Origin of the sequence: Mycolicibacterium agri, from assembly GCF_002553505.1 — a bacterium.
In the GTDB taxonomy this organism is placed as follows: Bacteria; Actinomycetota; Actinomycetes; order Mycobacteriales; family Mycobacteriaceae; genus Mycobacterium; species Mycobacterium agri.
Genome location: NZ_PDCP01000024.1, coordinates 1 through 90,809 on the forward strand (window position 1 = coordinate 1; position 90,809 = coordinate 90,809).

Genomic DNA, 90,809 nt, shown 5'->3' on the forward strand with positions numbered 1-90,809 from the left:
CCCGAGCCAAGGGTCTCCAGGAAGCTGGTCAAAATTCAGTTGCCGCGCTCTGGTCAGTATTCAGTTGCCGCCGACAGCGCCGTTCACTTGAGCGATGCGCTGCTGTCCGGTTTGAACTGGACTGCGCACCGGTGCGCAATTTCCCGTCTTTTCGCGGTCAACGGAACTTTCCTGGTCTGTGGTGGTTTGCCACCACGGGTACGCACGTCGGTCACGAGTCGTGGGTGGAACGTGATCAGCTGATGGCGCTGGATGCCGATCCAGATGTGGTTGGCGTGCTGTCGCAACCGTTTTGGTTCCACTGGCCCGACGGATCTCGACACGCGCCGGATTACTTCGTGCGTCATCGAGATGGCTCTGCCGTGGTGGTTGATGTTCGTGAGGACGAGCGAATCTCGGTGGGCGATCAGAAGGTGTTCGATCGGTCTGCGGCGGCCTGCGCGATGGTGGGCTGGGATTATCGCCGGGTCGGCGCACTCAATCCGGTGCTGCGGGCCAACCTGCGGTGGTTGTCGGGTTATCGACACCCACGAGTCCTGCGGGTGGGCCTGGCTGAACAGCTCACTGAGGTGTTCACCCGAGCCCGTCCCTTGATGGCTGGAGTACGGGCCGTCGGCACTCCCCTGGTGGTGCTGCCGGTGCTGTTTCATCTCCTTTGGCAAGGGTGCCTGGCAGCCGATTTGCGTGATGCGCCGCTTGGCGATGACACGCTGATCGGGCTCGGGGCTGGGTGGTGAGCTGGCGTGCGAACGGGTGTGGTCCGCGTGGGAGACGAGATCCGTTTGTCATCAGGTGTTTTCACCGTTGTGGCCTTGTCGGGTGGGTCGGTCCGGTTGGTCGACGCTGTCGGTGAGCACATCGTGGTGCCGGTGTCGCAGTTGTTGGTTGACCCTGCGTTGGAGTTGGTGTCAGGGTCGCGGCCACCGTTGTGTTCTGAGGAGATGTTGGCGGGAATTCCGGAAGCAGCGGTTGAGCTGGCGCGCTGGTGGGAGCGACATATCGTCGAGATCCTGACCGGCCGGCCGCCCGGGGCCGCTCCGGGTTCTCGACCCCGCCCGGAATATGACACGGCGAGACGATCTCTGCGCCAACGGGAGTTGGCCAAGCTGGACGAGTTGCGTGCTGCTGGCCATGAGGTGAGCCGGAATGCATTGCAGCGTCGTCGTTACGCCTATGAGCGGGATGGGCTGTTGGGCGTCGTGGATGGGCGACACAATCGTCGCCGGCACGTGTTCGGCCGGGTGGACGAGCGTGTGGTCGCCGCGGTGCGTGACGCAATCGAGGGCGAGACCAACCTGTCGACGGGGACAGTGCAGCGCTTGCAGCGGCAAGTTGCCAAGTCGTTGGCGGCGGCGTATGGACCCGAGGATGCACCGGCGATGCCGTCTCAGCCGACGTTCTACCGGCTGGTGAAGAGGCTCGCCGAGGGCCGGCATACGTTCGGGTCGGCGCGTACGCGGCGGTCGTTGTCCAAGCAGCCGGATGGCCCGTTCGGGTCGGTCACCGTGGTGCGGCCCGGGGAGATGGTGGAGATCGATTCGACGCCGTTGGATGTGCTGGTGGTTCTGGATGATGGTCTGGTGGACCGGGTCGAGTTGACCGGGATGGTCGACAACGCGACGCGTTCGATTCCGGCGGCGGTGTTGCGGCCGACGACCAAGGCGGTGGATGCGTCGTTGTTGCTAGCGCGGGCGTTGACGCCGGAGCCAATGCGTCCGGGATGGGCGGATGCGCTGCGGATGTCGCGGTCGGTGTTGCCGCACCGCAGTTTGACCAGTGTTGATCAGCGCCTGGCCGATGCCGCGGCGCGGCCGGTAATCGCTCCGGAGACGGTCGTGTGTGACCACGGGAAAGCGTATCTGTCACAAACGTTTCGGCAGGCGTGCTGCACTCTCGGGATCAATCTGCAACCGGCTCATCCTGACTGCCCGACCGACAAACCGAAGGTAGAACGGACGCTGCAGTCTGTGAGCACCCTGTTCGCGCAGTATGTTGCCGGGTATGTGGGGTCGTCGGTGGAACGGCGCGGGAAGAACGCCGAGGACGATGCGGTGTGGTCGATGATCGAACTTCAGGCGCTGTTGGACGAGTGGATCATCGCGGTGTGGCAGAACCGGCCTCACGACGGTCTGCGGGATCCGGTGACTCCAGGGAAAGCGTTGACCCCCAACGAGAAATACGCTGCGCTGGTCGAAGTCGCCGGCTATGTGCCGGTCCCGCTGGGCGCCGACGATTACGTTGAGCTACTGCCGGTGGCGTGGCGGACCATCAACAGTTACGGGATCCGGATCAATCATCGTACTTATGACGCCAAGGCGCTCAACCCTTACCGCCGCCAGCATTCCGGGGTCGATGCCCACAACGGACAGTGGGAGGTCCATTACGACCCCTATGACGTGTCGAGAATCTGGATACGCAATCACCACGACGATGGCTGGCTGGGCGCGACGTGGACGCACCTGCGCAGCGCCCCGGTGCCGTTCGGCGAGATGCTGTGGCGTCACGCGCGCACGGTGGCTAACCGCACAGGCATCCAGAAGGCGCAGGAAGCCGAGATTGCAGCCGTTGCCGAGGATCTGATGGACCGAGCCGCCGCGGGCCCCCAGGGCCGAACGAAAGCGGAGCGACGGGTGACTGGGCGGACAAGTGCTGCTAGCGCCGGTCGCGGCTGGCCCGGCGTGCCGGGGCCGCCGGCCGAGCACGGTGCGTCGCCGAGCGATCAAACAGCCGACGACGCAAACGGTGAAGACGTTGTGGCCGAGGTGATTCCTCTGCCGGTGTTCGATGCACGCAAGGAGGCCCAATCGTGGCGACTGTGACCGAGCCGCAAACAGTGGCCGTGAACCAGTTGGAGGATCGCCGCCAGCCCACCACCACGTTGGAGGGCTGGCGGCGTTTCATTGAGGCCGATGCACCCGAGTTCGAACTGCTCGACGATCTGACGTGGTCGCAGTTAGACGACGATGCTCGGACCCGTTACAACGAGGCCCGCGTAGCGCATCACTCGGAGTTGGTGGTGGTCACGACATCGGCGATCGAATCGATCACCAACCAAGGCCGACTGCTGACCCTGCTCAATCAGCGCGAGATTGGCGCGCGACGTGGCCTGATCATCTCCGGCGCCGCTGCGACCGGCAAGACCACCGCGATCAAACAACTGGGCAGATTTCACGAACTGCGTACCAGGGCACGGTTCCCCGGCGACGACAACCGCATACCGGTGGTGTATGTGACCGCACCGCCGAAAGGTTCACCACGCAAGCTCGCGATGGAATTCGCCCGGTTTCTGGGCTTACCCATGCTCAACCCGCGGATGAACGTCACCGATATCTCCGACGCGGTGTGCCAAGTGCTCATCGACGCCAGGACCGACATCGTGGTGGTCGACGAGATCCACAACCTCAACCTGGATACCCGCGCCGGGGAAGAACTGTCTGATCACCTCAAATACTTCACCGAACACCTGCCTGCGACGTTTGTGTATGCCGGGATCGACGTGGAGCGTTCCGGGCTGTTCACCGGCACCCGCGGACGCCAGCTTGCCGGGCGCTGTGGTGTTATCCACACCAGTGCGTTCCCGGACGCTAAAGAATGGCGTCAGCTCGTGGCAGCGATGGAGGGCACCTTGCGGCTGCACTCCCACCCACCGGGATCCCTTGTTGCCGAGGCGCGATACCTGCACCGCCGCACCGGCGGCATGATCGGCAGCCTTGCCCATCTGATCCGCGCCGCAGCTATCCAGGCCATGCTGGATGGCACCGAACAGGTCTCGCGAGCGCTGATGGACACCGTGCTGATCGACTATGCCGCTCACACCGCAGCCGCCCGCACCGCCAGCTGAACCGGCTTGAATCCCAGACCATGGCCGCAAGGACCACAACACGCGTTGCCGCGCAGGGTGTGGCCGGTGCAGACCGAAACGGTGCATTCCTACACGATGCGACTGGCCCACGCCAACCACCTGCCCCTGAAGGTGCTGCACACCTATCTGTCGGGCACAGCGGTCAGCAACCAGCCGCGGCCCGAATGGCTCGCAGCTGCCAGCGGTTACCCTCTTGATCTGCTGGAAATTCGGCTCAAAGGCCTCACCCGAGGCCATGGTTTCGCCGAACAACTGCGCAGGTCACGACCCGGGTGCCGACTGTGTATGGCGCGCCGCGGAATCTATGAACCGGTCTACTGCTGGCTGCCCGAACACCGCACGGTGTGTTTCCGTCATCGCCGATGGATCGGCGCACCAGCACACCGGTGGGGCGATCAACGACCGCTCGAACATCGTCCGGCAGTGCTCACAGCAGCACGCAGGCATGCGCGAATGGCCTACCAGCACAAGGATTTCGCTCCGTTCGCTATGCGTGATGCGCGCCGAATCCTGAATTGCTGGTGGCGTGAAGGCTGCACCGTCACACCCGTGCTGTCGCTTCGAGAAATCACGGTGGAGGAATACCTCGACGCCTACAGCGATCACGTCGCCTTGGCGGTCATCCTTGCCGACTATCGGCCCCACATTGCCACGACCCATCCTCACAGCGGCCAACTCCTTGACGCGCTTCACCGACGGATCGAGACCGATTTCCCCGATCGCTGCGGGAGCACCGGCGCCCTCGACCAATGGATATGCGACCAACGCCTGGCAATGCACCGACCCGCCGGGACGATCACCAGATTGCTCGGACCACACCGCGGCTCCTGACGCCAACAGCTACTTGAAAGACGCCGGCCTCGTCTGTCGCAAATTTGTGTGACTGCGAGTAGCGTTAAACATGTCGGTGTTCGGTCATGCAGCTTGCCCATTCGGGTTTGGAGCATCGATCAATAGGTCGATTGGCTCGACCACAGATGGGAGCGTCCACATGACGCTACAAGCGGCCGAGAATTCGCAACGGATGCAAATTCCGTCCCGTACTCCGAGATTGCGGTTGAAACCGAAGGCGCCACGTATCGGCTTTGTCGATGGGGCGTGGTGGCCTCGCGGTAACGACCTAAGTGCTGAACTTCCTGACCTTCTAGCGGTGTTGTCCGTCAGGTTGGGGCATGTCGAACGGGTACTGTACCGATTGTCTGACTGGCAGTCAGCGCCGCGAAAACTCGACGCTGGTGGCGGTCCGGTCAGGTTGGATGGAGATGAGCGCCAACCGATCTCAACAATCAGCCTGCTAGGACCGGGATTCCGTCGACTCGATCTGCTGGTCGTGGCTGTGCACACGGACGCCTCCGACGCGCACGCGACGATGATGCGGGCCGCACATCCCAGCGACGAGACCAGTGTGGACCAGCTTCTCGGCATCGAGCCGCGCGTTCGAATCACCTTGGACCGAGCCAGCATTGCCCAGCAGCGCTGGGAATCTGAGATACCGAAATCACGCAGTGCACAACCGAATACCTAACCGGTGACGGCTTGTGAAGAACAACACGCTGACGATGGCGTCAGGGATCGGATTTGAACCATGACTGTACAAGTAACCCGCAACGACGGCCTCACTGATGAGTTTGCGCGCTTCGGTGACCGCTACATCAAGCACGCCGACGGGTCGTTGGAGGTTGTCCGTGCCGGAACAATGCAACCTGTGGCCTATCCTGCAGGGGGCTGGACCGAGGTGGCCGGCGATGAGAAGCGGAAGCCGCACGGGCTATTTCGTCACCGCTCATAGTGGCACGAACATAGTGCCAGCGCGCTTTCCCGCGGGTGCCGGGCCGCGGGAAAGTTCGTGTCAGCCGGGGAGCTGCGCTAGCCGTAGGGAAGCCGTAGTTCCGCCTTCTGATTCCCAGCGTTCTTGAGCAGTGGAGGCCTGGTTGCGTGTGTCCCGGTCTCGCTGGCTGATCGTGAGCAATCCGTCGACGGTCGCGGCGTTGTGAGGTTGCGCCGCGGTCATCATGGTGCGGTGGGCGTCGTTGGCATTGGTGTGGGGCGGAATCACCAGGAGCGTGAGCCGGTCACCGTCGAGCCCGAGAACATCAATGGTGTTGATCGGTTGAAGCCGATACCCATCCAAGCGGACCGTCCGCCCTCCGGTGATGAGCTTTCGTGGCGCCTCCGCCCATGCATTCAGGTGATACAGCACCCGGTCGATGCGGCCCAGGCGTACCGACAGCACGGCCAAAAGGTCTGGAAGCTCTGCGCGGAGGTCATCGCTGTGGGGCCACCAGGCCCCGTCGACATACCCGCTTTGGGGTGCTTTGGGCTTTAACCGTAGGCGCGGCGTACGTGCCGGCACGATGGAGTTCTGATCATTTCTGCGTGTCTGCTGTGGCGTCACAATGACGCTCCCATCTGGACCGCGTCCCGCGGCCCCTTCAAATCAGCGATGACACACGAAATTTGTTGTGCGCACGAAATACCGCTGATAGTGCTGATTCTACGCGGATCGGCCCGAATACAGGCTGCGTCAGGCGAAACATATTCGACATGCCGGCGGTGACTCTCAGCCTCGGTCAGACCCGTTACGCTGGGTTGGCAATGCGTCGTTGGCCACCGTTGCGACGTCAGCGGTCTCAGCGATGAGGTGATCTACGACGTCGAGAAGGCTGTTGCGCATGCGCATGGCGCGACGTTGCCGAGCCGCCGAGCTGCCCTCTGCCAGTGCCCTGCGTGCCAACTCCTCGACCGTCTGCCAATCTCGGGATGCCTCCAGCTGCGGACGGAGCATCTGGACCAAATCAGTAACCACATCGCCCGCGGGGCGACTCGCCGGATGTATCAAGTCCACCAGGTCGCCTTCCAGGCCTGAACGGGCAGCTCGCCACAGCGCAGCACGGCCGAGCGGGGGCACCACGATGGCGGCAGGCACCCCGGCACGTAGTCCCTCGATTTCGCGTTCGACGAGCGCGCGGAACAACGCCGCGATGAGCACAATGGTGTCGGCGCGGGGACAGCTATCACACACGCGTAGCTCCAAGGTGGGAGTGCGCAAGGCGGGGCGGACGTCAAAATACGACATCCCCGCATCGGTGATCACCCCCGTTGCAATCAGATCGGAGATCAACGCGTCGTACTCGGCGGCTGACGTGGCCGGAGGCGCCAATCCAGTGGTCGGCCATCGCTGCCAAACCAATGTGCGGACACTGCTGTAGCCGGTGTCAGATCCGTCGGACCAGAACGGCGAACTCGCGCTCAACGCAAGCAAAGTGGGAACATAGGCGGCTACCCGACCGGCCACTAGGACAGACTCATCAGGATCGTCGATTCCAACGTGGATCTGGGTTCCACAGATCAGTTGTTCGCGCGCCAACAGCTGATAGTCGGCAAGCATCTGCTGATAACGGGAAGTCTGGGTCACTCGCATCTCGCTGGGCACCGACAGCGGAACCGCGCCTGCGGCAACCACTCCCAACCCGAGTGTGGCGGCGGTATCGACGAGGACTCGACGCCGCGCTGTCAGATCAGCCCGCAATTCCGGAAGCGTGCTGACCACACTGCCGTTGGTCTCGACCACGCAGCTCTGCAATTCGGCCACATAACCGTCAGGCAGCAGCGGTAGCAGCTCTGGTGCCCGCGTTGCCAGCCGCCTGGTTGTGAGGTCGACAAGGTGGAACTCTTCCTCTATGCCGACCGTCCGTGGCGTCTTGGCGAATGTCAATTGTCCTGACGCTTCTTGTGATCGGCATTCACGCATGCTCATGGGGCGCCTGTGGGACGGTATCCCTCGTGTCCGCTCGGTCCCACTGGGTCGTCGAGCTGTTCAACGGGATCCGGCGCCGCGTTGCGGCGGACGCCGTCCCGTTGACACAGGCCCCATACTGCGGTCGCCCAGATGTCGGCTTCTGGCCATGCGGAGTGCTGCGGGCGGCGGCCTCGTCAGCCCACGCCTCGCGCCGCCGAAATTGCGGTGGGTCCGCTTTGACGGATTGCTGGATGTTGTCGGGCGTGGCAGAGGGATCTTTCTGGCGTTCATTGCCCGCCACCCACGCGAAGGCAGCGATAGGTATGGTCGTCGCGAACACGACGAGGGCGACGAAAACGATACTGCTGGTAGCCATATCGGCTCCTTGTGATTGTTGAAACATGAATTTGTTGGCGTGAGGGGGTATGGCTGAGGGCATCGCATCGCTGACCAGTGTCGAAGTGGGTATGTCGTTGCGCGTCCGGGGTCAGTCGGCCACGACCCGCATCGACCCGGTCAGCGTTGCGGACCGGTCAGTAGTAGTGACGCCGGCCGCCGATGGCGTGACCCGTCCGCCCCATCAGCATCATGAGCAGGCCAACGACCAGCAGGATGACGCCGACGACCAAGACAATATGGGCGAACGCGAATGTGGTGGCAAGGCTGGGAAGGAGGAGCCCCAGAACGATCCGGTGTGCGGCGCCTTAGGTTTCAGCCTAAGCCGCGGCGTGCGCGCGGGTACGGTCGAGTTCTGATCGTTTTTCGTCTCGGTTGTGGCGTCATGGCGACGCTCCTGTCTTGGTCGTGAACCGGTCCAAATCCTGCGATTCAGCGATGACACGCAGATTGGTTGCGGGTACGCAAGCTACCGCCGATGGCTGTGAATTTTGCGGTCCAGCGATGTTACGTTGTTGCGCGAGTGGCGATTTCAGGCGGGGTGCGAGGTTTGAGCTGGCGACGGTCAGTGGGCTTGGTGTTCCTTGCGGTCGGCAGTTCTGGGCATATCGGGTGTTTGCGAGGTCGGATCCATCGTGTCCGCGCGGTCCCACTGCTCGTCGAGCTGGTGGCGGGAGGTCTCTGCCTCGCTGCGGTAGGCGACGGCCTGCTGTTGCAGACCGGACGCTTGGGCTGCCTTGACGTCGGATTCAGCCTGAGCGGCGCGGGCCCGGGCGGCGGTCTCGTCGGCGCGTGCCTCGCGCTGCCGAACCTGCGGCGTCTCGTCCCTGGCGGCCTCGCGAATCTCTTCGGCTGCTACGTGACGATGTTCGTTGCGTTTGTTACGCGCCACCCACACGATTGCGGCGATAAGCAAGATGGCCGCGATGACGATGACGACGATCAAAACGATACTGCTGGTGGGCATGTCGGCTCCTTGGGTTGGTTGAGCGTGAAATTTTGGTGGCCGGAGGCTAAGGAATGCTCTCGGCGGCGTGAGGTACTGGGTGGCCGGCGCGGTGGAGTCCGCGGGGCCGCCAGGGATTGTGCCGTCCGCCGTTGACGGTGGTCGCTCAGTAGTAGTGGCGGCGGCCGCCGACAGCGTGACCCATCCGTCCCATGAGCATCATGAGCAGGCCGACGACCAGCAGGATGACTCCGACGACCAAAACTATGTGGGCGAACGCGAACGTGGGGACGAGGCTGGGAAGCAGGAGCCCCAGAACGATGAGGATGATTCCGAGGACGATCATGGCGGTTGCCTAGTTTCTGGGTAGGTGTGTCCGGGCACGGTGTTGCTCAGATCAGTGTTTGAAGGCGTCTTTGACCTTGGCGCCGGCCTGTTTGGTGTTGCCCTTGAACTGATCGGCGCGTCCTTCAGTACGCAGGCGGGTGTTGCCGATGGCGCGACCGAAGAGCTTTTCACCGTGCCCTTGGCGGATTCGGCCTTGTGGGCGATCTTCTTACCGACGCTCATTTACGTGCTCCTTGGTTTTCGGTGTTCACCGCCCCCGCGAGCGCGGGCTGGAGGTATCGGCCGGGGTTGGCCTACCGGCGGTGTCGACTCCGGCGGCGCGCACCGGTTGTCCACCGTGCCACCACCGGCCGAACCGAGCATCTCTGCTGCGGCTGGGGACGGCGCGCTGCGGGGGCACCGCCGAGGCTGCGACGGCGTGGTCCTGGTCGTGTTCGAGCCGCCGATCGCGCTCCTGATTCAGAAACGCGGTCTCACGTCGTGACCTGTCGAGTTCACGGCGGGCGGCTCGCCCGCGTCCCGCGCTGCGCTGCGCGCCGGCCAGCAGCACACTCAACCCCAGCATCGCGGCCGCGCCGATGACGATCCCGAACAGGAACAGCGTGCCCGTCGACCCGGTGACGTGATAGCCGAAGACATCGAAGTTCTCCGTCAATGGGTGCGCGGGTCCCGCATTGAGAAGCGCCCCGGTGAACCCCACGATCACCGCGACGAGCAGAACAACCAATCCAACAATGACGAGCATGGCGACACTTCAATCTGTAGAAGTCCAGTACACGCCGCATTCACCCCAATGTCAACGTTGTAGACATACAGAATAGGTCTACGATGTAGATGTCGAACGCAGAAATGCGTGTGCACCGAGCGCACGCGTCCGTATCGGCTGGCCCGCGATCGACATGTCAGCCATGCGGGGTTCCCCGGAGCAGACATCAGCGCAGCCGCAACCGGAAGGTGGTGCTTCGTCCATGACCCAACCACCAGCGGGTCCATCAGGTCCGGGAGATAGCGCCCCGAGCGCCGACGCCACCGAGAACGGCCAGAACCGGCCGATCACCCGCGAAGCGGTCCTGGCCGGTGCCTTGGACATCATCGACCGCGACGGCGTCGACGCGCTGTCGATGCGACGCCTCGGCGAAGCGCTCGGGCGTGATCCGATGGCGCTCTACCGGCACGTGCCGAACAAGGCGGCCGTGCTCGACGGGGTGGTCGAGATGATCTTCGAACAACTCTCCCTGGACACCACAACACCGGACTGGATCGCCGCCTTGCGCCGCCTGGGCCACGACTTCCGAAACCTGGCACGCGCCCACCCCAACGTGGTGCCCTTGCTGGTCACCCGCCCCCTGGCGACACCGCTCGGCATGCGGCCACCGGGCATCCTGCGCCACCTCGAACAGATCCTCGCCCTGCTGACCCGATGCGGCTTCACCGGGCCCGACGCACTGCACGTATACCGCACATTGTTCGGATTCCTCTACGGCCACGTGCTCACCGAATTGCAGGAGATCGTCGAACGCCCCGAGGAAACCGACCACGTGATGCGGCTCGGGCTGCACCGGCTGCCGATCGGCGAATTCCCGCACGTCCGCGACCTCGCCCCGACCTGGGCCGCCTACGACGGCCTGGCCGAACTCGACCGCGGCCTCGACATTCTGCTTACCGGACTGGCCACCCGACTCGACATGCCTGGCGGTATGCCCACGCGCGCACCCGAACCCGGATAACCCCCCACACGACCCTGAAACCGACGTGACCACAATGACCCGCCCAAACACCCCACATGCTGCGACAGCCGCACGCCGCCAGGGCACCCCGCCGGCGCCTACTGAGTCTCGGTGAGACACCGATGGCCATCACCAACGTCGCCGAATACGCCCACCTCAGCAAGACCGACCTTGAGGCACTCGGCGACGCATTAGGAGCCATCCGTCGCGACATCGAGAACTCGCGCGGCGCCTCAGACAGGGCATACATCCAGCGCGCCATCATGTTTCAGCGCTGCCTGGACGTCACCGCACGGCTGATCATCGCCGCCAGCCGCACCAAGACCGGCTGCGCGCTCGGCACCGCCGCGCTCGCCACCGCCAAGAGCATCGAGAACATGGAACTCGGCCACAACATCTGCCACGGTCAATGGGACTGGATGAATGACCCGGAAATCCACTCCAGTACCTGGGAATGGGACATGGCCAGCGTCTCCGCGCAATGGCGCTACGCCCACAACTACCGCCACCACATGTTCACCAACGTCATCGGCATGGACGACGACCTCGGATACGGCATCATGCGGGTCACCCCCGACCAACCGTGGCGGTTGAGCAATCTGCTGCAGCCCCTACGAAACATTCTGCTGGCCATCATGTTCGAATGGGGCATCGCACTGCAGGGCTGGGAATCCCAGCAGCGAAGCGCGGCGACTCGCGCCGAGAAATCCGCTCTCACCAGATCGCTGGTCGGCAAGATCACCCGCCAAGCCGGCAAGGACTATCTGATCTTTCCCGCGCTGAGTCTTCGACGATGGCGCCGCACCCTCACCGCGAATGCGGTCGCCAACCTGCTGCGCAACGTCTGGGCCTACGTGGTGATCTGTTGTGGTCATTTCGCCGACGGCACACAGAAATTCACGCCCGCCGCCCTACAGGACGAGACCAAACCCGAATGGTACCTGCGACAAATGCTGGGCACCGCGAACTTCCACGCCGGACCCGTATTAGCATTCCTCAGCGGAAACCTCTGCTACCAGATCGAGCACCACCTATTCCCCGACCTTTCGAGTAACCGCTACGCCCAGATCGCCCGGCAAGTTCAACCTCTATGCGCACGCTTTGGCCTGCCCTACACAACCGGTCCGCTCACACGCCAGTACCGGCACACCCTGCGCACCATTCTCACGCTCGCACTCCCAGATGACCGGCGGAAAATGCGGAAAGAAAACTAGCCCGAATTACCCCAGATTCGATGAGAAAACGCGCGGACCAAATTCTCACTCAATCTGGGGTGCCTCGGGTCACGGTCGAATACTTGCCCCAGATTCAATGAGAACGGACAGCAGCGCAGCCGGACGCATCCCAACCTCTAGGCGCGTTACGAGCGTATGCGCTATGGATCCCGAAGGCGCGAAACGCCTCCACAGGCCATACGTTCGTGGCCGCACCGTGCCCGAGTTATCACACTGCAAGGCTCAGGATTTGCCGTCCCGGAACTATCTGACGGTTAGTGCCGGTGTGGGCGCGCGGTTGGAGCGACCCAGCGGCGCAAGGCATCGATGGTGGTTTCCGGTGATGTGTTGAAGCAGAACGCAACCCCAGGCGATATCTCGTTGATGACGTTCACCACGCGCTCGAACAGCAGCCTGATCCAGGCCAGGATGATTGCAATAGTCGATCGCACCCGGGTCCAGCCCAACCGACAGTATTGCGTCGGACGTGGTTGGATTCTGCTCTGCCACAGTGCACTCCGATCGTTGCTTCGACACCGACATTAGCGCGACGCACAGGATCAGCACACCGACGCTTTGGGGTTACAACGAGGGATTGTCGGTCGACCGCAACGTTTCTACACGGGCTTGCAGCCGCCGGCGCGTCCATGGCGCCGATACAAGGGCGAAGGCAAAAAGCGCGGCGATGCCTGCATTCAGTAGCGCCTCACCGGGTCGATGGTCGAGGGCAGCCAACACCCCTTGGAACAACCAAATGGCCACCAGGAGCGAGAAAGTCACGGTGGCGATGCGCGTCCCGCGAATCGCGCCGAGTTGAATCTGTGCCATACGCGCGGCCGCCTCCCGTACCCGCGGGTTCTCCGGTACCGGGCCTCGCCGGACCGCGGCGATAGCCTGCATGCGCTCGGTTTTTGAGGTTGTCACGCTGAGGGCATCCAAGTAGCGGTCGCGGTCCTGGCCCCAGGCTATGGCGATCAGCGCAGCCACGATCAAGCAGCCGGCACCGATGAGTACGAACCCGAGAGGCGGAATGCCGAAACCATGGCCGCGGGCGTGCTGAACCGCCAACCCGGCGAAGGCCACTAGCCACGTAAGTCCCGTCGCACACACCGTGCGCGCCCACCACGGCAGAAGCACCAACCGGATCGACACGACAAAAGCGTATTACGTGCGCGCACGTCAGGATTGCGGCAATTTCCGCCGTCGAACGCTCTCTCCCAGGGTCCTCAGCTCAGCCCACGACCGCGAATCGGAGTCGCTGCAGGACCGTGCTCGCACTTCTGCTGCGCAAATTCCGTCTCGCGGCGCGTAGGTCGGTGCAGACCCTTGTGCGCCGCCCTCTACACCAGCTTGTCGAGCGTGATCGGCAGGTTGGTCACCCGTCGTCCCGTGGCGTTGAAGACAGCGTTGGCGATCGCGGCGGGCACTCCGACGATGACCAATTCGCCGATGCCTTTCACGCCGATCGGGTCAGCGATCAGATCCTCGCCCGGCAGGAACTCGGCGTCGAGCTCGGGCACGTCGGCGTTGATCGGTACCAGGTAGTCCGACATGTTGGCGTTGACGATCCGCCCGTCGCGGTGATCGAGATGAGTCGCCTCGAGCAACGCCGCCCCAATCCCCATCACCATGCCGCCGATGGCCTGGCTGCGCGCCAGCATCGGATTCACGATGCGACCGGCGTCATAGCTGGCAAACATCCGCCGGACCCGAACAGTGCCCAACGCCTCGTCGACAGCGACTTCGGCGAAAACGGCACCGAAGGCATGCATCGAAAACCGTTCGCCCGCAGCGTCAGGACTCCACTGCTGCTCGACCGAAAGCTCGTCGAGGCGCCGACGGCGCAGCAGCTCCTCGTACCGCTCACCGCGCGCAGGATCGCTGCGCGCCCGCATGCGGCCGTCGACGACGTCTACCTCTGTGGGCGCCAACCCGTGCAACGGCGATCCCGGATCAGTGACGGCCATACGCACAATCCGATCGCGCAACATCGTGCCGGCATTGTGGATCGAAGAGCCGGCGCTGGCCATTGTCCGAGATCCCGTCTGAGCCGGTGCAACGGGTAATGCACTATCGCCCAATGTGAATCGCACTCGATGCAGGGCCACGCCGAGCGCGTCGGCCCCGATCTGACTCATCGCCGTATACGTGCCCGGGCCGATATCGCTTGCTCCGCAGAAGATCTCGACGGCACCATCGGAACGGATACGGGCTGATGCGGCACATGGGCTGACGAGAGTGACGAAGCTCGCCGCCGACATGCCCAGACCGATGAGCTGGCCGCCCTCTCGTACAGAACGGGGCACGGCGTTACGCCGCGACCAACCGAAGGCCGTTGCACCGGACCGCAAGCACTCGGTGAGCCGCCGGCTGGAAAACGGGATGCCATTCTCCTGATCCTGTGTCGGCTCGTTGCGCAGCCGCAGCTCGATCGGGTCCATTCCGAGCCTGTGCGCGAGGTCGTCCATCGCCGACTCCAGCGCGAAGTTCCCTGACAGGTGTCCCGGGCCGCGCATCTGATTGCCCGGGTTGACGTCGAGCTGGACCGTCCGCAGCGCCGAGCGCATGTTCGGTGCCTGGTACATGTAGCTCGCTGAGCCGCTGACATTTTCGACGTACGGGCGGTACCGGGACACCTCGACGGTGCCTTCGTGCACGATGGCGGCGATGCGGCCCGACCGGTCGGAGCCGATCGCCAGCCGCTGCCGGTTCCGCGGCCGGTACCCGGTCACGGCGTAGAGCTGCCGCCGCGTCAACATCAACTTGACCGGCCGCCGGACGCGGCGCGCCGCATGGGCCGCGATCAGCTGATGCGGCCACACCTGGCCTGCGTTACCGAAGGCGCCGCCGACGAACGGCGATATCACTCGCACGTTTTCGGGCGGGATACCGAGACCGTCGGCGTACTGCTGGCGGGCACCGCTGACGGATTGCACTTTGTCCCACACCGTCAGCCGGTCGCCCTCCCACCGCGCCGCCGTCGCGCTGATCTCCATCGGATTGTGGTTGTTGCGCTCCATCGAATAGCGCAGATCGGTCACGACGGCGGAGTTGCGCAGTGCTCGGTCGGCGTCTCCTCGCGAGTAATCACGACTGGGACTGGGTGTCTGCGCCGTGACGTCGCGGGAATCGATGTCGGTCAGCTGTGGCTGCGTCGAGTATCGCACTGACACAAGGGAAGCACCGTGCATCGCGGCTTCCAACGTGGTCGCGACGACGACGGCCACCGCCTGGCCGAACGCTGCCACCTGCTTGGGGTCGTATGGCAGTGTAAGCCCGTCGAAGTCGGTGATGACGTCGACAACCTCCGGTATCCGGCGCGCCGCGTCGGTGTCGACGGCGTCGACCGCACCGCGCGCCACCGTGGCGGCGACGATGGACGCGAACAGTACGTCGCGAACGTCGGCGTCAGCCGCGTAACGCGCCTGCCCGGTGACTTTCAGGCGGCCATCCACCCGGGGCACCGCCCGCCCGGCTACCGCCGGTGACGCCAGCGGGGCCGTCATCGGACAACACCTGCAATCGTCTCGACCTGACGGGCGACGGTGCGTTTGAGCAAATCAACCTTGAATCCGTTCTCCGACAACGGTCGTGCGCCGTCAGATGCCACGTCGGCCGCCGCGCGGATGACGTCAGGAGTCGCCGGCCGTCCCGCCAGCGCGCGCTCGACCGCGGGTAGGCGCCACGGGACCGTGCCCACGCCGCCCGCGGCCACCTGCGCCGACCAGATCGTCGGCCCCTGCATGTCGAGTATCACCGCCACCGAGCAGATCGCGAACTCGTAGGAGGCGCGGTCGCGCACCTTCAGGTACCCCGAGCGACGTGCACTCGGCGTCGCCGGAACCTCGACGGCGACGATCAACTGACCCGGCTCGAGATTGTGCTCACGCTCGGGAGTCAACCCAGGCATGCGGTAGAAGTCGGCCAGCCGAATTGTGCTTTCGCCATCAGCTTTTCGCAGGACTATCCGAGCGTCGAGCGCCGCGAGAGCGACTGCAAGATCGGACGGGTGGGTGGCCACGCAGCGATCGCTGGTGCCCAGAATGGCGTGGGTGCGGTTGCGCCCGCCGATGGCCGGGCAGCCGCTGCCTGGCTCGCGACGGTTGCACGCCGCCGTGACGTCGCGAAAGTACAGACACCGAGGCCGCTGCATCAGATTGCCGCCGATGGAGGCCATATTTCGCAATTGCGCAGAAGCGCTCAGGTTCAACGCCTCTGCGATCACCGGATACTCGGTCCGGACCACTGGGTGTGCGGCCAGCTCAGACATTCGCACCAGCGCTCCGATGCGCAGCCTGTCCGGCCGTGCGTCGATGTCGCGGTACGGCAGATCGTTGATGTCGATGATGGACTCGGGCCGCTCGACCGTTTCCCGCATCAGGTCGATCAGGGTAGTGCCGCCGGCGATAAAGCGACCACCCGAGCTAGCAGCATCCAGCGCCTACCGTTCGTCGGCGGCCTTCATGTACGAGAACGGGTACACGAATCACTCCCCCCGCTGCGCGACCGCGGCCACCGCATCCACGATGTTGACGTAGGCGCCGCACCGGCAGATGTTGCCGCTCATCGCTTCTCGAATCTCTTCCGGTGTGCCGGCGCGGCCCTCACGGATGCACGCCACCCCGGACATGATCTGGCCGGGCGTGCAATAGCCGCATTGCATGGCGTCGTGGTCGATGAACGCCTGCTGCAACGGATGCAGCCGCCCGTTCTGTTCCAGACCCTCGATCGTCGTGATCTCCGCACCGTCGTGCATGACCGCGAGGGTCAGACACGACACCACACGCTCTCCGTTGAGATGGATGGTGCACGCACCACATGCGCCTTGGTCGCAGCCCTTCTTGGTCCCGGTAAGGCCGACTCGTTCACGCAGCATGTCCAACAGCGACGTGCGGTTGTCGACTTCAATGTCGCGGTCCTCGCCGTTGATGCGCATCCGAACCGTCGTCGACGACTGCGGCTCCGTGTCACGGTCTTCGGTTGAGCAGCTGGTCATCAGTGGCAGCGCCCCGATGGCTCCGCCGACGGTCATCGAAGCGCCGATGAACGTCCGCCTTCGTATCTGCCACACGTCATGAAGAGCTCCCGTGGTGGCGCTGCCCTGCGTTTCGTTCGTCGTCACGTGGGATCCTCCGAGCGTCGATGGTGGCGCACAAGGCAACACTAAGTAGGCAGCTGCGGGTTCTCTCGAAGCTCATAGGAAACACATACGAAGTTGGCAGCCGGCGAGACCGGGTTGCGGCGCGCATACCGCAATGGGCAGATTGGAGGTCGGCGCCAACCGAAAGGACCCAGCGATGAGTTCAGTCAGCCCCGACGCGATCCGGGCCGAAACCGTCACCATCACCGGCCACAACGGCGACGAGATCGAGGCGTACCGGGCCATCCCACTCGCGCCCGGCTCACGCGGCGGCGTGGTCTGGATCCACCACATGCCCGGCTATGACCGCGAGACAAAGGAATTCGTCCGCCGCCTGGCCGTCGACGGGTACCAGGCCATCGTGCCCAACCTCTATTCGCGCGAAGCGCCGGGCGCCGACCCGGACGACGCCGCTGCGACTGCGCGCGCTGCCGGTGGTGTCCCCGATGAGCGATTGGTCGGCGACGTCGCCGGGGCGGCCGACTACCTGCGCGGTCTTGACGAGGCCAACGGGAAGATCGGCGTCATCGGCCACTGCTCAGGCGGGCGACAGGCATTTCTCGCCGCCTGCTCCTTGCAACTCGACGCGGCGGTCGACTGCTACGGCGCCTTCGTGGTCGAGGACCCGCCCGAGGGAATGCCGCCGACCATGCGCCCGATCCTCGGGCTGGCGCCCAACCTCAGTTGCCCGCTGCTCGGGCTGTTCGGCGACGACGACCGCTACCCATCGCCGGAATCGGTGGCCACGCTCGACGCCGAACTCACTCGACTGGGCAAGGACCACACGTTCATCTCCTACCCGAATGCCGGCCATTCGTTCTTCTCCGTCGACCGGCCCGCCTACCGCGTCGAGGCAGCCATCGACGGCTGGCGGCGGATCAACGAGTTCTTCGACACACACCTGAAAGGCTGAGCCCGCATGTGCACGTATCTCACCGAGAAGATCGACGTCGACGGCAGCGGCAAGGGCGCCAAGGGGTGGTTCCCGGTCAGCGAGGCGACCGTCTACGTCGATCACCCCGTCCACGCGCCCTACGGCCACACGCTCAACATCGACATGCTCAATCCAGCGCTCGGACCGTCCGCGCGCGTGGCGCTGGAGCTGACCGAAGAGTCGGCGTTGGCACTCGCCGACGCCATTCACCGCGCACTCGACTCGGCCCCCGCCGGTCTCGCCTCCAAGGACCAGTAGCCACTATCGTTTCAGGATCGATACCACCGCGACGGCTGCGGTCGGGCGGCAACCGCCCGGCCCACGGGCGATTGCGCCGCTTCGCCCGGTCGTCGCAGCGGCGTGCGGCGTCGGCTACCTGCTCGCCGGAGAATGGTTGATACGGCGTCTTTTCGCGGCCTACGGTCCGGTGGTGTCCATCCCGTTGCCGGGCATCCCCGTGGTCCTCATCAAGGACCCGAAAATGGTCAAGCAGGTGTTCACCGAGAAGCCCGACATCCTTCTCGGCGGCCGCGGAGTCCGTCCGTCAGCACTCATCTACGGCACGGGTTCGATGTTCGTCCAAGAAGAACCCGAACACCTTCGACGGCGAAAGCTGCTGACGCCGCCGCTTCACGGCAAGGCACTCGAAAACTACCGGCCGATCATCGAAGAGAGCACCCGCGCTGCGCTCGCCTCCTGGCCAACGGGCGAACCCTTCAAGATGCTCACCGCGGCACGCGACCTCGCGCTCGACGTGATCGTGCGCATCATGTTCGGCGTTGACGACCGCGACGAACGCCGGCGACTCGGCCGTCCCTTCGAGACGTTGTTGAACCTCGGCTCCTCTGAGCAACTCATCCTGCGCGTCGCCCTGCACTCGGTGGGCGGCCTGAAGCGCTGGCCCAAGCTGGACCGCGCCAACCGGGCAATCGACGAGGTACTCGCCCCGATGATTGCCGCTCGCCGGCAAGACCCCGGCCTCACCGACCGCACCGACATCATGTCGCTGTTGCTCACCGCCCGCGGCGAAGAGGGAGAGCACCTGACCGACAAGGAGATTCGCGACGACCTCGTCACATTAGTGTTGGCCGGGCACGAGACAACCGCTACGACGCTCGCCTGGATGGTCGACCTCTTGCTGCACCATCCCGACATCCTGGCCAAGGTTCAAGCCGAAGCCGATGACGGCGGCTCAACCACCTACACCGAGGCCGTCATCAACGAAACACTCCGCATCCGGCCGCCCTCCCCATTCACCGGCCGCTACACGGCTCGCGATTATCAACTCGGTGGCTATACCGTGCCTTCCGGCACCCGCATCGTCCCCCATATCGGCGAGGTGAACCTCGACCCCGAGACCTACGACCACCCGCACGATTTCCGCCCGCAGAGGTTCCTCGGTGTCAGCCCGCCCACATACGCCTGGATCCCGTTCGGCGGTGGAATCAAGCGGTGCCTCGGCGCCAGCTTCAGCGTCCTGGAACTGACAGTTGCCCTCGAAACCATGCTGCGCTCGGGCCATTTCGAGCCCGTGCACCCCAATCAAGACCGGCAGGTACGGCGTGGGATTGTGTTGCTGCCCCACCGCGGGGTTTCTGTCCGCTACTGGCGTGACCGCTGAGGCCCATTACACGGCGACAGCGGCTTCGACGGCCTCGATGCGCGCCGGCACATGCTTATGCCACGGCGTGCCGGCGTAGGGGTCGCGCCACTCCGTCGACGTGAGCGCATTGGGTGCCACACCGGGCACCACGGTCCGGCCATCCTCGTCGACGAAGTCAACGCCGAAGCCGTTCGGCAGCGACGCGTGGCCGGGCAGCATCGCCTCGCTGATCTCCACGGTCGCCTCCGCGCTGCCCGCGGCGGTGGTGATGCGCGCACGGGCACCGTCGACCAGACCCAGCGCCTGCGCATCTTCGACGCTGACGCGCAACGCCCCGTCGGTGTCCCGTTTACGCCAACTCGGGTCGCGCAGGATGTCGTTGGCGGTGTAGGCGCGCCGCTCACCCGCCGACAGCACGATCGGGAACTCCGGCGTCGTCAAGGAAGGCGGTGCCGCCGCCAATCTTCGTATCTCGTCGATCATTTCGGGGATTTCCAACGCGATCTTGCGGTCTGCGTGGGAGATCAACGCGAAATCGTCCTCGTACTCGTGCACGGTGAACGTAACACCCGACCGGCTGGACAGGATCGCTTCGAAGAGCGCGTTGCCGTCGGCGTGGCCCGCCCGGCGCACCGCCTCCGGATAGGTCATCGCCGTCTTCTGCGCCAGCCCCCACAGCGCGGCCGCACCCTTCAACCCCTCCGGCAGCGTCGGCCCCAGCGTCTCGTAGAGAACGAACGGCAGCACCCGCGACATCGCTGGATTCACGCCGACCGCTGCTAAGAACGCCTGTGCGTAGGCTTCCAAACCCTGTGCGGCCGCTTCCCGCAACGGCGCCAGATCGGCGTCATCGACCACGCCGAGCGCCCGCACCAGCCGCGCCCATATCTCCGGTTCGGGCAGCGTGCCAGGCAACGGCTCCATCAACGGGTGACGCAGATGGAAGCTGTTGTGCGGGAATTCGAGGTTGAAGAACGTGGCTTCCGGCTTCTCGAACTGGCTGGCTGCGGGCAGCACATAGTGTGCAAGGCGCGCCGTCTCCGTCATCGCCACATCGATGACGACCATCAGCTCCAGCGACTGGAACGCCTCGCGGCACGCGGCCGAGTTCGCCAGCGAATGCGCGGGGTTGCTGCTTTCGACGATCATCGCCCGGAACCGGTCTGGATGATCGGTCAGGATCTCCTGCGGCACAACGTTCGACGGGACCAGCCCGGAAATCACCGGCGCGCCGGTGACCGGTGACTTCCCGACGCCGCCGAATGTGAACAGCGGTGCGAACGACGAATGCAGATGCTGGCCGCCCTTCTTGGCGAAGTTCCCGGTCAGAATCCACAGCATCTTGTTCAAGTACGAGCACAGCGTGCTGTTCGGCGCCTGCTGGACCCCCAGATCCTCGAACACCGCGACGCTGCCCGCAGCGGCGATGCGCCGGACCGCAACCCGAATCAGTTCCTCGTCGACGCCGCAGCGCTGCGCGTACTCACCGACCGGCACCTGGCGCAGCACCTCGCGCACCGCGTCGGCTCCGTTCACGTGATCGGCGAGAAACGCCTCGCTGCACAGGTTCTCCTGCACCAACACCGCGGCCATCGCCGCCAGACACCACGCATCCGTGCCGGGCCGCACCCGCAAATGGATGTCGGCCATCTTCGCGGTGTCGGTCACCACCGGGTCGATAACGATCATCGTCCGCGCGGGGTCTCTGGCGATCTCGTTCAGCACCGTGCGGGCGCGCGGGAAGCTCTGCGACATCCACGGGTTCTTCCCGATGAACACCGCCACCTCGGCGTGCTCGAATTCGCCGCGGGTGTGCCCGCCGTACAGGTGCGCATCGATCCACGCCTCGCCGGTTTTCTCCTGCGCCAACGCATTCGAGCGATAGCGGGCGCCGATCGCCTTGAGAAAGGCACCCGAATACGCGCCGCCGAGATGGTTCCCCTGGCCACCGCCGCCGTAGTAGAAGACCTTGTCGCCACCGTAGGTGTCACGAATGCGCTTGAAGCCCTCCGCGATCTCGGTGATCGCAGTGTCCCAGTCGACTTCCTCGTAGCTGCCGTCGGCGCGCCTGCGCATGGGCGCCGTCAGTCTGGCGGGGTTGTTCTGATAGTGGTCCAGCCGCAACGCCTTGTTGCAGGTGTAACCCTTCGACGCCGGATGCTGTTTGTCGCCACGGATTTTCGCCAATGTGCGACCGTCGAGTTGCACGACGATGCCGCAGTTGCATTCGCAGAGGATGCAGGCGGTCGGCTGCCAGTCAGTGGGCATCAGGGCTTCCTTTCGGAGATTTCGGCCTGCAGCAACTCGCGCAGTTGGCGTTGAACGAGATCGAGCGGTTTCACATCGCGGGTGGCGCGGGAGACGATGATGGCGCCCTCCAGCGACGTCATCACCAACATCGCCATTTCCTCGGCGCGGGACTCGCTTACGCCCTCGGCGACCAGACGCTGGCCGATCAGCGACGTCCAGGACGAGAACGCCGCCGCGGCGCGCTCGATGAGTTTCGTCGTGCGATCGGGACTGTCCGGGTCGCCGGCTTCGACCGTGACCGCGACGACCGGGCAGCCCGCGCGATAGTCGCTGCGGATCAACTCCTCGCGGTAGTGCGCCACCAAGTCGTCGAGCAGTCGCATCGCGTTCGGCGCGGCGGCGATCTTGCCCGCGACGTACTGCCCCGCGAAGTCGATTGCCTCTTCGAGCAGCTGCCCGCGGCCGCCGGGGAAATAGTGGTAGGCCGATCCGCGCGGCGCGCCGCTGTGCTTCAACACATCGGAGATGGCGGTCGCGTGGGCGCCGCGTTCACGGATCAACAGGGCGGCGGAGACGACCATCCGGTCGCGTGGGGTGCTGACCACGTTATATATGATGGCATACATAACGCTGGATGCCTAGAGCAGCCCGCCGAAATCGACAAAATGGCGCGATCTACTCGCACAAATACGCCCATATGTCGGTTTGGGCGTAATGAGGTCAGCGGTTCAGCCACCAGATTCGGGTGGAGAGCACGGTCGCGAACGCGCACCACAGCGGGTAGAGCGCCAGCGGCGCGGCACGCCCGGAGCGAGTCTCGACCGCCCGCCGCGTCAAATCGACACTGCTCGCCGTCAGCGCCGCAGCGCCGACCGCCGCCGCACCGGGCTTGCGCCACTTGAAGAACAGCCACGACCACATGCCGTTCAGCACCAGGTTCACCGCCAGCGCCGCCTGGTACGCGCGGGCGTCATCATCGCGCTGCCGCTCCTGGAGATGATCGATCGTGGACGCGGACACCGCCGCGATGTCGGCGTACAGGATCGGCCAGACGATCGGAAACGCCTGCGGCGGCGGCTGAAAAGACGGCTTGCGCAGCTTGGCATACCAAACCGAATCCGAGGACCGGCTCGCGACGCCGCCCACCGCCGCGGTGACGAGGACTGCCGCTGCCGACTTGGCAAGTGTTCCAGGACGCATTGCTCCTACATAGCCGGGCCGGGCGGGACGCAAACGCCAGCCACGTCACACCCGCGATGTCACAAATCGGCGGGCTGCATACGTCTCGTGGACAGCAAGCCATACCAGCCATCAACCAACGGGAAAGGACGAAGCCAATGACCGAGATCCTCATTTTGGGCGCCGGCTACACCGGCATGGCCGCAACCATGGCTTTGACCGGCCGGCTGAAGGGCCGCGACGACGTCCACATCACCCTGGTCAACCCGCAGACCCGGTTCACCGAACGCCTGCGCCTGCACCAGGTCGCCGCCGGCGAGCAACTGGCCGACCTGCAGATCCCGGACCAGCTCGCCGGAACCGGCGTGCAGTTCGTGCAGGGCTGGGTGACCGCCGTCAACGCCGACGACCAGACGGTGCGCGTCGACGACCAACACGTGTTGGGCTACGACATCCTCGTCTACGCGCTGGGCAGCGTCGCCGACACCGACACGGTCCCGGGCGTCGACGAATTCGCCTACACGCTCAACACCGAGCAGGACGCCACCGCGTTGGCCGGGCAGTTGGATCGGATCGGCACCGGCACCGTCGTGGTGGCCGGCGGCGGTCTGACCGGCATCGAGTCGGCGGCTGAAATCGCCGAGCAGCATCCCGGTATCGACGTCGTGCTGCTGAGCCGCGATGAGCCCGGGTCGATGATGAGCCCGAAGGCGCGGGCCAGGCTGCACGCGGGCCTGCACCGCCTCGGCGTCGCCGTCCGCTCCGGTGTCGACATCGTCAAAGTGATGTCCGACGGGGTGGCACTCGCCGACGGCGAGGTGGTTTCGGCGCAGGCGGTGCTGTGGACCACCGGCGTCCGCGTGTCGCCGATGGCGGCTGCCGCAGGCCTGCAGGTCGACGACCGCGGCCGCATCCTCACCGACGAAGCCTTGCGATCGGTCTCGCACCCGAATGTCTACGCCGTCGGCGATGCGGCGGCGATCCGCCAGCGCTACGGCGTCATTCACGGGACATGCCAGAGCGGCATCCCCACCGCCGTTCACGCAGCCACGTCGATCGTGCGGCAGCTCAACGGCAAACAGCCCAAGCCGTTCCGCTTCGGTTATGTGCACCAGCCTGTCAGCCTGGGCCGCCGCGACGCCGTCATTCAGTTCACCCACCCCGACGACCGTCCGAAGCGGTGGTTCCTGGCCGGTCGGCTGGCGGCGGCGTACAAAGAGACCGTGAGCTCGAGCCCGTGGACCACCTATCGGCTGATCAGGACGATCCCGTCGATCGGGCTGATGGCGTGGCGGCGTGGAGGAGGCTCCACGCGGTGAACACCGACGAACAGACGTTTTCCGAGCATCGAAAGTTGTTGTTCGCCATCGCTTATCGCCTGCTCGGCTCGGCGGCAGACGCCGAAGACGTCGTCCAGGACGCCTGGCTGAAATGGTCTGAGGCTGACCGCAGCCAGGTGTCCGACGCGAAGGCCTACCTCGCCCGGATCGTGTCGAACCTGGCGATGGATCGGCTCCGGTCCACCCAACGGCAACGGGAAACCTATGTCGGGCCGTGGCTGCCGGAGCCGATCCTCACCGAGCCGGACGCCGCCGAGGACGCCGCGGTGGCCGAGTCGGTGTCGATGGCCATGCTGGTGGTGCTGGAGACGTTGAGCCCGCTGGAACGCGCCGTGTTCGTGCTCAAGGACGTGTTCGACTTCTCCTACGCCGAGATCGCCGAGGCCGTGGACCGTTCGGAGGCGGCGGTGCGCCAGGCCCTGCACCGGGCCCGCAACCACATTCAGGCGCGCCGGCCGCGGTTCGGCACCGACCGAAACACCAAGCGCGCGGTCACCGAACGGTTCTTCGCAGCCACGACGGGCGGCGACATCAACCAGCTGATGGAATTGCTGGCCCCCGACGTGACGCTGTGGACCGACGGCGGCGGAAAGGTCCGCCAGGCGATGCGGCCGATCATCGGCGCCGAGAAGGTCATCCGCTGGCTGGCAGGCACGGCGAGCCGGCCGTACGAGGGTGTCGAAATCAGCGACATGACACCCGAACTCGTCGACATCAACGGCGCGCCGGGCATTCTGATCCGCGGCGGCGGCCGGATCCTGTCCACCCTGACCGTGGACCTCGACGAGGACGGCCGCATCGTCACCATCCACAACGTGGCCAATCCCGACAAGCTGCGCGCGATCGCGGACGGCGTCGTCGGCAGCTGAGTTACCGTGGCCTGATGGCGACACCATGGCGGCTGCGCACAGGCGGCGTCGACGACCTCGATCTCCTCGAACCGTTGTGGGTCGCGGTGCATCAGCGCCATCGCGAGGCCATGCCCGAGTTGGCGCCCTACGTCAGCGACGCCGAGACATGGCGCGCCCGCAGGGCACTCTACGAGCAGCTGATCGCCAGCCCCGACACGCTGTTGCTGATCGCATTCGTCGGCGAGAATGCCGTCGGCTACGGCCTGACGCATGTGCTGCCCGTGGCGGGCTCATGGATCGAGGACACCTGGGTCACGGGCGACCGGGTCGGCGAGATCGAGTCGCTCAGCGTGCTGCCCGAATACCGCGGAAGCGGGCTTGGCTCAGAGCTTCTCGACCGACTGGAGCGACACCTACACGAGCGCGGCGTGAATGATTTCATCCTTGGCGCGCTGTCGGGCAACTCCGACGCACTCCGGCTCTATCAACGTCGCGGCTATCAGCCCACGTGGCTCTACTTGTCCAAGTTCGCCGGACGACCGCGCAACAGCCGGTAGCCACCGTAAAGCACCGCTGCGACAAGGAAGTTGACGAAGTAGGCGACGTCGGCGCCGTGCCACGCCGCGGCGATCGGCCCGGTGAACAGCGAGGTGTTCATGAACGGCACCGCGGCTCCGTAGGCCAATACGAACGCGACCACGGCCGCGATCGCGTCGCTGCCGTCGGTGTGCTCCTCTGCCGGGTTGACCGTCGCTCGCCCGCGGGCGCGGAACCGCCAGTCGATGACAACCACCGCAACGAACGCCGGAATCCAATAGCTCACCAGCAACAGCACATGCTCGAACCGTGACGCGGTATCCCCCGCGTGCAGCCAGAGGATCAGCGCGAACGCGATCGCCGTGACCACCAGGGCCGAGAACGGCCTGCGCACCCGCACCCCGATGGTCTGCAGCGCCAGCGAGCCGCTGTAGTCGTTCATGATGCCGGAGCCGATCGACGCCAGCGCGATGACGAGCAACGCCAAAGCGCCGATCACGCCGCCGCCCATCACCGACCGCACCCCTTCGGCGGTCTGCTCCGACACCACGTCACCGGCCGCGATGCCGATGCCTTGAACGAAGATGTAGGCCAACACGATTCCGGCGAAGGTGTAGCCGAACACCTGCAGGCGTGGCGAGTCCGCGGGCAGATAGCGGCTGAAGTCGGCGGCATAGCTGGCCCACGAGATCGCCAGGCTGAACCCGATGGTCACCTCGAGGATGAACGCACCCACCAGGTCGGGCCCGTGCACGGTCGCCGGTGTGATGACCTCGTGGCCGGCGACCAGTTTCACCGCGAACACCACGAACGTGACGAACAGCACCACCGTCAGCACCGCCTGGATGCGGTGGATCATTTCGTAGCCGAAGAACCCGACCACGCCCTGCACGCCCAGCACGATCAGCACCGCGCCCCAGAATGGGATGCCCAGCAGCACGGCGAGGGCTTCGCCGCCGAACAGGCCTACCAACGCATCCCATGCGATCGACGAAAGCCATTGCAGCGCACCGGGAAGCACGACCCCGCCGCCGAAAGCCATCCGCGAATTCGGCAGCTGGGCCGTTCCGGTGCGGGGACCCCACGTGGACAGGTATGCCACCACCAGCGACCCCAGCACGGTGCCGATCAGCATCGCGAGCATGCCCAACCAGAACCCGAGGCCCAGCGCGATCGCGAGGGCACCGGTGAACACGCCGGTCAGCGTCACCTGCGGCGCGAACCACACGGTGAACAGCCGGCGCGGGCTGCCGTAGCGCTGGTCTTCGCGCACCGGCGCGATGCCGTGCGTCTCGACCGACAGATCGCCGGTGCCCGACGGCGTGTGTCCGGTGAAGGTCGCTGCGGTGAGCGCGCTGCCGGAACGGTTCCCTTGCGTCATGGCGTCCATTCGATCATGACCAGGTCAATCGGCCGACAGAGCCTCGCTGTCCTTTGCTCGGGCGGTGCGCCCGTCGGACAGCACCGCCATCACCTCGGCGCGGGCCTCCTCGATGTGGGCCGCCATGGCCGCGGCGGCCGCGTCGGGGTCGCGCCTGGTGATCGCGTCGATCACCGAGCCGTGCCCGCGGATCGACGACTCGTAGATCACCGCGAAGTCGTAGTGCTCCAGCCGTGCCGAAACCGCCGCGCGCACGTCCTCGACGACCTGGCTGAGCATGCTGTTGGCGCTGATGCGCGCGACGGCGAGATGGAACTCGGAGTCGGCGCGCCGGAACGAGTGCACGTCGCTGCTCGACTCCAACGCCGACTGGCATTCCTTGAGCCGCTGGATGTCTGAGGCGGCCACGCGTTCGGCTGCCAACCGCGCCGCCATCGTTTCGACGGCAAGACGCAGCTCGAAGGCCTCGGTGATCTTCCTGTCGTACTCACTGGGGTCCTGCCAATCGGTCAGCGAGGGCGATACGGTCGTGCCGCTGCTGCCGCGCTTCGTGACGAGCAGCCCCTCCCCCTGCAGGACCCGTAACGCCTCGCGGACAGTCACCCGTGAGACACCCATTTCCTCGGCCAGCGCCCGCTCGGCGGGCAGCCGATCGCCGGGCAGCAACACCCCCAACGCCATGGCGCGCCGGATCCGATCGACCACCGCGGCATAGGCAGGCGGCGTATCGAGCGGCCTCAGCAGAAACTCGTCCGGCATCTCTTGAAGGCTACCGCGCTTGGCTCTATTGTCCACTGGTATGAAAGGCAGACCATGGCTTTAGGCGCGTCCATCGGCCCCTTCACCAACCACCTCCCGGTGCGCATCACGTTCGGTGAAGGAACCGCTCTCCGCCTTCCCGAAATCGTCTCCGGCGCCGGGGCTTCCACGGTCCTGCTGCTCACCGACGAGAGCGCCGAGGCCTACAACCCGGCGGTGGCACGAGTGCTGGAGGTGCTGCGCGAATCCGGGCTGACTGTCAGCCGGATGGAAAAGCCGGCCGGTGAACCGACCATCGACATGGTCGACGCCGCGACGTCACGCATGCGCGCCGAACGCACCGACGCGGTGATCGCGCTCGGCGGCGGATCGGTGATCGACACCGCGAAGGCCGCGCGGCTCTGCCATCAGCTCGGCACGACCTTCACCGAGTTTCTCGCCGGCGAACGGGTCTACCCGGCCCCGTCGGTTCCGTTGCTCGCGGTGCCGACCACGGCGGGCACGGGCTCGGAGGTTTCCGGTGGTTCGGTGGTCTCCGATCCCCGCGCCGGACGGAAGGCCGGAATCGCGCATCCCAACCTGCGGCCGCAGTACGCCCTGGTCGATCCGGAGTTGACGTTGAGCATGCCGCCCACGATGACGGCAAATACCGGAATCGACGCTCTCGCACAGGCCATCGCCGCTACGATCGCCAAGGTTCGCACGCCGATCGGCGACGCGATCGCCCTGGAAGCCGTCCACCTGATGGGGAATTCACTGCTTGCCGCATACCGCGACGGCAACGACGCCGTTGCGCGGTCGAACATGTCCTGCGGCAGCATGATGGCCGGGCTGGCGATGAACATTTCGGACTGTTCCGCCGAGCACTCGCTTGGCCAGGCCATCGGCGGACTGACCGGTGCGGCGCACGGCCTCACGATCGGCCTCGTGTTCGCCGAAACGCTGGAACGCGAACGGCGCTTCGTGGCAGGCCAACTCGAGCGCGTCGCCGATGCGTGGGGCCTGCCCGACGATGGCAGCGGGGACGGTTCACGGCTGGTGACTGCCGTCCGCTCGCTGCTCGCCGATCTGCAGTTCCCGGTGCTGAGCGATCTCGGGCTGACCGCCGACGACCTCGACCGGCTCACCGACCTGGCGTTGGCCGACTACTTCATCACGATGTCGCCCGAGCCGTGGACCCGCACCGAGGTGCGCGACGCGTTCGCCACCGCCCTGTCCCTGCACGACCGACAACTCACCACCGCATCGGGTTAGGAATCGATTGACCAGCCAGCAACTTTCCCGCCAACGCGCCGACGACCGCGTCGACGTGGTGATCGTCGGCGCCGGCTTCGCCGGGCTGTACATGCTGCACCGGATTCGCGGGCTCGGCATGACCGCGCGCGTGCTGGAACGCGGCGACGACGTCGGCGGCACGTGGTACTGGAACCGCTACCCCGGCGCCCGCTGCGACATCGAAAGCATCGACTACTCCTACTCGTTCGACGAAAGCCTGACGCGGGAGTGGCGGTGGACAGAGCGCTACGCGACCCAACCCGAGATCCTGGCCTACCTGCAACATGCCGCCGACCGCTTCGATCTACGCAGGGACATCACGTTCAACACGACGGTGCTGACCGCCGACTGGGACGACGCCGCCAACGCATGGACGCTGCGCTGCGACACCGGCGACACTGTGCGCGCCACTTACTGCGTGATGGCCACCGGATGCCTGTCGGTGGTCAAGCAACCGGACTTCCCCGGCCTGAGCGACTTCGCCGGCGAGTGGTACCACACCGGGCGGTGGCCGCACCAGCCGGTCGATTTCACCGACAAGTCGGTCGCGGTGATCGGCACGGGTTCCTCCGGCATTCAGGTGATCCCACGCATCGCCGCTGTCGCGCGCCAGTTGTATGTCCTGCAGCGCACCCCCAACTACAGCATGCCCGCGCAGAACCGCCCGCTCGACGAGGTCGAACTCGAAGCGGCGATCGCGACCTTCGCCGAGCGCCGCAAGATCTGTGAGTACTCCGACGCCGGTGTGCCGCACCCGCCTCCGACGCAGTCGACGTTCGAGGTGTCGCCCGATGAGCGGCGCGCCCGCTTCGAGGAAGGCTGGCAGCGCGGCGGAATCAACGCGCTGTCCGCTGCGTTCACCGATTTCTTCACGAACGAGGCCGCCAACAAGGAAGCCCAAGACTTCGCGCGCGCCAAGATCCGCCAGATCGTGCGCGACCCGCACACCGCCGAACTGCTGTGTCCCAATCACCACATCGGCACCAAGCGCACCTGTGTGGACATCGGCTACTTCGAGACCTACAACCGCGACAACGTCGAACTCATCGACGTGCGCGCACATCCCATCAGCCGGATCACGCGCACCGGAATCCAGCTGTCCGACCGGCATCTGGACGTCGACGGCATCGTGTTCGCCATCGGATACGACGCCATCACCGGCGCGCTCGCCGACATCGACATCCGCGGCACCGGCGGCCGCCTGCTGCGCGACTACTGGGCCAACGGGCCCCGCACGCTGCTTGGCCTGCAGATCGCAGGCTTCCCCAACCTGTTCACGATCACCGGTCCCGGCAGCCCGTCGGTGTTGAGCAACATGGTCGTGTCCATCGAACAGCACGTGGACTGGATCTCCGACTGCCTTCGCCATCTCCGCGAATCCGGGTTCAACCGCATCGAAGCGTCACCCGAGGCCGAGCAGCGGTGGATGGAGCACGTCGCCGAGCTCGCCGCCGAAACTCTCTACCCCCAGGCGAATTCGTGGTACGTCGGCGCAAACATTCCCGGCAAGCCACGAGTGCTCATGCCGTACGTGGCGGGCTGCGGCCAGTACCGGCACGAATGCGAGCAGGTCGTCAAGAACGGTTACGACGGATTCATCCTCGGCGCCGGTCCGATCACGGTCAGCGAAGGGGCGCGCACATGACGGTGAACACCTCACCAGCCGAAGTCGCCGAGCACTTGAAGGCCGACGGGATCTCCACCGTCGTGGTGGGCGGCTGCGACACCCATGGCGTCATGCGCGGCAAGCGAATTCCGATCGGGCAGCTCCCGACGGTGCTCGACCATGGCCTGCCGATCTGTGACGTGTTCTGGGTGATGCATGTCGATGAGTCGGACCTGGTGACGCGACCCGACAACTACAGCGGCTACTTCCCCACCGAAACCCAGGGTTACCCGGACATCCACGCCGTCCCCGACATCGACAGCGTCCGGATCATCCCGTGGCATCCGAACACCGCGCTGATGCTGTGCGACTGGGAACTGCCTGATGGCCGTGGGCCCGTTCCGATTTCGCCCCGCAGTGTGCTTCGTCAGGTCGTCGCCCGCGCCCGCGAGATGGGCTACGAACCGATGAGCTCACTGGAGTTGGAGTTCTACCTGCTGCGCGAAAAAGCCGGGACGGCGCACCACAAGCGACCCGATGAACTCGTTCCGCTGCAGGATGTGCCGAGCACCTACGGCGTGGTGATGGGCTCGCTGCAGGAAGACATCGGCTCGATCATCCGCTCGCAGATGCTCGAGTTCGGTCTTCCGATCGAGGCGTGCAATCCCGAAACCGGCCCGGGACAGTTCGAGATCACGCTGCGCTACGGGCCCAGCCTGCCGTCCACCGACAACGCGTTTCTTTTCAAGTCGGGCGTCAAAGAGATTGCCGCGCAGAACGATCTGCTGGCCACGTTCATGGCTAAACCCACGACCAGTTGGGCGGGCAACAGCTGCCACGTACACATCAGCCTGCGCGACGAGCAGGACCGCGGCGTCTTCCACGACCCCACCGCACCCGAGGAACTGTCCACCACCATGCGGCATTTCGCCGGCGGAGTGCTGAGCACGATGCGGGAATTCACCGCGTTGATGGCGCCGACGCCCAATTCCTATCGCCGGTTCGTGCCGTACTCGTGGGCAGGCACGACGGCCACCTGGGGTATCGACAACCGATCGGTCGGCCTGCGCGCCATCCGCGAGGGCGAGCACGGCACCCGCCTCGAGCATCGCCAGCCCGGTGGCGACGCCAACCCGTATCTGGCCACCGCCGCAACCCTCGCCGGAGGCCTGCACGGTCTGCTCAACAAGATCGACCCCGGTGAGCTCAACCAGGGCGACGTCTACAGCCAGCCAACCGACGAATTGCCCATGCTGCCAACGACCCTCGCCGAGGCGGTCGACCTGCTGGAAGCGAGCGAGGCGGCACGCGAATGGTTCGGCGACGACTTCGTCGACCACTACGTCCACATGAAGCGCGCCGAGGTGAAGGCCCAATCACTCGCGGTGACGGATTGGGAAGTGGCGCGGTATTTGGAGGCGATGTAGCTCTACCAGGCGCTACATGGGTGTGGAAAGGATCGGGTGTGCTATGTCGGATACCAATGAGATCGGCACGCATGGTGAGTTCGCCACTGCGCCTCATGGTGAGGTCAGTCCGGCGCAGGTGAGCTCCGAGCCCACCCTGCGCCGCGGCGCGATCGACTGGAAACAGGTCGCCATCTTATCGGTGGCCGGTTGCGGCCCGGCCTCGGTGATCGCACTGAACCTGCAATTCATGGGCCAGTTCGCCGGCGCAGCACTGGTCTTGGCGTTCGTACTGGTCTGGCCGGGAATCCTGTTGCTGGTCAACACCTTCGCCGAATTCTCCAAGAAACTGCCCACCTCCGGCGGGCTGTACACATGGAACTCCAAAGCCTGGGGCCCCAACGTCGGATTCGTCTACGGCTGGATGTTCATCGGCGCCTACCTGGTCTTCTCAGCAGCCGGCTTCGCCGTCTTCGGCGGCTGGGTCGAAGAATGGCTGCACACCCAATTCGACATCTCGGTACCGTGGTGGATCTTCACCTTCCTGGCCCTGACCTACGTCAGTACCCTGGCCTACCTGGGCATCAGCCAATCACTGCACGCCGCACTGGGTCTGCTCGCCTTCGAAATCGTCGTACTGCTGGTACTGGCGGCCTGGATCTTCATCTCCGGCCCGCAAACCGGCGGCAGCTTCGGCACCGCACCATTTGAAGTCTCCTCGGCCGGATCGCTGGCCCTGGGCGGGGTCGGACTGGCCATGACCTACGGCGTGCTCTCCCACGTCGGCATCGAAGAAGGCGCCACCCTAGGCCTAGAAGTCAAAGAACCCAAACGCCAAATCCCCCGCGGACTCTGGGTCGCCGCCGTCGCCGTGCCCGCCTTCTACATCCTGGTCTCCTACGCCATGGTCTACGGCTACGGCATCGACAAAATGACCGAATTCGGCGAAGACCCCGCACCACTGCAAACCATCGCCAACTCCTACTGGGGCCAATTCGGCCTAGCCATCGTCGTACTGGCCACCCTCAGCAGCATCCTGGCCTTCAGCCAAACCGCATTCCTGGCCGGCGCCCGCGTGCTCTACACCCTCGGCCGCGAACGCGTCCTGCCCCAACGCCTCGGCGTGGTCTCCTCACGCCAAACCCCCGGCATCGCCATCGCAGTCATGGCCGCCATCTCCATGGCACTGGGCGTCCCACTGGCCTTCCTTGTCGGACCCTTCAACGTCTGGGGCTACTTCGGATTCCTCATCTCCATCGCATTCCTGGTGTCCTACATCTGCACCAACTTCGGCCTGATCCGATACATGCGACGCATCGGCGAATTCAAATGGTTCCGCCACGGCGTCCTAGGCCTCATCGGCTCCATCGTCTTCCTCTACCCCCTCTACAAAACCGTCTGGCCACTACAAACCGGCATCTACGGCGCCCTACCCTTCATCTACATCGCCTGGATCATCCTCGGCATCGCCCTACTGATCTACACCCTGCGCAAACGACCCGAAGTCATGCAACGCATCGGCACATCACTCGCCGACACCGACGACCCACACACCAAACACCACTAGATTCGACGAGGTGAGCGCCACACATACGGCGGACGGTCGGCCACGGGCGCGGGCACTCGGCATTGCCCCGCCCGGGCGGCCGGGACCGCACAACGCGATCACCGACGTCGACGGCGTCGAAGTCGGGGTGGTCACCTTGATCGAAGGCGACGGTCCGCTCGTCGTGGGCAAGGGCCCCGTGCGCACCGGCGTCACGGCGATCCTGCCGCGCGGGCGTGACGGTGTCGGGCAGCCGTGCGCCGCGGGGTGGTACTCGCTCAACGGCAACGGGGAGATGACGGGCACCACCTGGATCGAGGAGGCCGGTTCGTTCAATCTGCCTGTGGTGCTGTCGAATACGCACGCGGTGGGTGACTGTCACACCGGTGTCATCCGCTGGGTCAACCGCGTCAACCCGTATCTGGCGCGCCAATGGCTGCTGCCGGTGTGCGCAGAGACCTGGGACGGGTACCTCAACGACATCAACGGCGGCCACGTGCGCCCCGAGCATGTCGAAGCGGCGCTCGACACCGCTGCGCCGGGCCCGGTCGCGGAGGGTTCCGTCGGCGGCGGAACGGGCATGAACTGCTACGAGTTCAAGGGCGGCAACGGCACCGCGTCGCGGTTGGTCGAGTACGGCGAGACGACCTTCACCGTCGCGGCGTTCGTTCAGGCCAACTTCGGCTCGCGGGCCGAATTGACGGTCGCCGGAAGACATGTCGGTCCGCACCTGCTCGACGACAACCCTCTGGACAGCGACTGGTTCGAAAAAGACCTCGGCATCACACCGCCGCCGGGCGCGGGCTCCGTCATCGCCATCGTCGCCACCGATGCGCCACTTCTGCCCGGCCAGTGCAAGGCGTTGGCCAGACGCGTGCCGCTGGGATTGGCCCGCACCGGAACCGCGGGCAGCCATTTCTCCGGTGACATCTTTCTGGCGTTCTCCACCGCCGAGGTGCCCGGACTCGCGAGCGCCTTTCCGATCGGCCCTGTCGGCGCCGACGAGTTCGGCACCATCTCCTTCGTGCCGTGGGGCCGGATGGACGACCTCTACACCGCCGTCGTGCAGTCGGTCGAGGAGGCGGTGCTCAACGCGCTCGTCGTCAACGACGACATGGTCGGCCGCGACGGGCACCGCTCGCCGCGGTTACCCCATGAGCGGTTGATGGCGCTTTTGAACGGGAAGACATAATCGGAACGGAAGCGAAGATGAGCTAACGATCGGAGTGTGCGTGGTCAGGGCCGAAGAGACCGAGGCGACCACCCGTACCCGTGAGCCCCTTCGCCGCCCCCGCGCTCTCGTCGCCGGGCTCAGCGTCGTCGTGCTGACCGTCGCGATCCTGCAGACCGCGGTCGTGCCGGTGCTGGCCATCATCGCCGACCAACTCAACGAATCCACCGTCGCGACGAGCTGGGCCGTGACGGCCAACCTGCTTGCGGCCGCGGCCGCAACCCCGTTGATCGGCAGGCTGGCCGACCTGCACAGCAAGAAGCGGGTGCTGCTGGTGGTGCTCGCCGTGGTGCTGGCCGGCTCGCTGCTGGTGGTGCTCGCCGTGGTGCTGGCCGGCTCGCTGCTGGCCGCCACGACGTCGTCGCTGGCGCTGCTCGTCGTGGGCCGGGTGCTGCAGGCCGCCTCGTTCGCGCTCTATCCCGTGGGCATCGCGATCCTGCGTGAGGAGCTGACCGAAGACCGCATGGTGTCGGCGATGACCGTGCTGTCGGGGACGTTGGGCTTCGGCGGCGGCGCCGGGCTCGTGGTTGTCGGGCTGCTGGTCAATCACGACGCCAACTACCACCGCGTGTTCTGGCTCACCACCGCGTTCACGGTGGCGGTGATCGCCATCGTCGTGCTGGTCGTGCCGTCGCGGCCGCGCAGCGCGTCCGGCACCATCGACTGGCTCGGCGCGGCAGGCCTGGCCGCCGGGCTGTCTGCCGTTCTGCTCGCGGTGACCCAAGGCAACACGTGGGGCTGGGCGTCGGTCCGCACCCTGGCGTGCGCGGTGTGCGGTGTCGCCGTCCTGGTCGGCTGGTGGCTGTGGGAGCGGCGGGCGCGTCAGCCGTTGGTGTCGACGCAGATGCTGAGCCGTCGCCCGATCCTGCTCACCAACCTGGCCACCATCTTCGTGGGCATGGGCCTGTACTTCGCGTTCCTGGGTTTGACGCTGTTCGTCCAGATCCCGCGGGAGGCGGCGGGATACGGCTTCGGCGCCACCGTGCTCGAGGCCAGCGTCGTCTACCTGCTGCCGGGCGCCCTCGCCGGTTTCGTCGTCGCGCTGGTCAGCGGCCGGTTCATCGACCGCTTCGGCGCCCGGCCGGTGCTTGTCGCCGCGGCCGCCGCCGGCATCAGCGGCTTTCTGCTCACCGCCCTGGCGCATACCGCGCCGTGGCAGGTCGTGGTGGCCAGCATCCTGGCCAACGCCTACATCGCGCTGGGCTACGGCGCCCTGCCCGCGCTGGTGGTCAGCGAGGTGAGCGCGGGTGAGACCGGCGTGGCCACGAGCATGAACGCAATCGCCCGCACCATCGGCAGCTCCGCCGCGGCCGCGCTCGTCGCGGTTCTGCTGGGCCGCACGATCGACGGCTCGACCGTGCCGCAGGAGAGCAGCTTCGTCGCCATCTTCCTGGGCGGCGCGGTGACCGCAGCACTGGCGCTGGTGCTCATCGCGCTGTCCCGGGTGCGCGCCGGCGCTATCGAAACCGTCGAGGCGCGCTACGAATCTCGCGCCATGAATCACGAATGGGGTTGAGGGCTACCGCAACCGGCTACCGCAGCGCGGCGAGGTTGGCCACCGACTTGCGGACCTCCGACCGCAACACCTTTGCCACCAGGGTGCCGATGCCGGTGCTGAGCAGACCGCCCGACAGGTCGGCGTGCACCGCGAACTTCGACCCGGGAGCGTCGTCTTGCACTTCGATGCGCAGCGAGATCCGGACGCCGCCGCGGCCCGTGCCCTTCATTTCGATCAGCGTCGGCTCCTGGTAGCCGGTGACGCGCCAGTGGATGATGTTGCGAAAGCCCTTGACCTTGATGCACGACGCGACCTGGGCGCCTTCCTCGATCCGCGCGGGCACCTCGCTGCGCCAGCCGCCGAAGATCGTCAGCCACTCGTCGAAGCGGTGCAGATCGGAAGCCAGCTTCCAGGCTTGCTGCGGAGCAAGGTCGGTGGCCACCGCCACATCAATTGTTGCCATGATGTTCACCTACCCCCGCGGGCCCGCCAGCGAAACTAAACTGACAGGCCTCACGCAGGGACCGCACCACCGCAGGCTGCGATCAGTCGGCGGACGATCAGGTACGGGCCGAACCGCGAAATCTGTCCCCGATTCGGCGTGCGCGCGAGCGATTCCATTGCAAAAATGAAAAATCGTTGCGGAATCGCTTGCGAAGGTCGACGAAATCCGCGATTGTTTACCCGAACGCTACGGGGGCTTTAGGGAGGTCTTGCCCTGACCGGAACACATACCACCGCCGCCAATCAAGCGACGGGACGAGACGGGACCCCGCCCGCCAAGGGCACCCCGGTAATCGAGATCGACAACGTCACGAAGCGGTTCGCCGACTACGTGGCGGTCAAGGAAGCCGACTTCTCCATCGGGTCCGGCGAGTTCTTCTCAATGCTCGGCCCGTCGGGCTGCGGCAAGACGACCACGCTACGGATGATCGCCGGGTTCGAGACGCCGACCGAGGGCGCGATCCGACTGGAAGGCAAGGACGTCTCGCGCGTGCCACCGCACAAGCGCAACGTCAACACCGTCTTCCAGCACTACGCGCTGTTCCCGCATATGACGGTGTGGGACAACGTCGCCTACGGACCGCGCAGCCTGAAGAAGGACAAGGCCGAGGTCAAGCGGCGCGTCGACGAACTGCTCGAGATCGTGCGCCTGACCGACTTCGCACAGCGCAAACCCGCCCAGCTCTCCGGCGGCCAGCAACAGCGCGTGGCGTTGGCCCGCGCACTGGTGAACTATCCGAGCGCGCTGCTGCTCGACGAACCGCTCGGCGCGCTGGACCTCAAACTGCGTCAGGTCATGCAGTTCGAACTCAAACGCATTCAGCGCGAGGTCGGGATCACGTTCGTCTACGTGACCCACGACCAGGAGGAAGCGTTGACGATGAGCGACCGCATCGCGGTCATGAACGCCGGCAACGTTGACCAGATCGGCACCCCCACCGAGATCTACGACCGGCCCTCGACCGTGTTCGTCGCGAGCTTCATCGGCCAGGCCAACCTGTGGGCGGGCAAGCAGACGGGGCGGGCCGAGAACGGCTTCGTCCCCGTGCAGGTGTTGGGCAGCACCCTGAAGGCGCGGGCCGGCGACACCACGATCGAACCCGGCGGCCACGCCACGTTGATGATCCGCCCTGAGCGGGTCCGCGTCTCGATGGAGCCGCCGACCGGCGACGTCGCGGGAGTCCGCGCCACGGTGACCGACCTGACGTTCCAGGGTCCGGTCGTGCGGCTCTCGCTGGCCGCTCCCGATGATTCGGCGATCATCGCCCACGTCGGACCGGAGCAGAACCTGCCGTTGCTGCGCCCGGGCGACCAGGTGCACGTCAGCTGGTCACCGGAGGCGTCGCTGGTGCTTCCGGCAGCCGACATTCCGACGACCGAGGATCTCGAGGAGATGCTCGACGACTCCTGACGGCTCCCCCGTCAACGCCCCTCCCCCTTTTCGCCGGATCACGAAAGGCACAGTCGCCATGCCCCGAGAGATGTACACCGAGATCGATGCTCGGCTCGCCCGTCTTGTGGCCAACCGCACCTCGCGCCGACGATTCATCGGCGGCGGTGCGGCCGCCGCAGCCGCGGCAATCCTTGGTCCCTCGTTCCTCGCCGCCTGCGGGTCAGACAGTGGCGGCGGCGGAGAGTCACCCGCGGCATCGGCGCCGCCCGACGACGGCGCGCCCGCATCCGGCGAGCTTCGGGTTTCGAACTGGCCGTTGTACATGGCCGACGGTTTCGTTGCGGACTTCCAGAACGCGACCGGGCTCACCGTCGACTACAAGGAAGACTTCAACGACAACGAGCAGTGGTTCGCCAAGGTCAAGGAACCGCTGTCGCGCAAGCAGGACATCGGTGCCGACCTCGCGGTGCCGACCGAGTTCATGGCGGCCCGTATCAAGGGACTTGGCTGGCTCAACGAGATCCGCGAAGCCCGCGTGCCCAACAAGAAGAATCTGCGCCAGGATCTGCTCGACTCCAAGGTCGATCCCGGCCGCAAGGTGACCGCGCCGTACTTCACCGGCATGGTCGGGCTGGCCTATAACAAGGCCGCGACCGGTCGCGACATCAGGACCATCGACGACCTGTGGGATCCGGCGTTCAAGGGCCGGGTCAGCCTGCTGTCGGACACCCAGGACGGGCTCGGCATGATCATGCAGGCGCAGGGCAATTCGCCGGAGGATCCCACCCCCGAGGCCATTCAGCAGGCCGTCGACCTGGTCCGCGAGCAGAAGGACAAGGGACAGATCCGCAGGTTCACCGGCAACGACTACGCCGACGACTTGGCCGCGGGCAATATCGCCGTCGCACAGGCATATTCGGGCGATGTGATCCAGTTGCAGGCGGACAACCCCGATCTGCAGTTCGTCATTCCAGAGTCCGGCGGCGACTGGTTCATCGACACGATGGTGATCCCTTACACCACGAAGAATCAGGCCGCCGCCGAGGAGTGGATCAACTACGTCTACGACAAGCCCAACTACGCCAAGCTTGTTGCCTTTGTGCAGTTCGTGCCGGTGCTGGCGGACATGAACGAGGAACTCGACAAGGTCGACCCGAGTCTGTCGAAGAACCCGCTGATCGTGCCGACCGAGGAGGACGCCGCGAAGCTCAAGTCCTGGGCCCCGCTCACCGACGAGCAGACCCAGGAGTTCAACACCATGTACGCAGCGGTTACCGGTGGTTGATCGATGGCAGGTGTAGCCAGCAGCAGTCGCCAGCGCAGCAAGATCGCTCCCTATCTGATGATCTTGCCCGCGCTGGTGTACCTCGGGATCTTCTTCGTCATCCCGTTTTTCACGCTGGCGCGTACTTCACTGTCGTCGACGGGTGGTTCGGTCTTCCTGCCGACGCTGACGTTCTCGTGGGACTTCGCCAACTACACCGAGGCGTTCAGCCACTACCGCGACCAGATCATCCGGTCGTTCACCTACGCTGGGGTGGCGACGGTGCTGTGCCTGGTGATGGCGTTTCCACTGGCTTACGTCATCGCGTTCAAAGCCGGCAGGTACAAGAACCTCATCCTGGGGCTGGTGATCCTGCCGTTCTTCGTGACGTTCCTGATCCGGACGATCGCCTGGAAAACCATTCTGGCGGACGACGGTTGGGTGGTCAGCGCGCTCGGCGCCATCGGCCTGCTGCCCGATGAGGGTCGCCTGCTGTCGACGAGTTACGCCGTGATCGGCGGATTGACGTACAACTGGATCATTTTCATGATCCTGCCGTTGTACGTCAGCCTGGAGAAGATCGACCCGCGGCTCATCGAGGCGTCGAAGGACTTGTACTCCTCCAATGCCCGGGCGTTCCGCAAGGTGATCCTGCCACTGGCAATGCCCGGTGTACTGGCCGGCAGCATGCTGGTATTCATCCCGGCCGTCGGCGATTTCATCAACGCCGACTATCTGGGCAGTACCCAGACCACCATGATCGGCAATGTCATCCAGAAGCAGTTCCTGGTGGTCAAGGACTATCCCAACGCGGCAGCACTGTCCATGGTGTTGATGGTGATCATCCTGGTCGGCGTGCTGCTCTACACCAGGGCGCTGGGTACGGAGGATCTGGTATGACAACACAGGCGGGCGCCGTGGTGTCGACCGCGGCTGAGCAGGTCGACCAGCCTCCGAAAACCGTTAAAGGCAGCCCGAAATGGGGCGACTGGATCCTGCGCATCGTGGCCGGCCTGGTCTTGCTCTACTTGTTCCTGCCGATCTTCGTGATCATTCTGTTCTCCTTCAACGACCCGCAGGGCAAGTTCAACTACTCGTGGCAGGGCTTCACGCTGAAGAACTGGGCCGACCCGTTCAAGTACCCGGCACTGACCGATGCGTTGAAGCTCAGCCTCAACGTCGCCGCGGTGTCGACGGCGATCGCGCTGGTCTTCGGCACGCTGGTGGCGATCGCGCTTGTGCGGCAACGGTTCCGCGGGCAGACCGCGGTCGACACGTTCTTGGTGATACCGCTGACCGCCCCCGAAGTGGTGATGGGCGCCGCGTTGTTGACGCTGTTCCTCAACTTGAACTGGGCGACCGGCTACTCCACCATCATCATCGCCCACGTCGCGTTCGAGATCAGCTTCATCGCGATGACGGTGCGCGCGCGAGTGCGTGGATTCGACTGGACGCTCGAGGACGCGTCGCTGGACCTGGGCGCCAGCCCGACTCGCACCTTCTTCAAAGTGACGCTGCCGCTGATCGTTCCGGGCATCATTGCGGCGGCCATGCTGTCGTTCGCGTTGTCGCTCGACGACTTCATCATCACGTACTTCGTCAGCGGTTCGACGGTGACCTATCCGCTGTACGTGAACGCGGCCGTCAAGGCCGCGGTACCGCCGCAGATCAACGTGCTGGCCACCGCCATTCTGGTGATCAGCCTGATCCTGCTGGCGCTGGGCACGCTGGTGCGGCGCAAGCAAGTCACCTAACCGATTTCGACGGGAGTCGGTGAAGGCTGGCGCGCGCCGGTGCGGGCCGCGCCGACGCCTGCGGCCACCACCAGGCAGATGCCGACCACACCGCCGGGTCCGGGCACCTGGTGCAGGATGATCAGCCCCACGATCATCGCGAACGCCGGTTCGAGCGCCATCAGCGTTCCGAACGCCGCGGTGGTGAGGCGGCGAAGAGCCAACATCTCCAGCGTGAACGGCGCGACCGGCAGCAGGATCGCGAGCCCGATCCCGATCAGCAGAATGTCGGGTGTCATGCGGCCGAACACGCTCGGCCCCACCACGGCGGTCGCGACCAGGCCGGCCACCGGCATGGACACCGCAAGCCCGTTGATGCCGACGACCTCGTCGCCCACGCGCTGAGTGAGCAGGATGTAGCCGGCCCAGCAGGCCGCCGCGCCGAGCGCGAGCAGCACCCCGACTGGATCGACCGAGCCCGCCCACGGCTGGGTGAGCAGGACGACCCCGGCGGCGGCGACGCCAGGCCACAGCACGCGCGCCCGCCCCTTGCCGTGGGCCACCGCCACCCCCAGCGGCCCGAGGAATTCGAGGGCGCTGGCCGTGCCCAACGGGATTCGATCCAGGGCCGCCATGAACAGCATGGTGACCGAGGCGGTCACCACACCGAGCACCACGCACACCAGGAACGTGGAGCGGGTGAACGCCGCGGGGCGCGGACGCACGATCAGCAGGATCAGCAGACCGGCCCAGGCCAGTCGCAGCCACGCCGCGCCCTCGACGCCGATGCGGTCGATCAGGGTGACGGCGATCGCCAACCCCAGTTGGACGCACATCATCGAACCCATCGCCATGAAGGCGCCGGTGCGGGCCTGGTTGCCGATCACTCCTGCATTGAACGTGATCCGAACCGTCCACGTCCACGTGATTTTCGTGGACATACCGTTCACGAATCATGAACGGTCAGCGCGTGGCCTACCTGATGGTGTAGCCCCCGTCGATGAGCAGGTCGGCGCCGTTCACCATCGCCGCGGCGTCGGAGGCCAGGTACACCGCGGCCGCGGCGATCTCATCCGGATACGCGAAGCGTCCGGTGGGAATCTGCTTTTTGAGGGCATCCCCGTGCGGCCCCTCCCACGCCTTGCGGCCGAGGTCGGTCAGCACCACCGTCGGCGAGATCGTGTTGACGCGCACGCCGCGCGATCCCCACTCGGCCGCCAGCACTTTCGACACCCCGACCACACCGAACTTCGACGCGCAGTAGGCCACGTGCTGATCGAGGGCCACCGTCGCTGCCTGCGACGCCATGTTGATGATCGCCCCGCCGCCGGACGCCAGCATCGACGCGCCCACCGCCTGGCACATCAAGAACGTGCCCTTGAGGTTGACGTCGATGGTGGAGTCCCACGCCTTCAGCGTCAGTTCCTCGGCCGGGGCCAACAGCGCAATGCCCGCGCTGTTGACCAGGATATCGATGCGGCCGAACGCGTCCTGTACGGCATCGACGGTCGCCCGCACGGCATCGGGATCGGCGACGTCACAACGAAATCCGCGGCTTTCGGTGGGCAGTGATGCGGCCGCGTCTGCGGCACCCGCTTCGTTGAGGTCGACGACCGCGATGCGCGCACCCTTGGTTGCACAGGCCGCGGCGATGGCCGCCCCGATGCCGGTGGCCCCGCCGGTCACCAGGGCGACCTTGTCGGCCAGCGAGAAGTCGAAATCCACTTTGTCTGCTGGCATCTCGCCTCCTATGACGCCTGCTTCTGCCCGGGGATACCTTCGAAGGCGATGTCACCGGTTTCGAGGTTCTTGTTGGTCAAGTCGGTCAGCCCGTCCAGGAACTGCTGGCGTTCGGTCACCACGTGCTGGATCGCGACGTCCACGTTCTCCTTGGTGATCGCGGGCATCATGTAGACCGGTTCGGTGTCGACCTCCTCGCCCTTGGCGAGTTTGTTGGCCACCGCGAGGCCCGCCGCCAGTTCCACGGTGCCGTTCTGCAGCGAGGTGCCGATGAACTCACCGCTCTTGACCGCGTTGAGGCCGTCCTCGATGCCGTCGATGCCGACGATCGGGACATCCGTGCGGCCGGCCTCTTTGAGGGCCTGCAACGCGCCGAGTCCCATGTCGTCGTTCTGTGCGACAACGCCGTCAATCTGGTTGCCGAAGCCCGAGATCCAGTTCTTCATCTTGTTCACGGCCTCGTCGCGCTTCCAGTTCGCGGTGTCCTTGGCGAGCACCTTGATGTCGGGGTATTTGGCCAGCACCTGGTCGATGCCCTTGCTGCGGTCGAGTTCACCGGACTGCCCGAGCGGCCCCTGCAGCACCACGATGTTGCCGCGGCCACCGAGCCGGTCGGCCATCATCTGCATTTCCTGCGCGCCCGCCGCCACGTCGTCGGGCTGAACGCTGGCCGCGACATCCTTGCTGTCGAGTGCGGCGTTGACCGGCACCAGCGGGATGCCCTTCGCCTTGGCGGTGGCCACCTGCGGTCCCAGCGAATCCGCTTGAACGGGAACGACGATGATCGCGTCGACGCCCTGATTGATCATCGAGTCGATCTGGCTGGCCTGCGTGGATACGTCCAGATTGGCGGAATTCCACACCAGTTCGATGTTGTTGTCCTTGGCGTAAGTGTCCATCCCCTCCTTGCCCGCGGTGATGAACGAACTCATGTCGTAGACGGTCACCCCGATGCGGGTGGTGTCGCTGTTGGCCTCGGGGTCACCGGCACCACAGGCCGTCAGACCCGCGGCGAGGGTGCTCGCCGCCGCGAGGGCGCCGATCTTTGATGCTAATTTCATTTGACGGTTCTCTTTCTCTGTGCGACAGCGGATCTGATGACGGTTGGAATTCAGGTACTTGCTCGTCGACGTGAGGACCACACGTCGACGGCGACGGCTGCGACGATCAGCACGCCCTTGATGACGTCCTGCCAGTAAGCGGGGACGACGAGGATGTCGAGTCCGTTGTTGAGAGTCTGGATCATCAGCAGGCCCAGCGCGGTGCCCCAGATGGTGCCGCGACCACCCATCAGGCTGGCGCCGCCGATCACCACCGCGGCGATGGCATCAAGCTCGTAGCCCTGCCCGAGGTTGGGCGGTCCGGAAATCACCCTGGATGCCAGCATGACGCCCGAGATCCCGGCCAGCAGACCGGAGAATGCGTACACGCTGAACAAAACGTTCTTGGTGTTGATGCCGGCGATCTCGGCAGCGTTGCGGTTGCCGCCCACCGCGTAGACGCGCATGCCGTACGTGGTGCGCTTCATCACCACGGCCAGCACGACGATGCCGACGATCATCAGCAGCACCGGGATCTGCAGGCCGAGGATCTTGGTGTTGGCGATCGATCCGAACTCCGGCGGCAACCCGTTGATCGGGGCACCGCCGCCGATGACGTAGGCCATACCCGACCCGGCGGTCAACGTACCCAGTGTCGCGATGAACGGTGGAACGTTGATGCGCGACACCAGGATTCCGTTGATGCAGCCCACCCCGAGGCCGACGACCATGGCGACCAGTACCGTCAGCCACACCTGACCGGGGTTGGCTTTGGCCGTGGCCGCAGCGGCCATCGCCGAGACCGCGATGACGCTGCCGACCGACAGGTCGATGCCGCCGGTGAGGATCACCAGGGTCTGACCCAACGCGATCAGCGCGAACGGTGCCGCGGCCACCAGGATGGTGACCAGGTTGTCCATCGTGCCGAATCGGGCGCTGCGGTAACTGAAGTAAGCGATGACGAGCAGCATCACCAGCACCATCGCGTAGCGCAGTGCCATGCCGGCGAACCACTCGCGGGAGAACAGTCGCACCGGCTCCCCGGTGGCCGGTGAGGCTACGGTGGGAGCCCGCGAAACCACGGCCTCTTCGCCGTCGAGCTGGGTGGTCACGATGCAGCCTCCTGATTTTCTGGCGCGTCGGTCGGCGCTTCGTCGAGTGCGGTCGCCAACCGGAAAACGGACTCCTGAACCGCAGGGTGGTCCAGCGCGTCGCGGTCGAGTTCGCCCACCAGCTGCCCGGCGCGCATGACGAATGCGCGATGCGACAGCCCGACGATTTCAGGCATGTCCGACGAGGCCATCAGCACCGCCATGCCGTTGGCCGCGAATTCGGTGATGATGCGGTAGATCTCGCTGCGGGCGCCGACGTCGACGCCGCGGGTGGGCTCGTCGAGCAGCAGGACGGACACGTCACCGGTCAGCCACCGCGCCAACACCACCTTCTGCTGGTTGCCTCCCGACAGCGTGCCGACTTCCTGTCCGAGTCCCCTACTGCGCAGCCGCACCGACGACATCACATCGGAAACCGCTGTGCTGCGCGCCTTTCCGCGCAGCCACCCGGCGAGCGAGAACGCCGACAGCCGCGGCAGGGAACCGTTGTCGAGCACACTCATCGACAGGACAGCCCCGTTGAGCTTGCGGTCCTCGGGCACCATGGCCATGCCCGCGGTGATCGCGGCCGCGGGTTGGTTGCGTTTGACCGGTCGGCCGCGCACCTGCACCGAGCCCGACGTGCTGCGCCTGGCACCGAAGATCGCCTCGAGCAGCTCGGTGCGGCCTGCGCCGACGAGTCCGGCGAGTCCGACGATTTCGCCCGCGCGCACCGAGAACGAGACGGGCCCTGAGGCACCGTCGACCTGAAGGTCGCGCACCTCGAGCACCGTGTCGGTGCCGGGCTCGGGACGTTGCGGGAACAGGGCGTCGAGTTCGCGGCCGATCATCGCGGTGACGATCTCGTCGTCGGTCACCTCGTCGATCGGGGTGTCGAGGATCAACCCGCCGTCGCGCAGCACCACGACCCGGTCGGCGATGGCGCGGATCTCGGCCATCTTGTGCGTGGTGTACACCATCGCCACGCCTTGGTCGCGCAGCCGGCGCACGATTCGGTAGAGGCCCTCGACTTCACGTTCGGAGATCGCCGAAGTCGGTTCGTCGAGCATCACGACGCGGGCTCCGGTGCGGGCGGCCTTGACGATCTCGACGATCTGGCGCAGCCCGACCGGCAGGCTGCCCATCCGCGCGGTGGGTGAGATGGCGACGTCGAAGACCCCGAGCGTCTCCCGCGCCTCGGCGATCATCGCGCGCCGGTTCAGGAACGGTCCGCGGCGCAGTTCACGTCCGACGAACAGGTTCTCGTAGACGGTCATGTCCTCGATCGAGGCCAGTTCCTGCGGAACGATCGCCACACCGTGGCGCACCGCATCGCGGGGATTGCCCGGCGCGAGCGCGCTGCCGTGCACCGATACGGTGCCGTCGTCGGCGCTGTACTGTCCGCTGACGATCTTCATCAACGTGGACTTGCCCGCGCCGTTCTCGCCTGCCAGCGCGGTCACCGTGCCGGGCTCGAGTCGCAGGTCCACACCCTTGAGGACCGGGACACCTCCGAAACTCTTTGTGATTCCGGAGCATTCGAGCAGTGTTTGCACTATTGCGCTACCGGGTCGTACTTCTCGATGGCCTCGACCTTGTCGGCCGATTTACTCTGCGGATCGAACTCGTACCCGAGCCATTCGCGTGCGAGCCGCCGGGCGAGTTCCAGTCCGATGACGCGCTGACCGAGACACAGCACCTGCGCGTTGTTGGACAGCACCGAGCGCTCCACCGAGAAGCTGTCATGCGCTGTCACGGCGCGGATGCCGGCCACCTTGTTCGCGCTGATGGCGACGCCGAGACCGGTGCCGCACACCAGAAGCGCGCGGTCGGCCTTGCCTTCGGCGACGAGCCGGGCCGCGGCGACCGCGACATGCGGATAGGCGGTGTCCTCGTCGGCGCCGACACCGACATCGGTGACGACCTCCACACGGGGGTCTGCCGCCAGGTCGCCCTTGAGGGCTTCCTTGTATTCGTAGCCTGCGTCGTCGGAGCCGACGACGATTCTCAGGGCCATTTAGTTGTCTCCTTGGGTGGTGAGCGTGAAGCAGTCGGCGACGGTGCGTGCACACATCGCCAGTGATGTGGCTCCGGCGTCGGGTGTACCGACGCTGCGGTCGGCTAGCGGCCGGGCGCGGCCGACCTTGGGGCGCATTTCGGCGGTCGCGCGGGCCGCGTCGATGGCGGTGTCCGCCGCCGCGCGCCAAGCCTGTTGCCAGGCTTGGCCGTTGGCGACGCGTCGGTCGAGTTCGTCGACGAAGGGCAGCAGTGCGTCGAGCATCGTCTTGTCGCCGGGCGCGGCGCCGCCGAGCCGGATCATCGCCTCGTACCCGTCCCGCATCGCGCCTGCGATGTCTGCCGAGCCGGGCCTGCCCGTGTCGCCGAGCCGTGCGCCGAGCGCGCTGAGCAGCGCACCCCAGAGCACTCCCGATGTGCCGCCGGCTTTCGCCGCCCATGCCTTGCCCGCCGCGGTGAGCACCGAACCCTGACCTGCGCCGTCCGCCACGGCCTGCGCCGCCGCGTCGCGAGCCGCGCTGGAGCCCTTGACCATTCCGCGGCCGTGGTCGCCGTCGCCTGCGACGGCGTCGATGTGGCCCAGCTCCTCTTCGGCGTCAGCGAGCATCGCCGCCATCGCGTCGAGAGCCCGCGCCACCAGCCGTCCGCCGCGGCGGCCGTCGTCGTCGGCGAGTTCGGCCAGCGGAGGTGTGGTCGAGGCCGTCGCGGTCTCCGCGATCCGGCGCGCCTGCCCGTTGGGCGAGGGCTGCGCTGCGGCGCCCTTGCGGTAGGCCGGGGTGTCGGCCGGTGCGGTCCAGTACTTTTCGAGCTCGTCGTCGAGCCACATCACCGTCAGCGAGCAACCGGCCATGTCCAGGCTGGTGACGAGCTCACCGACCTCCGGCTCCACGACGACGTATCCGCGTTCGCGCAGCAGCCGCGACACCTCGCCCCACACGACGAACAGCTCTTCGTACTTGGTGCGGCCGAGGCCGTTGAGAATGACCGCGATCCGCTGTTCGGTGGCGTCGGGGCGGTCGCCGAGCACACCGTCGACCAGGGTCGCGGCCAGCCCCGCGGCGGTGGGCATCTCTTCCTCGGCGATTCCGGGTTCGCCGTGGATGCCGAGGCCGACGCCCATCCGTCCGGCGGGCACAGTGAACAGAGGTGCGTCGGCGCCCGGCAGCGTGCAGCCGTCGAACGCGACGCCGAGGGTGCGGGTGGCGGCATTGGCCGCCTCGGCGACCCGTATCACCCCGGCCAGGTCCACGCCGTCCTCCGCAGCCGCGCTTGCGCATTTGAAGACCGTGAAATCCCCTGCGATGCCGCGTCTTTTGTCTTCTTCGCCGCGCGGTGCGCTGGCCACGTCGTCGGTGACGGCGAAGTAGTGCGCGTCGATGCCTTCGCTGCGCAGCGCCGAGACGGCGAGGTTGAAGTTCATCACGTCGCCGGCGTAGTTGCCCGTGGTGAGCAACACGCCCGCGTCGGAATGAGCGGCACGCGCCACCGACGCGGCTTCGTCGGCCGAGGGCGAGGTGAAGATGTTGCCGACGACCGCGCCGTCGGCGAAACCGGGGCCGACCGTGCCGCAGAACGCGGGATAGTGCCCGGAGCCGCCTCCGATCACCACGGCGACCTTGCCGGGCCGGGTCTTGTGTGCCCGCACGACGCCGCCGGGCACGCCGACCACGTAACGCGCGTTGGCGTCGAGGAATCCGGCCAGCATGTCCTCGGTGAAGCGGGCCGGGTCGTTGCACAGTTTTGTCATCGCAGCCGTTCTCCGGATTCGATGTCGAACAGATACACACGTTCTGGCGGTGCCGTGACGACCACTTGCTGTTCGATTTCGTAGTGGTCGGCGGCCGGGGTCTGCACGACGATGCCCTCCTCCAGTCCGGCGACCGTGCCGGTCGCCAGGCCGAACTCGAGCAGGTGCTCGAAGTAGGCGACGGTGGCCCTGACCCCGGCACGCGTGTCGGTCGACAGCGCGCAGTCCTGCGGCCGGATCCCGACGCTGACGCGGGTACCGTCGGCGACGCCGGTCACGGTGGTGTCCAAACCGCCTGCGTTGGCGCCGATTTCGACGTGCGCTCGGCCGTCGCGCACGCGCGCCACCCCGCGCAGCACATTGATCTGGGGTTCACCGACGAATTGCGCGACGAAGAGATTCGCCGGGTCGTCGAATACCTCGTCGGGCGTGCCGAACTGCTGCACCACTCCGGCGTCCATCACTGCGAGCCGGTCGGCCAGCGACAGCGCCTCCACCTGATCGTGGGTGACGACGATGGTGGTGTAACCGAATTCGCGCTGCAGCACCTTCAGTTCGCGCCGCACGCGTTGCCGTGCCGACGCGTCCAGGTGCGAAAGCGGCTCGTCGAGCAACAGCACCGGCGGGTTGCGCACCAGCGCACGAGCCAGAGCCACCCGCTGCTTCTGGCCGCTGGACAGGCCCGCGGGCCGCAGCTCCAGCATGTCGTCCATTTCGAGCCTGCGGCTGATCGACGCGACCCGTTCCTCGGCGCCTTTCGCCTTGCGCGCCTTCAGCCCGTAGAGCAGGTTCTCCCGCACCGACATCGGCGGGTACAGCGCATAGCTTTCGAACCCGACGCCGATGCCGCGCTTGGCCGCAGGCAGCTGAGAGATCTCCCGATCGCCGATGCGGATGGAACCGCTTGTCACCGTTTCCAATCCGGCGATCATGCGCAGCGTTGTGGTCTTGCCGCAGCCCGACGGGCCCAGCAGTGCGACGAGCTCGCCGGGCTCGATCGCGAGGTTGATGCCCTTGACCGCGGGCACGTCCTCGCGGCCGTGGTAGACCTTGACCAGATCGGTGAGCGTGAGGCTCTGCGCCACTGAGGCGGTGTCGGCCGTGTCGCGTGTCCGAGACCGCGTCGTCAACAAACTCACTGTGCTGCCTCCAATAGCGATGCGCGGTCGGGGAGCCCCAGCCGCGGCGTGTCACCGTCACCAGCGGCGAAGACGTGGATGTCGGAGTCGGCGACGGTCAGCGTGACCGTCGCGCCTTCGGTGACGCCGTCCCGCCCGGAGGTGAGCACGATCAGCTGCACACCGCCGGCGTCGACGGTGAGTTCGACGTTGCGGCCCAGACGTTCGGCAAGCACCACCCGGCCCCGGATTCCTGCACCGTCGACATCCGGGCCGACCACGTGAATGTCGCAGGGCCGCAGGCCGACCCGAACCCGATCGCCGCGGCTGCAGTCGCTGTGGGCGTCGGCCGGGATCGGCACGTCGAACGAGCCGTCGCCGAGGCGGATGCGGCCGTCGTCGACGACACCGTCGAGCAGGTTGATCTCGGGCTGCCCCAGCGCCCGCGCGACGAAGGTGTCGGCGGGCCGACGCCAGATGTCGGCGGGCGTCCCGATCTGCACGAGCCTGCCCTTCCGCATGACCGCGATGCGGTCACCGAGCGCGAGCGCCTCCTGGTAGTCGTGCGTGACGTAGAGCGTCGTGGTGTTCGACATGGCGCCGAGCTGCTTGAGCTCGGCCCGCATCGCCGCACGCAGCTTGGCGTCGAGATGGCTCAGCGGTTCGTCGAGCAGGTAGATGTCGGCGGGCCGCACCAGCACGCGGCCCAGCGCCACACGCTGGCGCTGTCCGTTGGACAACTCGCGCGGGAACCGGTCGAGCAGGTGGTTGATGCCCAGCGTGGTGGTCACCTGATGGATGCGCTCGGCGCGCTGGCTTTCGGTGTACTGGCCGGTGCGGCCGGATTTCAGTGGCGAGGCCAGATTTTCCCGCACGGTCTTCTGTGGGTAGAGGGCGTAGCTCTCGAACGCCATCGCCACATTGCGGTGGTAGGGCTCGACGCGGGTGACGTCGCGACCGCCGATGTCGATCGTGCCCTCGTCGATGTCGACCAGCCCGGCAACCGATTTCAGCGTCGTGGTCTTGCCGGCGCCGCTGGGACCGAGGATGACGAAGAACTCGCCGTTGGCGATGTCGACCGACAGCCCGTCGACCGCGCGGATCGGGTTGGACGTCCTGCCGAACGACTTGTGCAGATTGGTGATCGATACGGTTGCCATCAGGCCTTCACCGCCCCGAAGGACAGGCCCCGCACCAGGTAGCGCTGAATGGTCAGCGCCAGGATGAGGGGCGGCAGCGCTGCGATGATCGCGGCCGCGGCGGTCAGGTTGTAGTACGCCTGTCCCCCGCCGCCGAGGAACTTGGTGATCGCGACGGTGACGGTGCCTGCGTTGCTGTCGGTCAGGATGAGCGGGAAGACGTAGTTGTTCCAGGCGAAGATGAACGCCAGCAGGGCCGCTGCCGCGATGCCGGGGCGCACGATCGGCAACGCCACCATGAGGAAAGCCCTTTTGCGGGTGTAGCCGTCGAGCAGCGCCGCCTGCTCGAGATCTTCGGGAAGGTCTTGGAAGTAGGACCGCAGGATCCACACCACCAGCGGCATGGTGACCAGCTGCAGCACCCAGATCATGCCGACCTTGGTGTCGAACAGCCCGATCTGGTTGTAGATGACGAACAGCGGCACGATCACCATCAGCTCGGGTGCAAACCGGAACGACAGCATCTGGAACATCAGGTCGTTGCTGCCCTTGTACTGCCAACGCCCGGCGGCGTAGGCGGCTGGGATGCCGATGACCAGCGAAACGATCACCGCGCCACCGCAGTTGAGCAGGCTGGTCAGCAGCGACGCCTTGAAGTCGACGCTGGTCATCTCGGTGCCCTTGTCGGACAGCACCGTCGCGAAGTTCGACCACGTCGGGCTGAACGAGAAGTACGTGGTGGTCTGCTCCTCGGCGTTCTTCAGCGCCAGCATCAGCATCCAGAAGATCGGAAACAGCGAGAAGATGAACCAGAAGATCAAGCCGAGGTCTGCGGCCGCGGAGCTGAAGGACAGCCGCTTCTGGCCGGGTGCCAGCTCAGTGCGGGAGGTCTTGAATACCTTGACTGCCATGGGTTTAGGACTCCGCTCCGGCAGCACGACGCTGCGCCTTGCCGAGCACGCTGACCAGGTAGCGCGCCGTAATGAACACGAGGATCCACAGCAGCAGCATGTAGGTGCTGCCGCGCGAGTAGTTGAGGTTGATGATCGAGTCCTCGAACGCGCCGATCTGCAGGGTGCGTGTCGCGACGCCGGGACCGCCCGCCGTCAGCACGTAGATGTGGTCGAACACCTTGAGGTTGTCCATGAACCGGAAGATGACGGCCACCAGGATGTAGGGCCACAGCATCGGCAGCATCAGTTTCCGGAACATGTAGAACCAGCCGGCGCCGTCGACCTGGGAGGCCTCGAACGGCTCTTTGGGCAGCGACCGGATTCCGGCCAGCACCAGAATCGCCACGAACGGCGTGAAGATCCACAGGTCGACCAGGATCACCGACCACAACGCGTTGTTGGCCGACAGCCAGTCGAAGGTGTTGCCCAGCCCAAGAACATGATTGAGGATGCCGAACTGGGGGTTGAACATCAGCTTCCACATCACGCCGGCGATCACCGGCGCGATCATCAGCGGAAGGATCAGCACCTTCTCGAAAACCTTGCCGATCACGCTGGACCGGTTGAGCAGCAGCGCCAGCCCCACGCCGATCACGGTCTCGACCGTGGTGGCGATGACCGCGAACAGCAGCGTGACCTTGACGCTCTGCCAGAAGATCTGGTCGCCGAGCACGGATTTGAAGTTGTCGAACCACACGAAGTGCGGATTCGGATTCACCGCCGCGTAGTTGAGGAACGCATAGTAGGCGCCAAGCGCGAACGGGTAGAGAATGCCGATAACGATGACCAGCGCGGGGATCGACAGCAGGTACGGCCGCAGCTTGCGCCGCCAGGTCGGCACCTGCGGCAGCGGGCGCGTGGAGGCCGGGGCGGGCTGCTCCGGTGTGGTCGCCGGCGCCTTGGGGGTCTGCGTGGTCATGGGTGCCAGAGCTCCTAGAGGTTGACCTTGGAGGTGTTGGTCTTGGCCAGGCTGCGCAGACGGCCCGCGGCGTCGTCACCGCCGTAGATGTCCTGCAGGGCCACCGCCCAGTTCTGCGTCGTGTCGAAAAACGCCTTCTGCGGGGTGAATTGGATCTTGGAGTCGCCGATGACCGTTTCGAAGGCCTCCAGATAACCGAACTGGTCGGCGGCGATGCGCTTGAAGGTGGTGTTGAACACCGACGCCCGCACCGGGTCGGCGTAGGTACCGCCCTGCACGGCCTTGTTCATCGATTCCTTGCCGGTGGCCCACTGGATGAACAGCCACGCCGCCAACTTGTTGCGCGAGTTGGCGCTCATCGCCCAGCTCCAGGTCCACAGATTGGTTTTGTAGTTGCCGTCGGGCCCGGCGGGACCCGCGTACCAGCCCAGGTTTCCGGCCTCCTTACTGGCGCCCGGCTTGTTCTTCGGGTAGGTGGCGCTGTCGGCGTCGTAGACCATCATCGCTTTTCCGTCGCCGAGATCGCCTGTGGCGTTGGGATAGTCGTAGGTGGTCCACGATGTCGGCCCGGCCTCATGCTGCATTTGGATCCACTTCTTGGTGAAATCCACGGCCTTGTCGCTTGCCATCTCGGCGACGAGGTCGGTTCCGTCGAACGTGTAGTCCACCGCTCCCTCGCGCACGTACTGCGTCATGAACCCGGGGTGAATGGTGGCCCAGGACTTCGACCCGCGGGTCGCGATGCCGTAGCGGTTCTCCGAGCGGTCGGTGAGATCGACGGCCAGTTGCACGAAGTCGTCGAAGTTGTCGGGCAGCTTGGTGATACCTCGCCGGTCGAAGTAGGCCTTGTTGTAGGCCACCACGTTGTTTTCGAAGCCCCACGGAATCGCCCACTGCCCGCCGGTGCCCAACGGGGCGCCGAGCGTGAAGTCCCACCGGGTGGAGGCGCGCAGGCCTTCGAAGATGTCCTCGAAGTCGTATTCGGCGCTGGTGGCCGAGCTGTTCTCCAGCCACGGGTTGAGGTCTTCGATCCAGCCCGGAGGTCCGTACTGCCAGATGAAGTAGGCGCCAAGCATGAACGCGTCGTGCTTGCCCGTTCCACCGGCCAGTTCGGTGTTGAGCTTGGTGAAGTAGTCCGCCTCTGGCACCAGGTCGACGTTGACGTTGATCCCCGTGAGCTCGGTGAACTCCTTGAGCAGCGGCTGGTAGGACAGCTGGTAGGGATGCGGGGTCTGCAGGATGTTGATCGTCGACCCCGACGCCTTTCGCCAGTCGAAGCCGCCGCCGACCTCGGCCGCACCGTTGGGTGCACTCGCCTTGCCGCCGACTCCGCAGGCCGACAACACCGGCAGGCTCACCGCGGCGGCACCGGCAATGCCCATGGCCGCCAGCATGTTTCGCCGAGACATCCGCGGCCCGGTCGAACCCTCATTCATGTCGTGTTCCTTCGCTCGCGTTCGGCGTCAGGCCGGGATCAGCGAAACCTTCACCGACTCTTTGCCGCTGGCGACGAGGTCGAGGCCCTTCTGGAACTCCGTCAGCGGCAGCTGGTGGGTGCAGATCTTGTCCATCGGCAGCACGCCGGACTCGATCATCTTGATCGCGGCGGGCCAGCAGTACGGGCCGAGGTGCGCGCCGAGCACGTCGAGCTCCTTGTCGTCGCTGATGATGCTCCAGTCGACCGAGGCGTCGCTGCCGAAGACGCCGTACTCGACGTAGCGGCCCAGCTTGCGCAGCAGGTTGAGGCCCTGCGGCACCGCCGAAGTGTGGCCGGTGCCTTCCAGATAGACGTCGGCGCCGTAGCCGTCGGTGAGGCCCTTGACGATCTGCTCGGCGTCTTCCTCGGCGATGTTGATCGTCAGGTCGGCTCCGCACAGCTTGGCCAGCTCGAGCTTCTCCGGCGCCATGTCCAACGCGATGACCCGCATCGGGTTCTTGGCGCGCGCACCGGCGATCATGCCGAGCCCGATCGGCCCGCAGCCCGCGACCACGACGGTGTCTTCGAAGGCGATCTGCGCGCGCTCGACAGCGTGCAGCGAGCACGACAACGGTTCGGCGAAGGCCGCGTGGTGCGCCGGGATGTCGCCGGAAACCTTGTGCACCAACGCTTCTGCCGGATACACCATGTAGTCGGCCATCGCGCCGGGAGTGCGGCGCTTGAAGCCGTACAGGTCGTGCGGCTGGCACATGTGGTACTGGCCGCGCTTGCAGAAGCGGCACTTCCAGCACGGGACGATCTGCTCGGAGACCACCCGGTCCCCGACCGCGATCCCCCACCGCTGCGCTGCTTCGTCGTCGAGTTCGACCACCCTGCCGACGAATTCGTGTCCGGGGATCACCATGGTCTCGGCCCATGCCGGCCGGTTCTCGTCACCCCAGAACTTGGCCGCGCCGTGGTAGCACTTCAGATCGCTGGCGCAGATGCCGACCGCTTCGACCTTGATCAGCGCCTCGCCGGGGCCGCGCTGCGGCACCGCCATCTCTTCGAGTCGGTAGTCGCGCGGTCCGTGACACACGACTGCCTGCATCTTCTCGGGGATCTGCTCGGACATCTGCACTCCTGTCGACCTCGGCTTGTCCGCTGCTCACACGTGTGGCCGTGTTGTGGTTCGAGTCACGCTAACGCTTATGTGCACAGATGTCCAGAACAGTTGTTCAGAGAGAAAGTTTCATGAACAGATGTGCAGATGTCATACTCGTCACATGCCCCGGGCCGCTCAACCAACTCCGCCAGCAGGCGTCGAGAGCACCAGATCCGACGGTGATGCCGGTCATTTCCCGGCATCGCTGCTCTATCAGGCAGCAAAGCTGTACTACACCGAAGACGCGACCCAGGCCGACGTCGCCGCGCAGCTCGGCACGAGCCGGGCAACGGTGAGCCGGTTGCTGTCGGAGGCCAAGCGGCGCGGCATCGTGCGCATCGAGGTGGTGCCGCCGTCCGAGGTCACCGTCGGTGACCTCTCCGACCGGTTGGCGCGCGCTTTGTCGCTGACAAACGTGTATCTGAGCATGCCGCTGCCGACGCCCGGGCCGGGGCGTACCGACCTCGACGTGATGGGAGGCGCGCTGGCACCGGCGGTGGGGCGCGCGCTGTCCGCGGCGGGCTTGCTGCCCGGCGACGCGCTGCTCGTGTCGTCGGGGCGCACCGTTTACGAGGTCGCCCAGTACGACCTCGTGCCGCTGCCCGGCGTCCGGGTGGCGCCGACGGTCGGCGGCAACGACCAGCCCGAGGCGTGGTACCAGACCAACGAGATCACCCGGCTGGTCGCCGACCGCATCGGCGGGCGACCGAACTATCTGTTCGCCCCGGCGCTGCCGGGCCCCGACCTGTATCCATCGCTGCTCAACGATCCGAGCATTCAGCGCGTACTCGACCTGTGGTCGCATGCGCGGTGCGCGTTGATGGGTGTCGGCGCTCCGCCGCTGATGCGTTCGGACATACCGCAATTCGTGCCCACCGGCTCGTCGTCGCTGCGCGCGGCCGTCGGCGACGTGTGCTCGCGGTTCTTCGACCGCGCAGGCGAGCCGGTCGAATTCGAGGGCAGCGAGCGCTTGATCGCCGTGGAACTCGAAGCGCTGCGGCATGTTCCGGTTACCATCGCCGTCGCCGTCGGCGCCGAGAAGGTCGAGTCGATCATCGGCGGCGCCCGCGGCCGGTATTTCAATCAACTGGTCACCGACCCGGCGACGGCGTCGGCGATTCTCGACACCGTGGAGCGCCCATGACGACCCTGGCCGACCCCCGCTACGCCGGTGCCTTAAGGCTCGACGGTAAGCGCGCGCTGATCACCGGCGCGACCAAGGGCATCGGCGCCGACATCGCCCGTGCGTTCGCCTCCGCGGGCGCCGACCTGGTTCTCAGCGGCCGCGACGAAACCGAGTTGAGCGCGGCCCGCTCGGCGTTGTCCGAGCAGTTCGGCACTCAGATCCATACCGCGGCAATCGATCTGGCCGAGGCCGATGGCCCCGCCGAACTGGCACGACGGGCAGCCGATGCGTTCGGTGGGCTCGACATATTGGTCAACAACGCCGGCATCTCCCATCCCCAACCGGTCACCGCAACCGATCCGGCGTTGTTCGACGCGACGATCGCGGTCAACCTGCGCGCGCCCGCCCTGCTGGCGTCGGCGGTAGCGGCCGCGATGGTGGAGGCAGGCACCGGCGGGTCGATCATCACCGTGGCGTCGGCCGCCGCGCTCGCACCGCTGCCCGACCACTACGCCTACTGCGCGTCAAAGGCGGGGCTGGTGATGGCGACGAAGGTGCTGGCGCGGGAACTCGGCCCGTATGGGATCCGGGCGAATTCGGTGTGCCCGACGGTGGTGCTCACCGAGATGGGCCAGCGGGTGTGGGGTGAGGAAGCCAAGGCCGCACCGATGCTGGCCCGAATTCCGCTCGGCCGCTTCGCCGTTCCGCATGAGGTGTCCGACGCGGTGGTCTGGCTGGCCTCGGATGCCGCCAGCATGGTCAACGGCGTCGACATTCCGGTCGACGGCGGCTACACGATGGGCTGAGACTCAGCCCGGCTCCGTCGCAGCCAGCCGGTGCACCTGGGGCTTGGTGGCCGGATACAGTTCGCGCCACGTGTCGTAGAGGTCGTCGTAGAGCGCGCGGTTGCGCGGATCGGGTTTGATCTCGCGCGCGATCTTGGCCCAGTCGGTGCTCGGCGGCACCAGGCCCACACCGATGGCGGCCAGCAGCGCGTCGCCGTAGCTGGCGCCGATGGCCTGCTCGGGCACCAGTTGCGGACGGCCGGTGATGTCGCTGACGGCCTGCGCCCAGATCGGGCTGCGCAGCCCGCCGCCGACGGCGACGGTCCGATTGCCTGCGTGTGCGTCGTCGAACCGCTCGAGGATCTGCCGGATCCCGAACGAAATCCCTTCGTAGGCAGCGCGGAACAGATGTCCACGGCCGTGACGCAGCGTCAGTCCGGCGACCACCCCGCGCGCCTGCGGGTCGAAGACAGGTGTCCGCTCGCCGGCGAAATACGGCAACACCAGTAGGCCCTCGCAGCCGGGCGGCACCCCCGTCGCCTCGGCCATCAGATCCTCGAACGACGCACCGCCGGTGACCTTCTGCAGCCAGCCGATGAGGCTGCCCGCCGTCGACGTGCCTGCCGCCAGCGCCAAGCTGTCGCGGTCCACCCCCGCGGTCGTCCAGAGCGTCGGATCGCTGTGGTACTCGTCGATGACCTGGATGAGAAACATCGTCGAGCCGTACATCAGCATCTGATCGCCCGGCCGGCGCACTCCGACCGAGAACGCTTCCGAGTAGGCGTCGACGGTGCCTGCGACGACCGGGGTGCCCTCGGGTACGCCAGTTGCGGCGGCCGCCTCGGGCAACACACCGCCGACGACCTCGTTGGGCCAGACCAGCCTCGGTAGCGGCAGCGGACCGCAAATCCGCTGCGCCCATTCGTAATTCCAGTCGAGCTCACGGGTGGCATACAGCGGGTCGCACTGGCTTGCGGTGTGGTGGTCGATGGCGTATTCACCGGTCAGCTTGGCGGCGATGTACGAGTTCGAGCCGTACCAGCCGCGGGCCGCGTCGAACACGTGCGGCTCGTGGCGGCGCACCCATTCCAGCTTCGGGCCGAGCGCCTGGCTGGACAGCAGGGTGCCTGCGCGCTCCAGGATTTTGCTCTCGCCGAACTCTTCGGTGAGAGAGGCGATTTCTTCGGTCGCGCGGGTGTCGACGCCGTACAAGATCGCCGGGCGCAGTGGCCGCAGGTCGCTGTCGCACAGCACCAGGCACGGGCCGACTCCACTGACGCACATGCCCGCCACCCTGCCGCCTGGCGGTAGTTGTGACATCAACGCATTGCTGATCGCGCAGACCTCGCGCCACCACATCCCCTCGGCGTCGGCTTCCGCCCATCCCGGCCGGGGCAGGTCCATCCCGTGTGCGATGGCCTCGGACGCGATCACTGTCCCCGATATGTCGACGAGGACGCCTTTCGTGCTCCCCGTCCCCATGTCGATTCCGAGCAGCAGGTCCACGCGACAAACCCTACGTGGAGCGCCACAGCCGATTCACGCGATCCGGACCGTTCGGGTGCTCGACGCGTTGCTGGACACATCGTTCGGTTTCTGTGAACAATCGTCGGGTGGACACCCGCCGCCTGCAACTGCTCCTCGCGCTGTCCCGACTGGGTTCGATGCGCGCGGTCGCCGAGACGCACAACCTCACCACGTCGACGGTTTCGCAACAGATCGCCGCGCTCGCCAAGGAGACCGGCGCCCAGCTGATCGAGCCCGAGGGCAGGCGGGTCCGACTGACGCCGGCCGGGCGTCGACTGGCCGACCATGCCGTCACAATCCTGGCCGCCGTGGAGAGCGCCCGGCTCGATCTCGATCCGGATGCCGAGCCGGCGGGCACGGTCCGCATCGGCGGATTCGCCACTGGTCTTCGCGTCTCACTGCTACCGATCGTGGCCGAGCTCGCCGACCGCTATCCGAAGGTGGGTTTCGTCATCAGCGAGTACGAGCCGATCGAGGCCTTCGCGCTGCTGACCAACGACGATCTCGATCTGGCCCTGACCTACGACTACAACCTCGCGCCCGCATCCCCCGGTCCGGTGTTGGAGACCGTCGCGCTGTGGTCGGTCGAGTGGGGTCTCGGCGTCCCCGCCGAGCGTGAGAAGGGCAGAGCCGACATCGGCAGCTACGCAGATCACACCTGGATCGTCAACTCACGCAACACCGCAGACGAAGACGCCGTGCGCACCCTGGCGTCGCTCGCCGGCTTCACGCCCCGGATCGCACACCAAATCGACAGCCTGGACCTGGTCGAGGATTTGATCGTGGCCGGATACGGGGTGGGCCTGTTGCCGATCGACCGGCCGACCCATCCCGGCGTGACGGTGCGTCCGTTGGCGGATCCGCAGGTGATTCTGACCGCTTACGCGGTGACGCGGCGGGGCCGGGCGACGTGGCCGCCGCTTCGTGTGGTGCTCGATCGGCTTCGCCCGCCGCAGGGTCGGCCGCTGCCCCGGCTGAGCTGGCCGCGTCCGGAGGCCAAGCCGTGATGGGTCAAGCGGCGTTGCGCTTGCGCCGGGCCTCGCGCTTACTGGTGTCCAGCGACCACAGGTGAGCGCAGGACGGGCACTGCATGTCCACCAGCGGGCCTTTGTTGCCCAGCAGGTATTGCCAGTGCGTGGCGCAGTTGCGGGAACTCTGACAGTCGGCGCAGCGGGCGCCGTGCAGGCAGTTGGGGCACTCCAGCCAGGCACGTCGCGACCGGTCTGCGGTCGGATCAATCGGCAGCATGCTCGCCCGACCGCTCCGGCAGCACACCTGCGCTGACCAGCTCGTCATAGATGCGCTGCTGCTCTTCGTCCAGGTCGGAGTAGAGCATGTCGTAGGCCTTGTTCTCCTCGGCGAGAACGGCCACGGATCCCAGTCCTCACCGATCGCCTCTAATACAGCGGTGCGGCGGCGGACCTCATCCAGCGTCAGGTCATACGCGAATTCGAGGTCGGCCATGGCCACCTCCCGTCCATCAGTCACGCAGTCACGCACATATGCAGTCCGGCTAAGCAATGAGAACGTGACGCTTCCTAACCAACGCCGAGGAAGCAATGAATCAGGTCACGCTGATGATGCGAGGTTCGTCACACAGCGCCGACCAGGCCGTCAGACACCTTGGCCCAAGGTCAACGGCTGCGCCCGCCGGTATTGATCGAGGACCTCCGGCGTCGGCGCCGCGGTGTAGGTCGTGGTGTCCCCGGCGGTCCAGTCCGGCGGCGCGTCGGCCCGCGTCAGCGTCCACGCCGCCTGTCGCGCGGCCCCGAGGGTCACATACTCGCCAGGGGTCGGCACCGCGACGGGCCGGCCGAAGATCGCCGGTGCGATCTCCCTAATTGCCTTGGAGCGGGCGCCGCCGCCGACCAGGATGATCCGTTCGGCGTCGACGCCATGGGCCGAGATCTTGTCGAGGCAATAAGCCAGGGAGCAGAGCAGTCCTTCGACGCCGGCCCTGGCGATGTTGGCCGATGTCAGATTGCGCGCCGTCATGCCGTGCAGTGCCCCAGTGGCGTTCGGCAGGTTCGGCGAGCGCTCGCCTTCCAGATACGGCACCAGCGTGAGTCCTTCAGCGCCCGCGGGGGCGGACAACGCCAGCCGGTCCAGTTCGTCGAAATCCACGCCGAGCATCGCGGCCACCGCCGCGAGCACCGGCGCCCCGTTGAGCGTGCAGACCAGCGGCAGCTGGCGACCGGTGGCATCGGCGAAACCGGCGACGATGCCCTCGGGGTCGTGGGGTGCGGTGTGCCCGACGGCGCTGACCACACCGGAGGTGCCGAGCGAGACGATGCAGTCACCCGGTTGCGCGCCGAGTCCCAGTGCCGCGGCGGCGTTGTCACCGGCGCCGGGGCCGAGCGTTGCGCCGTTGGCGGTCTGGCCCGCGGAGCCGGACGGGCCGAGCACCGTCGGCAGCTGCGGTCTGCGGCCGCGCATCGCCAGCTCGAGCAGGTCGAACTGATAGGCACCCGACTCGGCGGAGAAGTAGCCGGTGCCGCTGGCGTCGCTGCGGTCGGTGTGCAGCGTTCCGATGTCGATCGAGCCGCTCAGCCGCCATGTCAGCCAGTCGTGCGGAAGGCACACCGCGGCGGTGGCGGCCGCATGCTCGGCTTCATGGTCGGCAAGCCAGCGCAGCTTTGCCGCGGTGATCGCGGCGACGGGCACCACGCCGATCCGCTTCGCCCATTCCGCGGCACCGCCGAGGTCGTCGACCAGATCGGCGGCGGCCTCACTGGAGCGAGTGTCGTTCCACAGCAACGCGTCTCGGATCACGTCGCCGCTCTCGTCCAGACACACCATGCCGTGCTGCTGGGCGCCGACCGAGACGGCGGCTACGTCGTCGAGCCCCCCTGCGCCTTCCACGGCGCTCTGCAGGGCGGTCCACCAATGCCTCGGGTCGACCTCGGTGCCGTCGGGGTGCGGCGCGGTTCCCGATCGCTCGATCGCCCCAGTGTCTGCGTCGCAGACCAGAACCTTGCACGACTGAGTGGACGAATCGATACCGGCGACGAGGGTCACGCATGCGAAGTTACCCGCTCGGCGTGGAAACCGTCGATCGGCCATGTGCCGCGTGGTTCTGCGAGAATTGCCGAGTGGACATCGAGCATCCCGAAACGCCAGGGCGATGGGATGTACACCGCAACGAGACGGAAGCTCAACGCCTGGACCGCAATTGGGCAAGCTTGTTGCAAGAGTTGCGGGTCACCCAGACCGGGGTTCAGCTGCTCACCGGCTTCCTTCTGATGCTGCCGTTCCAAGAGCGCTTCGCGGAACTCGACGACCAGATGCGGCTGGTCTACCTTGCCACGGTCATGTGCTCGATCGGCTCGACCCTTCTGCTTCTCGCGCCGGTCGGCATGCACCGCGTGCTTTTCCGCAGGCGCCGGCTCGACGCGATCGTGGCGACCTCACATTTGTGGGCGATCGCCGGTCTGGCTTTGCTCGGTCTGGCGCTGTCCGGGGTCGGTGTCGTCATCTTCGATGCGGTGATCGGTAGAACCGCTGCGTGGATCGCGGGAGGCTGCATACTCACCGCGTTCGTTTCCTTTTGGTTCCTTCTCCCGCTGCCCTTTCGACGTCACCGGCCCAAGACTTACTAAGACCCACTCGCCACTGTTTGTGAAGCGGTGGCCGCGGGAACCCCCGGTCCATGTTGATCCGACGAATCGCGCGTCCGCTCCTGTCAGTTGCATTCATCGGGCAGGGCGTGGACGCCCTGCGGAATCCGAAACCCGCCGCCGACGTGGCGCGCCCGGCCCTGGAGGGCATGCGTCAGCTGCCCGACCCGATCGGACCGAACGTGCCGGCCGACGCCGAGACGTTCGCGCGCATCAACGCCGCCGTGCAGATCGGCGGCGGCCTGTTGCTCGCTACCGGCAAGATGCCTCGACTGGCTTCGGCGGCACTGGCATTCACCGTCATACCGGGCAGCCTGAGCGGGCACATGTTCTGGAACGAGACCGACCCGGAGCGCAAGGCCGACCAACGCCGCGCGTTCATGACCGACCTCAGCCTGCTCGGCGGGCTGGTGATCGCCGCAGTCGACACCGAGGGCAAGCCCTCACTGGGCTGGCGTGGTCGTCGCGCAGCGCGCAAGGTCTCCGGGGCGGTGACCGCTGCGTTGCCGGTTGGCGCCGCATCCGGCGCGGCATCGGGCGGAGCGCTGGCCGACAGTGCGTTCGCCGAGAAGGTGGGGCATGGGCTGCAGGTGGCGAAGGAGCGCGGAGCCGAGCTTGCGGCGGCGACCAAAGTGCACGGAGCCGAGCTTGCGGCGGCGACCAAAGTGCACGGAGCCGAGCTTGCGGAACTCGCCCGTGAGCGGGGACCCGAGTTCGCCGAAGTCGCCCGCGGACGCGCCGCCGAACTCGCCGAACTCGCCCGTGAGCGCGGACCCGAGTTCGCCGAAGTCGCCCGCGGACGCGCCGCTGTGGTGGCCGAGCGCGCCAGGGAACGTGCACCCGAGATCGCCGACGCCGCCCGCGGACGCGCAGCCGAAGTCGCGGATGCGGCTCGCGAGCGAGGGCCGGAACTGGCCACCGTCGCGCGCGGACGCGCAGCCGAATTGGCAGGCACCGCGAAGACACAGACGAAGCACGCGAAGAAGCAGGCCAAAAAGCAGCGTCGGCGCTGGAGCTGAGTCACTCCGCTGCCCCGCTGCCGGACGGTAGATTGGCGCTACCGATCACCAGTGGAGGCTCAGGAGCGATATGACGACCGATCCGACGCCAGGACCGCACGGCAGCGACCCGAGGGGCTATCCCCCGCCGTTTCCCACAAACCTTCAGCCGGCCGGATTGGTGGTTCGCTTCTTCGCCCGGCTGATCGACGGGATCATCGTCGGGATCATCAGCCTGCTGCTGTTCTTCGTCACCGACACGCTGTCCAACTACTGGGTCACCGGCCTCTTCACCGGGCTGCTGACGTTCATCTACTTCGTGGCTTTCGAGACCGCTCAGGGTTGGACGCCCGGCAAGAAGCTGCTCGGTCTGCGCGTGAATGGGCCCGCCGGGGCGCCGAAACCGACGGCCGCGCAGTCGGCGGTCCGCAATGTGTGGACCTTGCTGCCGATCATCCCGTTCATCGGTGGCCTGCTTGGCGTCATCGCCATCCTGGTCATCGCGGTGACCATCAGCGGCAGCTCGACCAAGCAGGGCAAGCACGACGAACTGGCGGGCGGGACCCAGGTGGTCAAGGGCTGACCGCGGCCGTGCGTGCGTCCGGTCAAATCACCAGCCCGAGCAGCAGCACCAGGACGAGACCGACCACCGACAGCACGGTCTCCATGATCGACCAGGACTTGATGGTCTGACCGACGCTCATCCCGAAGTATTCCTTCACCAGCCAGAAGCCGGCGTCGTTCACGTGCGAGAAGAACAGCGAGCCTGCGCCGACCGCCAGCACGATGAGCGAGACCTGCCCGGTGCTCATGCCCTCGGTGAGGCTGAGCATCAACGCCGAGGCGGTGATGGTCGCGACGGTCGCCGAGCCCGTGGCGAGGCGAATCAGCACGGCGAGCACCCAGGCCAGCAGGATTGTCGAAATATTCGCGGCTGTGGCCCATTCCGCGAGTTTCGTGCCGATGCCGGTGTCCACGAGAACCTGTTTGAAACCGCCACCGGCGGCGACGATCAGGATGATGCCCGCAACGGGCGGCAGTGACGTCTCCAGGCACCTGGTGATCTGGTCGCGGGTCATCGACGCGCCGCGACCCAGCGTGAAGATGCCGACGATGACGGCGATCAGCAGCGCCATCAGCGGGCGGCCCAGGATGTCGAAAGTCTGCCGCAGCCAATTGCTTTCGTCTGCGATGAAGATGTCGACGAGGGCCTTGCCCATCATTAGGGCAACGGGCAGCAGAACCGAGAACAGCGTGATGCCGAATGACGGGCGCTGCAGTTGCCGGGTGGCGGTCCGGGTTGCGGCGCCGCCGCCCTCGGCTTCCACCTCACCCGCTGCGGCCCCGACTCCTCCATTGCCGGAGAAGTCATCGGCCGCAAAGCGGTCCGGCACGTCGAGGACGACCCACCGGCCTGCGAGACGCCCGAACAACGGGCCCGCGACGATCACGGTCGGGATCGCAACGGCGACGCCGAGAGCCAGTGTGACGCCAAGGTCCGCGCCGAGCAGGTCGATCGCGGTGAGCGGCCCGGGGTGCGGCGGCACCAGCCCGTGCATGGCCGAAAGGCCTGCGAGAGCGGGGATTCCGACTGTGATGAGCGACAGTTGCGAACGTTTGGCGACCAGGTAGATGACCGGCATCAGCAGCACAAGGCCGATCTCGAAGAACATCGGCAGGCCGATGATCGCCCCCACCAGCGCCATCGCCCACGGCAGGGCCCGCGGCGATGCGTGGCCGACGATGGTGTCGACGATCTCGTCGGCGCCTCCGGAGTCGGCGAGCAGTTTGGCGAACATCGCGCCGAGTGCGATCAGGATGCCCACCCCGGCGGCGGTGCTGCCGAAGCCGTCGCCGAACGACTCAAGGACGTCACCGATGTTGACGCCGGCCACCAGGCCGACGGTCAGGGCGCCGAAGATCAGGGCAAGGAACGGATGCAGCTTGGTGATCGTGATCAACACGACGATCAGCGCGATGCCCGCTAGCGCGGCGAGCACCAACTGCCAGCCGGCGGCGACGGGTTCGGCCAACTCTGGTTCGGCCGCCAAGACGGTGAGTGCCGGGGTCATTTCTTCTCCTGTTCCGTTGCGCCAGAAGCGGATAACTCGACGTAGTCATCGACGATGGCGTCGATGCTTTGATCGACGTCGATGGTGACGCCGCGCTCGTCGGGCTCAAGTGGCTCCAACGTGTCGAACTGCGACGCCAGCAGCGACGGAGGCATGAAGTGGCCGGGGCGGCTGGCCTGGCGACGCGTGATCACCTCCGGCGACCCGGACAGGTGAAGCAGGATCACGTCGGGACAGTGCCTGCGAAGTTGGTCGCGGTACTTGCGCTTGAGCGCCGAGCAGCTCATCACCCCACCGTCGGTGCAATGGGCGGCGAGCCACTCGCCGATGGCTTCCAACCACGGGTAGCGGTCGTCGTCGTTGAGCGGCTGACCGGCGGTCATCTTGTCGATGTTCGCCTGCGGATGGAAGTCATCGGCGTCGGCGAACGGGACCCGAAGACGCTGCGCCAGCGCGGCGCCCACCGTCGACTTCCCGGAGCCGGACACGCCCATGACGACGATTGGTGACCCCATCCACTCCACCTACCCGGTTGTGTGTGACGTCACACAGCGTGCACTAAAAGTCATATTATTGCAAGAGGATCACAAGAAAACTATGTTGATAGCTTCGCTTAGCAAAGCTATGACAGGATGTATGCGTGGCTTCGCCATCAAACGTCGGCGCCGTGCATCGCAACCTGCTGTCCGCATTGGGCACGGGCATTGCGTCCGGGAGGTATGCGCCGGGCGAGGTGGTCACCCTCGAGGGAGTCAGCGCTGAGTACGGCGTCTCCCGCAGCGTCGTGCGCGAAGCGATCCGGGTGCTCGAGTCGATGGGCATGGTCGCGTCCCGCCGCCGGGTCGGCATCACGATTCAGCCGTCCGACAAATGGAACGTCTTCGATCCACTGCTGATCCGCTGGCGGCTGGAATCCGATGACCGCGCGGCGGTCTTGGTGTCGCTGTCGGAACTGCGCCGCGGTTTCGAACCCACCGCCGCGGCGTTGGCGGCCCGCCGCGCCAACCCGCATCAATGCCGGATCATGGCGGCCGCGGTGTCGGACATGGTCGTGCACGGAAGGTCTGGCGACCTGGAGTCTTATCTGCAGGCGGACAAGGTCTTTCATCGCACACTGTTGGAAGCCAGCGGCAATGAGATGTTCCGCGCGCTCAACGACGTGGTGGCCGAGATCCTGACCGGCCGCACGCACCACCACATGATGCCCGCGACACCGAATCCGGCGGCGATCGTGTTGCACGACGAGGTGGCCCGCGCGATCCGGATGCGCGACGAGGCCGCCGCCGAACGCGCCATGCGCGAGATCATCGACGAGGCGGCCGCGGCGGTGGCCGATGAGTTCTCCGCCGACCGCGAGGCCAACTAGCCGCGAGTGTGCAGATCCCGACGGCTGCGCGGCGTGTCGCGTACGACACCGCAATCGCGGCGGCGGGCGGCGCGTACCCGGCCGGGGCCGTCGGTGATACTGGCCTGGTGAGTCGACAACCTCAACTGGCGCGTCGCTTCTATGACCGGTTCGAACCAGTGCACGCGGTGACGTACTTTTCGCCGGAGAGTCGCGCGGCATTCGACGACGTCGGTTACCGCGGATTCTGGATGGGCTACTTCGCCGGCCGGTCCGCGCCGCTGGGCCGGGTCGCGCCCGGAGTCGTCACCGCGCTGTTCTACAACTTCGCCGCGAGCCGGGTCGCCAAGGCGTTGCCCGCCGCGTGGGAAATCGCTTCTCCCGACGCCGCATTGCGCGCCCGCGAGGATTCGGCCGTTGCGGCGCTGCGGCGCTACGGCCTCACCGACGATACGGTGGCCCGGGCCGCCGAACTGGCAGCGAAGGCGGCCCGCTCCGCCCCGGTCGACGGCAGGCCGCTGTTCGCGGCGAACGCGGCACTTTCCTGGCCCACCGAGCCGCTGCCGAAGCTGTGGCACGCCGTCACGCTGCTGCGCGAACAGCGCGGCGATGCGCACGTGGCGGTGCTGGCGGCATCGAACGTGTCGGGGCGCGAAGCCAATGTGTTGCACGCTGCCGCGGGGCGCGTCCCGCCCGAGATGATCATGCGCAGCCGCGATTACGACGACAAGCAGTGGCGCCACTATCAGAATCGGCTGGCCGAGCGCGGACTGCTCGACGGCGACGGCGCTTTGACCGCTGCAGGGCGGGAATTCAAGCAGCACATCGAGAACACCACCGATGCGCTGGCGCTGAGCGCACTCGACGGCCTCGAGGACGCCGAGGTCGAGGAGCTGTTCCGAACGCTCACGCCGATCACCAGGGCGGTTGTCGCGGGCGGTGACATTCCGGCAGCCACCCCCATGGGCTTGAGCCGCGATGACCTCGATGACGACAGCGCGCGGCTGTAGTGCTACGACTTGACGGGGTCGTGTCCCCAGTTCATCAGCGAATAGCGCCACGCGGTGTCGGAGATGTCACCGGAAGGGCGTTGCGCCAGATGTCGTCTCGTGTACCCCACGACCTTGCGCATGTGTGCGTAGTCGCCATCGGACAGCTCTGATTTCTTGGCGTTGAGGATCTTGACGATGTGGCGGCCGCTTTCGTGGCCCGTCGACTCGCCGCCGTCGGACTTCTGACCGACCGAATTCGACTCGTCGCTCGCCAACCACTTCTCCAGTTCAGCGGCGGTCATGTTGACGGCCTCGTGAAAGTCCTTCCACGTGTCGGCGTTGTCATCGGCGGCCATCGGTCATTTCCTCTTCAGCGCTTCGGGCTTGTGCACGGCGTCATTACCACTCTTGTCGCTGCGCACCCGGGATTGTGGCTCGTCCTTCGACGCGCGCACGGTACGGCCTGCGGCCTCGGTGTCGGAGGTGATCTTCTCCTCGACGGAGCCCTCGGCGGTGCTGCCATGGCTCTGCCACGTGACCTTGTCACCCTTCTTGAAGTCACCCGCTTCAAACTCTTTGCTCATGCGGGGCGGGCTACCCCGTAAGCGGGCCTTTGACACCAGCAGATGGTTGTGCACTTTGTAGGAGTTTGCGCAGACGGCTTCTTCCCCGGTTGAGGCGTGAGACGACGGTGCCTTCGCAGCACGCCATGATCTCGGCGATCTCTCGGCACCGGAGTCCCTCGACGTGGTGGTAGTAGATTGCCAACCGGAACTGCTCCGGCAATGCCGCCAACGCGTCGGCGAGTTCGGTGTTCGGCAAGGCGTCGAGCGCATCGAGTTCGGCCGACCGCTGTCCGCGATCTCGAGCGCCGAGTTGCTGGTCGGTGAAGTGGTCGGTGAGGTACTCACTCGGCCGGTGTTGCTCGCGGCGCAGGCCGTTGATGTAGGTGTTGGTCATGATGCGAAACAGCCACGCCCGCATATTGGTTCCGTCGGCGAACGAGTTGAAGCCGATGTAAGCCCGCAGCACGGTTTCCTGCACGAGGTCTTCGGCGTCCACCGCGTTGCGGGTCAATTGGCGGGCCCTGCTGTGGAGTTGACTCATCAGTGGAAGCGCACTGTCGACGAACCGTCTTGCCAGCTCTGTGTCGCATGGTTGCCGGCCATGGCCGGGATGGGATGTCATCTCCCGGCTTTTCGGTTCAACCGAGCGATTCTGTGTTGCGGTGTCACCCGCACCGTGTCGACGCCGGCGCGGTTCACTATCGGCACGGCGCGTCACTCCTCGGCCACGCGCAGGATCGTCTTGCCATGGACGCGCGTGTTAGGAGCGAACGCGGCGGGAGCGTCTTCGAGGGGCAGGACGGCACCGATCACGGGATTGAGCCGTCCGCTGCGTACCCGGGCCGCGAGTTCGACGAGACGGTCGCGATCGGGGTCGACAAGGAAGTAGAGCGCGCGACCGTCACGCGGCTGCTCCTGGGGTGGCTCGGCGATGGTGACGAGTGTTCCGCCGGCACGCACCGACGCGGCCGAGCGGGCGAGGATCTCTCCTCCGATGACGTCGAAGACCAGGTCGACTTCCCCTGCTTCTTCGAGCTTTTGGTTGTCGAGATCGATGAATGTGTGAACGCCGAGCGCGGCCGCCCGATCTCGGTCTGCGGTTCGACCGGTTCCGATGACGCGCGCGCCGACCTCGCGAGCAAGCTGCACTGCGACCGAACCGACCCCACCCGCGACGCCGTGGATGAGGACCGTCTGTCCAGCGGCGAGGTGACCGTGGACGAACAGACCCTGCCAGGCGCTCAATCCGGAGATCGGCAGAGCCGCCGCCACGGTGTGGTCGATGTCGATGGGCAGCGGTGCGAGGTTGCGGGTTTCCACCGCGCAGTATTCGGCAAGCGAGCCGTTGCGCGCCCAGTCTGCGAGCCCGAACACGCGTTGACCCACAGTGAATCCCGTGGTGCCGAAGCCCAATTCGACCACGACGCCGGACAACTCATGGCCAGGCACGCTGGGGGTACGGTCACGACCCGTGCGGTCGGTCCAGGTGTCCGGCCAGTCGAGTTCCCCGCGGGTGAAGCCGGCGGCGTGTACCTTGACGACGACCTCGTTCTCGGCCGGCTGAGGGTCGGGCAGATCCGTGAGCGTCAGACCGGAAACTCCGGCCTCGCGGTCTGAGACGGTGATGGCCTTCATTGCGGGTCCTTCCTGTGTGCGGTGACCAAGGTTGCTCGGCATATCTGAGACGCCGCTTGAGGACCGGATGGCTCTGCTCGCGGCTCGAACCCCTGCTCACTATCTGGACTCACCGGGTGAACAGTCATCACCCATAGGCACATCTCACCCGGGTGATCCGTTGAGATCCGGGCTTTCACTCTTGATGCTGACGACGAAGGACGCATCGGCGGCGACGATCTGGTTGGCCGTGTGCAGCACGGCGCGCACATCGTCGGCCGGAATGACCGCGGCGCCGGAGGCGTCGGCGAAGATGTAGTCGCCGGGGTAGATCCCCACCCCGTCGATCACGACCGGGCGGTTCGCCTCGTAGGGTGTGACGGTGTCGCCGCCCCAGCGGGTGGTCTCTCCACGGCAGTAGACAGCGAGGTCGTACTGTTTGAGTTCGGCGAAATCACGCAGCCGGCCGTCGGCGAGAATACCGGCGAGTCGGTGTTTTTCGGCACGCGCCAGCTTTGTTCCGCCGCCCAGCGACGCCTCGGTGTAGCCATTGCTGGCCAGCACCAACACGTATCCTTCGCCGCCGCCTTCGATGGCCCGGTAGAACAGCTTCTTGAAGTTGTAGCTGTCGGGAGGTAGCGCCGCTGAGCATGACGGAAAATAGCTGATGGTCACCGCGGGTCCGAACAGTCGGCGAGGAGGAGTCGGGCTCACCAGATCAAGCAGATGGCAGCGATGACGGTGCAGCCGCCCCATCGCGTCGACGATGTCGGCAGTGCGCACCCGACTGGCGAGCGACGAAAGGGATTGCATTAGCGGGCCGGTTTGTGAATACGCCAATTCTGGGCGCCGCCCAGGTCGAGCCATACATCGGTGAGGGTCTCCACAAGCCGGGCCAGGACGATGCCGCAGTCCCGGCAGCGCACAACGATTCCCGGGGCACGCTGATAGACATGCCCCTCGGCGAAGGGCGCAACACGGCCGCAACCGGTGCACGTCAGCATCGCGCTCGTGACGTCGAACCCGAGCACATCAGAGAATGCGCCCGCGACGGCGTTACCGTCGACATACGTCGGTTCGCTCATCTGTCTTCTCCTCAATCAACCGCTCGGGCCGAACCGCTCGGTGCGGATGGCCGACGGTGAATGCCCATACTCGATGAGCTTCGCCGCCACTGATTCCACGAACCCCGTTGGGCCACAGATATAAACACGCAGATCCCTGCCGGGAGTCCAGTCCGCCACCTCGAGGTCATCGAGACGGATCCGGCCCGTGATGCGAGGGGTCTGCGGCGGGGCCGCCCGGGTGTACACCAGGTCGATCCGTAGCCAGTCACAATCACGTTCCAGCCGGCTCAACTCGTGCGCGTAGTAGACGTCGGCGGGAGTGCGCACCGAGTAGACGAGCCGAAACTGACTGCTGCCCCGCAGCAGCCGCTGACGGAGCATCGCCATCAAAGGCACAATGCCCGATCCACCCGCGACCAACATGACCCGGGCCTCTTCGGCGGGTCGCCAGACGAACCACCCGCCGATGGGTCCGCGAAGCTCGATCTGTTCGCCGGGTTCCATCTCGGTGAGGTACGGCGAAACCTCCCCGTCGTCGATGCGCTGCACCGTGAGTTCGATGTGCTCGCCGTCGGCCGGTCTGCTCAGCGAGTAGCTGCGCTGCGCGGTGTAACCGTCTTCGGCGGTCAGCTTGAGATCGATGTGTTGGCCGGCCAAGTGGCCGCGCCAGCCCGGCACCGCAAGGTGGATCGAACGCGCAGTCGCGGTCTCCGGCGTGGAGTCGACCACCCGCGCCACCCGCCACGGCAAGCCCGGTGTCAGAGCGGCGTCCACGGGTCAGTCCCCGTCGTAGCGTTGTTCTCGCCATGGGTCGCCGTAGTTGTGATAACCGAAGCGTTCCCAGAAGCCCGGTGTGTCGTTGTGGTGAAGTTCAATACCCCGCACCCACTTCGCGGACTTCCAAAAATACAGGTGCGGGACCAGTAGCCGCGCCGGGCCGCCGTGGGTGGCCGGCAGGGATTGGCCGTCGTAGCCGTATACGATCCAGGCCTTGCCGCCGAGGAGGTCGGCCACCGGGATGTTGGTGGAGTAGTCGCCGTAGGACCGGACGAATGCGAATTCGGCAGTGCTGTCGATCGATTCGAAGAGAGTGTCCAGCGATACGCCCTCCCACACCGTGTCGAGTTTCGACCAGCTGGTGACGCAATGGATGTCGACGGTGATCTTCTGACGGGGTAAGCCCTGTAGCTCGACCCATGTCCAGCTGTGTTGAGCGCCCAACTCGTTCGTGATGGTGAAGCGCCACCTGTCGAGGTCGATTCGCGGAGTCGGCCCCGCCTGGAGGATCGGGAAGTCCTCGGTCAGATGTTGACCGGGTGGCAAGGGACGGGTGGATTCCCTGCGGCGGCTGCGAAAGCCCTTGTTGACGATGCTCATGGGTGCTCCCCTGTCGTGGTGGCTGCTTGCTCGCGAGGCTCTATCCCGTGTTCTCCCGGTTACCGGGGATTGCGGTCGGCGCCGCCGGCGCCACCACCGAGGGCGAGAAGGGGTGAGGCCCGTTCGGATCGAGGCGGGGCGCCTTCTCCGTCGGCTCGGCCGGTGCTCCCGTGCCCGGCGGCGGGGCGCTTGGGGATGCCGTGGGTGGCTCGGTAGTTGTGGTGGTGGTCGTAGTTGTGGTGGAAGTCGACGGCTCGTTGGCCCCGTTGCCGCTGCAGCCGGCTAACGATACCGCCAACCCCGTCAGAAGGGCGGCGGCTGCCACAAGACGCGGAAGATGTTTGTTCTCAGCGGATTTCGTCATGATTTCTCCATTCGGTTCGGCTGCTCACCGCTGAGGTGAGCATGCGAAGTAGGCTGGGCGTCTTGCCCGTCGGATTGACCGTCGCCGCCCTGCAGCAGGCGCCGCGCGGCGCTGTCGATACTTGCCGCGTCGATTCCGGCAGCCGCGAGCAGTTCGGCGGGAGTTCCTGAGCCCGGCATGGTCCGAACAGCCAGGTGTACGAACCGAAGTGGCGGCGTATCGGGACCGCAAATGGCCTCGAGTACTGCCGAGCCGAGTCCGCCTTCGGGATGGTGATCTTCGGCGACGACCAACCGTCCGCCGGTGTCGCGCACGGCGGTAAGCAGCGTGTTCCGGTCGACCGGTTTGATGGAGTACGCATCGATGACGCGGGCCGCGATTCCGCTGCGGCGCAACGAGTCGGCTGCGGCCAGGCATTGGTGGACGGTCACGCCGGCACCGATCAGGGTTACCCGATCGGCGCTGCTGGACTGCAGCGTATGCGAGCCGCCGACGGTGAACGTCGTGGCCGGTTCGTAGAGCACGGGGTACGCGCCGCGGGTGGTCCTCAGATAGCGGATGCCTTCGGCCTCGGCCATCAGATCGACCATCGCGACGGCGCTCGTGCCGTCGCTGGGATACAGCACGGTGGCTCCATGGATGGACCGCATCATCGCCAGGTCCTCCAACGCCATCTGGGAAGGTCCGTCGGCGCCGATTTCCACACCGGCGTGTGACCCGACCAGGCAGATGTCGGCCCGCGAGACGGCGGCCATGCGGATGAAGTCATGGGCGCGGGTGAAGAAGGCGGCGAAGGTCGAAGCGAACGGAATGTAATGCCGGACATGGAGTCCGACCGCGGACGCGACGAGTTGCTGCTCGGCGATGAACATCTCGAAGTAGCGGTCGGGGTGCTCCTGGGCGAACTCTGCAGCGCCGGTGGAGTTGCTGACTTCGCCGTCGAGTGCCACAACCCGGGGGTTGGCCGCACCCAGGGCGACCACTGCGGCGCCGTACGCGGCCCGCGTCGCGACCTTCTCTCCAAGTTTGTAGCGCGGTCGCGGCGGCGCATCGTTCGTCTGGGTGCCACCCGACTCTGGTGACGGACATTGGCGGGGTGCCGGTTTGGGTCCGGTGACGGTCAGACCACCGATATCGCCGAGTTCCGCCAGCGCACGCCGGGCCGTTTCAGGCGGGAAGGCCTTGCCGTGCCAGCCTTCTTGGTCCTCAACCTCGCTGAACCCGCGGCCTTTGATGGTCTTGGCGAGGATAACCGTTGGCTGTGTTGTCTGCCGCGCTGCGGTGAGCGCGCCGTCGATGTCCTCAAGGTGATGGCCGTCGACGGTGATGGCTCGCGCACCGAACGCCTCAACGCGTTTCGTGTATGTGGCCAGATCCCAGCCCAGTTCGGTGGGTCCGCGCTGCCCCAGCCGGTTGACATCGACGATGACGGTGAAGTTCGCCAAGCCGTAGTACCCGGCTTTGTCCAGTGCCTCCCAGACCGACCCCTCGGCCATTTCGCTGTCACCGCACAGCGCCCACACATGAAACGGTGACATGTCGAGGAACTTGCCGGCGAGCGCGACGCCGACGCCATTGGCGATCCCCTGACCCAGCGAGCCACTGGCCACATCCACCCACGGCAGGACCGGCGTCGGGTGACCCTGCAGACGGCAGCCGAACCGGCGGTAGCCGGTCATCAATTCCGTGTCGGTGATGACACCGGCGGCCTTGAACGCGGCGTACAGCAGTGGGGAGGCGTGCCCCTTGGACAGGATGAAGTGATCATTGTCCGGGTGGTCCGGGTGCTCCCAGTCGTACCGCAGATGACGTGTGAGCAGGACGGCCATCAGATCGGCGGCCGACATGCTGGAGGTCGGATGTCCGGAGCCGGCCGCGGTGCTGGCGCGGATTGCGTCGGCGCGCAACTGGGTGGCCAATTGCGCCAACAACGCGATGTCGCTGCGATCACTGAGTTCCATCGACGGAAGGCCTCCTCGAAGGTTGTTGTTGCGCCGTCACACGGGCTCGGGATTCTCGATGGGTGCGTCCGAGATGGGCTTCCGCGCGCAGCCGCGCGACCATGTGTGGATAGTGCAGCTCGAATGCCGGCCGCTCCGAACGGATCCGGGGCAGCTCGGTGAAGTTGTGCCGCGGCGGCGGGCAGCTGGTCGCCCACTCCAGCGAGTTGCCGTAACCCCACGGATCGTCGACAGCCACCGGCTCGCCGTACCGCCAACTCTTGAAGACGTTCCAAATGAAAGGCAGAACCGAAACGCCGAGGATGAACGAGCCGATGGTAGAGACTACGTTCAGGGTGGTGAATCCGTCGGTGGGCAGATAGTCGGCATACCGGCGCGGCATGCCTTGCGCACCGAGCCAGTGTTGGACCAGAAATGTGGTATGAAACCCGATCAGTGTCAACCAGAAGTGCAGCTTGCCCAACCGGTCATCCAATAACCGCCCCGTCATCTTCGGGAACCAGAAGTACACCCCGCCATACGTGGCGAACACGATCGTGCCGAACAGAACGTAGTGGAAGTGCGCGACAACGAAATACGAGTCGGTCACGTGAAAGTCGATGGGCGGGCTTGCGAGCATCACCCCGGTGAGTCCGCCGAGCAGGAATGTCACAAGGAAGCCGACAGAGAACAGCATCGGCGATTCGAAGGTCAACTGTCCCTTCCACATTGTGCCGATCCAGTTGACGAATTTGATCCCGGTGGGCACCGCGATCAGGAACGTCATGAAGGAGAAGAAGGGCAGCAGCACCGCGCCGGTGGCATACAGGTGGTGTGCCCACACTGCAATCGACAGCGCCCCGATGGAGATGGTGGCATAGATCAGCGTGGTGTAGCCGAAAATCGGTTTACGCGAGAACACGGGGATGATCTCGGTGACGATGCCGAAGAACGGCAACGCGATGATGTAGACCTCGGGATGGCCGAAGAACCAGAACAGGTGCTCCCACAGCAGGGTCCCGCCGTTGGCAGGGTCGAAGATATGTGCGCCCAGGTGGCGGTCGGCGGCGAGGCCGAACAGCGCCGAGGTCAACAACGGGAATGCCACGAGCACCATCACGCTGGTGACGAGAATGTTCCAGGTGAAGATCGGCATCCGGAACATGGTCATGCCCGGGGCACGCATGCAGACCACCGTGGTGATCATGTTGACCGCGCCCAGAATCGTGCCGAGGCCGCCGACGATCAATCCGAGGATCCACAGATCGCCGCCGGGACCAGGCGAATGCATTGCGTTGGACAGGGGCGTGTAGGCGGTCCACCCGAAGTCGGCAGGTCCGCCGGGGGCAGCGAAGCCGCCCAGTGCGATCAGCGCCCCAAACAAGAACAGCCAGTACGACAGCGCGTTCAGCCGCGGGAAGGCCACGTCGGGGGCTCCGATCTGCAGTGGCAGCACCAGGTTGGCGAACCCGAAGACGATGGGTGTGGCGTAGAGCAGCAGCATCACCGTGCCGTGCATGGTGAACAACTGGTTGTACTGCTCGTTGCTCAGGAACTGCAGCCCGGGCATCGCCAACTCGGTGCGGATCAACAGCGCCATCAATCCGCCCACGAAGAAGAAGACGAAACACGTGACCACGTACATCATCCCGATCAACTTGTGGTCGGTCGTCGTCACCAACTTGTAGAACAGCGTTCCCTTGGGGCCGAGTCGTTCCGGAGAAGGCCTGCGCGCCTCGAGTTCTCCTACCGACAAAGCGTGTGTCGTCAACGGTCCGGCGCTCCTCTACCCGCCGCACCTTCGACGGTTTTCGCCGAGGTCGAGTAGGCGTCGAGCAGTTGGTGCCAGGAATCTGCGAATCTGGCCACCCCATCACGTTCGAGTACCGCGAAGACATCGGCCAGATCGACGCCCGCCGCGCCGACCTCGTCGAGTACCGTGCGCGCCTGCTCGACCGTGCCGGTTATCGCGTCGCCAACGATGACGCCGTGGTCGGCCAGAGATTCGAGGGTGTGCTCAGGAATCGTGCTCACGGTGTGTGGTGCGACCAGCTCGGTGACGTACTGGGTGTCGGGATAGGCGGGGTTTTTCACGCCGGTGGATGCCCACAGCGGCCGCTGCACGCGACCTCCGACGTTGCTGAGTGCGGCATAACGGGTTCCGCCTTCGAACACCTCCTGGTAAGCCGCGTACGCCAGGCGCGCATTGGCGATCGCCGCCTGTCCGCGCAGAGCCGTGGCGGTGTCGGTACCGATGGCTTCCAGCCGCTGATCGACTTCGGTGTCTACGCGGGAGACGAACAACGATGCCACCGAGTGGATTTCGGACAGGTCTCGGCCGGCCTGGTGCGCAGCTTCCAACCCGGTCAGGTAGGCGTCCATCACCTGGCGGTGACGCTCTGCGGAGAAGATCAGTGTTACGTTGACCGAAATGCCCTGTCCCACAGTGCCGGTGATCGCCGACAGTCCAGCCCTCGTGGCGGGAATCTTGATGAAGAGGTTGGGCCGGTCGACGATCTTCCACAGCTCAAGGGCTTGATTGACGGTCGCCTCGGTGTCGTAGGCCAGCCGCGGATCGACCTCGATCGACACCCGACCGTCAACGCCGTCGGAGGCTGCCCACTGCGGGCGCAGGACGTCGCAGGCCGTCCGGACGTCGTCGGTGACGATGGTCCGGATCGCCGAGTCGGCGTCGGCGCCGCTTGCGGCCAAGGCGGCAAGCTGCTGCGTGTAAGCGTCGCTGTGCGAGATCGCGTGTTGAAAGATCGAAGGGTTGGTCGTGACTCCCACGACGCTTCTGGTATCGATCAACCGCTGCAGGTTGCCGGATATCAGGCGGTCCCGGGACAGGTCATCCAGCCAAACCGAAACCCCCGCGGCTGACAGCGCGCTCAGAACAGAGTTCTGCGTCATCTCGCAGTTGCCTTGGATTGACGTCGGCGCGTAGACCCGAATTTCTCGGCGATCATCACTGCGGCACCAACGGCGATCGGCAGGTATGCCGCGGTCAGCATCTGCTGGCGGCGCTTATCCATGGCGCGTCGAATCGGCCGCGGTGGGCTCGGCAGCACTAGATCCGTTGCGGGCAGGCAATTTCCATTCCGGTCGCAGGTAGTGGCAGGTGTATCCGCCGGGGAAGCGCTGCAGGTAGTCCTGGTGCTCGGGTTCGGCCTCCCAGAAGTCGCCGGCAGGCGTCACCTCGGTGACCACCTCGCCCGGCCACAGCCCGGAGGCATCGACATCGGCGATGGTGTCTTCCGCGACGCGCTTCTGCTCGTCGTCGAGATAGAAGACCGCCGAGCGGTAGCTGGTCCCGACGTCGTTGCCCTGCCGATTCTTCGTCGTCGGATCGTGGATCTGGAAGAAGAACTCCAGCAGCGCCCGGTAGTCGGTCTGCGCCGGGTCGTAGATGATCTCGACCGCCTCGGCGTGCCCGGGATGGTTGCGGTAGGTCGGGTGATCGTTCTCGCCGCCGGTGTACCCGACGCGAGTCGACACCACACCGGGGAGTTCGCGAATGAGTTCTTGGGCTCCCCAGAAGCAGCCACCCGCCAGGATCGCGGTCTTCGTTGTCATCGCTGCGCCTTTCTTATTCGGAATCAGCCTGATCCGCTGGAGCAGCGGCAGTTTCAAAGAGACTTAGGTAGCGCCCGTAACCCTCGGACTCGAGGTTGTCGCGGTGGATGAAGCGCAGCGCCGCCGAGTTGATGCAGTAACGCAGGCCGCCCTCCGAACGGGGTCCATCGGTGAAGACATGCCCTAGGTGGCTGTCGCCGTGGCGGGAGCGGACTTCAGTGCGCACCATGCCGTGGCTGGAATCCGATTTCTCGACGACGTTGTCGCCTTCGATCGGCGTGGTGAAGCTCGGCCAACCGGTGCCGCTGTCGAACTTGTCGACCGAGGCGAACAGCGGCTCGCCGGATACCACGTCGACGTAGATGCCCGGCTCGTGGTTATCGAGATACTCGCCGGTGAACGGCCGCTCGGTGCCGCTCTCCTGGGTGACGTAGTACTGCTCGGGACTCAATGCACCGACCGCGGCCGGATTCTTGTTGTAATCGTGTGTCACAGATGCTCCTCGTGAACTAGTTGCGGCCGGCCATGACGCCGCCGTCGACGTTGAGGATCGTGCCGGTGATCCAGCTCGCTTGTTCGGACAGAAGGAAGGTGATGGCGTTGGCTACGTCGGCGGGTGTCCCGACGCGGCCCAGCGGGTGGAGCGGTGCGAACGTCGCCAGCGTGGCATCGATCTCGTCTTTGGGCAGGAACCGTTCGTAGAGGGGCGTTTTCACCACCGCGGGTGCGACAGCGTTGACGCGGATCTGATGGCCGGCCAGTTCGATCGCCAGATTGTGCGTCAGGGCGTGCAGCCCCGCTTTCTGCATGGAGTACACCGACGACGGCGTCGCGCCAATGGCCTGATGCGCCCACATCGAGCCGACGTTGACGATCGAGCCGCCCGAAGCGTTCGTGACCATGTTCGACACCACGGTCTGAGTGAGGAAGAAAAGCGCGAAGTTCAACTCCAGATACGAGTCGTAGACGTCGGCGTCGTAATCCAAGAACGGTTTCGGGATGAAGAAGCCTGCCGCGTTGACCATCAGAGTTGTATCAGCGTGGTCCTCAGACAGTGCCCGCTGGACGTCGGCCACGGCGGACCGGTCGGTCAACTCGGCAGTGATCCCCCAGGCTTGGCCCCGGTCCTTCAGCTCGGCGACGGTGGCATCGACGCGGCCTTTCGAGCGCCCGATGACCACTGCGCTGCCTCCGCCGTCGATGACGTCGACCGCAGCTTGGCGGCCCATGCCGGCACTACCGCCGACGACGACGACTTTCTTGCCCTCGAATTCTGCACCCACCGTCAGACCCCTTTCCGGATTTCTTCACCTGCTACACCGCGGTCGGTGTGTGACGCGGGACATCGGTCGGCGCCGCGCAGGTCTGTCGGAAGTCGAGCCTGGCTGGTCTACGGGTGAGCTGTCTTCACCCTGCGATGCCAATCACCCGGGTGAAGACGGCCCGAGCGCCTTCGGCGGTCCGATCATCGGTGTCGGTTGCGTTCACCCGGGTGAAATTGCGAGCTGGGTGATGACCGCTCGCCCCGCGCCAATGAATGCTGACCCGGCAGGTCGGGAGCGGAGAGCCGCAATACACCGAACGGAAGGCGACTGATGATCGCGTTGAAAGCGTTTGCCGTACTGATCGCTGTGCTGATATTCGCACCCGTCGCACACGCGGACCCTGCGCCTGCGAACTCGGGTGAAATGCCGGTTGTCCGCAATGTGTTCGACCGACCCACCAACGTCCCAGGCAAGCTGCTGCGAGGAGTGGCCGTCAGCTATCCGCCGGGAACGCGCAGCGCACCTCACCACCACGCGAAATCGGCGTTCATCATGGCCTACGTCGTCTCCGGGGCGATCCGCAGCCAACTGGAGGGAGAGCCTGCACGTGTCTACCACCCCGGCGAAAGCTGGAGTGAGTCCCCCGGCGCGCACCATGTAGTCAGTGAGAACGCCAGCGCCACTGAGCCGGCCGAGCTACTCGCGGTCTTCCTGGTCGACGCCGGAGACGAGCCGCTGACCACGGACGATGCCGGCAGGTGACTCTCCATCCATGAACACCCCTGATCCCGTTCGGATAGTCCGGTTCGCGTTACGCCTGTCGCTCGCCGCAGGTTTTCTGTCCGCTGTCGCCGACCGATTCGGATTGTGGAAGGCGTTCGGGCAGGGCAGCTGGGGCAGCATGAGCGCCTTCGCCGATTACACCCACCAGCTTGCTCCGTTTGCGTCTGGATGGTTGTTGGCCGTCATAGTGTGGGCCGTCACCGCCACCGAAACGACCCTGGGAGTCCTGCTCCTGACCGGCTGGTGGCCGAGGCTCGTCGGTACGGCGACGTGTTTGGTGCTCATTGTGTTCGGTACCGCGATGGCGGTATCCCTCGGAGCCGAATCCCCGTTGAGCTACAGCGTTTTCGCGGCTGCGAGCGCAGGCGCGGCCTACGCGGTTCTCGACACATCGACGCACCGCTCCGCCGACGCCAGCAAGAACCCGCTGCAGCGAACGCAGTTCGGTAGGTCGTCACAAGCTCGCTGATCATCCGGAAGGAAGTTACGTGTGACCCGTGAACACTTCGACGTCGTGGTCATCGGCGGTGGGGTTGGCGGCGTGGCTGCCGTCCGCAAGCTCGCGGCCGCGGGCCTGGAGATTGCATTGGTTGAGGACCGTCTGGTCGGCGGAGAGTGTCACTACTTCGGCTGTAATCCGAGTAGAACACTGCTTCGTCCGATCGAGGTGCTCAATCTCGCCAAGGCGGTTCCTGGTGTACGAGAAGCTGTTTCGCACGAGGAATTCGACATTGCGGCAGTCCTCGCGAAACGGGACATGATCATCGAGCATCTCACTGATGACGACCGGACGGCATCACTGCAGCAAGCCGGTGCGGCAGTCTTTCACGGGGCCGGTCGGTTCACGGCCGAACGCACAGTGCGGGTCGCATTCGCCGATCAGTCCGAAGCCGTCTTGACCGCACGCCACGCGGTCGTGGTAGCCACCGGCACGCGTCCTTACCTGCCTGCGGTACCCGGTCTAGTACAAGCACGGCCTTGGACCAATCGGGATCTGACGACAATGACACGTGTTCCACCGCGCGCGCTGGTGGTAGGCGGCGGCCCCGTCGCCGTCGAAGGCGCGAGCATCCTGACCGGTCTGGGCTCGGAGGTAACACTCCTGGTACGTGGGACCAGCCTCCTGCCCACCTGGGAACCCGAAGTTCGTGACATGGTCGCCCAGTCGTTGCGAAACAGTGGTGTCGCAATTCATTTCGATACGGAGTTGTCGGCGGTGGACCGGCCGGTGACGGGTGGACCGGTCACCGCGACATTCCAAGGCCACACCATCGAGGTAGACGAGGTCGTCCTGGCCGCAGGACGACTCACGAACACCGACGACATCGGACTCGAAACCATTGGGCTGCCACCCGGCGGGGTCGTTCCCGTCAACGACCACCTCCAGGCGCTGGGCGTCACGGGCGGCTGGCTGTACGCCCTTGGCGATACCACCGGACGGGCACGGTTGTCTCATATCTCGACCTATCACGGCCGCCTCGTGGCCGAGATCATCGTGGCCCGTGCCGCTGGCCGAGAACTGAGGGACGACGAGTTGGCCGCCCATGACGCCGGCAGTGTCGCGCAGGTCATCTTCACCGATCCTCAAGTAGCCAGGGCGGGCCGCACGGAAAGGCAGGCCCTGGCAGAGGGATTCGCGGTGCGCACGCGTACCGCGGACTACCCCGGCACGCTCAGATTCCTCAACCTGTTGAGGGATGGCTTCCACGGCTGGGCGAAACTGGTCATCGACGCCGAGACCAACACACTGCTCGGCGCGACATTCATCGGCCCGCAGTTCTCGGAACTGATTCAAGCAGCGACCTTGGCCATCGTCGCGAAGGTGCCGGTCAGTCTACTGCGCCATGCTGTCGCGCCACACCCGACGACAAATCAGGTGTGGGATCTGTTACTTGCCGAGGAATCCGAATTCGCCTTACTACCGGTGAGCGGCGCACAGCCGATACAGAGGCCATGTTAGTAGCGGGGGTCCGCGCGTTTGGCGGCGAAGTGCAGACGTTCGACGTGGACGACCCGCAGCCGTTGGCCGTCGACGAGGTCCTCATCGAGGTTCGCAGCGCCGGTGTTGGTAACTGGGACGACATCATTCGCACCGGCGGGTGGGACGTCGGCACAAGTCCGCCGTTGGCGCTCGGAGTCGAGGCGGCCGGCGTCATCATCGCCGTCGGTGCTGAGGCGCGCGGAGTCCGTGTAGGCGACGAGGTGTTGTGTCACCCGGTGCCGCTACGCGGGCAGGGCGCGTGGGCACCGCGTCTGATCGCGCCCGTGTCATCCCTTGCCCACAAGCCATCTGAGATCTCCTGGGAGACAGCCGCGATCTTTCCCGTGCCCGCGTTGACCGCCGAGCAGGTCGTCGATGAGGCGCTGCATCTCAACGGTGAAGAGACCCTGTTGGTTCATGGAGCGGGCGGCATCACGGGCAGCCTCATTGTCCAGTTGGCTGCCCTGCGCGGTGTCGACGTGCTCGCCACCGCCGGCCCCCGCAGTGCCGACAGGGTGCTCGCCAGTGGCGCCCGCGAAGTCATCGACTACCACGATCCAGGTTGGCCACAACGCGCAAAAGCGTTGGCCAAGGGCCCCATCGACGCCGCCGCCAATGCCGCGCCAGGTGGCGCCGCCGCAGCGATGACCGTGCTTGCCGACGGTGGTCGGCTGGCCAGCATCACGCCCGACCACCCCGCATCCACCCGCGGCGTCGACGTCACCGCTGTCTACGTTCGTTCCGACGGAGCTCAACTCACTCGCTTGTCCGCGCTACTCGGCTCGCGTCGGTTGAGCATGCCAAACCCGCGTCCTTACCCCTTGCTTCAGGCCGCCGAGGCCTTGGCGCAAGTCGTGGCAAACCATGCACCGGGCGGAGTGGTCATCACGAACGACACCTGACGAACGGCGAGGACCAAGGCCCGTTCGTCATGCGGTGTCGACAGGTGCCCGACTCACCCGGGTGACCAGGCGGGCGGGGTGATGACAGCTCACCCCCTCAGGCCGCAGGCTCGGTACGACCGGAGCCGGACAATCGGCTCCCCGGCGCGGGAAGCCGTCAACGAGAAGCGAATACGAGACCGCACATGCACTTTGAGGGCAAAAAGGTGATTGTCGTCGGCGGCAGCGCTGGCATGGGGCGACAGGTAGCCGCCGACGTTGTCGAACATGGTGGCAGCGCCGTTATTGTCGGCCGCTCCACAGCCCGCGTGGACGACACCGTCGCCGAGCTGACGAGCCGTCGCGGCGAGGCCTGGGGCATCGCCGCCGAGTTGACGGACCGTGCCGCAGTCGCCGGTGTGCAGCGCGCGGTCTCCGAGCAGCACAGCGACGCGACATTGCTCGTCAACGCCGCCGGATTCTTCATACCCAAGCCGTTTCTCGAATACGAGGCGTTGTTCTACGACTCCTACATGGAGCTGAACTATGCGTTGTTCTTCGTCACCCAGACCGTCGTCGCGGGCATGATCGCCGGCGGACAGGGCGGCGCCATCGTCAACATCGGCAGCATGTGGGCGCATCAGGCCCTCGCTGTGACCCCATCGACCGGGCACTCGATGCAGAAAGCCGGGCTGCACGCGCTCACCCACAACCTGGCCATCGAGCTTGCCGACCACAAGATCCGCGTCAACGCGGTCGCACCGGCCGCCGTGAAGACCCCCGCTCTCGAACGGTGGGTGCCCAAGGGCGAGATCGACGCCACCCTTGACTCTTTCGCCCCGTCTCATCCTCTCGGACGGGTCGGGACCCCCGCCGACGTCGCCAACGCCATCACGTTTCTGCTCTCCGACCCCGCCAGCTGGATCACCGGCGCGATCCTCAACGTCGACGGCGGCATCATGGCCGGCCGCAACTGATTTCGACCAATCGCCGATAGGAGAGATTGTATTGGCAAACGACATCTTGAGGCCTGGCGGTCCGTCCGCCAAGGCGATCGGCCGCACCGAAGGCAAATACGTGTTTCTCGGGACCATCGGTGTCCGGCACATCCTCGACAAGGCTGCGACGCAAGGGCGATTCTCCGTCATCGAGCATCCGATGTCACCCCGGGCGCTCGCGTCGGCGCTTCACCGCCACCACAACGAAGATGAGTACAGCTGGGTCATCGAAGGACGCGTTGGCGCACTGCTCGGCGACGAGGTCATCTACGGCGAGCCTGGCGACTTCATCTTCAAGCCACGCGGCCAATGGCACACCTTCTGGAACGCTGGCGACGAGCCCGCGCGCATCCTCGAGATGATTTCCCCGGCGGGGTTCGAGCAATTCTTCGACGAGCTTTCCGACCTCGGCGGTGTCGACAAGATAGCGCGGGAGGACCTCGACGAACTCTGTGCGCGGTACGACCTGGAGATGGATGTCGACAGCATCCCCGAGCTGTGCGAGCGCTTCGACTTGAAGTTTCCCGGCGAACCCCTGTGATGGTCGATTCCTTCGAGACCGAAAGGTTTATGCATGGGAACTGATCTCCCGACCGCCGCAGCCGCGGGCACGCTGGAACTCGGCGGCCGCTTCACGGTGAACCGGCTGGGCTTCGGCACGATGCGACTCACCGGGCCCGGCAACTGGGGTCCGCCCCGCGACCATCAACAGGCCGTGGCAGTCCTGCGCCGCGCAATGGACCTCGGCGTCACATTCATCGACACCGCAGACTCCTACGGCCCGTTCATCGCTGAGGAGTTGATTCGCACCGCGCTGCACCCCTACCCTCCCGAACTCGTCGTGGCCACCAAGGCCGGGTTCCTTCGGACACGGCCCGACGCGACCAGTACGCCCTCGCCGGCATCCTGGACCCCGCTGGGCAAACCCGAATATCTGCGCCAACAAGTCGAGATGAGCCTGCGCAGGCTCAACACCGACTGCATCAAGCTGTTCCAGCTGCACCGCATCGATCCCGACTATCCCCTGGATGACCAGGTCGGCGAGCTCGCGGCGATGAAGGCCGAAGGCAAGATCGAACTGATCGGCCTGTCCGAAGTGAGCGTCGATGAACTCGAGAAAGCGCTGACCATCACGCCGATCGCCTCGGTGCAGAACATGTACAACCTCAGCGCCCGCGACGCGGACTCGCTCGTGACCTTTTGCACCCAGCACGGAATCGCGTTCATCCCGTGGTTCCCGCTGGCAGCCGGTCCATTGGCCGCTCCCGACGGACCGTTACAGAAGATCGCCGCCGCGCACCAGGCCAGCCCATCCCAGTTGGCACTGGCCTGGCTGCTCGCCCGCTCACCGACCATGTTGCCCATCCCCGGCACGTCTTCGGTGGAGCACCTGGACGAGAACATCGCGGCCGCATCGGTGGCACTTTCCGATGTCGACCTAGAAACACTCGACGCCCTATAACACGGTTCTCATCAGTTACCTATCACCGCATCCGCACCGAGGGAGTCCTGAGATGACCACGTTTGACCGCATCATGACCGGAGTCGGCGCACATATCGCTCCCATATATGCCGACGCTGTCTCCGTACCGGCAGGCGGCAGGACAGTTTTCGTCTCCGGCACGCCCGGCCTACGCGAAAACGGCACCGTGCCCGAAGACTTCATCGAAGAAGCGCGGCAGTGCTGGGCCAACGTCGAGGCCGCACTCGAGAAGGCGGGCGCCAAACTCACCGACATCGTCTATATGCGCCAATGGCTCACCCGCCGCGACGACCTTTCCGCGTACATGACGGTGAACCGAGAGCTGATCCAACACGATCCAGCAGCAATGCTGTGCATCATCGAGGGCTTGGTGTGGCCCGAGATTCACCTGGAGGTGGAAGCCATCGCCGTAATTCCGGAATGAGCGACTACCCCATCGTCGACCTGTCCACCGACGCACTGCTCACCACGACCCGCTCGGTGCGAAGACGGCTCGATTTGACCAGACCCGTTCCCATGGGCCTGGTCCGGGAATGCCTAAAGATCGCTGTGCAGGCACCCACGTCGGGCAATCTGCAGAACGCGAGCTTCATCGTGGTGACCGACGCCGAGCAGCGTCGGGCGATCGCTGATTTGTACCTTCGCACGTGGAAAATGATTGCCGCCTCCCCGTACGCTGTCGCCGACCGGTTCAAGGACGACCCCGAGCGCAATCGCGAACAGCGCAAGGTGTCCGACAGTGCGACGTATCTCGCCGAGCATTTCGGCGAGGTGCCCGTGCTTGTGGTGCCGTGCGTCGAGGTCATCGACGGTGACGGCCGGCTGACGGCTGAAAACGCCAATCAATATTGGAGTTCGGTGATGCCCGCCACGTGGAGCTACATGCTCGCGGCGCGTTCCCGTGGTCTTGGCACCACGTGGACCGGCGTGACGATCATGGCCGACGAGGAGATGCGGACGATCCTCGGCCTACCGAACAACGTCTATCACGCCACCGCGGTCCCCACGGCCTATTACACCGGCACGACTTTCCGCCCCGCCAAACGGATTCCGCTCGACGATGTGCTGCATTTCGACCGGTGGTGACCTGCGCACCCGAACGTCATCTCGCGTCGGGTGGCCGCCGCCGTGACAGTCCGCGAGGCGGCGCCGACCAGCCGCGCGATGGTGGTCGCCGTGATGGTGTCGATGGTCGCGTTCCTCGACTCCACGGTGATCAATCTGGCGCTGCCCGCCATCGAGCACGACCTGGGCGGCGGCTTGTCGTCGCAGCAGTGGATCATCGACGGCTACCTGTTGACGATGGCGGCCGCGATCCTGCCCGGCGGGTCCCTCTCCGACCAGTTCGGACGCATACCGGTGATGCGGTTCGGGCTGGTGACTTTCGGCGCGGGCTCGATTCTGGCGGCGGTCGCCACCTCACCGGGGATCCTGATCACAGCCCGTCTCATCCAAGGTTTGGGCGCGGCGTTTCTCGTGCCGGGCTCGCTGGCACTGATCAACACGGTCTTCGACAAAGCGCATCAGTCCGCGGCGATCGGCGTCTGGACCGGCTGGACGGGAACCGCTTTCGCGCTAGGGCCCCTGCTGGGTGGAATGTGCGTCGACTTCTTCGGCTGGCGGTGGATTTTCGTCTTGTCAGCGATCCCCATGGCGGTCGGGTATGCGCTGACGTTCTGGTTGTGTCCGCTGCCGGGGCGAGTCGAGGGCGCCCGGATCGATATCGCCGGGACGGGCCTGTCGGCGGTGGGGCTGGCCACGACCGTCTATGCGTTGATCGAATCACACCGCTACGGCTGGACCGATCCGGCGGTCATCACCCCGTTGGTGATCGGCATCGCCGCGCTGGCTGGTTTCCTGCGCCAGCAGCAACGCGACACGCAGCCGATGTTCCCCTTGCCGCTGCTGACGATTCGCAACTTCGCTGCGGCTAATCTCGTCACCGCGTGCGTCTACGGGGCGTTGACGCTGGGCTCGCTGGCGGTGGCGCTCTACGTCCAAGACGTCGCCGGCTACTCGGCCACGGCGGCAGGATTGGCCACTCTGCCGATCCCGTTGCTGTCGTTCGTGTTCGCGCGTCACGTGGGCCGCGTCGCTGCCCGGACGGGGCCACGCGTATTCCTGATCGCCGGCCCCGCCGTCGCTGGAATCGGCCTACTGCTGATCCGTCCGAAACCTGATGGCTTTCAGGCGATCACCGATCTGCTGCCGGGGATGACCGTGCTCGCCGTCGGGCTGGTCGCGACCATCACACCGCTGATGTCGGTGACGCTTGCCTCGGTCCCGACCCAACACAGCGGCGTGGCCTCAGCGATGAACAACGCCGTCTCGCGACTGGCCGCGCTGATGTCGATCGGGTCGGTGGGCCTGATCACCGGCGGCATGGCGAGCGCCACCGGATTCGCGCACGTGTTCCAGGTGTGCGCCGCACTATTCGCATTGGGCGCGCTGTTCGCCGCGCTGTCGATCACCAATCCCCCTGTCGGCTGCCGACCTGTCTCCTGCGACATCGCCGCGTTGTGCCGCGATCGCCCCGGTGTACAGCCCGCGCTCGTCAGCCGCGGCTGAATTTCGCTTCGATCCAGTCGGAGTATCGCGTGGTGAAGATGACGGCGTCGTCGCCGGGTGCGAGGGTGTGATCATCGATCAGCGCACCGAAGTACGGCGCCTGAACGTCGGTTACCACCTGGCGTGGATCCCCCGTTGCGGCCAGCCCCATGCGGACGAAGTCGTCCATTCCCATCGCTTCCGGGCCGGCAATCTCTGTTACGCCGTTCGTGGGGAGCCCGAGGGCCGCGCGAGCCACGGCGGTCGCGACGTCGTCGGCCGCGATGGGACGAAATGACGCGTGCGGCAACCTGACAACGTCGCCGTCTGTCGCGGAATCGGCCAGTCCGACTGCGAATTCGTAGAATGGCGTCGCTCGCACGATCGAATACGGTTGACCCGAGTTCCTGATCAGGTTCTCCTGAGCGGCTTTCGCGGTGTTGTAGCCGCTGGCAGGCATGCTTTGCGCGCCCACTACTGACAGCGCGACATGATGTCTGACTCCCGCGTCCCGTTCGGCAGACAGGAGATTCCCCGTCGCGGTTGTGAAGAAGTGCATCACGGGATCGTCGTCGAACAGTGGCGAATCGGCGACGTCTACCAGCACCTCGGCGCCAGCGACAGCGTCGGCGAGCCCCTCACCGGTGAGTGCATCGACACCTGACCGACGCGAGGCGGCGTTCACGTTGTGTCCGTACGCGCCGAGCTTGGCCGCGACTTTCGAACCGATCAACCCTCGACCACCAATGACCACTATCTTCATGACGATCAGTACAGTCTCCATTGTTTATCGGCGATGACGTCCTCGTCGCCGACGATGTGCATGGCCGCTTCCTCGGCAGAGGCGGCGCCACCGTCGATCCCGACGTCATAGGCGCGGTAATCGGTCGTGGAATCCGTTGGGTCGAGGTCGTATGCGACGAGCCGACCGGCGCGGCGGTCGCCGACCTGATCGTCGATGGCCTCGCCATCGCTGTCGGCGCTGTCGCCGATGCCGTCACCGTCCCACAGATCGGACACATCTGGCACTTCACGGGCCAGCCGGCGCGTCAAGCTCTCATGGGTGCGGGCTTCACGCTCGGTCAGTCCCCAGGCCCCGAGTTCTCGGGGACTTTCTGGTGGCGAATACCCTTCGTCCAGGTCGATGCCGGTCTGTTCAGAGTCCAGGCTTTCTTCCGGTACGAGCAGATGGGCTTCAACGTCATCGAACTCAGAATTCCCCATCGGTGCGGTCTCCTTTTCCCGTAGCGCTCTTCGCCGTCGCAGTGCCCTCCGATTCGGGTTGAGCATGCCGCACGAGCGGGTGAGTTATCGTCGCCCGCTTCGTCATTCACCCGGGGTGAGAAATCACCGAGTTCGGCGTTGCCCGGCGTGGACTTGGGAAAGCCAGCGCTGCGCGTCGAGTGCAGCACGACAGCCGCTGGCAGCAGCCGTCACCGCTTGGCGGTAGCGGCGGTCGATCAGGTCGCCGGCCGCGAAGACACCATCGACGGACGTATGGGTGGTGCCGTGATAGCGGGTCAGCACGTAGCCACGCGAGTCGAGGTCTACCAGTCCTGCGAGCAGACCCGAGCAGGGCGTCTGACCAATGGATGGCTATGTCAACTCGAATTGGCCCCGGCTGGGCGGTTCGAAGTGGCCCCGCCCGGGGAAGGCTGGAGTTGCCGTGCCTATTGAGTGAAGCTGGATGTATGCGTGTCGAACTTCTTACGAGCCCGGGGTGTCCGAATGCGGCGGCGGCTCGGCGCTTGCTCGGGGACTGTCTGTCCGAGGTTGGGGTGCCTGAAAATGTTGTGGTGGAAAGAGTCGGTGGTTATCCGTCACCGACCGTGCTCGTTGATGGTGTTGATGTCATGAAGCCGGGTACCGAGTTGATGGCTGATGCGTGCCGATTGGAC

General features: G+C 65.7%; 93 protein-coding genes and 2 pseudogenes. 42 read left to right on the forward strand and 53 right to left on the reverse strand.

All coding sequences use genetic code 11. The annotated features are described in order from the left end of the window. Positions 1–116: 116 nt before the first annotated feature. The 6 genes from CQY20_RS14800 to CQY20_RS35480 all read left to right on the forward strand — a co-directional run bounded on the left by CQY20_RS14800 (position 117) and on the right by CQY20_RS35480 (position 5,651). The gene (locus CQY20_RS14800) at positions 117–737 is read left to right on the forward strand and encodes a TnsA-like heteromeric transposase endonuclease subunit (protein WP_097940848.1); all 621 of its coding nucleotides are present in this window, start codon (positions 117–119) and stop codon (positions 735–737) included. A gap of 6 nt (positions 738–743) precedes the next feature. Next, positions 744–2,819, forward strand: coding sequence for a Mu transposase C-terminal domain-containing protein (locus tag CQY20_RS14805; RefSeq protein WP_174814778.1), 2,076 nt, complete (start codon positions 744–746; stop codon positions 2,817–2,819). Next, positions 2,807–3,841, forward strand: coding sequence for a TniB family NTP-binding protein (locus CQY20_RS14810; RefSeq protein ID WP_029104311.1), 1,035 nt, complete (start codon positions 2,807–2,809; stop codon positions 3,839–3,841). The genes CQY20_RS14805 and CQY20_RS14810 overlap by 13 nt, the downstream gene beginning before the upstream one ends. Positions 3,842–3,898: 57 nt before the next feature. Continuing rightward, the gene (locus tag CQY20_RS14815) at positions 3,899–4,693 is read left to right on the forward strand and encodes a TniQ family protein (protein ID WP_097940849.1); all 795 of its coding nucleotides are present in this window, start codon (positions 3,899–3,901) and stop codon (positions 4,691–4,693) included. A 160-nt stretch (positions 4,694–4,853) separates the two neighbouring features. Continuing rightward, positions 4,854–5,387, forward strand: a complete 534-nt coding sequence (locus tag CQY20_RS14820) for a DUF5994 family protein (protein WP_036453209.1) — start codon at positions 4,854–4,856, stop codon at positions 5,385–5,387. A gap of 60 nt (positions 5,388–5,447) precedes the next feature. Then, positions 5,448–5,651, forward strand: coding sequence for a hypothetical protein (locus tag CQY20_RS35480; protein WP_011728984.1), 204 nt, complete (start codon positions 5,448–5,450; stop codon positions 5,649–5,651). 60 nt (positions 5,652–5,711) lie between these two features. Here CQY20_RS35480 and CQY20_RS14830 read toward each other — a convergent pair whose 3' ends face one another. The 7 genes from CQY20_RS14830 to CQY20_RS14865 form a co-directional block, all read right to left on the reverse strand. Then, entirely contained in the window at positions 5,712–6,215 is a 504-nt protein-coding gene (locus tag CQY20_RS14830) for a DUF5994 family protein (RefSeq protein WP_097940850.1), read from the reverse strand. A gap of 207 nt (positions 6,216–6,422) precedes the next feature. Beyond that, positions 6,423–7,613: a carboxylate-amine ligase gene (locus CQY20_RS14835; protein WP_003894734.1), complete on the reverse strand. Its 1,191-nt coding sequence runs from the start codon at positions 7,611–7,613 to the stop codon at positions 6,423–6,425. Between the two features lie 521 nt (positions 7,614–8,134). Further along, entirely contained in the window at positions 8,135–8,290 is a 156-nt protein-coding gene (locus tag CQY20_RS35485) for a DUF6131 family protein (protein ID WP_097940852.1), read from the reverse strand. A gap of 272 nt (positions 8,291–8,562) precedes the next feature. Then, positions 8,563–8,964, reverse strand: coding sequence for a hypothetical protein (locus tag CQY20_RS14850; protein ID WP_097940853.1), 402 nt, complete (start codon positions 8,962–8,964; stop codon positions 8,563–8,565). Between the two features lie 145 nt (positions 8,965–9,109). Continuing rightward, positions 9,110–9,289: a DUF6131 family protein gene (locus tag CQY20_RS14855; RefSeq protein ID WP_003894736.1), complete on the reverse strand. Its 180-nt coding sequence runs from the start codon at positions 9,287–9,289 to the stop codon at positions 9,110–9,112. After that, on the reverse strand, positions 9,286–9,513 hold the full coding sequence (locus tag CQY20_RS36340) for a hypothetical protein (protein WP_474630423.1): 228 nt from the start codon (positions 9,511–9,513) through the stop codon (positions 9,286–9,288). The genes CQY20_RS14855 and CQY20_RS36340 overlap by 4 nt, the downstream gene beginning before the upstream one ends. A gap of 25 nt (positions 9,514–9,538) precedes the next feature. Further along, complete coding sequence (locus CQY20_RS14865; RefSeq protein WP_097940854.1) at positions 9,539–10,036, reverse strand: hypothetical protein; 498 nt, start codon at positions 10,034–10,036, stop codon at positions 9,539–9,541. Positions 10,037–10,259: 223 nt separating this feature from the next. Between CQY20_RS14865 and CQY20_RS14870 the strand changes: the two genes are divergently transcribed. Then, on the forward strand, positions 10,260–11,018 hold the full coding sequence (locus CQY20_RS14870; protein WP_003894739.1) for a TetR/AcrR family transcriptional regulator: 759 nt from the start codon (positions 10,260–10,262) through the stop codon (positions 11,016–11,018). A gap of 122 nt (positions 11,019–11,140) precedes the next feature. After that, entirely contained in the window at positions 11,141–12,232 is a 1,092-nt protein-coding gene (locus CQY20_RS14875) for a fatty acid desaturase family protein (protein WP_003894740.1), read from the forward strand. 582 nt (positions 12,233–12,814) lie between these two features. On the opposite strand, the gene CQY20_RS14880 is transcribed toward CQY20_RS14875, so the two are convergent. The 4 genes from CQY20_RS14880 to CQY20_RS14895 form a co-directional block, all read right to left on the reverse strand. Next, positions 12,815–13,384, reverse strand: coding sequence for a hypothetical protein (locus tag CQY20_RS14880; RefSeq protein ID WP_097940855.1), 570 nt, complete (start codon positions 13,382–13,384; stop codon positions 12,815–12,817). A 188-nt stretch (positions 13,385–13,572) separates the two neighbouring features. Then, complete coding sequence (locus CQY20_RS14885; protein WP_097940856.1) at positions 13,573–15,738, reverse strand: xanthine dehydrogenase family protein molybdopterin-binding subunit; 2,166 nt, start codon at positions 15,736–15,738, stop codon at positions 13,573–13,575. Then, positions 15,735–16,670: an FAD binding domain-containing protein gene (locus tag CQY20_RS14890; protein WP_234816258.1), complete on the reverse strand. Its 936-nt coding sequence runs from the start codon at positions 16,668–16,670 to the stop codon at positions 15,735–15,737. The genes CQY20_RS14885 and CQY20_RS14890 overlap by 4 nt, the downstream gene beginning before the upstream one ends. Positions 16,671–16,718: 48 nt before the next feature. Continuing rightward, entirely contained in the window at positions 16,719–17,354 is a 636-nt protein-coding gene (locus tag CQY20_RS14895; protein WP_097940857.1) for a (2Fe-2S)-binding protein, read from the reverse strand. Between the two features lie 175 nt (positions 17,355–17,529). On the opposite strand from CQY20_RS14895, the gene CQY20_RS14900 reads away from it, so the two are divergent. The 3 genes from CQY20_RS14900 to CQY20_RS14910 all read left to right on the forward strand — a co-directional run bounded on the left by CQY20_RS14900 (position 17,530) and on the right by CQY20_RS14910 (position 19,927). After that, positions 17,530–18,285 carry a dienelactone hydrolase family protein gene (locus CQY20_RS14900; protein ID WP_097940917.1) on the forward strand — a complete coding sequence of 252 codons (756 nt, stop codon included), beginning with the start codon at positions 17,530–17,532 and terminating at the stop codon, positions 18,283–18,285. Between the two features lie 6 nt (positions 18,286–18,291). Continuing rightward, positions 18,292–18,564 carry a DUF6295 family protein gene (locus tag CQY20_RS14905; protein ID WP_097940858.1) on the forward strand — a complete coding sequence of 91 codons (273 nt, stop codon included), beginning with the start codon at positions 18,292–18,294 and terminating at the stop codon, positions 18,562–18,564. A 172-nt stretch (positions 18,565–18,736) separates the two neighbouring features. Further along, positions 18,737–19,927 (forward strand): cytochrome P450, encoded by a 1,191-nt coding sequence (locus tag CQY20_RS14910; protein ID WP_234816251.1) that lies wholly within the window; start codon positions 18,737–18,739, stop codon positions 19,925–19,927. A gap of 6 nt (positions 19,928–19,933) precedes the next feature. On the opposite strand, the gene CQY20_RS14915 is transcribed toward CQY20_RS14910, so the two are convergent. From CQY20_RS14915 to CQY20_RS14925, 3 genes are all read right to left on the reverse strand, one after another. Further along, positions 19,934–22,177: a molybdopterin-dependent oxidoreductase gene (locus tag CQY20_RS14915; RefSeq protein ID WP_097940860.1), complete on the reverse strand. Its 2,244-nt coding sequence runs from the start codon at positions 22,175–22,177 to the stop codon at positions 19,934–19,936. Then, entirely contained in the window at positions 22,177–22,740 is a 564-nt protein-coding gene (locus CQY20_RS14920; RefSeq protein ID WP_097940918.1) for a TetR/AcrR family transcriptional regulator, read from the reverse strand. The genes CQY20_RS14915 and CQY20_RS14920 overlap by 1 nt, the downstream gene beginning before the upstream one ends. A 139-nt stretch (positions 22,741–22,879) precedes the next feature. Further along, entirely contained in the window at positions 22,880–23,359 is a 480-nt protein-coding gene (locus tag CQY20_RS14925) for a TspO/MBR family protein (protein WP_097940861.1), read from the reverse strand. A gap of 137 nt (positions 23,360–23,496) precedes the next feature. Between CQY20_RS14925 and CQY20_RS35490 the strand changes: the two genes are divergently transcribed. Genes CQY20_RS35490 through CQY20_RS14940 form a run of 3 tightly spaced genes read left to right on the forward strand, consistent with a single transcriptional unit; the run spans position 23,497 to position 26,086 of the window. Beyond that, positions 23,497–24,657 (forward strand): NAD(P)/FAD-dependent oxidoreductase, encoded by a 1,161-nt coding sequence (locus CQY20_RS35490; protein ID WP_097940862.1) that lies wholly within the window; start codon positions 23,497–23,499, stop codon positions 24,655–24,657. Then, a complete protein-coding gene (locus tag CQY20_RS14935) occupies positions 24,654–25,547 on the forward strand; it encodes an RNA polymerase sigma-70 factor (protein ID WP_097940919.1) in 894 nt (297 codons plus the stop codon). Before CQY20_RS35490 ends, CQY20_RS14935 begins: the two co-directional genes overlap by 4 nt. 14 nt (positions 25,548–25,561) lie before the next feature. After that, entirely contained in the window at positions 25,562–26,086 is a 525-nt protein-coding gene (locus CQY20_RS14940; RefSeq protein ID WP_097940863.1) for a GNAT family N-acetyltransferase, read from the forward strand. Here the strand turns inward: CQY20_RS14940 and CQY20_RS14945 are convergent. Beyond that, positions 26,044–27,447 (reverse strand): purine-cytosine permease family protein, encoded by a 1,404-nt coding sequence (locus CQY20_RS14945; protein ID WP_097940920.1) that lies wholly within the window; start codon positions 27,445–27,447, stop codon positions 26,044–26,046. The genes CQY20_RS14940 and CQY20_RS14945 overlap by 43 nt on opposite strands. 24 nt (positions 27,448–27,471) lie before the next feature. Further along, complete coding sequence (locus CQY20_RS14950; RefSeq protein ID WP_097940864.1) at positions 27,472–28,206, reverse strand: FadR/GntR family transcriptional regulator; 735 nt, start codon at positions 28,204–28,206, stop codon at positions 27,472–27,474. 54 nt (positions 28,207–28,260) lie between these two features. Between CQY20_RS14950 and CQY20_RS14955 the strand changes: the two genes are divergently transcribed. From CQY20_RS14955 to CQY20_RS14980, 6 genes are read left to right on the forward strand one after another with little or no spacing between them, the layout of a single operon-like run. Continuing rightward, complete coding sequence (locus tag CQY20_RS14955) at positions 28,261–29,460, forward strand: iron-containing alcohol dehydrogenase family protein (protein ID WP_097940865.1); 1,200 nt, start codon at positions 28,261–28,263, stop codon at positions 29,458–29,460. Between the two features lie 7 nt (positions 29,461–29,467). Continuing rightward, positions 29,468–31,126, forward strand: coding sequence for a flavin-containing monooxygenase (locus CQY20_RS14960; RefSeq protein ID WP_272938815.1), 1,659 nt, complete (start codon positions 29,468–29,470; stop codon positions 31,124–31,126). Next, positions 31,123–32,514, forward strand: a complete 1,392-nt coding sequence (locus CQY20_RS14965; protein WP_097940866.1) for a glutamine synthetase family protein — start codon at positions 31,123–31,125, stop codon at positions 32,512–32,514. Before CQY20_RS14960 ends, CQY20_RS14965 begins: the two co-directional genes overlap by 4 nt. Before the next feature lie 43 nt (positions 32,515–32,557). After that, the gene (locus tag CQY20_RS14970) at positions 32,558–34,060 is read left to right on the forward strand and encodes an APC family permease (protein ID WP_097940867.1); all 1,503 of its coding nucleotides are present in this window, start codon (positions 32,558–32,560) and stop codon (positions 34,058–34,060) included. A 10-nt stretch (positions 34,061–34,070) separates the two neighbouring features. Next, a complete protein-coding gene (locus tag CQY20_RS14975; protein ID WP_097940868.1) occupies positions 34,071–35,231 on the forward strand; it encodes a DmpA family aminopeptidase in 1,161 nt (386 codons plus the stop codon). Between the two features lie 40 nt (positions 35,232–35,271). After that, positions 35,272–36,786 (forward strand): MFS transporter, encoded by a 1,515-nt coding sequence (locus tag CQY20_RS14980; RefSeq protein WP_097940922.1) that lies wholly within the window; start codon positions 35,272–35,274, stop codon positions 36,784–36,786. Between the two features lie 16 nt (positions 36,787–36,802). Here the strand turns inward: CQY20_RS14980 and CQY20_RS14985 are convergent, their stop codons facing one another. After that, entirely contained in the window at positions 36,803–37,231 is a 429-nt protein-coding gene (locus CQY20_RS14985; RefSeq protein ID WP_097940923.1) for a type II toxin-antitoxin system Rv0910 family toxin, read from the reverse strand. A 423-nt stretch (positions 37,232–37,654) separates the two neighbouring features. Between CQY20_RS14985 and CQY20_RS14990 the strand changes: the two genes are divergently transcribed. From CQY20_RS14990 to CQY20_RS15005, 4 genes are all read left to right on the forward strand, one after another. Then, complete coding sequence (locus CQY20_RS14990) at positions 37,655–38,683, forward strand: ABC transporter ATP-binding protein (RefSeq protein WP_371871138.1); 1,029 nt, start codon at positions 37,655–37,657, stop codon at positions 38,681–38,683. A 70-nt stretch (positions 38,684–38,753) separates the two neighbouring features. After that, positions 38,754–39,950, forward strand: a complete 1,197-nt coding sequence (locus CQY20_RS14995; RefSeq protein ID WP_097940870.1) for a polyamine ABC transporter substrate-binding protein — start codon at positions 38,754–38,756, stop codon at positions 39,948–39,950. A gap of 3 nt (positions 39,951–39,953) precedes the next feature. Next, positions 39,954–40,829: an ABC transporter permease gene (locus CQY20_RS15000; RefSeq protein WP_097940871.1), complete on the forward strand. Its 876-nt coding sequence runs from the start codon at positions 39,954–39,956 to the stop codon at positions 40,827–40,829. Continuing rightward, positions 40,826–41,683, forward strand: coding sequence for an ABC transporter permease (locus tag CQY20_RS15005; protein ID WP_097940872.1), 858 nt, complete (start codon positions 40,826–40,828; stop codon positions 41,681–41,683). Before CQY20_RS15000 ends, CQY20_RS15005 begins: the two co-directional genes overlap by 4 nt. Here the strand turns inward: CQY20_RS15005 and CQY20_RS15010 are convergent. Genes CQY20_RS15010 through eltD form a run of 13 tightly spaced genes read right to left on the reverse strand, consistent with a single transcriptional unit; the run spans position 41,680 to position 55,977 of the window. Then, positions 41,680–42,603 (reverse strand): EamA family transporter, encoded by a 924-nt coding sequence (locus CQY20_RS15010; protein WP_097940873.1) that lies wholly within the window; start codon positions 42,601–42,603, stop codon positions 41,680–41,682. The genes CQY20_RS15005 and CQY20_RS15010 overlap by 4 nt on opposite strands. Before the next feature lie 34 nt (positions 42,604–42,637). Further along, entirely contained in the window at positions 42,638–43,402 is a 765-nt protein-coding gene (locus CQY20_RS15015) for a GolD/DthD family dehydrogenase (RefSeq protein ID WP_097940874.1), read from the reverse strand. A gap of 8 nt (positions 43,403–43,410) precedes the next feature. After that, the gene (locus CQY20_RS15020; RefSeq protein ID WP_097940875.1) at positions 43,411–44,463 is read right to left on the reverse strand and encodes a substrate-binding domain-containing protein; all 1,053 of its coding nucleotides are present in this window, start codon (positions 44,461–44,463) and stop codon (positions 43,411–43,413) included. A 50-nt stretch (positions 44,464–44,513) separates the two neighbouring features. After that, positions 44,514–45,554 carry an ABC transporter permease gene (locus CQY20_RS15025; protein ID WP_097940876.1) on the reverse strand — a complete coding sequence of 347 codons (1,041 nt, stop codon included), beginning with the start codon at positions 45,552–45,554 and terminating at the stop codon, positions 44,514–44,516. Next, entirely contained in the window at positions 45,551–47,092 is a 1,542-nt protein-coding gene (locus tag CQY20_RS15030) for a sugar ABC transporter ATP-binding protein (protein WP_097940877.1), read from the reverse strand. The genes CQY20_RS15025 and CQY20_RS15030 overlap by 4 nt, the downstream gene beginning before the upstream one ends. Next, positions 47,089–47,550 carry a ribose-5-phosphate isomerase gene (locus CQY20_RS15035; RefSeq protein ID WP_097940878.1) on the reverse strand — a complete coding sequence of 154 codons (462 nt, stop codon included), beginning with the start codon at positions 47,548–47,550 and terminating at the stop codon, positions 47,089–47,091. Before CQY20_RS15035 ends, CQY20_RS15030 begins: the two co-directional genes overlap by 4 nt. Beyond that, a complete protein-coding gene (derK, locus tag CQY20_RS15040; RefSeq protein WP_097940879.1) occupies positions 47,551–49,296 on the reverse strand; it encodes a D-erythrulose 4-kinase in 1,746 nt (581 codons plus the stop codon). It lies immediately after the preceding gene. Next, complete coding sequence (locus tag CQY20_RS15045; protein ID WP_371871128.1) at positions 49,293–50,435, reverse strand: ABC transporter ATP-binding protein; 1,143 nt, start codon at positions 50,433–50,435, stop codon at positions 49,293–49,295. Before CQY20_RS15045 ends, derK begins: the two co-directional genes overlap by 4 nt. Then, positions 50,432–51,574 (reverse strand): ABC transporter ATP-binding protein, encoded by a 1,143-nt coding sequence (locus CQY20_RS15050; protein WP_097940880.1) that lies wholly within the window; start codon positions 51,572–51,574, stop codon positions 50,432–50,434. Before CQY20_RS15050 ends, CQY20_RS15045 begins: the two co-directional genes overlap by 4 nt. Continuing rightward, positions 51,574–52,464, reverse strand: a complete 891-nt coding sequence (locus tag CQY20_RS15055) for a carbohydrate ABC transporter permease (protein WP_097940881.1) — start codon at positions 52,462–52,464, stop codon at positions 51,574–51,576. Before CQY20_RS15055 ends, CQY20_RS15050 begins: the two co-directional genes overlap by 1 nt. A gap of 4 nt (positions 52,465–52,468) precedes the next feature. Then, a complete protein-coding gene (locus tag CQY20_RS15060; protein WP_097940882.1) occupies positions 52,469–53,425 on the reverse strand; it encodes a carbohydrate ABC transporter permease in 957 nt (318 codons plus the stop codon). 14 nt (positions 53,426–53,439) lie between these two features. Next, a complete protein-coding gene (locus CQY20_RS15065; protein ID WP_097940883.1) occupies positions 53,440–54,861 on the reverse strand; it encodes an extracellular solute-binding protein in 1,422 nt (473 codons plus the stop codon). Positions 54,862–54,888: 27 nt separating this feature from the next. Next, positions 54,889–55,977, reverse strand: a complete 1,089-nt coding sequence (eltD, locus tag CQY20_RS15070; protein ID WP_097940925.1) for an erythritol/L-threitol dehyrogenase — start codon at positions 55,975–55,977, stop codon at positions 54,889–54,891. A gap of 151 nt (positions 55,978–56,128) precedes the next feature. Between eltD and CQY20_RS15075 the strand changes: the two genes are divergently transcribed. Together CQY20_RS15075 and CQY20_RS15080 are read left to right on the forward strand one after the other, a co-directional pair. Beyond that, entirely contained in the window at positions 56,129–57,151 is a 1,023-nt protein-coding gene (locus CQY20_RS15075; RefSeq protein WP_097940884.1) for a sugar-binding transcriptional regulator, read from the forward strand. After that, a complete protein-coding gene (locus CQY20_RS15080) occupies positions 57,148–57,939 on the forward strand; it encodes an SDR family NAD(P)-dependent oxidoreductase (protein ID WP_097940885.1) in 792 nt (263 codons plus the stop codon). Before CQY20_RS15075 ends, CQY20_RS15080 begins: the two co-directional genes overlap by 4 nt. A 3-nt stretch (positions 57,940–57,942) precedes the next feature. Here CQY20_RS15080 and CQY20_RS15085 read toward each other — a convergent pair whose 3' ends face one another. Next, positions 57,943–59,424: an FGGY-family carbohydrate kinase gene (locus CQY20_RS15085; protein ID WP_163701521.1), complete on the reverse strand. Its 1,482-nt coding sequence runs from the start codon at positions 59,422–59,424 to the stop codon at positions 57,943–57,945. 107 nt (positions 59,425–59,531) lie between these two features. Here CQY20_RS15085 and CQY20_RS15090 point away from each other — a divergent pair, with 107 nt between their 5' ends. Continuing rightward, the gene (locus CQY20_RS15090; RefSeq protein WP_097940886.1) at positions 59,532–60,452 is read left to right on the forward strand and encodes a LysR family transcriptional regulator; all 921 of its coding nucleotides are present in this window, start codon (positions 59,532–59,534) and stop codon (positions 60,450–60,452) included. A 4-nt stretch (positions 60,453–60,456) separates the two neighbouring features. Here CQY20_RS15090 and CQY20_RS15095 read toward each other — a convergent pair whose 3' ends face one another. The 3 genes and pseudogenes from CQY20_RS15095 to xylB all read right to left on the reverse strand — a co-directional run bounded on the left by CQY20_RS15095 (position 60,457) and on the right by xylB (position 62,463). Continuing rightward, a complete protein-coding gene (locus CQY20_RS15095; RefSeq protein WP_097940887.1) occupies positions 60,457–60,693 on the reverse strand; it encodes a hypothetical protein in 237 nt (78 codons plus the stop codon). Beyond that, positions 60,680–60,909: pseudogene (locus CQY20_RS15100) on the reverse strand (DUF6400 family protein). The gene CQY20_RS15095 and the pseudogene CQY20_RS15100 overlap by 14 nt, the downstream one beginning before the upstream one ends. Before the next feature lie 150 nt (positions 60,910–61,059). Next, positions 61,060–62,463, reverse strand: a complete 1,404-nt coding sequence (xylB, locus tag CQY20_RS15105; RefSeq protein WP_163701524.1) for a xylulokinase — start codon at positions 62,461–62,463, stop codon at positions 61,060–61,062. 74 nt (positions 62,464–62,537) lie between these two features. On the opposite strand from xylB, the gene CQY20_RS15110 reads away from it, so the two are divergent. From CQY20_RS15110 to CQY20_RS15120, 3 genes are all read left to right on the forward strand, one after another. Beyond that, entirely contained in the window at positions 62,538–63,044 is a 507-nt protein-coding gene (locus tag CQY20_RS15110) for a DUF6328 family protein (protein WP_097940889.1), read from the forward strand. A gap of 50 nt (positions 63,045–63,094) precedes the next feature. Then, entirely contained in the window at positions 63,095–64,081 is a 987-nt protein-coding gene (locus CQY20_RS15115; protein WP_097940890.1) for a DoxX family protein, read from the forward strand. 70 nt (positions 64,082–64,151) lie between these two features. After that, a complete protein-coding gene (locus CQY20_RS15120; protein ID WP_097940891.1) occupies positions 64,152–64,643 on the forward strand; it encodes an RDD family protein in 492 nt (163 codons plus the stop codon). 22 nt (positions 64,644–64,665) lie between these two features. On the opposite strand, the gene CQY20_RS15125 is transcribed toward CQY20_RS15120, so the two are convergent. Both CQY20_RS15125 and CQY20_RS15130 read right to left on the reverse strand, forming a co-directional pair. Continuing rightward, a complete protein-coding gene (locus CQY20_RS15125) occupies positions 64,666–66,132 on the reverse strand; it encodes a GntP family permease (protein WP_097940892.1) in 1,467 nt (488 codons plus the stop codon). Beyond that, complete coding sequence (locus CQY20_RS15130; RefSeq protein ID WP_097940927.1) at positions 66,129–66,647, reverse strand: gluconokinase; 519 nt, start codon at positions 66,645–66,647, stop codon at positions 66,129–66,131. Before CQY20_RS15130 ends, CQY20_RS15125 begins: the two co-directional genes overlap by 4 nt. Before the next feature lie 125 nt (positions 66,648–66,772). Here CQY20_RS15130 and CQY20_RS15135 point away from each other — a divergent pair, with 125 nt between their 5' ends. Both CQY20_RS15135 and CQY20_RS15140 read left to right on the forward strand, forming a co-directional pair. Next, a complete protein-coding gene (locus CQY20_RS15135; RefSeq protein WP_097940893.1) occupies positions 66,773–67,498 on the forward strand; it encodes a FadR/GntR family transcriptional regulator in 726 nt (241 codons plus the stop codon). Between the two features lie 107 nt (positions 67,499–67,605). Beyond that, positions 67,606–68,487 carry an SCO6745 family protein gene (locus tag CQY20_RS15140; RefSeq protein ID WP_097940928.1) on the forward strand — a complete coding sequence of 294 codons (882 nt, stop codon included), beginning with the start codon at positions 67,606–67,608 and terminating at the stop codon, positions 68,485–68,487. Between the two features lie 2 nt (positions 68,488–68,489). On the opposite strand, the gene CQY20_RS15145 is transcribed toward CQY20_RS15140, so the two are convergent. From CQY20_RS15145 to CQY20_RS15215, 14 genes are all read right to left on the reverse strand, one after another. Next, entirely contained in the window at positions 68,490–68,825 is a 336-nt protein-coding gene (locus CQY20_RS15145; RefSeq protein WP_097940894.1) for a DUF3140 domain-containing protein, read from the reverse strand. Positions 68,826–68,828: 3 nt separating this feature from the next. Beyond that, positions 68,829–69,053, reverse strand: coding sequence for a hypervirulence associated TUDOR domain-containing protein (locus CQY20_RS15150; protein WP_097940895.1), 225 nt, complete (start codon positions 69,051–69,053; stop codon positions 68,829–68,831). 10 nt (positions 69,054–69,063) lie between these two features. Beyond that, positions 69,064–69,576, reverse strand: coding sequence for a sigma-70 family RNA polymerase sigma factor (locus tag CQY20_RS15155; RefSeq protein ID WP_234816253.1), 513 nt, complete (start codon positions 69,574–69,576; stop codon positions 69,064–69,066). A 173-nt stretch (positions 69,577–69,749) separates the two neighbouring features. Further along, positions 69,750–70,670 carry an NADP-dependent oxidoreductase gene (locus CQY20_RS15160; protein WP_097940897.1) on the reverse strand — a complete coding sequence of 307 codons (921 nt, stop codon included), beginning with the start codon at positions 70,668–70,670 and terminating at the stop codon, positions 69,750–69,752. 144 nt (positions 70,671–70,814) lie between these two features. Then, positions 70,815–71,432: an RraA family protein gene (locus tag CQY20_RS15165; RefSeq protein ID WP_234816254.1), complete on the reverse strand. Its 618-nt coding sequence runs from the start codon at positions 71,430–71,432 to the stop codon at positions 70,815–70,817. A 29-nt stretch (positions 71,433–71,461) separates the two neighbouring features. Next, the gene (locus tag CQY20_RS15170) at positions 71,462–71,734 is read right to left on the reverse strand and encodes a DUF6510 family protein (RefSeq protein ID WP_097940899.1); all 273 of its coding nucleotides are present in this window, start codon (positions 71,732–71,734) and stop codon (positions 71,462–71,464) included. Between the two features lie 15 nt (positions 71,735–71,749). Next, entirely contained in the window at positions 71,750–72,490 is a 741-nt protein-coding gene (locus CQY20_RS15175; RefSeq protein ID WP_097940900.1) for a ferredoxin reductase, read from the reverse strand. Between the two features lie 3 nt (positions 72,491–72,493). Further along, entirely contained in the window at positions 72,494–73,093 is a 600-nt protein-coding gene (locus tag CQY20_RS15180) for a sulfite oxidase-like oxidoreductase (protein WP_097940901.1), read from the reverse strand. Between the two features lie 360 nt (positions 73,094–73,453). After that, the gene (locus CQY20_RS15190) at positions 73,454–75,418 is read right to left on the reverse strand and encodes a transketolase (RefSeq protein WP_097940903.1); all 1,965 of its coding nucleotides are present in this window, start codon (positions 75,416–75,418) and stop codon (positions 73,454–73,456) included. Beyond that, positions 75,405–77,168: an aa3-type cytochrome oxidase subunit I gene (ctaD, locus tag CQY20_RS15195; protein ID WP_234816255.1), complete on the reverse strand. Its 1,764-nt coding sequence runs from the start codon at positions 77,166–77,168 to the stop codon at positions 75,405–75,407. The genes CQY20_RS15190 and ctaD overlap by 14 nt, the downstream gene beginning before the upstream one ends. Continuing rightward, the gene (gene tal, locus CQY20_RS15200; protein WP_097940904.1) at positions 77,165–78,310 is read right to left on the reverse strand and encodes a transaldolase; all 1,146 of its coding nucleotides are present in this window, start codon (positions 78,308–78,310) and stop codon (positions 77,165–77,167) included. The genes ctaD and tal overlap by 4 nt, the downstream gene beginning before the upstream one ends. Positions 78,311–78,424: 114 nt before the next feature. Then, positions 78,425–78,973 (reverse strand): peptide-methionine (S)-S-oxide reductase MsrA, encoded by a 549-nt coding sequence (msrA, locus tag CQY20_RS15205; RefSeq protein ID WP_097940905.1) that lies wholly within the window; start codon positions 78,971–78,973, stop codon positions 78,425–78,427. 13 nt (positions 78,974–78,986) lie between these two features. After that, positions 78,987–79,466, reverse strand: coding sequence for a peptide-methionine (R)-S-oxide reductase MsrB (gene msrB / locus CQY20_RS15210; RefSeq protein ID WP_097940906.1), 480 nt, complete (start codon positions 79,464–79,466; stop codon positions 78,987–78,989). A gap of 16 nt (positions 79,467–79,482) precedes the next feature. Then, entirely contained in the window at positions 79,483–80,256 is a 774-nt protein-coding gene (locus CQY20_RS15215; protein WP_097940907.1) for an SDR family NAD(P)-dependent oxidoreductase, read from the reverse strand. A 312-nt stretch (positions 80,257–80,568) separates the two neighbouring features. Here CQY20_RS15215 and CQY20_RS15220 point away from each other — a divergent pair, with 312 nt between their 5' ends. The 10 genes from CQY20_RS15220 to CQY20_RS15265 all read left to right on the forward strand — a co-directional run bounded on the left by CQY20_RS15220 (position 80,569) and on the right by CQY20_RS15265 (position 88,932). Further along, entirely contained in the window at positions 80,569–81,000 is a 432-nt protein-coding gene (locus CQY20_RS15220) for a cupin domain-containing protein (RefSeq protein WP_097940908.1), read from the forward strand. Between the two features lie 10 nt (positions 81,001–81,010). Further along, positions 81,011–81,490, forward strand: coding sequence for a hypothetical protein (locus tag CQY20_RS15225; protein WP_097940929.1), 480 nt, complete (start codon positions 81,011–81,013; stop codon positions 81,488–81,490). A 21-nt stretch (positions 81,491–81,511) separates the two neighbouring features. Further along, positions 81,512–82,981 carry a dihydrolipoyl dehydrogenase family protein gene (locus tag CQY20_RS15230; protein ID WP_097940909.1) on the forward strand — a complete coding sequence of 490 codons (1,470 nt, stop codon included), beginning with the start codon at positions 81,512–81,514 and terminating at the stop codon, positions 82,979–82,981. After that, positions 82,975–83,904, forward strand: a complete 930-nt coding sequence (locus tag CQY20_RS15235; RefSeq protein ID WP_097940910.1) for an NADP-dependent oxidoreductase — start codon at positions 82,975–82,977, stop codon at positions 83,902–83,904. Before CQY20_RS15230 ends, CQY20_RS15235 begins: the two co-directional genes overlap by 7 nt. Before the next feature lie 185 nt (positions 83,905–84,089). After that, positions 84,090–84,860 (forward strand): SDR family NAD(P)-dependent oxidoreductase, encoded by a 771-nt coding sequence (locus CQY20_RS15240; protein WP_097940911.1) that lies wholly within the window; start codon positions 84,090–84,092, stop codon positions 84,858–84,860. Positions 84,861–84,891: 31 nt separating this feature from the next. Continuing rightward, entirely contained in the window at positions 84,892–85,422 is a 531-nt protein-coding gene (locus CQY20_RS15245; RefSeq protein ID WP_234816256.1) for a cupin domain-containing protein, read from the forward strand. 33 nt (positions 85,423–85,455) lie between these two features. Then, entirely contained in the window at positions 85,456–86,343 is an 888-nt protein-coding gene (locus CQY20_RS15250) for an aldo/keto reductase (RefSeq protein WP_097940912.1), read from the forward strand. Positions 86,344–86,395: 52 nt separating this feature from the next. Beyond that, a complete protein-coding gene (locus CQY20_RS15255) occupies positions 86,396–86,788 on the forward strand; it encodes a Rid family hydrolase (protein ID WP_097940913.1) in 393 nt (130 codons plus the stop codon). After that, entirely contained in the window at positions 86,785–87,450 is a 666-nt protein-coding gene (locus tag CQY20_RS15260) for a nitroreductase family protein (protein WP_097940914.1), read from the forward strand. The genes CQY20_RS15255 and CQY20_RS15260 overlap by 4 nt, the downstream gene beginning before the upstream one ends. Positions 87,451–87,492: 42 nt before the next feature. Beyond that, positions 87,493–88,932 (forward strand): MFS transporter, encoded by a 1,440-nt coding sequence (locus CQY20_RS15265; protein WP_234816257.1) that lies wholly within the window; start codon positions 87,493–87,495, stop codon positions 88,930–88,932. Here the strand turns inward: CQY20_RS15265 and CQY20_RS15270 are convergent. The 3 genes and pseudogenes from CQY20_RS15270 to CQY20_RS15280 all read right to left on the reverse strand — a co-directional run. Beyond that, positions 88,919–89,674: an SDR family oxidoreductase gene (locus CQY20_RS15270; protein WP_097940932.1), complete on the reverse strand. Its 756-nt coding sequence runs from the start codon at positions 89,672–89,674 to the stop codon at positions 88,919–88,921. The genes CQY20_RS15265 and CQY20_RS15270 overlap by 14 nt on opposite strands. A gap of 5 nt (positions 89,675–89,679) precedes the next feature. Further along, positions 89,680–90,135 carry a DUF5709 domain-containing protein gene (locus tag CQY20_RS15275; protein ID WP_097940915.1) on the reverse strand — a complete coding sequence of 152 codons (456 nt, stop codon included), beginning with the start codon at positions 90,133–90,135 and terminating at the stop codon, positions 89,680–89,682. A gap of 123 nt (positions 90,136–90,258) precedes the next feature. Then, positions 90,259–90,504 (reverse strand): annotated as a pseudogene (locus tag CQY20_RS15280) (NAD(P)/FAD-dependent oxidoreductase); the annotation flags it as partial. Between the last annotated feature and the right edge of the window lie 305 nt (positions 90,505–90,809).

What these genes read in the sequence shown, in the direction of transcription:
- CQY20_RS14820 (WP_036453209.1), top strand. Translation starts at nt 4,854, where the DNA reads ATGACGCTACAAGCGGCCGAGAATTCGCAACGGATGCAAATTCCGTCC.
- CQY20_RS35480 (WP_011728984.1), top strand. Translation starts at nt 5,448, where the DNA reads ATGACTGTACAAGTAACCCGCAACGACGGCCTCACTGATGAGTTTGCG.
- CQY20_RS14835 (WP_003894734.1), bottom strand. Translation starts at nt 7,613, where the DNA reads ATGCGTGAATGCCGATCACAAGAAGCGTCAGGACAATTGACATTCGCC.
- CQY20_RS14850 (WP_097940853.1), bottom strand. Translation starts at nt 8,964, where the DNA reads ATGCCCACCAGCAGTATCGTTTTGATCGTCGTCATCGTCATCGCGGCC.
- CQY20_RS14855 (WP_003894736.1), bottom strand. Translation starts at nt 9,289, where the DNA reads ATGATCGTCCTCGGAATCATCCTCATCGTTCTGGGGCTCCTGCTTCCC.
- CQY20_RS36340 (WP_474630423.1), bottom strand. Translation starts at nt 9,513, where the DNA reads ATGAGCGTCGGTAAGAAGATCGCCCACAAGGCCGAATCCGCCAAGGGC.
- CQY20_RS14865 (WP_097940854.1), bottom strand. Translation starts at nt 10,036, where the DNA reads ATGCTCGTCATTGTTGGATTGGTTGTTCTGCTCGTCGCGGTGATCGTG.
- CQY20_RS14870 (WP_003894739.1), top strand. Translation starts at nt 10,260, where the DNA reads ATGACCCAACCACCAGCGGGTCCATCAGGTCCGGGAGATAGCGCCCCG.
- CQY20_RS14875 (WP_003894740.1), top strand. Translation starts at nt 11,141, where the DNA reads ATGGCCATCACCAACGTCGCCGAATACGCCCACCTCAGCAAGACCGAC.
- CQY20_RS14885 (WP_097940856.1), bottom strand. Translation starts at nt 15,738, where the DNA reads ATGACGGCCCCGCTGGCGTCACCGGCGGTAGCCGGGCGGGCGGTGCCC.
- CQY20_RS14900 (WP_097940917.1), top strand. Translation starts at nt 17,530, where the DNA reads ATGAGTTCAGTCAGCCCCGACGCGATCCGGGCCGAAACCGTCACCATC.
- CQY20_RS14905 (WP_097940858.1), top strand. Translation starts at nt 18,292, where the DNA reads ATGTGCACGTATCTCACCGAGAAGATCGACGTCGACGGCAGCGGCAAG.
- CQY20_RS14915 (WP_097940860.1), bottom strand. Translation starts at nt 22,177, where the DNA reads ATGCCCACTGACTGGCAGCCGACCGCCTGCATCCTCTGCGAATGCAAC.
- CQY20_RS14920 (WP_097940918.1), bottom strand. Translation starts at nt 22,740, where the DNA reads ATGGTCGTCTCCGCCGCCCTGTTGATCCGTGAACGCGGCGCCCACGCG.
- CQY20_RS14925 (WP_097940861.1), bottom strand. Translation starts at nt 23,359, where the DNA reads ATGCGTCCTGGAACACTTGCCAAGTCGGCAGCGGCAGTCCTCGTCACC.
- CQY20_RS35490 (WP_097940862.1), top strand. Translation starts at nt 23,497, where the DNA reads ATGACCGAGATCCTCATTTTGGGCGCCGGCTACACCGGCATGGCCGCA.
- CQY20_RS14940 (WP_097940863.1), top strand. Translation starts at nt 25,562, where the DNA reads ATGGCGACACCATGGCGGCTGCGCACAGGCGGCGTCGACGACCTCGAT.
- CQY20_RS14945 (WP_097940920.1), bottom strand. Translation starts at nt 27,447, where the DNA reads ATGACGCAAGGGAACCGTTCCGGCAGCGCGCTCACCGCAGCGACCTTC.
- CQY20_RS14950 (WP_097940864.1), bottom strand. Translation starts at nt 28,206, where the DNA reads ATGCCGGACGAGTTTCTGCTGAGGCCGCTCGATACGCCGCCTGCCTAT.
- CQY20_RS14955 (WP_097940865.1), top strand. Translation starts at nt 28,261, where the DNA reads ATGGCTTTAGGCGCGTCCATCGGCCCCTTCACCAACCACCTCCCGGTG.
- CQY20_RS14965 (WP_097940866.1), top strand. Translation starts at nt 31,123, where the DNA reads ATGACGGTGAACACCTCACCAGCCGAAGTCGCCGAGCACTTGAAGGCC.
- CQY20_RS14970 (WP_097940867.1), top strand. Translation starts at nt 32,558, where the DNA reads ATGTCGGATACCAATGAGATCGGCACGCATGGTGAGTTCGCCACTGCG.
- CQY20_RS14985 (WP_097940923.1), bottom strand. Translation starts at nt 37,231, where the DNA reads ATGGCAACAATTGATGTGGCGGTGGCCACCGACCTTGCTCCGCAGCAA.
- CQY20_RS14990 (WP_371871138.1), top strand. Translation starts at nt 37,655, where the DNA reads ATGCTCGGCCCGTCGGGCTGCGGCAAGACGACCACGCTACGGATGATC.
- CQY20_RS14995 (WP_097940870.1), top strand. Translation starts at nt 38,754, where the DNA reads ATGTACACCGAGATCGATGCTCGGCTCGCCCGTCTTGTGGCCAACCGC.
- CQY20_RS15000 (WP_097940871.1), top strand. Translation starts at nt 39,954, where the DNA reads ATGGCAGGTGTAGCCAGCAGCAGTCGCCAGCGCAGCAAGATCGCTCCC.
- CQY20_RS15005 (WP_097940872.1), top strand. Translation starts at nt 40,826, where the DNA reads ATGACAACACAGGCGGGCGCCGTGGTGTCGACCGCGGCTGAGCAGGTC.
- CQY20_RS15010 (WP_097940873.1), bottom strand. Translation starts at nt 42,603, where the DNA reads ATGTCCACGAAAATCACGTGGACGTGGACGGTTCGGATCACGTTCAAT.
- CQY20_RS15015 (WP_097940874.1), bottom strand. Translation starts at nt 43,402, where the DNA reads ATGCCAGCAGACAAAGTGGATTTCGACTTCTCGCTGGCCGACAAGGTC.
- CQY20_RS15020 (WP_097940875.1), bottom strand. Translation starts at nt 44,463, where the DNA reads ATGAAATTAGCATCAAAGATCGGCGCCCTCGCGGCGGCGAGCACCCTC.
- CQY20_RS15035 (WP_097940878.1), bottom strand. Translation starts at nt 47,550, where the DNA reads ATGGCCCTGAGAATCGTCGTCGGCTCCGACGACGCAGGCTACGAATAC.
- derK (WP_097940879.1), bottom strand. Translation starts at nt 49,296, where the DNA reads ATGACAAAACTGTGCAACGACCCGGCCCGCTTCACCGAGGACATGCTG.
- CQY20_RS15050 (WP_097940880.1), bottom strand. Translation starts at nt 51,574, where the DNA reads ATGGCAACCGTATCGATCACCAATCTGCACAAGTCGTTCGGCAGGACG.
- CQY20_RS15055 (WP_097940881.1), bottom strand. Translation starts at nt 52,464, where the DNA reads ATGGCAGTCAAGGTATTCAAGACCTCCCGCACTGAGCTGGCACCCGGC.
- CQY20_RS15060 (WP_097940882.1), bottom strand. Translation starts at nt 53,425, where the DNA reads ATGACCACGCAGACCCCCAAGGCGCCGGCGACCACACCGGAGCAGCCC.
- CQY20_RS15065 (WP_097940883.1), bottom strand. Translation starts at nt 54,861, where the DNA reads ATGAATGAGGGTTCGACCGGGCCGCGGATGTCTCGGCGAAACATGCTG.
- eltD (WP_097940925.1), bottom strand. Translation starts at nt 55,977, where the DNA reads ATGTCCGAGCAGATCCCCGAGAAGATGCAGGCAGTCGTGTGTCACGGA.
- CQY20_RS15075 (WP_097940884.1), top strand. Translation starts at nt 56,129, where the DNA reads ATGCCCCGGGCCGCTCAACCAACTCCGCCAGCAGGCGTCGAGAGCACC.
- CQY20_RS15080 (WP_097940885.1), top strand. Translation starts at nt 57,148, where the DNA reads ATGACGACCCTGGCCGACCCCCGCTACGCCGGTGCCTTAAGGCTCGAC.
- CQY20_RS15095 (WP_097940887.1), bottom strand. Translation starts at nt 60,693, where the DNA reads ATGCTGCCGATTGATCCGACCGCAGACCGGTCGCGACGTGCCTGGCTG.
- CQY20_RS15115 (WP_097940890.1), top strand. Translation starts at nt 63,095, where the DNA reads ATGTTGATCCGACGAATCGCGCGTCCGCTCCTGTCAGTTGCATTCATC.
- CQY20_RS15120 (WP_097940891.1), top strand. Translation starts at nt 64,152, where the DNA reads ATGACGACCGATCCGACGCCAGGACCGCACGGCAGCGACCCGAGGGGC.
- CQY20_RS15125 (WP_097940892.1), bottom strand. Translation starts at nt 66,132, where the DNA reads ATGACCCCGGCACTCACCGTCTTGGCGGCCGAACCAGAGTTGGCCGAA.
- CQY20_RS15130 (WP_097940927.1), bottom strand. Translation starts at nt 66,647, where the DNA reads ATGGGGTCACCAATCGTCGTCATGGGCGTGTCCGGCTCCGGGAAGTCG.
- CQY20_RS15145 (WP_097940894.1), bottom strand. Translation starts at nt 68,825, where the DNA reads ATGGCCGCCGATGACAACGCCGACACGTGGAAGGACTTTCACGAGGCC.
- CQY20_RS15150 (WP_097940895.1), bottom strand. Translation starts at nt 69,053, where the DNA reads ATGAGCAAAGAGTTTGAAGCGGGTGACTTCAAGAAGGGTGACAAGGTC.
- CQY20_RS15155 (WP_234816253.1), bottom strand. Translation starts at nt 69,576, where the DNA reads ATGAGTCAACTCCACAGCAGGGCCCGCCAATTGACCCGCAACGCGGTG.
- CQY20_RS15160 (WP_097940897.1), bottom strand. Translation starts at nt 70,670, where the DNA reads ATGAAGGCCATCACCGTCTCAGACCGCGAGGCCGGAGTTTCCGGTCTG.
- CQY20_RS15170 (WP_097940899.1), bottom strand. Translation starts at nt 71,734, where the DNA reads ATGAGCGAACCGACGTATGTCGACGGTAACGCCGTCGCGGGCGCATTC.
- CQY20_RS15180 (WP_097940901.1), bottom strand. Translation starts at nt 73,093, where the DNA reads ATGAGCATCGTCAACAAGGGCTTTCGCAGCCGCCGCAGGGAATCCACC.
- CQY20_RS15190 (WP_097940903.1), bottom strand. Translation starts at nt 75,418, where the DNA reads ATGGAACTCAGTGATCGCAGCGACATCGCGTTGTTGGCGCAATTGGCC.
- tal (WP_097940904.1), bottom strand. Translation starts at nt 78,310, where the DNA reads ATGACGCAGAACTCTGTTCTGAGCGCGCTGTCAGCCGCGGGGGTTTCG.
- msrA (WP_097940905.1), bottom strand. Translation starts at nt 78,973, where the DNA reads ATGACAACGAAGACCGCGATCCTGGCGGGTGGCTGCTTCTGGGGAGCC.
- CQY20_RS15220 (WP_097940908.1), top strand. Translation starts at nt 80,569, where the DNA reads ATGATCGCGTTGAAAGCGTTTGCCGTACTGATCGCTGTGCTGATATTC.
- CQY20_RS15225 (WP_097940929.1), top strand. Translation starts at nt 81,011, where the DNA reads ATGAACACCCCTGATCCCGTTCGGATAGTCCGGTTCGCGTTACGCCTG.
- CQY20_RS15235 (WP_097940910.1), top strand. Translation starts at nt 82,975, where the DNA reads ATGTTAGTAGCGGGGGTCCGCGCGTTTGGCGGCGAAGTGCAGACGTTC.
- CQY20_RS15240 (WP_097940911.1), top strand. Translation starts at nt 84,090, where the DNA reads ATGCACTTTGAGGGCAAAAAGGTGATTGTCGTCGGCGGCAGCGCTGGC.
- CQY20_RS15250 (WP_097940912.1), top strand. Translation starts at nt 85,456, where the DNA reads ATGGGAACTGATCTCCCGACCGCCGCAGCCGCGGGCACGCTGGAACTC.
- CQY20_RS15255 (WP_097940913.1), top strand. Translation starts at nt 86,396, where the DNA reads ATGACCACGTTTGACCGCATCATGACCGGAGTCGGCGCACATATCGCT.
- CQY20_RS15260 (WP_097940914.1), top strand. Translation starts at nt 86,785, where the DNA reads ATGAGCGACTACCCCATCGTCGACCTGTCCACCGACGCACTGCTCACC.
- CQY20_RS15270 (WP_097940932.1), bottom strand. Translation starts at nt 89,674, where the DNA reads ATGAAGATAGTGGTCATTGGTGGTCGAGGGTTGATCGGTTCGAAAGTC.
- CQY20_RS15275 (WP_097940915.1), bottom strand. Translation starts at nt 90,135, where the DNA reads ATGGGGAATTCTGAGTTCGATGACGTTGAAGCCCATCTGCTCGTACCG.